This is a genomic window from Dactylosporangium siamense (assembly GCF_016862795.1).
GTDB classification, from domain to species: Bacteria; Actinomycetota; Actinomycetes; order Mycobacteriales; family Micromonosporaceae; genus Dactylosporangium; species Dactylosporangium siamense.
In genome coordinates, this window is the sequence record NZ_BONQ01000126.1 from 112,657 (window position 1) to 193,735 (window position 81,079).

Genomic DNA, 81,079 nt, shown 5'->3' on the forward strand with positions numbered 1-81,079 from the left:
AACTCCGCCACGGACAGAACCCCGGTGAGCGCCGGATGTATCGGGATTGTGCGTGATGTGTGCCGGGCGCTCGTAGCGTGCCGGGCATGGGGTATGTGGCGTTCGGTGCCCAGGTGCTGCTCTGCGTGACCTTCGCGGTCGCGGCGGTGGCGAAGCTGCGTGACCTGGCCGGTTTCCGGGAGTCCCTGGACCGGCTGCTGCCGCTCGCGCACACGTTGCCGGCGGGCACCAGGATGACGGCGGCTGCCGTGGTACCGGTGGCCGAGTTGACGATCGCGGCGCTGCTCGTGGTTCCGGGCGCGGCGACCATCGGTACCGTGGCCGCACTGCTGATGACGGTCGGCTTCACCGCCGTGGTCGGGCTGGCCCTGCGACGCGGGGACCGGGCACCGTGCCGGTGCTTCGGGGCGTCGGAGCGGCGGCTGGGACCGCAGCACCTCGTGCGCAACGTCCTCCTCACGGTGTTCGCGGCGCTGGGCCTGGCGGGCGGCGCGACCGAGCCCGCCGGTCTCCTCGTCGCCGGGTTCGCCGGGGTCGTCGGGGCGCTGTTGGTGGTGTGGGCCGACGACATCGCGGGACTGTTCGGCCCCGGCCCGGCGTATCGACGGTGACCGTGTTGCGGCCGGCCGGGTGCGCCGGCGTCCTGCTCGCCCTCCAAGATCCCAGGTCAGCGGCGTGATGCCGCGCCCGCCCGGGTGAAGCACCGCGGGTCTGCGCTGTTTCCGGTAGGTGGCAGGGTCTTTACAATCGCTCGCTCTTTTGCGAACTTTGCAGCAGATATTGAACGATGTCGTGCAAGTCCATGACGACAATCTGTCTGTATACGGGGAGCGTTCGTGAAATTTCAGCTGCTCGGACCGGTTACAGTGCGATGCGGTGCGGAGTCCCTGCCGCTCGGACCCGGCAAACAACGGGCGCTGCTGGTGGCGTTGCTGCTCGACCGGGGCCATGTCGTGCCGATGGAACGGCTCCTCGAAGTGCTGTGGGACGGCGAACCGCCCAACTCGGCCGTCTCCAACATCCGCACGTACGCCTCCCGGCTGCGCGGCACGATCATCGACGGGTGGCGGCGCCCCCGGGTGCACGGCCGCACCCCCGGATACCTGATCGAGGTCGACGACGACGAACTGGACACGGCCGTCTTCGCGAACCTGGCCGGCGCCGGCCACGCCGCACTCGCCGACGGCAAGGCCGACCGGGCGGCGACGTACTTCCGGGACGCGCTGGACCTCTGGCACGGCGCGGCGGGTGAGGACGTGCCGCGCTCCAGGTGCCTCGACCGGCGGCTGTCCGCGCTGGACGAGCAGCGCCTCGTGGTCGTCGAAGAGTGGATCAACGCGCGGCAGCAGACGCATGGCGACGCGGACCTGATCGCCGACCTGCGCCAGCTCACCGAGAGCCACCCGCTGCGGGAACGGCTCTGGGGGCAACTGGTGCTGGCGTTGTACCGGGTCGGTGACGTCGGCGCCGCGCTGGCCGCGTTCCAGCGGGCCCGCACCGTGCTGATCGAGGATCTCGGCGTCGAACCCGGGCCGGACCTGGTCCAGTTGCACCAGGCCGTGCTGGCCCGGGACCCGGCGCTGGGCGGGCCGGTCGCGCATCCCCGGGCGCTGCGGCGGCCGGTCGGCGCGCCGCGGCCCGTGGTCACCATCTGGACGCCGCGGGAACTGCCGGTCACGGCACCGACGCTGATCGGGCGGGACCGGGAGGTCGCCTCGGTCGTCGCCACCGTCGCGACGCGCTGCGGCGAGGGCACGGTGCCGGCCGGGGAGCCGGTGGGGATGCCGGCCGGCGTGCCTGCGGGGATGCCGACCGTCGTGGCGATCCACGGGCCGAGCGGGGCCGGCGCGTCGGCGGTCGCGATCCGGGCCGCGACGGAGCTGATCCCGGTGTTCCCCGACGGTCAGCTGTACGCCGACCTGCGCACGGCGGGTGCGGCACAGGTGCTCGGCTGGTTCCTGCGGGCCCTGGGCACCCCGGCGGGCCAGGTGCCCAGCGACGTCGAGGAGGCGGCGGCCCGGTTCCGTTCCGCGTCGGCGGACCGGCGATTACTCGTCCTGCTGGACAACGCCACCGACGAGGCGCAGGTGCGGCCGCTACTGAGCGCGACGAGCGGCAGCGCCGCCATCGTCACCAGCGCGCGGAAGCTCGCGGCGCTGGACGCGACCGCGCACGTCGAGGTGGCGCCGCTGGGCGACGACGACGCGATCCGTCTGCTGGCCACATTGTCGGGCACGGGCATCCGCTCGGCGGCCAACCCTTCGCTGCAGACGCTCGTCGAGCTGTGCGGTGGCCTGCCGCTCGCGCTGCGCATCGTGGCGGCCCGGCTGGCCAGCGCCCCCGACGTGCCCCTCGAACGGATCGCCGCGGAGCTGGTCACCGAGCGCCACCGCTTCCGCGCGCTGTCCTGCGGTGACCTGCGCATCTCGTACCGGTCCGCGGCCTGACACCGGCGGCGCCACGTCGGCTTCGTCAGCGACATCGGGACCCGTTCGCCGGCGAGCGCGGGTCCCACCAGCCGGTCGATGCGCGCTATCGTCTCGGTCATGTTGCGTCGGATCATGGCCATGGCCTCGTGTGGTGTCGTCCTCGCCGGCTGCAATGGACCGGCCGGAGCTGGCACCGCACAGCCCACGGCATCGCCGGCGCAACGCTCGATTCAGGCCCGCTGGTGGGAGTGGGCCGCCACCGAAGCCGTCGACACGAATCCGGTTGCCGACCGCACCGGCACTCACTGCGCACGCAACCAGTCCGGTGACGTGTGGTTCCTTGCCGGCACGTTCGGCGGTCAGGTGCAGCGGCGTTGCACTGTGCCGCTCGGCGTGCGACTTGTCGCGCCCGCGATCAACCTGGTCAGTGGCGAAGAAGACGACTGCCGCAGCTACATGGCCGGCGTCACCGGCACGATCCAGCTCGACGGCGCGGAGGTGCCTCTCGAGCGGATCGAGCACGAAGCCATCACGTTCATCGCCGGGCCGGGCAACCCGGTCACCGACACCTCGGGCAAGACCCGAGGTGTCGCATGCGGACTCTGGGCCCGGATCGATCCACCCGGTGCAGGCGAGCACAAGGTCCGCATCCAAGGGAAGTCGGGCACCTTCGAGGTGGATGCGCAGTACACGTTGGTGGTGACGGTAACGAGCCAGTCCGCGGCGTGAGCGGACATGGTCCCTGCCTATGCACGGTCCGGGCTGCCTCCCGCATGCTGATCCATGCCAGGATCCGAATTCGCCCAATGGAAGCGTGGCTGCACGACGAGCAACCCCATCACGATGTGCATCAGCATCACGGCCAGTAGCGCCCTCGTGTCACCGGCCGTGCCCAACAGGGTAAGCGCCAGCGCGGGCAGCACGAACACTCCGAGTGCGGACAGGCGAAACCAGAACCGTTGCAGGTCCGCCGCCACGGCCCGCAGCAGCATCAGCTCACCGGCAGCCAGCACTACAGCCGCGATATGCAGCGGCATCGTCCAGACGACACCAAGGATCACGACCCCGATGATGCTGAACGCGCGGTCGCCCTCCGCTGCCGCGAGCATCGACAGCGTGCCGAGGTCGAGTGCGATGTAGACAAGGACGTGCCCGGACAGCCACAAGCACCATGACGCATCTTCGATCCTGCGCAGGGTTGAGCACCGGGAAACGAAGGCAGGGGACGTCATGCGATCACCGCAACATGCGGTGGCCTACCGCGCCGGTGCGTTGGTGCGTCCAGATCGGCTGCCCCGCGCCGGCCGACCCGTTCTTGAACACGTTCATATTCTGCACCTGGGCTTGGCCCTGACGCAACAAAGTGGGTCCGGAACCCACCGAGCCACCACGTCCCTGCTCAGTCGAAGAGCTTGCCGATCTGATCGCGGAAGGTCAGCGCCGACAGCACCCCGAACAGTGCGATCGACCAGACGAGCGCGACGAGCCGCACACCCCGGACCCGGATCGGTGCGGGCAGGATCCTGCGATTGATCAGGATCAGCAGACCGGAGTACAGGAACATCATGAAACCACCGACGACGGCCGCGATGACCAGCAGCAGGATCGGCTGGCTGAAACCCACCAGCAGCACGACGACGCCCAGACCGACGAGACCCCAGACGAGCCAGGCATAGACCTTGCTCTCGTTGGCCTCCCGCGCATAGGAGGTCTTGATGACGTCGGCCGCCAGCCGGCTGGTGTAGTCGACGATGCCGAGGGCGGCAGCGAACAGCGAGAACGCCCCCACACCCCAGAAGAGGTACCGGAACCACGACCCGACCCGGTCTCCCAGCACCTGTCCCTCGGTCTCCAGGAACCCGATGTTGTTGGCCAGACCCTCGCGCCCGAAAACGGTGGAGTACGCCAGCAACGACGTGAACAGAATCGTCACGAACGTGATGAGGACGAACGTGACCAGCTGTTCGACGTTGGCGAACCGCCACCAGCCGCGCCACCGCCTGAGGTTTTCCGAGGTGGGCGCGAAGACGTAGCCGGTGCTCGGCGCGGCCTCCGGCTGCCCGGTCACGGGACTGACGAGCCGCGGAACGTAGGTGCCCATCCCGTACCGCTTGTCCCGGATCCAGTTCGACTGCACGAGATTCTGCCCACCACCGGCCCCGGCGAACGCCAACGCGCCGAGCAGCAGCGCGAAGCCCAACTCGTCCACCGGGATCCGCGGCTGCGTCACGATCCGGGGGGCGTCGCTCCACGTCGCCGCCCCGATGGCCACGACAGCCGCGACGACGAACAGGGTCAGCACCGCGGCCACCTTGAGCATCTGCGCCCGTTCGAGCGCCACGTACACCACCGGCGCCAGCGTCAGGATCAACCCGATCACGACCAGCATGACCATCGCGATCCAGCGCGGCTCGCCGCCGAACAGGTACGTGGTCAGGGTCGCCGAGCTGGTGACCCATCCGGGCCACAGATTGGCGAAGTAGGTCAGCACCGCGAAGACCAGCCCCCAGTGCCGCCAGTAACGGCTGAACCCGGTGAGCGCGGTCTCCCCGGTGGCGAGCGTGTACCGCTCGATCTCCATGTTGAGGAAGTACTGCGTGACCAGCCCCACCATCGCCGCCCACACGAAGACCAACCCGACCTGCGAGGCGATGAACGGGAACAGAATGAACTCCCCGGACGCCAGCCCGACCCCTGCGGCGATGATGCCCGGACCGATCATCCGCCAGTAGCGCCGGGGCTCCTCAGGCATCTCCCTGACCTGAGGCCGGGGCAGGTGTCGACTCGGAAAGGCATCCGCGACAGTCGCTGATCCGATGTCGCGGGGCAGGTCCGCACGCTCGCTGGTCGCCACATCTCCTCCTCGGCCGACATCTATCACGGTCACTTGGATGCCACGCCGTGTCAAACGCTCAGCCCAAATGGCAGGCCTCCGCGACCGGCCCGGTGCGGGGCAGGCCCGACATTGTGGTCGTCCGAGGGTTGGGCGGCAATGACCGTGGTTGTCAACGGGTCAGCCGTTGCCACCAATCGGTAATTCCGTCGGTGTGGTGGTTGAGCCACCAAATCCAAGGAAGCTGCTGCGACAGCGCATTCACAGCCGGCATCGGCAGCCCATCCAGCACGCTCCGCAACTCTTGCGGCACATCCTCTTCGGTGAGGTTGAGCCAGGCGATCACACCACCGAGCCGGATCCCCACCGGCGAAGCCGGATCCGACCAGATCGCCCGCGACCACGCCAGTGCCTCCGGAACCCGGTCCAGCTCCCTGAGATGCTGCGCGATGCACAGGACAAGAATCATGCGCACCGCCGCGTCGGTCTCGGCCGCAAGCCGTCGCCGCAACATTCCGATCAGGCCCTGATCGAGCGGCAAGGCGGTGACCAACACATACGCCGCGAGGCCCCGGACCTGCGGATCGTCGTCGTCCAGCATGGTGACCAGAAGGTCGGTGTCGCGCCCGACCATCAACCTTGCGGCTCCAACAGCCCAGTTCTCGAAATAGCCAAAGGCGTCGTAGCCCGGCACCGGTTGCATCGTCCACAGCATCGACGGGCGCATCTCCATCTCCATCGTGAACTCCCGCGACAGGTCCCCGACAAGTTGCAGCACATCAGCACGCGACCGACACGCCGTATCCGCCGCGATACGGAGCAACATCGGCACGACGAAGGCACCTGACGCACCCGTGTTGCCCTCGCCGCACACCAGCCACCCGAGACGGGCCAGCGCCTCATCCAGATCAGCGGCGCCGCTCCCACGCACGCCCTCGATCGCATCACGAACCTCGGACGGCAGCAGCCCGTTGTCACGCAACGTCTCCCACACCGGGTCGTCCACGTCCAACGGACCGGCCGGGACACCCGCCACGAGCGTCCGCACATCGAACTGGGTCAGCCACGGCAGGTCCCGCTCGTCAGGCACCCAATCGCCCTGCGCCACCCGTCACTCCCTCGTCGGCCATGAACAGCGCGAGATGCCCATCACGGGCTAGCTTCGACCCCAGATCCGCGGCCCCAGCGGACGGTTGGGACCACTGTGCCAGATCGTCATCGAGCTTCGCCTCGGCAGCAGCTCCGCAATATTCGGTACGCACCCGTGCGGGAAGCCACCGGTTGGGCAAACACCTGCAGAGCTGTTGATTACCACGTTGACGTGGCGAGGTCGGCTTCCCGAAACCGGGTCCACACGGTGAACCGCCGATGCACCGTCGAGTGGAACACCCCGAAGAACGCCGCGGGCGGCTTCCGCCACGAACAGCCCGCCTGCACCATGGACGCGATCGCCGCGAGGTCAGCCAGGTCGTCCGCTCGGCGCTTCCCACCACCCTGAGGACGTTTCGCAGCGAACCACTCTTGGGTCAAATACGGTGGCGGCCGGGGCGGCCTGCCCGCAAGGATCGACCTGTGATCGACCGGATTCATTGCCTGACGCTCGACGATCTCCCTGACTGCCTCGCTCTGGCCCAGGACCGCGAGTGGCTGCCCGAGGAGCACAAGTGGCGGCTGCTGTTCGACGTCGGCACCGTGTACGGCCTTCGCAACGAGGCCGGCGAACTGGTCGGCACCGCGATCCTCACCCGGTACGGCACCCGACTCGCGGCGATCAGCATGGTGCTCGTCGCGGCCCGCTACGGCGGCCGGGGCCTCGGCCGACTGCTGATGCAACATGCGCTGGCCGAAGCGGGCGACGCGACGGTGTTCCTCAACGCGACCGAGCACGGCCGCCCACTCTACGAGAAGCTCGGCTTCGTCTCGGTCGGCACGACCTACACGCATGTGGGTCGATTTGAGCCGTCGGCGGGTCCAGCCGGGTCGCGACCGGCGGTTCCGGGCGACCTCCCGGCGATCCTCAAGCTCGACGCAGAGGTCAACGGTGCCGATCGCAGCCACCTTGTGGAGCGGCTGCCGGGCTTCGCCGAGCAGCTCCGCGTTGTCGTGCGAGGACGCGCGGTCAGCGGGTACGCCGGCGCTTGGCGCAACGTCGACAACGTCCTCATCGGCCCCGTCCTCGCAGCGACCGTCAACGACGCGAAGACGTTGATCGCCGATCTCGCCGCAACGATCCGCGGACCGGTGCGACTCGACCTCGACGACCAGTATCCGCAGCTGCGCGAATGGGCGACGCAGCATGCAGTCCCGGTACGGAACTCCACGGCCGTGATGGTGCGCGGCGCCCGACCGTTACCGGGTGATCGCGGCCGCTGGTTCATCCCGGTGATGCAGGCGCTCGGCTGAACACGAGTTGGCGCCCGGTTACTGGCAATGCCGCACTGCCGGACGGTTGACAGCACCACGGGCTTCCCGCGATGCTCACCGCGCGGGACACCGTCGCGTCCGGCCGTGGCGGTCAGGTCAGTGCCGGTGGCGGCGCGGCAGCCCGCCCCGACAACACCTCCGACGGCGTCGAGCGCCGTCCCCTCGGCCCCCGTCCCGGTGCCTGCCGTCACTGCCGGCACCGGCCCGGCCGGATCGTTGCGCACCACTGAGTCGGCCATGGTTGCGTTGACCTTCGACGACGGCCCGTGGGAGGACACCCCCGCGGTGCTGGACCTGTTGGCCCAGCACCACATCAAGGCGACGTTCTGCATGGTCGGCAGGCAGGTCGCCGCGCACGCCGCACTGGTACAGCGGATGGCGGCCGAGGGACACACCCTGTGCAACCACACGTGGAGCCACGACGAGATGCTGCCGTCCCGCCCCGCCGACCGGATCAGGACCGAGCTGCAACGCACCAACGACGCGATCCACGCGGTCGTACCCGGTGCGCCGATCCGCTACTACCGCGCCCCCGGTGGCAACTTCACGCCGCAGGTCGTGAGCGTCGCGGCCGGCATACCGTCACCGCGCTGCGAACGATCCTGCCCGACCTGGCCAGCCGGTTCACACTGAACGCCCTCCCGGTCGCCGATCCCGATACCAACACCTGACAGTGCGGCGTCCAGCGGCCAGCACGAACCCGGGCACCAGCGACCCCGCCTCGTGGACATCCGCGACATACGCTCCACTCATGCGCACTGTGTTCGTGTTCCCTGCAGGTGAACGAGCCGACACCGTCGCCTCACTTGATCGGCACCTGCCACAGCAGCGCGATCCGTGGACTCTGGCCGGCAACCTCTACATCAACATCGACGACGAGCAGACCGGCCACCTCTTCGCTGACTGGGACCCCGACGACGTGGCGGTCCTCGAAGCGACCGTCGGACACCGCCCCACCTGGGCGGTCCAGATCGACATCTCTGGGCGGATCGACGGCACCGCGGAGGTTCACCAACTGGTCGCGCTGCTGCTCGAGGGCGGAGGCGTAGCGATTGACGACTACTCCGCCCATCCCTGGACCCTGCAGGAAATCGAGTCCGGAGCCGTGATCGGCAGTCTGCGCTTCTTCGACTCTCGCGCCTACCACGAACTCCACCGCGAACACTGACGTTCAGGGCTCGGTTGCCGCTCACGCGCAAGTTCAGAGAAGGGACCGGGACGAGGTGGTTACCGTCTCGGGCGTGACATACGCCATGTCGTGTGACAAGGACTGACACGCCGGAATTCTGGGCCAGGCGCCGGGCCCACTGTCCGGTTGGCGACAGCTCCGCCGGTATCACGGCCGCGGTAGGACGCGTCCTCTGACCGATGTCCTCGACCGGCGCCGCCGGCCTTGGACCTCCCGGACTGGAGGTCGACAGATGGCAACCGACGAGGCATTCCCGCACGTGCTGTCACTGCCCACCGGCGGTGCGCCGGCGCGCGGGTTTGACCCGCTGATCGGGGTGGATCCGGCAACCGGCGCCGCGACGATGAGCGTGCCGGTCCACACGACCCCGGCCAGGGGCACCGGTCCGCGGCTGACACTGGAGTACGCCGCCGGCGGCGGCAACGGCCCGTTCGGCCCCGGCTGGACGCTGGCGCCGCAGGCGATCGGCCGGATGACCAACCGGGGCGTCCCGCGGTACGACAGCACCGACACGTTCACGTTGACCGGGATCGGCCGGCTGACCCCGGCGCTCGACGCCGCCACCGGCCGGCCGGACCGCCGGACGCTGGACGGCTGGAGCGTGACGACCTATCAAGCCGTCGACGACGGCGCGCTGCCGCTGGTCGAGCGCTGGGCGGGCGAGCACGGCGAGCACTGGCGGGTGGTCAGCAACGACGGGACCACCACCGTGTTCGGCCGCGGCGACGCCGCGCGTGTCCGCGACCCCGACGACCCGCGCCGGGTCTTCCAATGGCTGGCGGAGGAGAGCGTCGACGCGCACGGCAACGCCATGCGGTTCACGTACAAGGCGGAGGACGGCGCCGCGGTCCGCGAGGAGGTGTTCGAGCGGGGCCGGGTCCGCACCGCCTACCGCTACCCGGAACGGATCGAGTACGGCAGCACGCCGCACGGCCACGCGTACGAGGTCGTGTTCGACTACGGCGAGCACGATGTCGACGGCCCGGACCCGTACACCCCGACGAGACCGTGGCCCGAGCGGGCGGACCCGTTCTCCGGGTACGCGGCCGGCTTCGAGATCCGCACGTACCGCCTGTGCCGGGGCGTGCTGGTGTTCCACCGCCTCCCCGAGCTCGGCGGCCGGCCGTCGCTGGTCGCCGCGACCCGGTTCGGCTACCGCGAGGACCCGCACGGCAGCCTGCTCACCTCGGTGTCGCTGACCGGCTTCGGACCCGAGACGCAGCAGGCGTCCCTGCCGCCGCTGCGGTTCACCTACACCGACTACGCGCCGGACCCGGTGCCCCGGTTCGAGCCGTTGCGGATCGACGGTGCGCCGGCCGCCCCGGGCTACCTGGCGCGCGGCGGGTTCCAGCCTGCCGACCTGGACGGCGTCGGGCTGCCCGGGCTGCTGCACAGCGCCGGCAACGCGGCCGTTTACTACCCGCCGCGCGGCGAGGGTCGCTACGGGGCGCCCGAGCCGCTGCCGTCGGTGCCGGACACTGACGGCCTGGCCGCGCCGGACCTGTCGGTCTCCGACCTGGACGGTGACGGTGGCCTGCAGCTGCTCGTGCTCACCCGCGCGGCGGCCGGCTGCTTCACCCGCCGCGACGGCACCTGGGCACCGTTCCGGCCGCTGCACTCGGTGCCGACCATGCTCGCCGCACCGCGCGGCGAGCTGGCCGACCTCGACGGTGACGGCCGGGCGGAGCTGGTGTTCGTCGGTCGGGACTCGGTCGTGTACCACCCGTCGTTGGGAACCGCCGGGTTCGGTCCGGCGCTCGCCCGGCCCCGCCCGAAGGACTTCCCGGCCGCCGGCGACGGTGGCGCTGCCGGGTTCGTGACGTTTGCCGGCGCGTTCGGCGACGGTCTGGCGCACCGGATCGAGGTCCGCGACGGCGCGGTCACCGTGTGGCCGAGCCTGGGTCACGGGCGCTTCGCCGCCGCCGTCCGGCTGGCCGGAGCGCCCCGCCTGCCGGACGGGCTGACGGCCGCCGACGTCCACCTCGCCGATCTCGACGGCACCGGGACCGCCGACCTGGTCCTCGCGTTCCCGGATCACCTGCGGGTGTACCGCAACCGGTCCGGCAACGGCTTCGGTGCGCCGTTCACGGTGCCGCTGCCGGTGACCCTGGGAAGGCTCGACCAGCTCTCCTTCGCCGACGTGCGAGGCACCGGCACGACCGCGATCGTGGTGAGCCGGATGGCGCCCACGGTCGAGCACCGGTTCACCGACCTGTGCCGGGGGCAGCGGCCGAACCTGTTGCGCGGCGCCGACAACGGCACCGGCGGCAGCTGCGCGATCGGGTATGCCAGCAGCACCCGGTACCGCCTCGCCGACCAGCGGGCCGGCCGGCCGTGGTCCGGCCGGACCCCGTACCCGCAGCAGGTCGTGGCCGAACTGACCGCCGTAGACGCGGTCACCGGCGCGACGTTGCGGTGCGCGTATGACTACCACGACGGGTGGTTCGACCCGGTCGACCGCACGTTCGGCGGGTTCGGGCTGGTCGAGGCAACCCAGACCCAGCAGGGCGTCGAACCGGTCCGCACCCGCACCTGGTTGCACGTCGGCACCTCCGCCGGGGCCGCCCCGGCGCGGTACTGGGCCGGCGACCCGGACGCCTACCCGATGCCGGACTGCGTGCTGGATCCGGCGGTGCGCGCGGCCGGCGGCGACACCGTCCGGCAGGCGTTCCGCGCCCTGCGTGGGCGGTTGCTGCGGACCGAGGTGTTCGGCGCGGACCCGGTGCCGTACGCGGTCACCGCGTCCACGTACCGGGTCCGGCTGCGGCGGGCCGCCACCGCCTCCGGCCCGGGTTCGTTCCTCGTCGAACCGCGCGAGCACATCGAGTACGCCTACGAGCGCGAGCCGGCCGATCCCCGGGTGCGGCACAGCATGGTGCTGGAGTCGACCCTGGGCGATCCCGGCCCGGCGGACACCTACCGCGAACTCACCGTCAGCGTCGACTACCCGCGCCGCCCCCGGGCCGCCGGCGACGACCGCGACGTGCCGGAGCAGCGCGAACTGCGGGCCTCCGCGGAGACGGCCGAGTCCAGCCGGGTCACCGACGGCTTCCGGCGCGTCGGGGCGCCGTTGGAGCGCCGGACCGTCGACCTCGGCGGGCTGCCCGCGCCGGCCGCCGCGTACTTCACCTTCGCCGAACTGTCCACAGTGGTCGCCGCCGCGCTGGCCACGCCGATCCCGTACGGGACACCGTTCAGCGGCGCCGCGCCACAGTCCCGGCCGGCCACGGCCACCCGGATCCGGTACTGGGACGCCGTGCAGGAGCGGCCCCTGCCACCCGGCCGGGTCACGGCGGCCGCGCTGGTGCATCACCGCAGCGAGGCCGCGTTCTCCCCCGAGTGGCTCGCGGACGTGTTCGGCGATCGGGTGACGCCAGCGGAGCTGACCACCGCCGGGTACCGGCAGGACCCGGACGGCTCGTGGTGGCGACCCGGCCCGGTCATCACCTACCTCGACGCGGCCGGCTTCCACCTGCCGGCACGGGTGGACGGGCAGCCGGACGGACCGTTCCTGCGCGCCACCGCCGGCTACGACCCGCTGCTGCTGGTGCGGGTGTCGGCGACCCGGTTCGTCGACCCGGACACCCCGCTGACCGAGGTCGCCGAGGTGGACTACCGCGTCGCGGCGTCCCGGCAGGTGACCGACGCCAACGGGGTCGTCCGGCAGGTCTGCTACGACCCGTTGGGCCGGGTCGCGGCCACGTCCGTCTTCAAGGGCGGCACCGGCGACGGCGACCTGGCAGGCTACCGGCTCCGTCCGCCGGCACCGGTCGACCGGGTCCTCGCGGATCCGGGACACTACCTGCAGCGGGCCGCGACGTACCACGGCTACGACGACACGGCCCGGCCGGCGGCCGGCGTCACGTTGACGCGGCCCGGCTTCGTCAGCGACCCGGGGCCGGCCGGCCTGGTCGAGGCGCAGGTCGCGTACGCCGACGGGTTCGGCCGCGTGACGCAGCGGCGGACCGCCGCCGAGGGCGGCCGCTGGATCGTCTCCGGCAGCACGGCCCGGACCATCTCCGGTCTGTCCACCGAGGACCGCCTGCCGTGGCACGGCGCCGGGCCGGGGTTCGGCCTGGACGGCGCCGCGCCGCCGCACGTGTCGTTGCGCGATCCGCTGGGCCGGCCGGTGCACGAACGGACGCCGAAGGGCTTCCTGGGCCGCACCGTGCACCGGCCGTGGCGGCGGGAGGTCTCCGACGCCGACGACACCGTCCTGGAGTCGCCGTACTACGTCGAGTTCATGGCGGCCTACCCACCGGACCCGACCCCGGCCCAGCGGGCGGAGAAGGACGCGCTGGACAAGGCGGCCCGGTTCGCCGGCACCCCGACCGTCAGTGTCCTCGACGTCCGCGGCAACCCGGTCCGGCTGGTCGAGGACGCGCTCGGCGACGTCGGCGCGGACGCGTTCACCGCCATCGCCGGGGACGGCAGCGCGGCGCTGCGCGAGGACCTGATCGGCCGCGGCTACCTGGCCGACACCGGCGGCCGGACCGCGGTGACCGCCGCGTTCCGCCCGTACCGGCCCGGGTTCGCGTTGCGCCTGGACCCGGCGTTCCAGCCGTACGCAGAGGCGGTCACGGACCTGCTGCGCACGGCGGTGCTCACCAGCGTCGCCGGCTTCGACGGTCAGGGGCGGCTGGTCCGCGCGATGGACCCGCGCCTGCACCGCTGCGGGGTGGACTCGGCCGCCTATGCGTACCCGATGGGCGCCGCCGAGCCGGCGCTGGCGGCGAGCGCGGACGCGGGTCCGCGGCGGCTGCTGGCCGACGGCCGGGGCCGCCCGGTCGCCGAATGGGACGGCCGGGACGTCCGGACCGACCGCACCTTCGACGGCCTCGACCGTCCACTGACGACAGTGGTGGCGGGTCGGCTCGCCGAGTGCATGACCTACGGCGAGCACCGGCCGGATCCGTCCGGAGCGAACCTCAACGGGCGCCTGTACCTCGTCCGGGACGGCAGCGGCACGGTGTGCACCCCGCGCTACGCGATCACCGGTGAGGCGGTCGAGTCGCAACGGCGGTACACCCTGGACCACACGACCGCCGTCGACTGGTCCGGCGACGTCCCGCTCGACCCGGAGCCGTACCGGACGCTGCTGCGCTACGACGCGCGCGGCCGGCTGGTCGACCGGGTCACGCCGGACGGGCTGATCATGCTGCTGGGCTACCACGTCTCCGGGCGGCTCGCGACGGTCGCCGGCACCGACGCCGGCGGGACCGTGACCCGCTACCTGACCGACGCGGGGTACACGGCCGCCGGCGAGCGGGCGCGCACGGTGTACGGCGACGGCGCGGTCCAGGTCGCCACGCACGAGGAGACGACGGGCCGGCTGCTGGACCTGGTCACCACCGGCCGGGACGGTGCCGTGCTCCAGCGGGTCCACCACGCCTACGACCCGGTCGGCAACGTCACCTGGACCGGCGACCACACTCCCGGCCTGGTCTTCGCCGCGCCGCAGCCGGAGGCGGTCGGCGACTTCCGCTACGACGGCATCTACCGGCTGCTCCGCGCGACCGGGCTGCAGCATCCCGGCATCGACGCCACGACGTACGCGACCGGCTTCAAGCAGAGTCTCGCGGCCGGGCTGGACGACCCGGCCGCGGTGCTGGTGCCGTACACCGAGACGTACACCTACGACGACGCCGGCAACCTGCTGTCGGTGCAGCACGACGCGAGCGTCTCGTTCCGGCGCGCCACGCCGGTGCAGCCGACCTCGAACCGGCTCGCCGGCACCGCCTACGACGGCGGCGGCAACCCGCTGTCCGTCACGGTCGATGGCCCGGTTGCGTTGACCTGGGACGACCAGGGTCGGCTGGCGCACACCTCGCCGGCGCGGCGACCCGGTGGCGGCAGCGAGCGCACCTGGTTCGGCTATGACGCCGAGGGCATCCGGACCCGGACCGTGGTCGAACGGTTCGACCCGGCCGGCGGCCTGGTGGCGACCGTCGAGACGCGGACCATCGGCGGCTGGTCGCAGGAGCGCGTCGACGGCGCGGTGGCCGGATCCCGGCTGTGGCTGGCGCCGGCCGGTCGGCCGCTCGTCGAGGTCGGCCCGGCGGTGTCCTTTCAGGTCGGTGACCGGCTCGGCTCGGTCAGTCTCGAGCTCGACGGCGGGACCGGCGGGGTGACCTCGTTCGAGGCGTACTTCCCGTACGGTGGCAGCACCGTGGTGGCCGGACCGTCCGGTCCGGACAAGACCGACCGGTTCACCGGACAGACCGCCGATGACAGCACCAGCCTGTACCGGTTTCCGGCCCGCTACCAGGCGCCTTGGCTCGGTCGGTTCGTCGAACCGGACCCGTCCGGCCCGCTCGACGGGTTGAACCTGTATGCGTACACCGGCGGCAACCCGCTCACCTTCGTCGACCCGACGGGCCGGGGCCACGAGGACCCGGACCCGGACCAGCCCTCGGTCCAGAGCATCACACACAGCTTTGCCGGCGGCCTGTATTACGCGTTGATGAACAGCCTGAACCACGCCTTCGTGCTCGCGCCGGAGGCCCTCCGGCAGAAATTCGGCGGCACCCCGGAAGAGCGCCAGATCGCGGCGGCGAACGCCGCCGCCCGGCGCGACGAACTCAAGCTCATATATGTGTTCGGCATTCCGCGTCTCTACGGCGTCGATCCGGACGCCTACCTGCCGACCGAGGTCAGCGAGTTCCTCCAACCGACCCGGTGGCCCCTGTCCACGTACGACCTGCCGTATTACGGCTCGGCCATGAACGATCGCGTGCGCGCGGCGGTGGAACGGCCGGAGACCTACGCGGCGACGGCCGGCAACATCGTCGGTTCGGCCCTCACCGTCGGCTCCGTGCTCGGGGTCGGCCGGCACCTCGCGCTGCGCGTCCTTCCGGCGATGCTGGCGTGGACGGTCCCGGGCCGGATCGCCACGGTGGCGCTGTCGGTGACGCTCGCCGCGATCGGTCGTGCCGCCGAGAACGACCAGGTGTGGGCCGCCTACCAGCGCGACCTCGCCGACCAGCCCTGGCACACACGCAACTCCCAGTACTACTACGACACGTACCTGCACGGCGCCCGCCGCACCGAACTGTTCATGCAGCACCAGGAGCAGCAGACCAACGCCAACCGCCCCGACGACAGCACGATCTTCGGCATCGCCGCCGGCCTGCTGGTCCTACGCGTCCTTGCGTTGCGGTGGACCGACCCGCGGAGAGCGTTGCGCCACACCCTCGGCCCGATCCCCTACGGCACCCCGGTCCCGTTCATGTTGACCGGATCGCCCGATCCGGCGGACAGGATCCCACCGGCCCGGCCCGCCCTCCTCGTGGCGCCGCCTGCCAACACGCTCACCCGCGTGGACCGATACGACCGTGCGCAGGCGGGCGCGTTGACGCATCACTGGTCCCGTTCCCTCCCCGGACGCGTCCGCTTCCCGGTAGCGGCGCGCTTCGCCGGACTCGCCGGACTCGGCGGACTCGGCGCCGCCGCCGTCCAGGCCGCCGCTTCGCAGCTCAGCAACGGCCACCGCAATCTCAGCAACAAGTAACTGGAGGAATGACAGCCATGGCACCCCGACCCTCGCCCACGGTCGACCGTGAGGTGGCGGCGTTCCTCGCCGCCAACCCAGACCTGGACCTCGCCACCTTCGACTTCCACGACCGCGCCGCCGTCGCCCGGCTGCACCTGCCCAGGCGCTCGGCGGCGCTGATCGCCAAGCTGCGCGCCCGGCAGCGGGTCCGCCGCATCGCGCCGGACGACCATACGGCCGAGGCGCTGATCGCCGCCGGCCTCGACTCGGCGCACCGGGTCGCCGTCATGGCGGAGCACCGGTTCGTCAGCGAGCACGCCGGCCTGTTCGGCGGCGACCGCCACGCGGCGGCCCTGACCCACCAGCGGGCCAGATCGGTCAAGGCGGCCGTCTCGCACGTCTACGCCAACCTGCACGGCACCCTGGGTTCGCCGCATTACACCGCCATGCACGGCGGCAACGTCGACCCGGCGCTCGGCGCGTACTTCGGCGACGTGCCGAGCTACCCGGACCTGTTCGGCACCCTCGACCACCTGCGCTGCCCGCACTGCGCCTCGATCTTCGGGCCGGCGGCGTACTTCACCGACCTCATGCGCATCACCGACGAGTACGTCACCGACGCCAACCCGGACATCCCGGCCGGGCACACGCTCGCGCAGCGCCGGCCCGACCTGTTCGAAACGCCGCTCACCTGCGCGAACACCAACGAGTCGCGTCCGATGCTGGACATCGTCAACACGATCCTGGCCCGCCGGGTCGCCGCCGCCGGGCAGCTGCACGCCGGCACCGTGGTGGCCGCCACCGCCGACACGCTGACCCTCGACGAGCTGGCCTCGCCGCGGGACCACGCGTACACGGGGCTGCGCGTGACGATCACCAAGGGAACGGGCGTCGGCGAGGTCCGCACCGTCACCGCGTACGCGGGCGGGTCCCGGGTCGCCGCCGTCGATCGGTCCTGGTCCCCGCTGCCCGACGCGTCGTCGGAGTTCTCGGTGGCACCGGACCCGTACGCCATCCTCGCCGGTGCGCCATACCCGTTCAACCTGCCGTGGAACCTGCCGCTGGCGCAGGTGCGGCGCAACCTCTCGGTGCTGCGGACCGACCTGCCCGAAATCTACGGCGCGCTCCCGGCCGGCACCGCCCCGGCCGCCGGCGGCACCGAGGCTCCGGCGGCCGACCGCGAGACGTGCGGGCTCTCCGTGGAGCAGTACCGAATCGTCACCACCCCGGTCACCGACCCCGCCACGCTCGCGGCGTACTACGGCATGCCGGCGCTCGACCTGCCCGCACTGTCCAAGGTGGACACCTTCTGCGCGACCACCGGCCTCGACCGCGACCGGCTGGCCGAGCTGCTCACCCAGGACGTCGCCGAGCAGGCCATGGCCGCCGACTTCTTCATCAACGCCACCGGCGAGGGGCCGCCGATGGCGATCGACCGACACGACACCATCATCCACCTGACCCGGCTGCGGCTGGACCGGCTCAACCGCTTCATCCGGCTCGCCGCGGCGCTCGACTGGGACTACACCGCCCTGGACTGGGCGCTGCGCTGCGACCCACACACCGGCGGCCGGCCCGCCATCGACGCGGCCCGCATCAGCCTGCTCGCCGGCATCGCCCGGCTCACCCGGACGATGGGGCTCGGCGTCTTCGAGGTGTGCGCGCAATGGTCGGACCTGAAGACCGTGGGCCGCGACAACCTGTTCGACCGGGTCTACAACCAGCCGGCGGTGCTCGCCGGTCAGAACCCGTACACCAGCGCCACGCCGATCCCGTTCGACCCCGGCCGCCCGCTGACCTGGAACCCGGCCCGGACCGACCGGACCGACGGCACGATCCGCGCGCGGCTGCTGTCCGCGCTCGGCGTCACCGATGACGACCTGACCCTGCTCGCGGCCCACCTGCGGGTCGTGCTCGGCGTCGACGGGCCGTTCCGGCTCGACCTCACCACCCTGACCTGGTTCTATCGGCTGGCCTCGGCGGCCCGCGCGTTCCGGCTGACCGTCGATGCGTACCTGACGCTGCTCACGCTCACCGAGCCGCCCGGGAAGCCGCCCGTGACACCGACCGTCGGCGTGCTGCAGCTGCGGCACGAGCGGGTGGAGTGGCTGCGGCGCAGCGGCTTCACCGCGCACACCCTGCTGTACGTGCTGCGCGGCACCCGGACGTCGTTCTTCCGGCCGCCGTACACACCGGACGACCTCGCGCCGTTCATCGCCCGGCTCTCCGTCTCCGCCGAGGGCTCCCGGCTGACCCCGGACAGCTTCGGCTTCACCGGCATCGACGCCGACGCCTCCGCCGGCATCTTCGCCGCGCTGGCCGCCGAACGCGCCATCACCCCGCTCGGGATCCTGCTGGGGGACGCGCAACGCTACCTCGATGCGGCGAGGCGGTTCCCGCTCACCGCGGGGTCGTTCGTCGCCGGGAACATCACCCGCGAGCAGTCGAGGCAGGCCTTCGATGAGCTGTGCGCCGCCGACCCGCCGGTGCTGGACGGGCCGGACAAGCACGGCGACGCGCTGCTGTCCCGCTCGTTCACCGACTCCACGGACCTCGGGTATCTGTTCGACGGCGAACCGGCCGGGGCGAACCAGCGCGGCCAGGTCCGCACGATCCTGTCGGACACCAAGCGCCGCATCGAGATCACCGCGTTCGCGTTCCTGTTCCCGATCGGGCCGGACCGGTTCACCGGGCGTCGGATCGACCCGGCCGCCTCGGCCCGCGCGTTCCGTCAGCTCGTCGCGCACGACCCGGCCCTGATCAGACTCGATCCCGCCGCCGGGCAGCGGCGGGTCATCACCGCCTACGACGGCGAGACCCGCACCGCCACCGTCGCGCGGGCCTGGAACGCCGTCCCGACGAGCGACGCCGAGTACCGGGTCAGCGTCGTGACCACGACCCGCGCCGCACGGGGTGGCACCCTGTCCACCGTGGTGCTGGCGGAGGACGCCGACCCGGTCGACGGCGCCTACACCGGCGCTTCCGTCCGGATCGTCACCGGCGACGGCGCCGGGCAGGAGGCGGTGGTGACCGCCTACGACGGCGAGACCCGCACCGCGACCGTGGCGCCGCCGTGGCTCGAGCTGCCGGGAGACGGGTCGGGCTACCAGCTGATCGTCCCCGCCGTCACCGGGCGGGTGGCCGGGGCCGACGAGCACACGCTGCGGCTCGGTCCGGGCGCGTCCACCGTGGACGGCGCCTACGTCGACGACGAGGTCGACATCGGCGGCCCCGGCCGGCTCGGCGCGGCCTACGACGTCGGCACGCCGCTGGACTTCCTGTTCCTGAGCAAGGGCATTGGGCAGCGACGGCGGATCACCGGCTACGACGGCGCCGCCCGCCGGGCCACGGTGGACACCGCCTGGATCACCGAGCCGGACGGCTCCACGTACTACCGGATCACCGACGCCGACGGCCGGATCGTGGCCGAGGGCGGCGCCCGGGGCGGGGGACCCGACGTCCTCTACCTGTCCCCGTCGGCGTCCGAGCTGTCCGACGCGTACCTGGACCTGACCCTCACCCTGGTCGCCGACCCGGCCGCCGGTCAGCAACGCGCCGAGGTCGGCCAGGCGCTGCAGGGGACGCTCGCATTCATCACCCACACCGCCGGTGTCGTCGGTGCGGCCGGCGCGCTCCAGCAGAGCGTCGCCGCGCAGGGGCTGGCCGATCTGCTGGGCACCACGACCGAGCGGCTGGCGGTGCTGGTGCCGGCCGCGACCCGGGTCACCAGTCTGGCGAACTATCTCGACGACCTGTTGAGCCCGATCCGGGACGGCCAGGTGCCGGCGGACGTGCCGCCGTTCGTCGAGGCGCTGTCGCGCGGGCTGGTGCTGTTCGACACGCTCGGCATGCGTCCCGACCAGATCAGCGCGGTGACGGAGCTGCCGAAGGCGTTCAACGTCACCGACGTGGCGCACCCGACCATCGACGAGATCGTCTCGCTGTCCGGCTTCATGGCGCTGGAACGGCGCCTCGGCGACGTGCACGGCGACCTGATCGGCTACTTCCGCCGCCCCGACGACCGGCCGTCGGGTGCGCCGGCCGCACCCGGCCCGAAGGTCGCCGCGCTGTCGGCGCTGAGCGGCTGGCCGGTCGAGCAGATCGTGACGCTGACCAACGTCCTCTGGCCGGCCCGCGACGGGCGGAGCGCCGCCGATGCCACCACCGCCGACGGGGTGGCGCGGCTCGCGGCGGTGTTCGACATCGGCACCCGCACCGGGCTGGACGCCGACTCGCTGCTGAGCCTCGCGGCGCTGGCGTACCTGCCGGCCGCCGACGCCGCCGGCGGCGTGCTCGGCGAGCACTGGCGCACCTACACCGACGCGGCACAGCTCACCCTCGACGCGGTCGGCGCCCGCTTCCACGGCCCCGAGTTCACCGCGGTCGAGCAGGAGAGCACCGGCGTGCTCGGCGAGGCCCGGCGGGATGCGCTGCTCGGCTACGTGATCTGGAAGCTGGGGCTCACCGACCCGTCGTCGCTGTACGAGTACCTGCTCATCGACGCGCAGGTGGCGGGATGCGCGACGACGTCGACGATCGCGCAGGGCATCGCCGCGGTGCAGCTGTACCTGCAGCGCTGCCGGCTGATGCTGGAGCCCGGCGTCACCGACCTCAGCAACATTCCGGAGGCCTGGTGGGAGTGGATGTCGACGTACCGGCAGTGGGAGGCCAACCGCAAGGTCTTCCTGTACCCGGAGAACTATCTCAACCCGGCGCTGCGCAGCGACGTCACCCCGTCGTTCGAGAAGCTGAGCCGGGCGCTGATGGAGGGCGACATCACCGCGGCGTCCACCGAGGCGGCGTTCCGCGGCTACGTCGACGACTTCGCCTCCGTGGCGGGCCTGGTCGTGGTCGACGCCTACCAGACCCGGCTGCCGAGGACCGGCACCAGCGTGACCCGGGGCAAGGGCACGGTGCAGGCCGCCACGGCCCGCGCCGTCACGCTCGCCGCGCCCGCGTCCGACCTCTACAACGAGTACCAGGACATGACGATCGAGATCACCGCGGGCCCTGGGACCGGGCAGCGGCGCCGGATCGCGTCGTACGACCCGGCGGCCCGCGTCTGCACGCTGACCACCGACTGGGCCACCGTGCCCGGCTCCGCGTCCCGGTACGTCATCACCGGGCCACGGATGGTCGACTCGCTGTTCCTGATCGGGCGCAGCGGCACCGACCCCTACACGTTCCACCACCGTCGCTGCGACTCCGACACCGGCTGGACCCCGTGGCGCAAGGTCGACGCGGCCATCACCGTGCCGTTGGTCACCCCGGTCTACGCCTTCGACCGGCTGTTCGTGTACTGGGTCGAGCTGTCCACGGTGGGCAGCTCGGCGATCAAGGCGGGGAAGACCGGAACGCCGGAGTCCGAGCCGACCGAGATCACGCTCGCCACCGTCAAGTTCACCTCCCTCGACGGCGACGGCCGGTGGTGCCCGCCGCAGACCGTCAGCAACGACACGGTCGTCGACTACAAGGTCGACTACGCCCAGCTGCCGTACCTGAAGGCGGTGCTGCACGGCAACGAGACCTTCATCGACCCGGCGCTCGGCCAGTGGCAGAAGCCGCTGGCGCTGCACCTGCCGGCCGGCAACGTCACCATGCCGGACCGGCACCCGAGCGGTGAACAGGTGCTCGTCGGCCAGGGCCTGACGCTCAGATTCGACAACAGGTCGCCGGCACCGGCCAAGCCGGACGCGACGCCCATGCCGGCGCAGCGGGTCGCATTCCAGAACGCCGCCTACGGGCTCGCCAACGACATGCACCAGCAGGGCCGGGGGGCCAGCCCCACCGTGCACGGCTACCTGCCCTTCGTGCCGTGGGTGTCGGTGTCCTCGGCGTCGACCCGCACGCCGTTCCGGGTCGTGAACCTCGACCCGGAGGGCAGCATTCCCCGGCCCTACACACCCGTCATCAACCGGGGCCCCGTGCTGCTCGGGAGCCACCCGAGACCCGGGTACCTCGGGATCACCGAGTCCACATCGATCAATCCCATCTTCGACAACGTGCGGTTCGACGACTACCCGGGCATTCGCAACGGCCCGGACCAGTACATCCAGTACCCTCTGCTGACGAACGTCGACCCGGCGGCCACCTCGGTGTTCACGGTGAAGAACCTGCTGGGCAGCTTCCTCATCGACACCGGCGACGAGACGTTCCTGGTCCGCGCGGACGATCCCGGCATCCGGCCGAACTCGGAGATCCTGACCAGCGCGGCCCAGCGCCCGCCGATGCCGGACGGCTTCACGTACCTGACCTCCGGTCCGTTCACCGCCACGGTGCCGCCGCCCGCGCTGGAGCACCTCAAGTTCCGGTTCACCCGCCTGTCCACCCGGGCCGCCCGGACCTTCCCCGATCGGCTGCTCACCGGCGGCGTCCCGGCGCTGCTCAGCCTCGACACGCAGCGCATGCCGGAGCTGCCGTTCGACCGGCTCGTGCCGCTTTCACGGGCGACCGCCCCCACGTCGTCGGTGTTGGACTTCTCCGGCGCGTACGGGTCGTACCTCTGGGAACTGTTCTTCCACGGCCCGTTCCTGGTGGCCGACGCGCTCACCGCGGGGCGCCGGTTCCGTGAGGCGAAGACCTGGCTGGAGTACATCTACAACCCCACCCAGCCACCGGCGCCGGACGACGACGGCAAGACGCGGTTCTGGCGGTTCCTGCCGTTCCGCTCGATGGACCTGCCGACGCTCACCCAGACGCTGGCCGACCCGGTGCAGATCTCGGCGTACAACGACGACCCGTTCAACCCCGACGCCATCGCCCGGCTGCGGATCTCCGCGTACGCCAAGGCGATCGTCATGCGATACGTCGACAACGTGCTGGACTGGGCCGACGACCTGTTCAGCCGCGACACCCGGGAGTCCGTCGACGAGGCCACCAACCTGTACGTGCTCGCCGCCGACCTGCTCGGGCCGCGCCCGAAGGTGCGCGGCGAGTGCACCCCGCCGAGGCCGGCGACGTACGACGACATCAGGGCGTCCTATCGGGACCGCACCCTGGTCACCGGCGCGCTCATCCGGGCCGGGCTGAGCACGGCGGTGCTCGACGGCGCCGCGTCCACCGAGGACGACGCGTACACCGGCGCCTACCTTCAGGTGGACGGCGGTCCGGCGGGCTACATCACCCGCTACGACGGTGCGACCCGCACCGCGCACCTGGACGCGCCGTGGGAGGAGCCGCCCGGCGCCGGCGCCGCCTACCGGGTGTTCGTCAACGGCGTGCCGCAGTTCCTCATCCGGCTGGAGAACTCCCCGCCGGTGCTGGCCGCCGCGGGCGGCCCGGTCGGGTACGCCGACGTGCCGTTCAACGACATCGGCAGCTACTTCTGCGTCCCCGAGAACGACCAGCTGGTCGCCTACTGGGACCGGACCGAGGACCGGCTGTTCAAGATCCGCAACTGCATGAACATCGCCGGTCAGGTCCGGGACCTGGCCCTGTTCGCCGCCCCGGACAGCGTCGCCGAGACGGTGCGCGGGCAGGCGAGCGGTGCCGCGGCCCCCGGGGTGACCACGCAGCTCGAGCCGGCCGTCCCCACGTACCGCTTCGAGGTGCTGATCCAGCGGGCGAAGGAGCTCGCCGGCGCCACCACGCAACTGGGCGCCGAGCTGCTGTCGGCGTTGGAGAAGCGCGACGCCGAGGCGATGGCGCGGCTGCGGGTGACGCAGGAGCAGACGCTGCTCGGCCTGATCACCTCGATCAAGCAGGACGCGGTCACCCAGGCCGTCCACAACGGAGCGTCGCTGGCCGACGCGCTGGCCTCGGCCGAGCACCGGCAGCGGTACTTCTCCGGTCTGGTCACCGCCGGGGTCTCGGCCGGGGAACAGGAGAGCATCAACAGCGCCGTGTCAGCGGCCGCGCTGAACGAGGCGGCCGGGGTGCTGCGCAGCGCCGCGTCCATCGGGTTCGCCGTCCCGCAGTTCGGGTCGCCGTTCGCGATGACCTACGGCGGCATCCAGCTCGGCTCGGTGATCACCGCCGCGGCCGGCGTGGTCGACGTCGCCGCCATGGCGGCATCGGCCCGCTCACTGATGTCGCTGACGATGGCGCAGTACGAGCGCCGCGCGTCGGAGTGGCAGCTCCAGGCGGACCTGGCCGGCCACGACATCGCGCAGATCGCCGAACAGATCGCGGTCAACGACGCGCAGCGGGCGAGTTCCACCAGCGACCTTGCCGTACACCTGACGTCCATCGCCCAGAGCACGGAGGTCGGCGCGTTCCTGCGGGACAGGTTCACCAACGAGCAGCTGTACCAGTGGATGGCGGCGCGACTGTCCACATTGCACTTCCAGACCTACTCGCTGGCGTTGGAGTTGGCCCGCTCCGCTCAACGGGCGTTGCAGTACGAGCTCGACCGGGGCACCACGTTCGTCAACTTCGGCTACTGGGACGGGGCCCGGCGCGGGCTGCTCGCCGGCGAAGGGCTGCTGCTCGCGCTCAACCAGATGGAGAAGGCGTACCTGGACGCCAACGTCCGGCCGCTGCACATCGAGAAGACGGTGGCCCTGTCGCAACTCGACCCGATCGCCCTCCGCGACCTGGTCACCACCGGCGAGTGCGTGTTCACCCTGCCGGAGCGGCTGTTCGACGGCGACTACCCCGGGCTCTACGCCCGGAAGATCGTGTCGGTCTCGGTGTCGGTGCCGGCGATCACCGGCCCGTACCAGAACCTGCACGCCACCCTGACCCAACTGGCCAACCAGGTCGTGGTGGCGCCCGACGTCAAGGCGGTCGACTTCCTGCTCGGTGGGGCGTCGGCCACCCTGCCCGGCGCCGACGTGCTGCGCACCGACTGGCGGGTCAACCAGCAGATCGCGCTCTCCAACGGTCTGGGTGACACCGGGATGTTCGACGGCGGCGGCGACGGCCGGTACCTGCCGTTCGAGGGCACCGGAGCGGTCTCGACGTGGCGGCTGCGGCTACCCCGCCAGACGAACCACTTCGACTTCGACGCCATCTCCGACGTCATCGTGGCGCTGCGCTACCAGGCCCGCGACGGCGGACCCCGCTTCCGCGACCAGGTGGTCCGGCTGCCCGCCATGAGCACCTACGACGGCAGCGTGACGCTGTCACTGTCGCAGGCGTTCTCCGGTGCCTGGTACGAGTTCCTGCACCAGCCAACCGACACGGCGCGGCAGACGCTGCGCTTCGAGCTGGCCCGGCTGGTGCCGCCGCACATCTCGGATGCGGTGCTCACCGGGTTCTCGCTGCACCTGCAGACACCCGAGGGCATCGCGACCGCCGGGAAGGAGCCCTACCTCGCGCTCAGCCTCGGAACCGGCCTGAAGCAGCTGGTCAACCTCGACGCGGCCGGCAACCACACCCAGCTGCTCACCGACCGTCCGCGGGTGGACACCGTGGAGGGGGCGGCCACGCTCTCCTTCGTGCTCGACGACACCCCGCCCGGACTGCTGGCGTCCCCTCCCCCGCACCTCGATCCGCAGGTCGTCGAGAACGTCGCCCTCGTCCTGTTCTACCAGGGTCGCATCACCTGGGACCCGTCCTCCTGACCCGCCCTCGCCGATCAAGGAACGACACACCGTTCCTTGATCGGCGAGCGGGGCCAGTGCCGCCGGACCGCAGGTACACACCGTAGGCCGCGAGAATGGTCAGGGATGAGCTGCTGCGGCTGCGAGCGGCCGCCGAGGCCGAGGCCGTGACGCCGGCGGAGAGCCTTGAGGCGCTGTTCGCGGCCTCGAGGGACCAGGTGCCGGGTCGACCGGTTCCGGGATGCGGGACGACCCAGTGCGTGTCACCGCTCTGCGCTTCGCAGCCCGACACGAGGACGCGGGGTGCGGCAGCGATACCTGCCAGCAGGTATCGGCGGGGTGCGGAGACCCGCAGTCGGAGAGTGCCGCTGGCGCCGAGGCCGTCCCCCAACCGTACGAGAGAACGTGGATGGAGCAACATTCCACGCCCCGTTGAACACGCCCCCTCGTGAACAGGTGATTCCCATGACGACTTGCCCGGTTGAGCCGATGCTGAGCATGGCACTGTTCGTCTCCGACACGTCCGCATCCTGCGACCTGGACGACGCCACGATCCGCGAGACTGTTCACCGCACGCTCGAACAGCTCGGCCCCGACGAGTGCTACGCCCGGGCCGCGGAAGTGTTCGGCAACCGCCCCGAGGTCGCGCAGCGCAGGATCCAGTGGGCGCGCGAGCGGTGCGCCCGCGCCATGGCGCCCGCCCTCGCCGGCGCCGCCGCCTGACAATCCGGCCGAGTTTGGGGGTCTGGCGGACGGGTAGGCCGCGCGTACCGCCGGACCCCGATCGGAGGCACATCGATGACGGCTCCCACGCTGCCGGACCTCTACGAGTGGCTGGAACAGTCACGCCGCGACGGTCAGGTGCATTACGACGAGCGGCAGCAGTCCTGGGCTGTGCTCGGACATCCCGAAGCCGCGGCGGTCCTCAAGGATCCGGCCACCTTCTCCTCCGATCTCGGCGATCTGCTGCCCAAGCAGGAGGACATGGAATTGTTCCAGCGCGGCAACTTCGTCCGGATGGATCCGCCCCGGCACGACAGGCTGCGGAGGTTGGTAAGCCAGGCGTTCACCCCGAAGGTGGTGGCAGGTCTGGCTCCCCGCATCGAAGAGGTCACCGCCGAGCTGCTCGACGCTCGGGCCGGCGAGCGCCGATTCGATCTGATCGACGACCTTGCGTACCCGCTGCCGGTGATCGTGATCGCCGAGCTGCTCGGCATCCCGGCGTCCGATCGCCCGGTGTTCCGGCGGTGGGCCGACGGCCTGTTCGAACGCTCGAACGCCGGCCCCGACGAGTCGCTGATCCGGATGATGGACGATGACGCGCTGGCCGCTGCGGCGACGGTGATGCACGAGATGAACGCCTACCTGCTGGCGCACATCCGGGCCCGCCGGGCGTCGCCCGCCGACGACCTGACCAGCCGGCTCCTGATGGCCGACGGCGACGGCGAGCGCCTGACCGACGAGGAGATCGTCGGGTTCGTCGGCTTGCTGCTGCTCGCCGGACACGTCACGACGACGGCGACGCTGGGCAACACGGTGCTCTGCTTCGAGGCTCATCCGGACGCCGCAGCCGAGGTGCGGGCCAACCCGGCGCTGCTGCCCACCGCGATCGAAGAGGTGCTGCGCCTGCGCACGCCCTTCCCGCGGCTGGCCCGGCGGGCGACCACCGCCGTCACCATCGGCCAGGCCGCCATCCCGGCCGGCGCGGTCGTCGTGGCCTGGCTCGCGGCCGCCAACCGCGACGAGCGGGTCTTCGCCGAGCCCGATCGGTTCGACGCCCACCGGTCCCCAAACCCTCACCTCACCTTCGGACACGGGATCCATTTCTGCATCGGCGCGCCCCTGGCCCGCCTGGAGACGAAGATTGCGATGGGAATGCTGCTCGACCGGTACAGCGATGTCACAGTCGATGCCGACGCGCCGATCGCGTTCCGCAACCCGTGGGTGATGATCAGCCCCACCAGGCTGCCGTTGGCGGTCACCGCGGCCTGAGTGAGGCCGAGGTCCCATGGTCCTCACGGGGTGAACAGCAACGCCCGGCGATGGCTCGGCGGCATGGGCGGCGTCCATTCGAGCGACTCGCGCGGCCAGTGCTGCAGCTGCGCCCCAGCCTCGTACGTGCTCTGAGCGAAGTCCAGGACGGCCTGGCGCGGATCGGCCGAGTTCCGGACGTCGTCGTAGCTGAGGATGAACTCGCCGAGACCGGCGTCGAAACGCGCCGTCGCCGGGGCGATCGGCTGATCCTGGATCCCCGGCGGCCCCGGATAGTTGTAGGCGAAGAAGACCGGCTGCTCGACGCGTTCGCCGTTGAGCCAGGTCCCGCCGGGCCAGAAGCCCACCGTGCTCTGTTCGGCGGTATAGCTGAACCGGGTGATCGTGTCGGCGCCCGGCGGTGGGTCGGCCGACCGGCCCGAATACCGCGTGGTGGCCAGGTCGAAGGAGCCCCAGTAGAACTGGACCGGGCTGGCCTTGCCGGTGAAGCGGGCCCGGAACTCGGCGAGGATCGCGCCGACCTGACACAGCACGTGCCAGTACCGCTCGGCCTGGGCGCCGTCGTACGTGGCGTGCCGGTCGTCCCGGTCGAACGGGATCGGGTCCGGCACCTCCACCGGCTGCGGCCAGATCGGGACGTGCAGCCCGAGGTCGTCCAGCGCCGCCATGGTGTCGGCGTAGAAATCGCGGACCGGCCGACCGAGCGGAACGGTGCGCCGCTCCCCGACGCTGGTCTCGATGCGAACCTGGTGCTCGAGCAGGTCGAGCTCCATCTGGAAGGTACGGTCACCGTACGGGATCGCCGCCGTCCGCAGACCCCGGGCGGACAGCTCCAGAGCGACCTGCCACCAGTGGTTCGTCATCGGTCGCAACGCCAGCGAGAGCTTCCCGGCGACCTGGGCATACATGTGCAGCGTGTCGTAGGTGGGTTCCCATTCATCGACTGGCAGAGCCGGCCAGCGCTGTTCCTGGTTGGTCATCTTCCACCCCCAAGGTCACCGCCCCGAGCCGGGACGGCGTGCTCAGCACGAGTCATGTCCGGGTTGTGCTGCCCGACTCGAATCCGATCATGCAGGTCCGGTACCGACCGCCGGCGACGAGCACGTCCCAGAGGGCGGTTGTTCTCGAGCTGGTAGATGACGTGCCGGCCGAAGATGTACTGCCGCTCCCAGGTCGGACAGTGCCGCCCCGAGTCCCCGAGAGGCAGCCGTCCGTCAGTACCCGGAAGCGTGCGATACGCGTCGCATTGGCGGCCGGCAATGCTTCACCCGATCGGGCGACAATCGGCGACCAGACGTTGTTCTTTGCGCTACAAGTCGTATTCGATCAACCGCCATGCCCAGCCGTTCGGACGTACTCGGCGCTTGTGGGCGCGTGATAGACAAACGCATGGCACTGCGGGACGAGAGGGCCGGTCATGACCAGCGGTTTATCGCAGGAGCAGCTGACCTTCCTCGCCCGCGCCTATCCTCCGTGGCCGGCGGCGCGCAGCCTGCTCCAGCAGGCCGGATTCGGGTCGAGACTCGAATTCGTCCACCAGTCCGCTGTCGGGGATCCGATCGCGTTCTGGTATCAGTTCAATGCCGACCTCGAGGAGGGCGCCTTCCCGGACGCGGCCGAGCGCATCCGTGTCGTCGTGCACCGGAAGTATCGCGCCAACCCGCTCTGGCTCCCGGGCGGGCATGCCACCCCGCGGCGGCCACGGCCGGACGTCTGGTATCCCCTCTTCATCGGCGCGAGCCCGACCGGCGCCGCACCGATCCGAGCTGACGAAGAGTTGCTGGAGATCACGAACGCGATGGATCGCCCGCCGTGGTCCCGCACCGCCGCTCAGGCCGCCGACCTCAGCCTGGTCCGCGCATTGCAGCCGCACATCCTGCACCTGTGCTGCCACTGCCGCGACTCGACCCTCATCTTCAACGACGCCTCCGGCGCCCCGTTCGACCTGCACGCCGAGGACGAGGCAGCCGCGCTCAAACGCTACGCCGACGACGGCGGCCCACGCCTGCACGGCATCGTCGTCAACGCCTGCACCAGCGACGAGACCGCCCGCATCCTCAGCCCCCACGCCGACGTGGTCATCGCCCACCGCGACGAGCTGCGCGACGGCGACGGCATCGCGTTCGCCGGGGCCTTCTACAAGCTCCTCGTCGGTGACAGCCGACCGACCCTGGACGTTGCCGCCCGGACCGCCGCCCGCGAACTCGTCCGGGCGCGGAAAGTTCACGACACCCTCGCCGACGGGCTGGTGGTGTACGTCGACGGCGTCCAGGTGACGGACGTCCGTGGCCACTGACGACCTGGCCCGATGGGCCCGCCTGCACACCGACTCCGCCGGCCTCTCCCCTGCATCGCCCGCCGAGCGGATCGAGATGCAGCGGGTCATCACGTTGCCCCCGGCCGGCAGCGGCGCCGTTTCGGCGATGACAGGTGGTGTACTGCGTGACGGCCGCACCGTCGTCATCACCGGTCACCCGTCCGGCGAGATCGTGGTCCGGGACCTGACCGGCACGGTGCTGCGCGGACATCAAATGCCATTCAGCGTCGCCCGGCTCCGCGCGGAGCGGCTGCCGGCCGTTGACAGTATGTTCGTGGTCGAGGACAACGCAATCGGCGGCACTTTCCTCTCCCGCCTCGACCCGCTTGGAGCCGACCGGTCCGGCGGCTTCACACACTGGCTCGCGGGACCTGCGAGTGCGATCAGCAGCACGACCGGCGAAGGGGCGCTGGTGGCCGTCATCGGTTACCGGGCGTTCCCCCTCTACGAGGCGAGCACCGGCACTCGCCTGGGTCAGCTGCTGCTCGGGCGCCTGCCCACCGCCCGTTCCGCCGCGCTGGCCACGACGCACAACGACCAGGTCCGCCTGGTGGTGGCGACGGACTTCGACAACCTGTATGTCTGGGAGCTGTCGGCCGTGGACGGCCGGCCGACGGCGGTCACCGTCGCCGACAGGTTGCCGAGTGGACCGGCGGTCGCGCTCCAGGCCGAGAATGCGGCAGAGCTGTACTTCCCCGACTCGGGCGAACGGTTTCGGGTGCCCCTGCCCGGCCGTGCGGCGCACGAACCACTGGCGGCGATCCCCACGGCCGGCGGCATGATCCTGGCGACGACAGGGGTGAACGGCGACGCCGTCACGCTGCACCGCGTCCCGACCGGCGACGTCCTGGCGAGCCTGTCCATACCGGACGGGACGACGGCGCTCGCAGCAATTCCGCTGGCGGACGGCACACATCTACTCGCGGTCACCGACCGCACCGGCACCGTCCACCTGTGGCGCCCGGCTGCCCTTCCTCCACCGGCCAGCACGGACGTGATCCTGGTCGGTGAGTTTCGGGTCGAGGGCATACCCGTGGAGCTCGCATCCGCGGAACTGCAGGACGGCCGTCTCGTGGCGCTGACGACCGTCAACGACGCGAGGTCCGTCCTCTACGACGAACGCGGCACGGTGCGCGCCCGGATGGCCATGGCTCCGGACCAGGCGAGCACCTGTGTGTTGCCGGACGGCCGGGACGGTCTCGCAGTCAAAGAGAAAGTCAATGTGACGTTCGTCGACCTTGTCTCCGGACAGGTCACGAACTGGACGTCCGCACACCACCTGACGATCGTCGGTCAGGCAGCCACAGGCCGGCTCGACGACGGCACCCACGTCGTGATCCACGGCAGCACGGTCAGGTCGATCGACCTCGTGTCGCTGCACGGCGCCCTTCCCATCCGTCGGATTCCCAGGCAGGGCGGCCTCGACCTGGCAATGTTCCTCGGCCGGCTCGCTGACGGCCGCCAGGTCCTCATCGCCGCAGCCGGCATGGACGACCTTGCGGTCTGGGATGTCGCGACGGGCACCCGCATCGCGACCCTCGAACACGCCAACACTTCCGCTGCACGGCTTGCCACCCTTCCCGGTGGGCGACCAGGGCTCGTCGACTGCAAGCGCTCGGGGATCCGTTCGTGGGACCTGGAAACAGGATCGGGCCGGGAGTTCACGGCGCCGGCGAGTCCTTCGTTGTCGAACAGCTCCGGCACCGTCCGGTTCGCAAACGACGTGGCAGCGACCCGGGAAAATGAGTCCACAGTGGAGCTGTGGTCCCTGACCACCGGGCGGCTGATCGGCCAGGTCCACCACCCGGCCCAGGTGATCAGCCTGGCGACCTCGACCGACCAGATCCGCATGCTGACCATCGACATGAACCGGGTCGCCCGGCTGTGGAGATTCGGCACGCCGACAGCTGGCGCACCCCCGGAAGTCGTCGACGTCACCGTCCAGACCCGCGACAACGTGTCCACCAACCATGCCGGCTCCGGTCTTGTCTTCGTTGAATCCGACGGTAGGACGCTGCTGGTGAGGTCCGGCCGCTATGCCGCCGCCTTCGACCCGGCGACGTTGCGGGAACGCTGGGAAGCGGGGCCCTTCCCGAACAACGCCGGAGGCTTCTGCGCTCAGCAGACATCGACCGGACCTATCCTCGCGATCACCACCAGCGATGGCTTCTATGTCGTCGACGCACGCACTGGGACTGTGCTGCGACGGCCAGCCCCACAGTCGGGGACAGCGTTCCTCGGCGTCGCGTTCGACCCTCGAGACGACGGTGCGACGCTGTTTCTCGGCGGGCACAATTCGCAGCACATCCGCAATCGCTGGCGCACCGACGACATCACGTCGACGCCGTTCAACGCGACAGGCTTGACCAGGCCCCAGATGCACTTGACGGCGAGACACCAGATCAGCGGCGACCGTCTGATCCTCGGCTACGGCTCAGCGGCCGGCGAGGTTCTCGTCATCGACGCCGACACCATGGAAACGCTGCTGTTGCAGCGCGTCGACTTCTCCGCCCTGCCGTCCGCGGCGTCGCGCACCACCACGGTGCTGTTCGTGGACGACTCCGACGGGCGGCCCGTCGTCATCGTCGTCGGCGGCCGGCAGGCGCACGCGCTGAACCTTGACGGCACCGTCCGCTGGTCCCGCGACGCCGTCCCGGCGAACTGGGACGCCTTCAACCCGGCCGGAGTGGTCCGCCATCCAGGGCACGGGTGGCTCATGTGCCTGGTCCGCAGCGAGTCCGAAGTGGACCTCATGGACCCGCTCGACGGCACCGTCCTCGGCACGGTGTCCGCTCCGGAGGTGTCGCGGCTCACCGCGGTCGCGATCCACGCGGCCGACCAGGATCACGTGACCGTGGCCGCTAACGGCTTCTCACCTGCGAACCAGCCCGCGCTCGCGGTCTGGCACGTGACGCTGCGGCACGTAGCCGCGCAGCAGGACCCGACCATCGTGACGGATCCGGATCGGATCCGGCAGGCCGCACGAGGGGTCGCCGCCGCAGCGTCCACCGGGTGGTGGGTGCCACTCGGTGCAGTGCTCGAAGCCGTACGCCTCCTCGACGGGCTCCCCGCCACCGGAGCCGAAGGAGTCCGACTGCTCCGCGGACTGCGCTGGCCCGCCGACGCCCGGCTCGGACTCGCCATGCTCCTGCTCGCCGACCTCGACGCAGAACCCCGCCTCGCCCCACCCCCCGACAGCGACCCGGCAACCCTCCTGAAAACCCTGATCACCCACGTCCGCGACGCGCACGGCACCCCAGACCCGCCGACACAGCCGATCACACCCGCACCCGTCGGTGGCGAGCTCGTCGAACTGCTCCAGTTCATCGGCCCCGCCGCGGTGGCCGCCGACCCGCTGCTACCGCTGCGACTGCGCGATACGCCTGAAATCATCGCGTACGACTTCCCACGCCACGGCAGACCGGGCGGCGCGGCCACGAAGGTAGGGACCGTCGACGGCATCGAAGCGGGAGTCGACGGTGTCGTGCGCACCGGCACCCTCTCCCGCATCCTGCCGTCGGAACTGGCGCTGCCGCCGGAGCTGTTCCGCATCCGCTGGCTGCGCGGCGAGACGCTGTACCGCCGCATCGACACCGAAACCCCACAAGCGCTCGGCGACGTCACCGTCGTCCTCGACGTCTCCCCGGCCACCGCCGGGCCGGTCGAAGGGGTGCTGCGTGCCGTCGCCCACGCGTTGACCGTCACGCTGTGGGCATCCGGCGGGCATCCGTGGCTCGTCACCGCCAGCCAGCCGGAGACCCGCATCGCCGTCGACACCGGCGTCCAGCTCAGCGGCATCTGGACCGTCCGCAGCCTCGACCCCGCGAACCTCACCGAGGCCATCCCGGCCACGGGACACACCATCGTCCTCACCGGATGGCGGGCCGTCACCACAGGACTCATCCGCCCCGCACCGAACGTCAACATCGTCACCGCCCACGCGACCGGCGACCCACCTCGACGTCGACCCACCTCACCACACCATTGGCACCTCGGCCCCGACGCCGACACCACCGCCATCAACGCCGTCGCCGCAAACGTCCTCACCGCCGAACGGCCGGTGCACCGATGACCGCGGACCCCCAGGAACTGCGGCGCTGGGCGGCGAAGCAGGCCCGCACCGCCGGGCTCGGCGCCGGCGATCCGGCGCCGCCGCCCGCCCCGGCCGGTCCGGTCCGCATCGACGCGCGCCTCCTCGGCGTCGTCCCGTCGGCCGACCACGGCCAGGTGACCGCGGTCACCTGCGGCACGCTGTCGGACGGCCGGTTTGCCGTCGTCACCGGTCATCAGGGTGGCTCGATTGTCGTGCGCGACCTCAGCGGATCGGAACTGTTCGTGCACGCCCAACAATCGCGGGGTGTGACCGACCTCCGCCTCGTGCGCCTGCCTTCCGGGGGTGACCGCCTGGTCGTGCTCAACCCCGCGTACACCAGGTCCCAGCCCGCGGTGACGCTGCTCGACCCGCTGCGGGACGGTCCGGTCCTGGTGCTGGACCCCGACAGTGTCCGGCAGACGTCGACGATCGACACCCTGGTCCGCGAGGACGGCCAGGTGCTGCTCGCCACCCGGATCGGGGGGCAGGACACCAAGGTCTTCGACGTCGAAACCGGCGAGTTGCTGCTCGACCAGCCATGGCGGGGCGGGTTCCCGCACCGGACGGGCGTCGCACTCGCCGAGGCGGACGGCGTCGCGGTCGTGGCCGGCCTCGTCGATTTCAAAAGGATCGACATGTGGGCCGTGCCTTCCGGTGACCTGGTCCACACGACATCGCTGTCCTCCGCCCTCGAACGGCAATCGGCCCAGCTCGTAGCCGGGACGCTCAGCGACGGCGGAGCCGTCATCGCGTACGGCAGCGCGACACGGATCGGCCTGATCCTCCCGGCCGGAGCTGAGCGCCAGCACCTTCCAACGATCCAAGCGGGCAGTGGGCGGCTGCTGATGGTGCCGATGGCGGCGGGGCCGGTGCTGGCGGTCTGCGGGCACGACGCGGTCACCCTCATCCACCTGCCGTCCGGAGACGTCGTCGGGACCGTGCCCGCGCGCGGCGTCGTCGCCCAGGCAGCCGCCCGAATCGACGGCTCGACGAGGCTCGTCACCCTGGACCGCTCGGGTGTCGTCAACGTGTGGTCGCTGAGCACGGCGGCCACGCTGACCCCGGCGGCGGAGTTCCGCCTCGAAGGGAAGCCGGCCAGACTCATGCCAGCCGACCTCCCGGACGGCCGCTTGGCGATCGCCGCCAGAGTAGGCGACGAAACCCACATCATCGACGATGACGGCACGCACCGCGGGCGGATCGACTCGAAGCCCCACTATCTGGGGCTCTTCCGGTTGCCGAACGGAAACACCGGAATGTTGAGCAGCACGTCGGGTGCGGGCCTGACGGTCCACGACCTGACCGACGGACGTTCCCTCCGCGGCGCGGGCGCGTGGGTCAGCAGCTGTGCGGCCCTGACCCTCGACGACGGCACCACGGTGGCGCTGCGCGGCACCGCGCACAAGACCGCGGGTCTGGTACCGCTCGACGGTGAGCCGCCTGTCCGGCAGTTTCCCCGACCCGGCATCTTTTTCGACGGGTTCGTGTGCGTGTCGCGGCTGCTGGACGGGCGTCAGGTCGCGGTCGCGGGTAACGAGCGGCTGGACTGCGCCGTGTGGGATGTCGCCACCGGTGAACATCTGGCGGTGCTGGCCGGCGCCAACCACGAGTCGACCCGCCCGGCCAGGCTACCGGACGGGCGAGCGGGCGCCGTCCGATGCGCTGCCGACGGCATCCACATGTGGGACCTGGAGACAGGCAGGCACCGAGCGTTCCCGGTGCCGTCCTCGGAGGTCGTCGAAGCGACCGCCGTGGTGCGCTACCACGGTGAGGTCGCGGCCGTCCGACCGGCCGGGCGAGCCGCCGAGCTGTGGTCGCTGGCCGACGGGCGGCTGCTCCACAGCATCGAACACCCCACCGGGGTCGTCGCGGTGACGTCGTCCGCCGACCAGACCCGGCTGATCACCGTCGACGCCAGCAATGTCGCCAGAACCTGGATCTTCGCTTCGGACGCACCGCGGACCGCTCCGCGCCGGCATGAGATCACACCGGTTCCCGGGCCGGACGACACCGCCTACAAACTGTTCGTCGCGGACCACCCGGACGGGGCTTCGATCGTCGTCGACATGGGGTCCGGGCTCATCGCATTCCACGCCGAGAGCATGGCTGTCCGCTGGACCCGCCCCCTAAGACGGCCGGCGGGCACCTGCGTCGCCGCGATGAACGGCCACTTCCTCGTCAAGGAGCTCGTAGGGTTCAGCGTCCTCGACGCCGGTGACGGCACCCAGGTCAGCCGGCAGGCGACGGTCGATGGCCACCGCGCGTCGATGACGGTATTCGACCCTCGCGGAAACGGCGACGTGATCTACGGCAGTACCGATTCTGGGCTGGTCTTCCGTCTCACGGTGCCGGGTGGCGTCGACGCGACAGTCGCGCAGTCGCGCGAGCGCCCGCATTCCTTGGCAGCCGGGCGCGCTGCGGACGGCGGGCTGCTACTCGCGATCGGGTCGCGAGGGCCCCAGGTCACCGTCTTCGACGGGGATCTGACCCGGCAGGTGCTGACCCACACGTTCGATGGATCAGCCAAGCGCATGCCGCTGACGCACATCGTCACCGTGTCGGGGCGGCCGGTCCTGCTCGCCACCCTGGAGGGAGCGGACGTGCTCACCGCCGTCGGCATGGACGGTGAGACCCTCTGGACGGCCCGCCACGAGGGCGTGATGGCGATGCCATCGAACGCGCTGACGTCAGCGGCGGTGCCGGGCCGAGGCGATGTCGTCGGGTGGCTCGTCAACCCGGGCACCGTGCTGCTCATCGACCCGGCCGATGGTGCGGCGCTGCATACCCTGGCGGCCCCGCAGGACACGCCGCTGCGGGCGATCGCCATGTGGAGTCCGGGGCCCGGGCGAGTCGCGGTCGCGGCCATCAGCAACGGGAGACACGCGCGAAGTCCACAGGTGCTCGTGTGGCGGCTGGAGCTCGCCCGAACCGAGGCGGCGGTCAATGTCGATCCCCCGCGGCTCTGGGCGGCGGCGCGGGGTGTCGCGGTCGCCGCGTCCGCCGGCTGGTGGTTGCCGTTGGGGGCCGCGCTCGAAGCGGTGCGCCTGATCGACGGCGCAGCGCATGAGCTGGCGGGGGTGCGGTCGCTGCAGCTGCTGCGAGGGCTCGGGTGGCCGCTGGACGCACGGGTCGGGCTGGCGCTGCTGCTGCTCGCCGGGCACGGCACCGACCCGGCGCTCGCCCCACCCACCGGCGCCGACGCCGCCGAGTTGCTCGCCGAGCTGATCCGGGAGGCTCGAACCGTGCGTGGGTCGGCGCAGGTCTACGTGCGGACCGTGGACGAACACGACGACGAGTTCGTCGAGCGGCTGCGGCTCGTCGGGGCCGACGCCGTCGCCGCGGATCCGTTGCTGCCGCTGCGGTTGCGGGACTCCCCGGCCGCCCTGGCACACCGTCCGGTCCGGACCCGGTTCAGGGTGGGCGGACGACGTACCGTCGAAGCATCCACCGATGCCGGTGCCGGCACCGACGGCGTGGTCCGAGGTGGGCCGGTGTCGCGCGTGCTGCATTCCGAGCTCGCCCTGCCCGCGGACGTGTTCCGGGTCAGGTGGCTGCGCGGCGAGACCCTCTACCGGCGGCTCGACACCCGCACACCGCAGGCGCTCGGGCAGGTCACCATGATGCTGGACGTGTCGCCGGCGACCGCCGGGCCGGTCGAGGGGGTGCTCCGGGCGGTCGCGCACACGCTGACCGTCGCCATGTGGGCAGCCGGCGGGCGGCCGTGGCTCGTCGTGGCCAGCCGGCCAGAGGTAAGGGTCGCGATCGACGGAGGTGCCGGGCTCACGGGCCTGTGGACGGTTCGTAGCCTCGATCCCGCCGACCACCGGGGTGCGCTGAAGACGGCAGGCCTGGGCGGCGGGCTGACCGTCGCGCTCGTCCCGTGGCGGGCCGTCCACAGTGGACACGTTCGGCCGGGGCCGGATCTGCGGGTCGTCACCACGCACGCCGCCGACGACCCGCCCAGCCGGGCGCCGGCGTCGGTCTTCCACAAGCATCTGCGGCCCGACGCCGACGCACGGACCATCACCGCGGCCGTCGAGGCCGTCATGGCCTACGAGCACACAGAACGGACGTTGAGATGACGACCGACGAGGAACTGTTCGACGCCGGGCTGGCCGGTGCCGGTGAGGTCCGGCCCGTCACCGGTCCGGTGCGGCCAGGCGAGCGGATCACGACGCTGCAGTCGCCGTGGCACACCACGTACTGCGACGGCTGCGGTCACACGTTCCGCCGAGGTGACCGGGTCCGCGTCGACCAGGGCGGTGCGGTGCGGCACACGAGTTCGCTGCTGTCGTGCGCCGGACCGGCCGACGGCGGGGTCAACGCCGAGGCGGAGGTGCTCGAGTTCACCGAAGGGTTGGAGCGGACCTGGCCGGTCCGGGGAGAGCTGCCGATCCGCCGGACCGAAGACGAGCCACACCTGCTGCTCGGCCCGATCGGCGGGCTGCGCCGGCACGTCTGCCTGTTCTGCGCTCACACGTTCCGCCCGGGTGAGCTGGTCATCGTCTGCCCGTGCCAGGCGGGGGCGCGGCGGCTGTGCAGGCGGGCGGTGCACCGGGATCCGTCGCAGGGGCTCGTGTGCTGGGAGACCTGGAGCCCGGCCAGCAAGCTCAAGGTGTGCCCGGTCATGCTGACGAAGCTGGAGGACTGAGCGGTGCCGGAGACGGACCGGTTCGCCCGGCAGCGCCTGATCCCCCGCTGGGACCAGACGAAACTCGCGCAGGCCACCGCTGTCGTGGTCGGCGTCGGGGCCCTGGGCAATGAGGTGGCGAAGAACCTGGCACTGGCCGGGATCGGCCGGCTCGTGCTGTGCGACCCGGACACGGTGTCCGCGGCGAACCTCAGCCGGTCGGTGCTGTTCACCGGCCGGGACGTGGGCCGGCCTAAGGTCGACGCGGCGGCGGACGCGATCGGGATCCTCGCGCCCGATGTTGTGGTCGAGGCCCGGCGGGCGGATCTTGTCGCCGGGGTCGGCATGGGCGAGCTCGCCGACGCCGGGGTGGTGCTCGGCTGCCTCGACTCCCGGCGGGCCCGGCTGCAGCTGCTCGGGCGGGCGGCGATGTGCGGCGCGCGGCTGGTCGACGGCGGCACCCACCCGTGGGGCGGTGAGGTGCGGGTGCGGCTGGACCCGGCCGAGCCGTGCCACGCGTGCGGTCTGACGGTGCGGCAGCGGGCCGAGCCCGACTCGCCGGTCAGCTGCGACGGGCTCGTCGCCGCCGGCAACCCGGCCGCCGCGTCGATCCTGTCGACGAGTCTCGTCGGCGGGTGGATGGTGACGGCGGCGGCCAGGCTGCTGCTGGATGAGCCGCTGCCGTGGCGGTTCCTACAGGTCGACTCGGCCACGGGACACACCGCGCCGGTCTCGGTGACACTCGATCCGCGATGCGCGCACCATCGTCCGGCCGGTCTGATCACATTGGCGGACGTCGACCAGAATGCCACCGTCGGGCAGTTGATGTCGACTCTTCCGACGGGGGCGCAACCGCTCGCTTGGGGGGTGTTTTCACTTCCGGGAGTCTGCTATCACTGTAACGGTACCTATGATCCCGGTTCCCGGCCTGGCGTCGGCACTTCCGTCTGTCCCCACTGCGGTTCCCAGAACAGACCCCGACAGGGTCGTGACATCAGCGTCGTCGCACCCGCGACGCGATTGGCGGATCTTGGTGTGGCTCGTGAGGAATATCTGCCCGTGCGACTGCCGGAAGGGGATTTCCGTTGGCTTCGGCTGAGATGAGGCAGCCCGACCGGCGCGCATATCTTCCCGACTACGGCGACGAGGCCGAGTCGCTGCTGCCGGCCGAGGACCAGATCGACTGGCAGGACCGCGACCGGTTGCTGCTGGCGATGGCGCGGCTGTTTCCCACGCAGACCGCTGCCGCGCCGCTGCTGCGTTCCATCCGGGTCCCCGCCGAGCACATCCCGCCGTGGGGTGACGGCGACGCGGAGAGCTGGTGGACCTCGATGTTCGCCCAGCTCGACAACGGGCTGCTCAGCGATCCCTACCGCCGGCTGATCGGCGCCGCGCACCGGCGATACCGGCGCAACACGGTGCTGAGCGACCTGTTCGGGCGGTACCTGACGGAGGACCCGCAGACCCCGGAGATGTGCCACGTGTTCGTCCGGGCCGGCACCGACGGGGACCGGACCAACGCCACCGAGGTCCTCGAACAGCTCGGTCTGCGGCCCGTCGAGGACTGGCGGACCGATCACACGGTGTCCTTCAGCGTCAACACCGCGGACCACGCCACCGTCGGGCGGCTGCTGCACGACACTCAGCTCGGCTTCACGGTCGTGCCCCCCGGCCAGGCCAACTACCTGCTCCGGGAGCTCTACGTCCAGGGTCCGGACGGCTCCAGGTTCCGCCTGGTCGACGCGCCGGCGCAGCAGACCGTCGGCGCGGTCGCCGGGGAGGTGGTCAGCCACCAGTACCAGGACGACGACGAGGTCGAGGCGAACCGGCCGACGGTCGTGGACAAGGTCGACGGCAGAGGCGACCTGACGCGGGTCGGCGGCGACCAGACCCTCGACGAGGCCGGGTTCGAAGAGGGCGACAACATGCGCATCGGCTGGGAGGGGCGGGCCGGGGCGGTCAACCCCGTCGACTGGCAGAACGCGCTGGACCGCGTCTACAAGCAGATCCGGCTGTTCGCGGAGGGTCACCCCGACGTGAAGATGTGGGCCGATTCGATGAGCACCCCGACCGAATATGAGATCGCGTTCCGCCGGAAGAGTTTCGCGCCGCCGGAGCACCCCGGTCAGGAACCCGCCGTCATTGAGGCACACAAGGTCCGGATCGCCCTGGGCGCCGATTTCCCCGAGGTCGCCCCGAATGTGTTCTGGCTGACCCCGATCTTCCATCCCAATGTCTTTCCGATGTACGACTGCGAGGCCGCTCGCGGACGACCGGACCTCCGCGGGTTCGTCTGCCTGGGCATGCTCGCCGAATCGTGGCAGCCGGCGCTCGACTTCGGTGACCTCATCCAGACTTTGATCGACATCGCTGGATACCGGAACTATGAGTTGTATCAGGTCTCCACCGGCCGGGACGGGCCGATGTGGCGTGCCAACTATTTCGACCGCGACGCCGCCCGGTGGGCCAACGACCACCAGGCCGCGATCGTCGGGATCGGAGGGTCGACGCTCGTGCCCCACCACGCGACACGACCGGGTTATCCGAATGTCATCATCCCCGTGGACTGATGACGAGATGAGCATCGCCGTCGACGTCTACCGGTCCGACGACTACGTCAAGGTCGGGCGGGTCTCGCTGCACAGCCTGCTGCGCGGGGTGTTCGAGGACGTCCTCGGCCAGTCCCTCGACGACGCCAGGTTCACCCTCGACCTGCACGCGGTGGAGGACCTGCGGGAGCTGACGGGCCCCCCGGCGATGATCAATCTGCGGCGCAGCCACGGGTTCCTCAACGTGCGGATCAGCCGCAAAGGGGTCCTGCTCTACCAGCATCCGCACTCCATCCAGGAGCTGGTCGGCCGGCCGTTGCAGCGCATGCTGACGCTGCTGCAGCCGGAGGAGACCCACTGGGGCTACGGCATCGCCGGTCCCGGCATGGAACGGGTGTCGCTGGTGCGCCCGGCCCCGCGCCCCGCCGGGGTCGTCGAGGTGCGCACGACGTCCGGCAGACCCCGGGTGTTCCACCTGGAAGCGGTGCAGGAACCGGACCCCCCGACGGCGACGCCCGCCGACCTCGGGGTCACCGCCGGCGGCACCGGCGACCGGGACCTGCTCGCGCTGACCCCGGAGGTCCACGACGGGTTCGTGCGTTCGACCCCGTTCTCCTCCGACGTCGAGGAGGGCGGTTTCCTCGTCGGTGAGGTGTTCCTCGACGCGCAACGCCCCGGCCGGCACCTCATCCGGATGATCGACGCGCTGCCCGCGGAGCGCACCGGCGCCTCGATGCTGCAGTTCACGTTCACCGGGGAGAGCTTCCTGCGGATCAATGACATCATCGCCAGGCGCGGACCGCAGTTCCGGCTCATCGGCTGGTACCACACGCATCTGTTCCCGGCGACCGACGCGATCGGGCTGTCCAGCATCGACGTCGAGCTGCACGCACGGATGTTCCGGCGCCCGTGGCAGGTCGCGGCCCTGGTCAACCTCGACGGGTCGACGCGGACGCTGCGGGTCTACGGCTGGGACGGCACCACCATGCACGACCTGCCCTACCAGGTGGCGGCCCGGTGACCGCGACGGCGACCGCCGTGTCGGTGCTGCGCTGGGCGGCGGACCCGCTCGGCAGCCACCCGACCGGTGACCTGCGGCGGATCGGTGACCTGGCGACGCCCGACGCCGAAGCGGTGCGGTCGGTCGAGTCGTTCGCCGGGGCGTGCGCCGCGCGGCTCGGCGCCGGTGCGCCGGCATTCGGCGACCCGGCCCCGGTCGGCCTCGGGCCGCTGCTGATGGCCGCGGCGGTCGGCGGCAGGTTCGAACCGGTGCTCGCGGGCCAGCTCGCCGCCGCGGTGCCGGAACCGGCGACCGGTTGGGGCGAGCTCGTCGCCCGGCACGGCCTCGTCACGGCGATGCTGGAGGCGCCCGGCGGGGCCGGCCGTCAGCAGGCGCCACTGGACCTCACCGGGCGGTTGCGGGCCTGTTCGCCGCTCACCGACGTGCTGCGACACCCCGTCGACGAACGGCGCGGCCGCGACGCGGCCCGGCGCCGGTTCGCCGCTCTGCTCGACCGTCGGCGCGGGCCGGCGGTCCTCGCAGCGGTGCTGGCCAGGCCCGAGTCCGACGCCATGACGCTCAACTGGCGGGCAGAGCTGCTGGAGCGGCTGCGGCAGCTGGACCCGGCACTGATGCTGGACGTCTACGAACGGGCGTGCCTGGTCCACACCGCGGACTGGGCCGAGCTCAACGCCTGGGCCGACGCGCAGCTGAACCGCTCCGGCGTCCCCGCCGCGTTGCCGGTGGCGGTGCTGCGCTACTGGGCACCGCTGGCCAGGACGCGGCGCGACGAGGAAGGCCGGCGGCAGGCCCGGCGCTACACGGCCGGCGACCCCGGCGAAGCCGACGCTCCGACGACGACGATGGCTGGGCGGATCCTGTTGCGTCCCGAGTTGTACGACCGTGTCCTGCACCAGGTGCTGCGGCACCGGCTGCTCGCGGTGGAGGCCGCATGACCGGCCGGATCGTGGTGGAGCTGGCGCCGCTCGGCGACCGGGTGCAGGAGTTCACCGACCGGTGCACGCTGGCCGGCGCCGACGAGCCGGACCTGACCCTCGGGCAGCTGCTGTCCGAGGTCCCCGCGGTGGGGCGCCGGCCGTTCGACGCCGACCTGCTCGGGATCCGCGTCGCGCGGCTGCGGGTGCGGGTGTGGCAGCCCGCGGCCGGCGAGCCCGTACACCTGCCACCGGGACTGACCGTCGAGCGCCTCGGCGGTGCCACCGACGGCCCCGCAGCCGGCCCCGAACCGTCGCCCAGCCCCCGAACCGAACCCGCCGCCGAACACGCTGCCGAGCACATTGCCGAACCGGCGACGGCGCACCCGGAGCAGCTCACCGAGAAGGCCGCCGTCCGGGTTGTGCACAAGCCGGAGATCGACCGTTGCGCCGCCTACCTCGACAGTGGTCTGTCGGTGCTCGTGCGGTGCGAGAAGCTGCTCGTGGAGCACCTCGCCGGGGAGATCGCCGGGCGGTCGGGGCGCAGCGTGCAGATCGTCCAGGCACAGCCCGCCGGCACCGGCCGGCAGACGATCGGCCTCGGTGGCGGACAGAGCGGACGCCGGCAGGAGATCCTCGCCGCCCTGCAGACAGCCGTGCGCGAGGCGAAAGCCAACACGGTCGTCGTCGTGCCGCACCTGGACCTGCTCGCCGGCGGCAACGACACGGCACTCAACCCCGAGGCCCGGGAGCTGACCGACGTCGTGTACGAACGCAGCGACTGTGTGCTGCTCGCGTTCATCGACCCGTCCCTCGCGGTGCCGGAGGTGCTGGCGAACCGGTTCGCGGTGCGGATCGAGTTCGACATCCTCCCCCGCGTCGTCGCCGGACCCGGTGACACCCGCATCCCGGTCGCCGACGCCTTGGTGACGCGGGAGGAGGCGGCCGCGTTCGACGGCTTCCGGGCGCAGGAACTGTACAAGCACATCGCCGGTTTCAACGCCGTGCGGCTGCGGCACGCGCTGCGCTTCGCGCTGCACCAGCACCGGCACACACACGCGACGTTCGAGGATCTCGTCGCGGAGTTGCGGGTCTTCAAGGCCGCGACGTCCAGCGCGTTCGAGGTGCCCAACGTCGAGTTCACCGACATCGGCGGCTACGACGACGTGCGGCACCAGATCTTCCGGGCGCTGCGGCTGCTCGGCAAGGCCGACGACCTGCCGCAGAAGCTGCGCAACGAACTCGTCCCGCGAGGATTCATCTTCCACGGGCCGCCCGGCACCGGCAAGACACTGTTCGCGAAGGCGACCGCGAACGCGTTGAACGCCACGATCCAGGTGGTGTCGGGGCCGGAGGTCACCGACATGTACGTCGGGGAGAGCGAACGCAAGGTCCGGGAGATCTTCGCGGAGGCCCGGCGCAACGCCCCGGCCGTCATCGTGTTCGACGAGTTCGACTCGATCGCCAGCCGGCGCAGCGGCCGTGAGGACGGCGGCAGCCGCGCCGGCAACGCCATGGTGGCGCAGCTGCTGACCGAGCTCGACGGATTCCGGCCGGAGGTGCCGGTCCTCGTCATCGGCACGACGAACCGGTTGGACATCATCGACGACGCGCTGCTGCGGCCGAGCCGGTTCCAGCCGGTCCACATCGACCTGCCGGACCTGTCGGCGCGGCGGGCGATCGCGGAGGTCCACAGCAGACACTTCGAGGTGCCGGCCGGTGAGGCGGTGCTGGACCGCATCGCACTGGCGACCGCCGGGATGAACGGCGACGAGATCCGTTCGGTGTTCCGCGACGCGCGGGCCGGGGAGGTCCTCGGCGATCCGCCCGGCCCGGTCGACGCGCGGCGCCTCGGGGAGCTCGTCGGTGCGCTGCGGCAGGCGGGCCAGGACCGTGACGTCAGCCGCGGCCAGCACGGGGTCCGCCCCGCGGGGCAGGCCAGGGTGATGCTCGCCATCGACACCGGGCGCCGGGCACCGGCGACCACCACGATCACCGTCGACCCGGACGCGGATCGGGACGAAGGACAGGGAGAGGCGACCGGAGCATGACGAAGCACCTCGATCCGCGACTGCGACGGCTGGCCCTGACGTTCGCCGCCCGCCTCACCGAACTCGGCGAGGGCTACGTCTCCCGTGAGGAGGCGGTCCAGCTGCTCGGCCTTTCCGCGTTGTGCCGCGAACACATCCTGCTGATCGGCCCGCCGGGCACGGCGAAGACGGCCCTGGTCGAGGAGTTCAGCCGGATGCTGCAGGCGAAGTCGTTCGCCTACCTGCTGACCAGGTTCACCGAACCGGCGGAGCTGTTCGGTGCCATCGACGTGCGGAGCTTCCAGAAGGACGGCACCTATCACGTCAACACCGAAGGCATGCTGCCCCGGGCCGAGTTCGTGTTCCTCGACGAACTGTTCCACGGCAGCAGCGCGATCCTGAACACGCTGCTCACCCTCGTCAACGAGCGGGTCTTCTACAACGGCGCCAAACCGGAGCCGGCCGCGCTGCAGTCGATGATCGCGGCCAGCAACGACCTGCCGGACGACCCGACGCTCCTGGCGTTCTGCGACAGGTTCCTGTTCCGCTGCCGTCTCGACTACGTCGGCGACGACGCGATCGAACGGCTCCTCACCGTCGGCTGGGAGGCCGAGCAGCACCAGATCCGGTCGCCGGACCGGCCGGCCCGGGAACCGGACACGTTCGAACTCGCCGACCTGCGGACGCTGCAGGCCGCCGTCGCCGACGTCGACGTGTCCCCCGTCGTGGGTGAGCTGTCGAAGATCCTGCTGACGCTGCGGGAGGAGGCCGTCCAGTTCTCCGACCGGCGGGCCGTGAAGGCGCAGAAGGCGATCGCGGCCAGTGCGCTGCTCGCCGGTCGCGGCACCGCCGAGTCGGCCGACCTGGGGGTCCTGGCGAGCCTGTGGAACAACGCCTACGACGAGACCGCGATCCGCCGCGTCCTGGAAGGCCACGGCGTCGCCGTCGCCGACCCTGCGGCGCCGAGCCGCACCCTGGAGGAGGTCAGGTTCGACGTGCGGCAGGTCGAGACGGACCTCCCCCATGTCGTCGCCGCCGAGGAGCACCGGCATCTGCTGCGCCGGCTGGGGCGGTTGCTCGCCGAGGTCCGCGCCGGGCATCCACAGGCACACGACCTGCTCGGGCAGATCCAGCAGGCGCAGACCCGTGTCCTGCGGGCGTTGCAGGACCTGTCCGGCGAGGAGGGTTTCGATGTGTAACCCGCGCCGCATCCGGGTCTCCGCGACCCGTGAGCTGAACGAGGCGTGGCAGGAGCAGGTCGAGCGGGCCGTCACCCGGGTCGGTGCGGCCGTCGGCGTCGCCCGGCTGCGCGAACCGCTCGACGCCACCGTGGGCGGGCCGACGCTCGTGATGCTCGAACGGGCACTCGCGGCCGCCGACGGCTGGGTCCAGGACGGCGACGCGTTCCGCCGGGACCTCGACGGCGGCTACGTCACCTATCACGCCGACACCTCCGAGCTGGAGATCGTCGCCGAGGTCTCCGCCGAGGTCTCCGCCGGTGGCAGGGCGACCCGGACGATCGGCGGGCACCTCGACACGCGGATCGAGGCGACCGGGGTCGGGGTCTTCTACGACGACCTCTACGACGGCGTGACCGAGGACGACGCCCGTCGCAACGCCCAGGACGACCTGCGGCGCAACCTCGACGCCGGGCGGCAACAGCTGCTCCGGGAGGCGGTCCAAGCCGAGGAACAGCGCCTCGCCGCCGACCTCGACCGAGCCGCCGGGGACCAGGCCGACATCCAGCTCGCGCGGGTGACCGCCGAACGCGAGACCGAACTGCGCCAGGAGGCGGCCCGGCGGCTGACCGCGATCGGGATCGAGGCCCGCGGCGCGTTCCACCGCATCCTCGCCGACGCCTACCGCGACGCGATCCTCGCCTACGCGCGCACGCACGGTGCGGAGGGTCTGAGCGTCGTGGAACGCGACGGCGCGCTGGAGATCGAGTTCGAGCTGGAAGCCTGAGGTGCACGATGCGAGTACGGGTCAGGTTCCGCTACCGGACGGACACCGGCGAGGTCGAGACGTTCGTCGTCGAGGACCTGCACGACGGTCGGCCGCTGCCCGACCACGACGCCAGGCACGACGCGGCGGCGCTGGCAGTCGGCCGGGTGATCGACGCGAACCCGGTCATGTCGGAGGTCGTCGGTGAGACGGCACCCGAACCGGCCGACGCGATCCATCTGCCCGGCAGCGAGGAAGCGCCGACGGCCAGAGGCGAGGTGCACCGCTCGTGACCGAAACGCTGTGGGCTTCGGCGGCCCGCAACTACGAGGCCGCCGGACTGCTGCAGGAAGCGGCCCGCTGCCACCATCGGGCCGGGTCGCTGCGCCGCGCCGTCGACCTCTACGCCGAGCTCGGCCTGCATCATGAGGCTGCGACAGTCCTCGCGGAGAACGGCAACGCGGTGGGCGGCGCGTGGCGGCTCGCCCATCACGCGCACGACCCGGCTGCGGCCCGGCTGATGCTGAGACGGGCGCCCGGCCCGGCCGGCCGTCTGCTGCACCGGCTCGTGTCGGCGCGCTGCGACCTGCTCGACGGGGTGTCCGAGACCGTCGTGACGGACGCACTCGACGCCGCCCAGGATCTGCTCGACGGCGGCCCGCCCGACGACGCCCAGCGGATCGAGTCGTGGGCGGTCCTGCTCGCCGAGGAGATCCGCCGGCCCGACCTGGTGGCGCTGGTGTTCGCCGCCGCGGTCCGCGGCGACCGGCAGGGAGCCGCGCAGCGATGGCAGGTGTGGGCGCAGCGCCGCTACGGCATGCGCATCGTCGTCGCCGAACCGGCGCACGACGTCGACGTGGTGTTCGCCGGCGCGCGGAGGTGGACGTGACCGCCCGCCCACGCCGCGACGACAATCCGGGCCAGGGACGCCCGGGCGTCGTCGGCCGGGTCGAACCCGTCGACCGGATCCCCCCACCGGGTGGGGCTCGGCCTGCGCAGCCGGTGCCGGTGCAGGCGCCGGCACCCCCGCGGACACCGCCCGACGCGACCGCGCCCGCCGCCGACCCGGCACCACCGCCGCGTCGGCCCGTGCCTCCTGTCGCGCCGACGCTGCGCTGCGCGGGGCGGTTCCCGTCGGCGGTGACCGCGCTGCGCTGCGTCGGCGAGCTGACGAGCACGGGCGCCGAACACGCAGCGGCGGTCCACCGCGACGGCGACGCCTGGTGGGTCGTCGCGGAGGGCCGCCTCGACCTGTGGCGCTCGATCGCCGGGTTCACCGGCGGGCGCGGGCACGTCGAGGTCGGCGGATGGCTCGTCCCTGACCGCGGGTTCGGCGCCGCACCGGCGGCCCACACCCCCGGCGCCGTCGAACTGGCCACCCTGCGGCAGGTGCCGCTCCTGGACCTCGTCCACGCGGCGGGACTCGTCCCGGCCAGACCCGCGCCACAACGCGAGGCGGCGGTCCTCACCCCTCCCCCGGTCGCGCCGACCCTCATCCGGCGTGCCCTGGACCTCGGCGTGGCGGTCACCCACCGCAACGTGCGCCTGACCCCGCTCTTCGAGGCGGACCTGCCCGGGGCCGCGGTGCGGCCCGACGCGGACGGCGGCGAGGTCGTCGTGGAACTGCGGTTGCGGGCCCAGTCCGACACGCTGCCCGCGGCGCTGCTGATCGCCGCCAGCCGGCAGCCGCTCACCCTCGTGTGCCGGTCGGCCGGTGAGGGCGGGCGCCTCCTCGTCCAGCGCGGCCTCGCCACCCCGGTCGACGACGACCGGCTCGCGGCCGCCCTCGGCGACGGCGACCGGGTCCTCGCCGACGCCGCCTTCGGCTGCCGCCGGTTGACGCCGCTGACCGGGTTCACCGACAGCACCGCGACAGTCCGGCTCGCCAAGGACTTCCGGCTTCGGGCCGTTCCTGGGCACTCGGCCTCGGAAGCGACATCCGGGACGACGGTCGAGACCGTCACAAAGATCGGTCTCGCCCCGGTCGCCACGCACGGCCGGCGGGTCGACGCGGCCCTGCTCGACGACGGCGACCTGCCCAACATCGCGCTGCTGCTGCAGGGGCACCCCCTGGCCGACGTCGCCTTCGTCGTGGTCGGCGAACGCGGCGGCAGGCATCTGCTCGCCGCGCCCGGCGGGCTGCTGCAGGACCTCGGCATCGGCGAGCCGCTCGCCGCGGTCGGCCCCGGTCCGCTGTACCTGCCGCTGGGCCGGCGGCTGACCCCGCACGTGCCGGCGTCTGCCCGCCACCGGTTGTTCGGGGCTGACGCGGAGCACGCCGTGGTGTTCTTCGGCGACGGGGAGGCGCTGCGGTTCCCGCTCGCCGCCCGCCGTCCTGTGTGGACACTGTGGCTCGGCGACCCGCCCAAGGTCCTGCCGGCCGTGCCGGCCGCGACCGGCACGGCGCTCGCCGCCATGCAGGGAGAGCAGGAACCGGCCGCCGCACCCCGGCCCACCCGCAGACCGTGGCCGGTGCAGCGGCAGAGTGCCGCCGCCTCCGCCGACCCGGACCAGTGGCGGGCCGAGGCGCACACCGCAGAGCTCGCCGGGGATCTCGTGCGGGCCGCGGAGCTGTACCAGCGGCACCACGAACCGCTGCGGGCCGCGCACCTGTTCGAGCGGGCGGCCCGCGAGGCGGAGCAGCACCCGATGGCCCGACGGCGGCGCCGATGAGCACACCCACGGAGGAACCGACGATGTCCGACCTGCCGCCGTTCGACCCGCCGCTGGTCCCCGTGCCGATGCGCGCGGACCCGGAGTCCTACCGGTCTCCGGACGACCCGGCGTGGCCGGCCCTCGGCGGGCGGGTGCTGTTCGGCGGGCCGTTCGCGGAGCGAGTCGACGCGGATTTCCAGCTCGCCGACGCCCCGGTCCGTCCGTTCCTCGCCGGCAACCCCGGGTTCACGTACACGCTGATCCGTTCGACGGTGAGCTTCATGAGCGGCCCGTCCGACCCGCCGTTCGTCGAGGCCTCACTGCATTTCATCCTGGAATCGACGCCGCCCGGCGACGCCACGGCACCGGTCGCGTGGTCGATGGCGCCGGCAAGGGTCACGAACCCCAGGAAGGTGACGTCCCGCCGGAGGCTCGGGCCGCAGCTCAAGATCCTCGCCGTCGAGGCGACACTCGGCGACCGCGAGGAGATCGAAGAACGTGAGGTCCCCACACCGTCGCTGACGACCGCGGGGCTGTGGACGGCGACGGCGTCGTGGACCCTGCACCGGACCGCTGACCGGCCGCTGGACGGCCAGCAGCCAGAGCTCGGCATGGTGGTGAAGCATCCGGCCGGCGCGGCGACGGACCTCACCGTCGTCGTCTACACCTCCGTCCGCGGCACCGGGTTGCGCCGATACTCGACCCGCGACCTGACTCCGGGCTTCTTGAGGATCCGGCTGCCGTGACCCGTCAGGTGTGGACGGAGGCGCGGCTGTTCGAACCTCAGCCGGACGGCCGGCTGCTGTGCACCGTCTGCCCGCACGCCTGCCGTCTCGACGACGGCGAGACCGGGCTGTGCCGCGTGCGGATGCGCAGCGGCGACGCGATGCGGACCGCGACATTCGCGACGTCCGTCGTGCACGCCGGGCCGATCGAACGCAAACCGTTCTACCATTACCGGCCCGGCGCGCAAACGCTCACGCTGGCCGCGCCCGGGTGCAGCTTCATGTGCTCCTACTGCATCAACTTCCGCATCTCCCAGTTCGGCAGGCCGTCCGGGTCGGCCTGGGACGCCGTCCCGGTCGACCCGCAGGCCGTCGTGGCGCGGGCGGCGGACGCCGGGGCCGTCGTCGCGTTGTCCTACACCGAACCGTCGCTGGCGGTGGAGCTGACCCTCGCCCTCGCCGACGCGGGTCGGCACGCGGGTGTGCCGGTGGTGTGGAAAAGCAATGGTTTCCTGACCGACGCGGCCCTCGACGCGGTCGTGCCCGTCCTCGCCGCCGTCAACGTCGACGTGAAGGCTGCCGACGACACCAGCCATCGTGCCCTGACCGGCGGGGCGCTGCAGCCGGTCCTGCACGCGATCCGGCGCCTCGCTGACGCCGGTGTGTGGGTCGAGGTCTCCACGCCGCTGCTGCCCGGCGTCAACGACGCCCCCGACGACCTGCGCCGCATCGCCGAGTCCGTCGCCGCCGTCGGCGAAAGTGTCCCGTGGCATCTCCTACGGTTCACGCCGACGTTCCGGATGCGCCGGGAGGTGCCGACCGCCCCGGACCGGCTCGCGGAGGCGGCGGCCATCGGGCGCCAGGCCGGCCTGCGGCACGTCTACGTCGAACGCGCCCTCGGCCCCGCCGGCCGCGACACGGCCTGTCCCGGCTGCGGCGACACGGTCGTGCGGCGCGAGCTGTGGGGGCCGGTGCACAGCACCCTGATCGACGGCTCCTGCCCTGACTGCCGGACCGTCCTGCCCGGGAGATGGTGAGCGACCCGTGACCGAGCACCGCTACGTACCGGACCTGCCAGATCTGATCGATCCCGCTGAGTACGATGCGCATCCCGGCGGCCGGCTGGTCCGGGTCCGGATCACCACCACCGCCGACGGGGTGACGATCCTCGGCGACGCATTCCGGCCGGAGCTCCTCGAGCGGATTCTCGCAGCGGTCGCCGGTGACGACGGCGACGTCGACCAGATGCTGTGCGGCTGAACCCGCTCAGTGATACCGCCCTGGCCGGGGCGAGCCCAGCGCGCTCGCGTCGGGAAGCAGGTCGCGGGCAGGCTGCCGGAGATGCCGGCGTGGTCGGCGTCGGTCTGGCGGCGCATCCCGTGCGGGCCGTCAGCGCCCATGACCGCCGGTACCCCGAGACGACGTACCGGTGTTGTGCGCCAGACGCTGGAACCGAGGCACAGCGATGCCATTTCCTCCAGGGTGAGCTCGGCGAGCAGGTCTGTCGGGCTGCTCACGATGTGCGGCTCCCGTTGCGGAGGACGTCGAGCCGGCCGGCGGCGGCGACGCGGGCGAGGGCGTGGGCGGAGGGTTTGACGACGCGCGTGTGGTCGTCGTTGACGGCGATGAGACCGAACTTGGGGCGGTAGCCCTCGCTCCATTCGAAGTTGTCGAATGCGGACCAGTGCAGGTAGCCGCGGACGTCGACACCTTCGCGGATCGCCTGGGCGGTGGCCGTGAGGTGCCCGTCGAGGTAGTCGAGACGTTCGGTGTCGTCCTCGGTGGCGATGCCGTTCTCGGTGACGTACAGCGGCAGGCCGGTCGCCGCGGCGCGGTGCAGGATCACGCGCAGGCCGTGGGGGTGGACGGCCCAGCCCATCTGCGTCACAGGGGTGCCGGGCGGCGGGTCGGCGAAGAGGGTCGGGGAGGCCGGATCGACCCACTGTTTGCGGTAGTACTGCACGCCGAGCCAGTCGCCGCGATCGGGTCCGGTGAGCCCGTCGAGGTACAGATCGACGATCTCGTGCTGCATGGTGCGGTGGAAGGCGTGGCCGGCGGGGTCGTCGCGGATCGGCGAGAGCAGCGGCAGTTGCACGGCGAGTCCGGTCCGGGAGCCGGGTGATGCGGCCCGGACAGCGCCGACCGCGGCATGGTGGGCGTCGAGCAGGGTCCGGCCGACCCGTTTCCACAGCACCGGGTTGGTCAAGGCGGGTGGGTGGTAGCCCTCGAGGTAGCCGTGCAGGGCGATCATCTGTGGTTCGTTGACGGTGCAGACGAACGGCATCAGGCCGCCGAGTTCGGCCGCGACGTGCTGGCAGTACCGCGCGAACACGCGCACGGCGTCCGGGCCGAGCCAGCCGCCTCGGGCCGCGAACCAGCGGGGCAGCGTGAAGTGGTGCAAGGTGACGAAGGCGGTCATGCCGGTGTCGGCGAGGGCGGTGAGGACCCGCCGGTAGTGCGCGACGGCGGACCGGCTGAACTCGCCGGGGGCCGGTTCGATCCGGGACCATTCCAGCGACAGCCGGTGGGCGTTGTGCCCGAGTTGCCGCAGCAGTGCGAAGTCCTCGGCATAGCGGTGGAAGTGGTCGATGGCGTCGCCGGACGGCTCCCGGGCGGCGGAGGCGGCGGCGTGCTCGAAGTCCCACCAGTCGTTGTTGACGTTGCCGCCCTCAACCTGGTGAGCGGAGGTGGCTGCGCCCCACAGGAAGTCGATGGGAAAGTCGCGGTGCACGTGGCTCCGATCTGCCGGAGCGGCCCGCCGCCGACGGCGGGCCGCTCCGGGCTGGGCTACTGCTGGACGGTGGTGAAGGTGTAGGAGCCGGATCCGGCACGGTAGACGGCATAGCCGCCGTCGACGCGCAGGAACTGGGTCCGCCCGGGCTGGTCGACGACGCGGCCGCCACGAAGCGGCACCCAGATCTCGGCGGTGGTGTTCGCCGGGATCGTCACGTCGAGCCGGAATCGCCCGCCATCGAGCTTCCACGCCGAGCGGGCGGTGCCCTGCGGCGTCTGATAGCTGCCCTTGACGAAGGTGAGGTCGCCGACGAGTTTCGGCCGGATGGTCAACGACCGGTAGGCGCCACCGGTCGAACGGATGCCGGCGAGATCGGCGTGGAACCACTCCTCGATCTGAGCGAGGATCATGTGGTTCTTCGAGTCACCGCGGGTCCACCGCTCGCCCATGGTCGTCATCCCGCCCGGGTTGGCGGTGGTCGGTGCCATGAAGTAGCCGTAGCTGGGCTGCTCGTCGCGCTGGAGCAGGTCCCACAGCACGTCGTCGCGGCCGCCGTCGGCGAGCGCCCGCACGGTCGGTGCCATGCCGATGGTCCCGCCGCTGAAGTGCGGCCCGTCGCCGTTGGGGTGGAACGCGTAGACGAGCTCGACGAGCGCGTCGAGGACGGCTTGGCGTTCGCTGTCCGGGACGAGTCCTGCGTCGAGGGCGAGGGCCTGCGCGGACTGGGTCGCGCCGGTGGTGCCGGCGTTGCCGGCGGTGGTGTACCGGCGCAGGGTCGTGTTGTAGAAGTGGGCGTTGAACGCGGCCTTGATGTCCGCGGCGAGCGTCCGGTACTTCGCCGCGTCGGCCTGGTGACCGGTCAGCGAAGCCATGTCGGCCAGCTTGCTGATCATCGTGTAATAGCCCCAGGTGCCGGTGATCCGGCCCGATGTCTGGTCGGCGGCGACCCAGTCGGCGAGGGCTGCGTCGACGATGTGCGCGTTGTCGCCGGTGCCGACCTTCTGCCGCTGGATGTAGTCGGCGAAGCGGACCATCGGCTCGTAGTACCGGGCCATGGTCTGGGTGTCGCCGTACAGCTCGTACAGCATCGACGGCACGAGGATGATCGCGTTGCCCCAGTTGATCTCGTCGCCGAACCGGCCGGTGTAGCCCCAGTCGTAGACCGGTGTCTTCAGCGCGACGTTGCCGAACATCGGGGTGTCGGCCGTCGACTGGCCCTCGACGAGGTGGCGCATGGTGGTGCGCAGGTAGGCGTCGAGTCCGAAGTTGCGGTGGATGGACGCCATCGGCATGGTGTAGTCAGCCGGGTAGGACAGCTTCTCCCGGCCGGGGCAGTCGGTGAACACCGACATGACGTTGGACGCGAATGAATACCGTGACATGGTGTGGATGCGGTTGATGCGGGCGTTGGACGTGCTGACCTCGCCGGCGACCGGGACGGTGGCCTGCAGCCGTAGGCCCTTGACGAGATGCCTGGTCGGGACGTAGCCGGCCGGTAGGCCGGTGACCTGGACCCATTGCATGCCGAAGTAGTTGAAGTCCGGGTGCCAGGTCTCCCCGCCGCGCAGGCCCGCGGTCGTGTAGGTGTTGAACAGGTCGCGGCCGCGGCTGCCACCGCCGCCCATGAGGGACGCCTGGTCGACGGTGCCGTCGGCGGCGAGCGACTCGGCCGGGGCCACCTTGACGACCGTGCCGGCCGGGAGGTCGCCGGGCAGCCGCAGTTCGGGCCAGCCGACGATGTTCTGCCCGAAGTCGAACACCCAGGTGCCGGGGACAGGGTTCGTCACCGCCACTGGTGTGAACGTTTCAACCACGCCGACGGGTTCGGCGGTGCGGGCGACGAGCCTGGTGGCGAGGTTCGGCGGCGGCGCGATGCCGGCGTCGATCCAGCCCGTCGCGGTGCCGTCGCGACGCTTCGCGGTGGCCGACAGGTCGGTGCCGGGCTGGTCCCAGCCGACCTGTTCGCGGCGGGCGTCGTAGTCGGCGCCGGAGTACCAGGCATCGGTGACGAGAGGCCCGAGCGCGCTGCGCCATGACCGGTCGGACACGACGACGTCGGTGGAGCCGTTCGTGTAGCTGATCTCCAGCCGTGCGATCAGCCGGGGCGTCACCGCGGCGCCGGCTGAGGGATCGCTGGCGGCGACATTGTTGCCGGAGCCGGAGACGGCCGTGCCGGTGATGTGCGGCTTCGCCAGGCCCGGCGTGAACGTGATGCCGGTGCCGTCGACGCCGGCGGTGCCGATCGCGGTGATGGTGCGCGACTCGAGGCTGTCGCCGCCGTCGCCGGTGTCGATGTTGATCGTGCCGCCGACGTGGTAGTTGGCGACGCTGTCGAGCTTGACGCTCGTCGCGCCGGACGCGGCGTCGGCGAGCAGCGCGCCGCTGCCCTTGAGCTGGCTCTGCCACCAGGAGTACGGCGCGGTCCGGCCGACCGCGGGATTGGTGACGCTGCGCCGCACGTAGGCAGCGCCGTTGCCCAGTTGGACACCGAGGGTGTTGCCGCCGCCGCGCAGCTCGCGGGTGACGTCGTAGGCGCGGTACTCACTGGAGAGCTGGTAGTTGGAGTTGCCGGGAGCCAGGACCTCGTCGGTGAGTTCGCGGCCGTTGAGGGTCGGCAGGTGCAGGCCGACACCCGACAGGTAGAGCCGGGCGGAGCTCAGGCGCTTGCGGTGATCGACGGTGAAGGTCCGCGCGAAGATCGGCATCGGCTGGTTCTCGGCCCGGCCGGGGTATTCGATCCAGCGGGCCGCGCCCCAGTCGGACGGCTGCAGGAGGCCCATCTCCCACGATGACGTCGTGCTCCACTCGGAGAGGCGCCGGTCGGCGTCCCAGACCCGTACCTGCCAGACGACCCGGTCGCGGGAGCCGAGGGTCCGCCCGGTGTAGGCGATGCCGGTCTGGGTGTCCGACGAGATCTTGCCGGTGTCCCAGATGAGCTTGCCGTGCTTGAGATCCGCCTCGCTGGTGGCGGCCTGGATCTGGTAGGCGGTCTGCCGGTCGGCGGGGCACGCGGCGCGTGACTTCGGACGGTGGCAGGGGTGTGCCGCCGCCCGTCTGGTCTCCACGATGCGCCAGCCGAGTACTGGTGCGGTGTTGTCCAGACCCAGGGGCTGGTCCGAACGACCGTCGACGCGCAGGTCGACGACTTCGACATTGGCCTGCCCGCCGGCCGCTGCGGCCGGCGTGGCGTTCAACAGCTGGGACATGACCAGGGCGAGCGACGCCCCGAGTCCAACGAGCGAGCGCACCCGATGTCTGGCGGTTGACACTGGTACTCCTTCACAAAGGCCCCCGCCGGCCGTGACCGGCCGGCGGGGTATGGGGTGGTCAGGCGCCGGCCTTGTAGTCGGCGTCCATGGCGGCAAGCACCTTGTCCGAGGTGGACTGCCCGCTGAAGATCTCCTGCAGGCCGGAGAGCATGGTCTGCTGGACCTTGGCGTTCGGCCACAGCTGGTCCATGAACGGCACGGTCCGGTTGTCCTTGAGGTACGTGGTCAGCTCGGTGAACGCGGGATCGACCGCGGCGCCGCTGTCGGACAGGGACGGGAGGCTGCCCTGCTTGGTGTTGAAGACCTTCATGCCCTCCGGCGACATGACGAAGTTGACGAACTTCAGCGCCAGATCCTTGTTCTTGGTCTTGGCGTTGACGCCGTAACCGGCACCCGCGGCGGCGGGCATCATGAACTCGGCGGGCGTGTCGGTCGCGGGCAATGCCTTGAGGGTGAACGTGCCGCTGGGGTTCTTGCCCTTGAGCAGGGCGACGACCCAGTTGCCCTGGATGATGCCGAGGGTCTTGCCGGTGGCGGCCAGGTCCTGGCTGGCTTCGTAGCTGGTGCCGAGCGGGTTCTTCTGGAAGCAGCCCGTCTTGTCCATCTCCTGGTACTTGGCCATCGCTGTCGTCCACGGCGACTTGGCGAACGAGGTGGCGCCGCTTTGCAACTTGGTGTCGAAGTCCTTGTCGGCGCCGAAGACGACGGTGGCGGCAAGGGCGTAGAGGGCGAGCTGGTTGACCCAGTTGTCCTGGATACCGAGCGCGAACGCCGGGGTGCCCTTGGCGGCCGCCGCGCGGCAGAACGTCAGCAGCTCCGTCCAGGTCCCCGGCGCCTTGAGGCCGGACTGGGTGAGCGCCTGCTCGTTGTAGACGGCGCCGATGCCGTTGAGGCCGAAGACGGCGTTGTAGGTCTTGCCCTGGTACTGCGCGACGCTCTTGAGCCCGGTCGGCAGTTTGGCCGCCCACGGCTGGTCGGACAGGTCCAACAGGTAGCCGGGCTTCGCCAGCACGTAGGTGGCGCCCGGGTTGCCGTTGCCGGGCCAGACCGTCATCACGTCGGGCGCGGTGCCGGAGGCCAGTTGGGTGCGGATCTGCTGCTGGTACTGGTCGGCGCCGCTCGTGGTGAACCGGACCTTCACGCCCGGGTTGGCGGCCTCGAACGCCTTGACGACCTCCTCGATGGAGCCCTGGTCGACGGAGGCAAGGGTCAGGGTCTTGCTGTCACTGTCGGAGCCGGCGTTCGTGCCGCTGCTGCACGCGCCGACCACGAGCGCGACGGTCAGGGCAGCGGCGAGCGCCGATGTTCGGAACAGTCTCATGGCATCTCCTGGACGGGGGTGTGATCGGGGGTGTGGGATGCGGTGAAGGTGTAACGGCCGGACGCCAGCCGCACGGTGAGCCCGGCGGCGGACGGTTCGGCCCCGAGTACCCCGGGCCGCGTGTGGGCCGGCTCGTCGTGCTCGCGCACGCTGGCCGGGTCGGCAGTGGGGACCTGCAGCAGGGCGGTGCTTCCCGGCGGCACCGTGGCGGTCACGGTGATCCGGTCGTCGGTGCTGGCCCAGCCGCAGGCGACCAGGCCACGGGCGGTGTCCTGCTCGGCGCGGGCCCAGGTGAGCCGGCCGCCGGGCAGTGGGCGCAGCAGCAGTTCGCGGTAGGCCACGGAGCCGGGTGTCTGGTCGATGCCGGCGACCCGGCCGAACAGCCAGTCGCCGACGCTGCCGAGGCTGTAGTGGTTGAAGGAGTTCATCGCGTCGGCCTGGAAGCCGCCGTGTTCGGTCCAGCCGTCCCAGCGCTCCCAGATCGTGGTGGCTCCGTGGCGGATGGTGTACCCCCAGGACGGGAACTCGTCCTGGTGCAGGAGCGCGTATGCCAGGTCGGCCCGGCCGTGCTCGGCCAGCACCGGGCACAGCAGCTGCACGCCGATGAACCCCGTCGTCAGTCGGTTGCCGCGCTGCTCGATGCCGGCGGCCAGGTGCTTGACCGCCGCGGCGGTCAAGCCGTCGGGCAGCAGCCCGAACGCGAGCGCGAGCAGGTAGCCGGTCTGCGTCTCGCCTTCGACGGTGCCGTCGCCGCGGACGTAGGAGGCGATGAAGGCTTGCCGGATCGCAGCGTGCAGGGCGCGGTGCTCTGCGGCCTCGCGCGACCGTCCGAGGACGTCGGCGGCGTCGGCCACGATCGCGGCGCTGCGGGCGAAGTAGGCCGTCGCGAGCAGGTCGCGTGGGGTCTCCGCGTCGACCTGCAGCCAGTCGCCGTAGTTGTTGCCGGTGTGGTGGCGCCAGCGCAGGTCGGGGTTGTGCCGCCGGATGTGCCCGACCCAGGCAGCCATCGCGTCGAACGAGTCGGCCAGGACCTGCCGGTCGCCGTAGGTGCGCCACAGGTGCCACGGGATGAGCACACCGGCGTCGCCCCAGGCCGGGGCGGCCTCGCGGTGCAGGGTGATGACCGGCGCGACGTCGCGGAACGCGCCGCCGGTGTCCTGACCGTCCAGGACGTCACGCATCCAGCGGGCGAAGAACGCGGCGACGTCGGCGTTGCGGCTGGCGGTCGGGGCGAAGATCTGGGCGTCGGCGAGCCAGCCAAGACGCTCGTCGCGCTGCGGGCAGTCGGTCGGCACACCGACGAAGTTGCCCCGCTGGCCCCAGGCGATGTTGCGGTACAACTGGTTGGTGACGGGGTCGGAGCAGTCGAATCGGCCGGTCCACGGGGTGTCGCTGTGCAGGACCCGGGCGACGACGTCGGCCGGGTCCAGTTCGCCGGGATGGCCGTCGATCTCGATGTAGCGGAACCCGTGCGTGGTGAACTGCGGCTCGAACACCTCAACCGGCGCGCCGGCGGGGACGTAGACGTCAGTGGCGACGGCCCTCCGCAGGTTGGCCACGTACAGCTCGCCGTCGGTAAGCACCTCGGCGTGCCGGACCGTGACCCGCCGGGCCCGCGGCGCGGACCGCAGGGTGAGCCGGATCCGGCCGACGACGTTCTGCCCGAAGTCGACGACGTACCGGCCGGGCGCCTTGTGCTCCACCGTCGCGGGCGGCAGTTCCACGGTGACGCGCACCGGGTGGTCCGGCTCGGCGGCCAGCGGTCCGGGATCGGTGTCCAGGACCGCGACCGGCGCGAAGCCCTCGACGGTGCCGGCGGTGTCCCAGCCGGGCACGTGCCGGCGGGCGTCGACGACCTGACCCATCAGCAGGTCGGCGCTGAGGATGGCACCAGGGCATTCGGTCCAGGTGGTGTCGGTGACGATGACCTGCCGGGAGCCGTCGGTGAAGTCGAGGACCAGCTGGGCGAGGAACGCCGGGCAGTCGCCGTAGTGCTGGGCGGCGCGGCGCGGGTCGAAGCCGACGTAGCCGCTCCACCAGCCGTCGGCGACGGCGGCGGCGAGCACGTTGTCGCCGGCCTGGACGAGATCGGTCACGTCGTAGGTCTGGTACTGCAGCCGCCGGTGATACTCCGTCCAGCCCGGGGCGAGTTCGTGGTCGCCGGCGCGGCGGCCGTTGAGCCGTGGCTCGTAGACGCCCCGCGCCGTGGCGTACAGCCGGGCGCGGACCGGCCGGGCGGCGAGGTGGAACGCCCGCCGCAGGTGCAGCGGCGGTGGCAGCAGGTCGGCGCCGGCGACGTCGTCGGCGACGGGGGGCTCGACGGCCGGGTGGCGGGCGGGGTCGCGGCCGACCCACACCGCCGACCAGTCGGTGCTGTGCAGCAGGCCGGTCTCGAACCAGGTCTGTGCCGACCCGGCCGGCTGGCCGGTCTCGTCCCAGATCTCGACCCGCCAGTGGTAGCGGACGGCCGACTGCAGGACGGGCCCGTCCCACGGGATCAGCAGGCCCTCGCTCGACTCACGCCGGCCGGTGTCCCACAGCGAGCGTCCTGGGTCGTCGAGGTCGGCTGGCCGCAGCGCGGCGGTGATGCGGTAGGCGGTCTGCGCGGCGCCGCGCCGGTCGCTGTCGAGTTTCCACGACAGCCGTGGCCGGGGGTGGTCGATGCCGAGCGGTTCATGGCGCTGCTCGGCCTGCAGCCCGTAGACGTGGATCGTCATCCCTTGAGTCCTCCGGCGAAGCCGTTGATGATGCTGCGCTGCAGCGCGAAGTAGACGGCCAGCACCGGGATGATGCTGATGAGCAGGGCGGCGAAGACGAGGTTCCAGTCGGAGACGTACTGGCCGAAGAACCCGGCGAGCGCGACCGGCACGGTCTGCTGGGTGCCGCCGCTGAGATACAGCAGCGGCGTGAAGAAGTCGTTCCACACCGCGACGGCGTTGAGCACGAGCGCGGTCACTGTCACCGGTTTGAGCATCGGCAGGACGACATAGCGGAACACCTGCACCGGCGTGCAGCCGTCGATGGCGGCGGCGTCCTCGAACTCGTGCGGCAGCGACCGCAGGAACCCGACGTACAGGAACGTCGTGAACGGCACCTGCAGCCCGGCGTAGAACAGCACGAGCGCCCAGATCGAGCCGAGCAGCCCGAGGTCGCGCATCGTCTGGTACAGCGGTAGCGCCGCCAGCTGGAACGGCAGCACGAGGCCCAGCATGACCAGCAGGAAGGTGCCCTTCGACCAGGCGGCCGTGATCCTGGCCAGCGGGTAGGCGGCGAGTGAGGAGACGGCGAGCACGACCGCGACGCTGACCGCGGTGACGAGGGTGCTGTTGATGAGCGCCCCGCCGAGCCCGGCCTGCTGCCATGCGTCGGTGAAGTTCGACAGGGTGGGCGAGGTCGTGGGCCGGATCGGTGAGCCGGTGTCGGACGGCGCCCGGACGGCGAGGTTGATCAGCACGTACACCGGGAAGCCGATCACCGCGGCGACGGCGACCATCACCAGCTCCAGGACGAGTGTGCGGCGGCGGTAGCGGTTCATGACGCCGCCCGTTCGTTGCGGGCCAGCACCAGGTACTGCCCGCTCGACACGATCGCGACGATGATGGTGAGGACGACGGCGAGGGCGATGCTGTAGCCGAACTCGCCGAGGGTGAACGCGTCCTTGTAGATGAGGGTGGAGATGGTGTCGGTGGCATGCCCGGGGCCGCCGCCGGTGAGCGCGTAGACCTGGTCGAACAGCTTGATCCCGCCGATGATCGACAGCATCAGGTTGATCGTGATCGCGGGTGCGAGCAGCGGCCGGACTATCCACCAGAACCGGCGCACCGGCCCGGCGCCGTCCATCGCCGCCGCCTCGTAGATCTCCTTCGGGATCGACTGCAGCCCGGCCAGGAAGATGACCATCGAGTAGCCGGCGAACTGCCACACGATCACCGCGACCACCGACCACAGCGCGAGCTGCGGGTCACCCAGCCAGTCCTGCTGCCACGAGCCGAGCCCGACCACGGCGAGGAGGCTGTTCACCGCGCCGTCCGGGCCGAGCAGGTTGCGCCACAGGTATGCGGTGACGATCGGGGTCACCACGGCCGGAGCGAACAGGAACACCCGCAGCACGTTGCGCGACTTGATCATCGTATTGACCCCGAGGGCCAGCAGCAGCCCGACGCCGTTCTGGATGACGGTGATGGCCACCGCGATGAGCAGCGTGTGCCGGATCGCCTGCAGCGCGTCGGGGTCGTCGAGCATGGCACTGAAGTTGTCCAGACCGACGAATGACCAGTCCGGCGACAGTCCGTCCCAGTCGGTGAAGGCGAAGTAGACGCCGCGCCCGCTCGGCAGGAGCACGACGTAGGCGAACAACGCGATCGCCGGGAGCACGAACCACCACGGTGGGTCGGTGCGACGCCGGCGAGCCGACCGCGGCACATGCTCCGCCGCTTTCTCGGTCAGTGTCATGAGGCTGCGACCACTCTCTTAAAACGTTTCAGTCGGATAGGCCGGAACCGGTCCGGTCCGGGTCGATCGAGCCGCTCCGTGGCCGGACGCGGCGACAGCACCGCAACGCGCACAACAGCACCGGCGCGGCCGGCAGTGGGTAACGTTTTTCAAATGTGTGACGCCGACCATAGGAGCGCGCTGCCTGTTACGTCAAGAGGTCGGCCGCGCTTCGCGCTCATGAACCAGCCGAGCCCACAACAGGCCCTAGGAATTTCGCGGCGACCATCCCTACACTGCTGGGGCAACGTTATCCACGATTGGAGGTCGAGCGGATGACCAGTGACGCGCCGGCCCGCCGGGTCACCATCGTGGACGTCGCGCGGCACGCCCAGGTCTCCACCACGACGGTGTCCAAGGTGCTGCGCAACGCCACCGGCGCCAGCGCGGCGGTGCGCGCCCGGGTCCAGCACTCCATCGCGGAGCTCGGCTACCGCCCCTACGTCGGTGCGCGGGGCATGCGCGGCCGGACCTTCACGATCGGCGTGATGCTGCCCGACATCCGCAACCCGTTCTTCGCTGATGTCCTCGCCGGCCTGACCGAGCACCTGCACGGCACCGGCTACCAGGTGCTGCACGGCACCGGCCGCAACGGCGAGGACATCGAGGCCCGGGTGACCGAGGCCATGGTCGACCGCGGCATGGACGGCCTGGTGCTCGTCGCGCCGATCTCCTCCGGCGCGCACCTGGAACGCATCGCCCGGGTGGTGCCGACGGTGGTCGTCGGGCGACACGGCCGTTCCACGCTCTACGACACCGTCGCCGACGACGACCACGCCGGCGCCCACCTCGTCGTCGCCCACCTCGTCGGCCTCGGCCACCGGCACATCGCCCTCATCGACCACCGCGAGACCGACCCGGTTCGCCTCGCCGAGATGCCCAACGCCGTGCGGGCCGACGGCTACCGAGACGCCATGCGCAGGCACGGGCTGGCCGATGAGATCGACGTGGTGTCCACGACGTACACCCACGACGGCGGCTATCTGGGCGCATCGCAGCTCCTCGCCCGGCCCGCACTGCCCACCGCCGTCTTCGCCGGCGCCGACATCGTCGCGATGGGCATGCTGCAGGCCCTGGCGGAAGCGGGCCTGTCGGTGCCGGCGGACGTCTCCGTCGCCGGCTACGACAACACCACGATCGCCGCGTTCGGCCCGGTCTCGCTCACCAGCGTCGACCAGGCCGGCCAGCAGATCGGCGGACACGCTGCCCGGCTCCTGCTGGACCGCATCGCCGACCGCGGCACACCCGCCAGCCACATCAAGCTCACACCCACGCTCGTGGCCAGGCGCACGACCGCGCCACCACGGGTGTCGCACCCTCCCATCCGGTAAGGAGCAAGGATGCCGAAGCCGTCGGCACGCACCGGGCGAGTCACCATCGTCGATGTCGCGCAGCACGCCGAGGTGTCCACGACCGCCGTGTCAAAAGTGGTCCGCAACGCCTACGGAGCCAGCCCCGAAATGCAGGCGAAGGTGCGCAAAGCGATCGCCGAACTCGGCTACCGGCCGCATGCCGCGGCCCGCGGCCTGCGCGGCCAGACCTACAGCATCGGCGTGATGCTGCCCAACATCCGCAACCCGTTCTTCGCCGACATCATCGACGGGGCGACCGAGGTCCTCGAGGACGCCGGCTACCAGGTGCTGATGGGCCCCGGCTGCAACGGCGAGGCGGAGGAGGCCCGCGTCACCGAGACCATGATCGACCACAGCATGGACGGCGTCATTCTCATCGCCCCCGTGTCCAGCCGCCAGCATCTCGAACACGTCGCCAGGTCCGTGCCGACCGTCATCGTCGGCCGCCACGGACGCTCGTCGAGCTACGACTCCGTCGCCGACGACGACCTCTCCGGCGCGGCCCTGGTCGTCAACCACCTCGCCGACCTCGGCCACCGCCGCATCGCCCACATCGAGCACCTGGAGACCGACCCCGACCACATCGTCGAGATGCCCAACGCCGTCCGCGCGGACGGCTACCGGCAGGCGATGCGCGCCCGCCGGCTCGACGAGCACATCGATGTCGCCTCCACCACCTACACCCAGGAGGGCGGCTACCTCGGTGCCCAGCAGCTGCTCGCCCGGCTCCACCAGCCGACCGCGATCTTCGCCGGCGCCGACATCGTCGCCATGGGAGCGCTGGAGGCCATCGCCGAGGCCGGCCTCACCGTGCCCGGCGACATCGCCGTCGCCGGCTACGACAACACCATGTTCGCCGGGTTCGCACCCGTCTCGCTCACGACCGTCGACCAGCGCGGGCGCCAGATGGGCAGCACCGCCGCCCGACTCGTCCTGGACCGCATCGCGCAACCCCGCCGGCCCGCGAGCCACATGAAGCTCGCACCGACCCTTATCGCCCGCAGGACCACCGCCGTTCTGCCGCACTGACGCCGCAACGGGGGCTCGCCGTACGGCGCGGCCGCCGACGCCACCGACGTCTGACGACTTGCGCGGACACGCCGATATGCTGGTCATCTCCCACCCACGTCCGAGGAGCCCGCCGATGGAACCGTCAGCACCACCGCGACGGGTCACCATCGTCGACGTCGCCAAACACGCCAAGGTGTCCGTCACGGCCGTGTCCAAGGTGCTCCGCAACGCCTACGGAGCCAGCCCCGCGATGCAGGCGAAGGTCCGCGAGGCAATGGCCGAGCTCGGATACCGGCCACACGCTGCTGCTCGTGGCCTGCGCGGGCAGACGTACACCATCGGGGTCATGGTCCCCGACATCTACAACCCGTTCTTCGCCGACATCATCAGCGGCCTCACCAAGCAACTGCACGGGACCGACTACCAGGTGCTCGTCGGACCTGCCCGCCACGACTACGACAACGAGGCGCTCGTCACCGAGGCCATGATCGACCGCAGCATGGACGGCCTGGTGCTCATCGTGCCGACCTCGACCCCGGCGCAGTTGCAGGCCACCGCCGCGACCGTGCCAACCGTAGTCGTCGGCCGGCACGTCTGCGCCGCGGCGTATGACACCGTCGTCGACAACGACACCGCCGGCGCCGCCCTCATCGTCGAGCACCTCGTCGAACTGGGGCATCGCCGCATCGCCCACATCGAACACGTCGAACGTACGCCGGCACTCATCGCCTCGATGCCCAACACCATCCGCGCCCGCGGCTACCGCCAAGCGATGCAGGACCACGGGCTCGCCGCGCACATCGACGTGATCGCCAGCCGGTACACCCGGGAGGGCGGCTACCTCGGCGCACAGCAGCTGCTCGCCCGCCGGCCGCGGCCGACAGCCATCTTCGCGGGTGCTGACATCGCCGCCATGGGCGTGCTGGAGGCTGTCGCCGAGGCCGGCCTGTCCGTGCCCGACGACATCTCGGTCGCCGGCTACGACAACAGCGTCTACGCCACGCTCGGCCCGATCTCGCTGACAAGCGTCGACCAAAGCGGCCACCAGATGGGCAACCATGCCGGCCGCCTGTTGCTGGAGCGCGTCGCCGACCGGCACCGGCCCTCGACCCTGATCTCCCTGTCCCCGACCCTCGCCGCGCGCCGTTCCACCGCCGCGCCCCCGGCATAGGCCACGCGCCGCCAGGCAGTGACTAGCGGATCTTGGGTACGGTCAGGCACGGCGCGGAGCCAGTCGAGGGTCTCGACGAGGTCCACTGTGGCCTGACAACTCGCCAAGAGCTCGTCGTACCTGGTCGCCAGTCCACGCCACTGCTTGCGCCGGCCGAACCCACGTTCGACCTGGTTGCGGCGCTTGTACCGGTCCGGGTCGAACGCCGGTGGACGCCCGCCGCGTGATCCTTTCCTGGGCCCCAGCTGAACGCGGCGAGCCATCTCAGCCGCTACGGTCCAGGGATCCGGCCGGTGCGGTTCGGTGGGTTCAGCAGCCCGGCTGCGTGCGCCGTGGCCGCGATCCGGCGGCGCAGCTCGTCGTCCGGCTCGCCGCCGGCCCGCAGGCGAGCGACCAGTGACCGGAACGCGTCGTCCAGTTCCCACAGTGCCGGGTCGGCGTCGTCCGCGGCGACGGCGTCGATCAGGACTCGGGCGCTGCGGTCCAGTTCTCGCCGGTACACCTCGACGATGCCGGGCCAGCCCCGATGCACCCAGTCCGGCCAGGCGTCACGCAACTGCTCGGTGTCGACGCACATCCGCAATCGGTGGAACATCACGCCAAGGTCGTAGTAGCGGCGGCGATCCGGGCGCACATGACTGCCGGCGACCTGCAGCAGCAGCTCGAACGTGTCCCGGATCGACCGGCGGCGGCGGTTGAGCGACCGATCGGCGACGATCCGTCGCTGCGTCCACGTGGTCAGGTCCCGGACGGCGTAGTCCGCAGCGTCGATCAGCATGCCCGAAACGCGCAGCTGTCGCAGCTGATACACGGTCCATCGGCGTACCGTCCCGAGTTCCTCGACCGTCTCGGGCGGCAGAGCGAACGCCACGAAGTACAGCTCGCCGAAGATCTCGTAGAACTGCTCCAGGTCGTATCCCAGCCACAGCTCCCATGGCAGCTCCGGCGACGCGGCGGTGGGCGGGTTCAGGTCCCGGTCGACGGACTCGGTCACGGTGCACCGAACAGCTGAAATGCGGTCACGGTAGCTGTGGTGCCCATCGCCTCGCCGGCGTGCCGCAGCGACTCGGCCGGCCGTCCGGTCTCGGCGTAGTGGCGGTGGAAATGGTCCATCAGGTCTGTGGTGAGCGCATCGTCAACCTGCCAGAGTGGGGCGATGACTGTGCGCGCCCCGGCCGCGAGAAGCGCGCCGGGCAGCCCGACGTACTCGGCGCCGGCGAGGATCTCACCGGTTCCGGCGTGGCAGGCGCCGAGCACGACCAGCGCGGCCGACAGTGGCGTTCGACGGACGTCTGCGTACCAGAGCAGCGCGCCATCGGCCAGTCGCAGGCCGGAGTAGTCGGGGTTCTCCGGCAGGTAGAATCCGTGGCACGCCAGATGCACGACGTCCGCCCCGCCGGCCTCCTCACGGTAGCGGTCCGGGGTGGCATCGGCGCCGGTGTACACCGTGGACTCGGCGTAGTGGCGAGCGACCGCCATGCCCTCGCGGCGTGCGTGCGGCAGGGAGCCGTCCGGGTCGGCGACCGCCAGGAGTGTGGATGCCGGCCGGGCCGGGGTCTGAAGGATACGCGCCAGGATGCTCAGGTTCGGCACCCGGCCGACCCGGTAACGTGCGGTCAGGTCGGCCTCGACCGGTGCCGCCCACGCCTCGGCGCCCGGGACCACGAACAGCCGCGCGCCCGGCGCCACCCGCCCGTCTACCCGGCCCTCGGTGATCCCGTCCCGATCGATCAGCCACCTGCCCCGGACCAGCACCGCGTCGCTTTCGTCGAGCAACGCGCGCAGGCGGGCGACGGTCACCGGCGACGGAACCTCTCCGGTCGCACGGATCTGGTGCGCCGCCATGCGCTCCCGGTCACGGTGCCGCCGCAGGCCGACGGTCAGCAGGTGCCGGCTCGCGTCGGTCGGCCGCGCCACGTAGTTGCGCACGAGGTCGTCGAGCGTGCCGTCGCCAGCCGCAGCGGTGGCAGCCAGCAGGGCACGGCTGGCGTTGCGCTCCAGGACGTCAACGGCGTCCGCACCGCTCACGCAGCGCGCCAGCGCCTCATAGACCGGCGTATACACAGTGGACAGTCCACGGTGGATCGCCCCGGACCGGGTCGTCGCCCGTATCCGCTCCGCTCGCGCGGCCAGCTCCTCCAGGCGCTCACGCAGGGCCGGGGACGGCGGCTCCGCAGCGAGGGCGGCCGGCAGGGCGGACAGTTCACCGGCGAAGCCGGTGGCGACAGCCAGACGGTGCTCGCACAGCGGGATCCAGGTCACGGCGTCGGAGCCGAGCCTGGCCGCGTTCTCCAGGCACCACTCCAGCTGGGCGCGGGTGTACTGCGCATCATCGCTCTGCACCGCCCGCACGTAGGTGAACCACCATGGCATGCCGCGCGGATCCACCACACCCAGCCGGCCGATGGTCTCCGTCAGCAACGGTTCGTCGCCGAGCCCGAGCGCGGCCACCAGCAGCCGACGCAGCGCCGCCGCCAGACTGGTGTCGTCCCGGACGCGGGAGAACGCGTGGACGGCGCGGTCCGCGTGGTGGGCCAGCCGTTCGAGGGAACCCGGCGCGGGCCACACCGTGCGCAGGATCAGGTCGCAGAGCATGCCCTCGGCGTGCCCCTCCGACCGCAGGTCACCGGCCTCCCGGCTGGCCTCGGCGGTGCGGACCAGCACCGATTCGGCCTCCTCGACCCGGTCCTGGCCGAGCAGCTCCCGCGCCTGCAGCAGGCCGTCGGCGCCCGCATGCCCGGCCGGCGCTGCGCGCTTCTCGGGTTCCTCCAGCGGCGGCAGCCGGCTCAGCATGCTCCGCAGCGCTTCCAGATAGCCGAGCGAAAGGCCGGACGCTGCGGCGTCTCCGATCAGTTCGCCGACGAAGGCCAGTGCGGCAGGAGAACGTAACGCGGGCTCGATCCGCACCACCTCCGCCGCCTCTGCCGGGCCGGATGCGTGCATGAGGGCGCACACCGCGTACACGGCCTCGTGCCGCGCTTCCAGGCTCTCCTCCAGGCTTGTGATTCGCACTGGTCACGTCCCGCACGCGCAGACCGTGCCACCCGGGCACAGCACGAACGTCACCTGTCGTATCGCAAACCGCGCCGTTTCCGTCGCGGTCCGGAATTCGCGGGTGCCGGAGCGCAGCAGCGCGGCGAGCGTGCCGCCGGCGCCCGGGCCGTCCCGCTCGTTGACCCCGTCCCGAGCGAGTCTGCGCAGGTCCTGTGGCGCGTCGGAGAAGACCGCCACGAGTGTCTCGCAGCGAGCGGTATCCGCCGGGACCGCCTCCGGCCAGAAGAGCTCCAGGCCCGGGTCCAGCCCGCCGGGTCGCTCGCCGATGGCCCGGCTGCTGCCGGGGGCGAGCGCCATCCCTGCCGGTTCGGCGTCGTTCAGGATCGTGACCCGGCCCGCAAGACCCACGTCGAGCACGCTCGCGTAGACGGTGGCCGACGCGTCCGGACCGCTGGCCAGCGCGATCCGGATCCGGTCACCCGGGTGCAGGACCGCGCCGTCCGTGACCGGCCCGGCGGCGCCGCCGAGGCGCAACTCCACGGGTGCGTCCAGGTCGCCGGGCTCGTTACCGAGGCTGCGCAGCCGAGCCGAGGTCGCGAGGCCGTCGACGGAGCGGCGCAGCCGGTCCAACCCGAGCAACGGGTCGCGGTGCAGGAGGAGACCGGCGCCGTCGTGGAGCAGGTATCCGGCGGAGACCGTCACAATCGCCGCCTCGTCGCCCTCCGTCACGACGCGGACGCCCGGAATCGAGGTCAGGGTCGCGACGGCCGCGTCGTCCACTGTGGCGACCCGCACGCAAATGTCCTGCCCGGTGCTCCGCCAGGGGTGCGCGACCCCCTCGATCGTGACCCCGCTGGGAGCCGTCAGCGCAGCCGCCGACCCTTCCAGGCGGCTGACGCGGACGATGTGCGCGGCCGCGTCCGGGAGCCGTCCGGCGGCGGAGAGCAGCAGTTCGTCGCCGGTGCGAATGCCGTGCACGCGGGCACCGTCGATCCACGCCTGGCCCGTCACCTTGTCCACCCGGACGGGATGCGGACGCTCGGACAGGCGCACGGCCGTCGTGAACGCCAACCGGTCTGCGGGGCCCGTTGCCTCCGGGCGCTGCAGCGGGTTGCGGGCCATGATCGGTGGACGGGCCCGATCGATCGCTTCCGCCCAGGTCACGTACGGGTCGTCGCGCAGGATCGGCAGCAGCGCAGCGGTGAGGTAACCGTGGCGCCGGCGGAGCTCCCGGGACCAGCCCTCCATCGCGAGCTCCAGGGAACCGCATGCCACGACCCGCACCGCATCGGGGTTGGCATCGTTCCACGGCGCGTCCGGAAACGCGGCCGCCAACCGGCCGAATGCATCCGCCGCGTCCTGCCACCGCCGTGTCACGGCCGCGACCGGCCAGTCCGCCTCCCAGCCGCGCGCCCGCGGGCCCTCCTCGCCGCGCGCCATCCGCGACGAGTAGCAGCAGTCCAGGATCGCGGTCACGTTCGGGCTCCGCAGCGTCAGCCGCCACAGCAACACGCTCAGCTCGTCCGCCAGGATCCCCCGGAAGTCCTCCGGCCCGGACTCCTCCACGTCGGTCGGCATCAGGAACCGCAGTTCCGGCGGGGCGCCCGGCAGGTCCGTCGTCGCGCGCCCACCGTGCCCGGAGTAGTAGAAGACGGCGCCGTCCCCCGGCTCGGTCGCCGCGATCAACGCTTCGAACGCTTCCAGCACCCCGGCCCGGGATGCCGTGTCCGCCCGCAACGAGGTGACCGCGAAGCCGCGTGACTTCAGCACATCCACGGCCAGGTCGGCGTCGTTGTGGCAGCCGTTCAGCCCGAGGATCTGACTCGCGATGACCAGGGCGCGATCCGTCACGTCGCTTCACAGTCCTTACGGTCGGCGGCATCGTGCGTGGCAAGAATATGAATCGCGCAGGGCCGCATTGTGCTCGCGCGGCGTTGTCGGGCCGAACGATTCCCGGTTCGGCACGAACGGGCGGCCCGTTCCGGGCAGCCCGGTCCGTCAGTTGCTGGACGCAGGAGGTGAGGCTCGTGAAATCCAGCGGCAACGCGCGGCGGCGTGACGTGGCGCAGGCCAGGTTTCGTCCCGCCTGCCATGACTGACGCGGTGCGCAAAGCGCTGAGCGGATCAAGCCGCTGAGCGGCTGCGTGGTCGACAATTGTCCGCAGTAGGACGTTCCGCGGCAGCTCCCCCGACCGAGTGCGACGACCGCGGCCACCACATCATCGGGGATGCAGGAGAGCATCGTGCAAACGGCGCAGTGCCCGGATGGCGGCACGGAGCTCCTGGAGCAGTTCGAAGGTACGGGAGGGGGCGACGTACGGGTTGGCCGCGGTGGCAAAGCCGATCGTGTCGATGGTGCAGCCGAACCTCAGGCCCAGGGTCCGCACCGCGTCGAGGTGTTGGAACGGCACGAACAGGTCAGTGGTCACCAGCAGCAGGCGGGCGCCAGCCGCTGGTTGGGTGACCAGGTCGGCCCAGCCGGTGTACCCGTCGGCTGTGTTGGCTCGGATGCCCGGACGGGTGGACGGGACGGCGAGCACATGCATCTGCGGGGTCGCGTCGAGATAGCTGCGCACCCACCAGTCGGGTCCGCTGCGAGGTTCGACCGGGCCGGCGGGCCGGAACGTGGCGCGCAACGTCTCGTGAACCGCGTCCCCCTCCGTCGGACACGATCGCAGGCCAAGCTTCCGAGCGGCTCCCCCTTGGTGGTCGAGGACACGCAGGCTGCCCAAACCAGCCACCGTGGAGGTGTGGACGCCCGAGCGGACAATGTCGGCGGCGAAGGTCGACCGGGCCATCATCGTGCGGACGCCGCCGCCGAGCACGAGAAGGTGGTCGTACGAGGTGTCCTGGGGCTTCCTGCGGTCGGCCAGGCCGAGGGCGGTGGTCGTCGTGCGGATCAGGGCGTCCAGGTCGGCGGGGAATGTCTCGCCCGTCGTCGCGATCCGTTCTCGGCCTTGCCGGTAGTCCCAGCGGTCGGAGTAGCTGTCGGCCAGAGCGAGGCTCTCGGTCAGCGGCGCCCCGGGTAGCGGCGGGAAGCCGAAGGCGTCCAGCAGGGCGGTCATGGCCGGTGAGGTAAGCCACCTGACCATGCCGTCAGCATCAGCGGTCGGCAGTGGTTCGGTGGTGTACATGGAACTCACCAGGCGGCGGCGCTGCCGTTGACGGATCGGTGCAGCTGGCGCATGGACAGAATGGCGGAGCGGATTTCCTGCAGGTAGCGGTCGGGGTCGGTGGCGCCCGGGGCCATCGCGATCGTGGCCCGCGCCGGGTCGAAGCCGATGGTGTCGATCCCGCATCCGTGCCGCAGGGCGAGCACCCGGATCGCGTCGGCGTGCTGGAAGGGGACGTAGATCGGTGAGGTGACGACCAGGATGCGGTCGGCCGGGGTCAGCCGGACCCGCTGTGCCCAGAACGCGTAGGTGTCCGAGGTGTTCGCGCGGCGGGTGTCCGGCTCGTTCGACGGGGCGGCGAGGATGTGGACCGCGATGTCGGCGGCGGCGTAGGTACGGGTTTCCCAAGCGCTGTGCGTGTCGGAGTCGCCGGACGACTCCCTGTCCGGTGGGGTGTCGATGTCGAACCCGGTGCGCATCCCGACATCCATGGCGTCGATCTCGTAGGGGCTGTCGGCGAGGCCTGGGACGGCCCGCTCCATGTCGTTCAGCCGGCGAAAACTCCCCAGGGCGGCCAGCTCACCGATGATCGTCGCCTGCTGCCGGACCAGCCGTGCGGCGTACTCCGTGCGCTGCAGGCACGCCCGGGCGAGCCCGCCGAGGACCAGCAGATACCGGTACTTCGAATGCGGTGGCGGCTGCGGAGTGACCAGTTGCAGTGCGGTCGCCGCTCGGTGGATCAGGTTGGCGGTCTCCGGGTCGAAGGTCGGCGCGACGACCTGGTCGCGTTCGTGGTCCCGCTCCCGGAAGTCCCAGTGCTCACCGGAGAAGTCGCCGAGCCAGTCCAGCATCGTCGCCGTCGATCCCGCCGGCAGCGAACCCCCGAACGCCGCGACGAGCGCCTTCATCGGCGGGGACGAGATCCATCGATGGATTTCCTCGTCCACCGCGTCCGGAACAAAATGTGGTGCGCAGACCGGAATCGGCACGGACGCGAAATCAACCACGTTTCCTCCGCTGCTCGGGGGCTGGCAGCGCAATGATAGAAGGCCACCGGGTTCCGTGTGTCTCTGACGGACGGCCTGGCTGTCCGTCAGGATGGGACATGACCGCTCCGGCGCGCAGCGATGTGACGACGTGACTGAGCTGCCCCGCCCCTCCGTTGACGTCCAGCGCGTCCTGGCCCGCGACGATCTGATCATGTTGGCGGTCGACGCCGATATGGCGGTCGGCATCGTCCGCCAGCGGGAGGCGCTCGCACGCAAGAGCGCGGCCGAGAAGAGTCTGTTCTCGGTGGCACTCGAGCACCACCTTCGGGCTGCCTGCGACGGGGGCGATGAGTGGTCGATCCGCGCGCTCGCGTGGCGGCACGCTGGCGTCATCGTCCGGTTCAGTGCTTTGGTCGGGATCCCGGTGACGATGCCGACGGGCGTGTCATACACAACGACCCAGATGCACACGAACTCGTTGCGACAGCTGGAAGACGAGGCCACCGCCGACGATCCCGACGCGCTGCCCCTCGACCTCCCCCTCTACACGATGCACCGGTATCGCGTGTCCCGTGACCTTCGGCTGACCGGTGACACACACGCGGCGCTGGCGTCTGTCGGCAACGACGCGCTGAACGGCACGGGCGCCGAACCGCTCATGGGACATCTGATGTATGAGATGGGCGCGGCCTACATCGCCACCGGACGAGCTCAGGCGGTAGAGGCGGCGTTGCAGGACAAAGACGCGTACTTCTCAGGGCCTCGGGCTTCGGGTTTCTCCACCCGCTATCGGTGCAACTTCATCCGGGCGATGAGTTGGTGGGAGACCGGCGACGACCGTGCCGGTGACGAGCTGCGCGAAGCCCTGCGGCTTGCCCGCAGAAACGACCCGGCACGCGCAGCCGACGCCGATGAAGCGCCGGAGGCCGGCATCAGCCTGCTGTCGATCACGCTGGCCGCCGCCGAGTACCTGGCCGGGCCCGATCGCTCGGCCGAGGAGCACGCCGAGGCCCTCGGTCTTTGTCGGCAGGCCTTGCACATCGCCGAGCACGCGCGCGGCCGCTGGCGGGTGATCGCGCGCTCACGGGCGCCGCTCGCCGTCGTCTTCCAGCGCATCTATGGCGACATCGCCCTGCTCGCAGCGCGGCTGCCGGGAGCGGAGGCGGCCGAAGTGGGCTTGCGGGTCGCGCTGGCGGCCAAGCAGACCGGTTTCGCCGCGCAGCTCCGCACCGGCGATCACCAGCTGCTCAGCCCGGGGGTTCGGAACATCATCCAGGACATCATCCAGGTCGAGTCCGACCACCGGACGCGCCTCGTATCCACTGCCGAAACCGACGAGAAGCTCCTGCGGCTGCGGTTCGAGCTGCAGGAGGCGGTGTCGCCGATGCTCGCCGACACCGTTCTGCCACCGCCCGTGGACCTGTCCGTCCTCACCAAGATGATTGGCCCAAGGTACGCACTGGACTACCTGGAACTGCCCGACAGCCTTGCCACGACACACCTGTTCCGGTCGCTTGTCCGGCCGGGCAACCGGCTCACCTTCGAGCGGTTCGACCCTGACCCTTTCCACGCGCGGTTCTTCGAGTACGCCCGCCGCCACGGTGCGCTGGCCAGAATGCTGTACGACGTGCAACGGCACCGGGAACTGGCCAAGGACATCACACACGACGTCGAGTACAGCGAGGCCGTCGGCCCGCCCGGTGCTTTCGACTGGCGGCACCTCGCGGACGACATCCTGCCCGAGGACCTGCGGTTGGATCTGGTGGCGGACCGGCGTAAACCACTCGAACTCGTCATCTCGGCGCATTCCTGGCTGAGCCTGGTGCCGTGGCCGGCACTGCGCCTCGTCAGCACCGACGGCACACGAATGCGAGTCGTCGAGAACGCCGTCGTTACGCAGACACCGTCCCTGACCTGCCTGCAGCACGGGTCCCCGCCGCCGGTCAGCGGCCGGGCGCTCATCCGGCTCGTCGGGGGCGACGGAGGCGTCGACATTCGAGCCGAACGCGGCGCGTGGGGCCTGCCGGAAACGACTGACTCGGTCCCGCTGAGCGCATGTGACATCGGGTCTGCCGAGCTACCGACGGCGATCTCGCGACTCGAAGACTCGCTCGGGCGGTGGGGCTTCGTGCACTTCGCCGCGCACGGGGACGGCACCGGCCTGACGCAGAACCTGCTGTTTCCCGAGGCTCACCTGTCGTTCGGCAACGCCCTGACACTGCGCTGGCCGAGCTCCATCCTGATGGCCTCCTGCCACGTCGGGCAGGTCATCAATGTCACCGAGGCCGAACCGCTCAACCTGGTGATGGGCCTGCTCAGCGGCGGCGCGCGATGTGTCGTCGCCGGAATCGCCGCCGTCGACGACCAGGGGACCGGTGAGGCGGCCAGCCGGATCGTACGGGCGATCCGCGAGCGATCCGTGTCGCTCGACGTCGCCCTGCGCGATGCTCAACTCGCTGCCGTCAAAGCCGGTGCCCAGGAACGCGAGTGGGCGCTACTGGCTGCCTATACGCAGTGAACGGCGCGACGCGGCGATCTCCAGGGCCTCCCCGACCAGATCCCGCCGGCCCGGCTCGCCGGCAAAGCGCCCGAGCTCGAACCAGGTCCGGCGCCAAGCCTGGTAGCCATCGCCGTCGCCTGTTTCGGTCAGCGACCGCAGGGCGATCACCGACTGGACGAACAGTGGCAGGGTCGCTGCGCCGATGGCGCTGCCGTGGTTGGGGCCACCGGCGCCGTCCTTGCTCGCCAGCCACACCGACATGACCTCCACCGCATGGTCGTCCAATGGGTCCGGTTTGAGGCACGGAGCGAACGTCTCGAGGGACGGCAGCGAGTGGCCCGGCACCAGCAGCGCGAGGTTGAGCCGCAGCTGCACCAACGCGCGCTGGTGCGCCTGTGCCAGCGGCACCGTGCGCCCGGCATCGTCGATCACCAAGGCCTCGATCATCCGGTACGCCCGCGTGAACAGGCCGAGGAGCGCCGATCGCTCCGCACTCCAGGTTGCCGCGCGCGTCGGCTTCCGACCAGCCGCCTCCATCGCCGGGCCGAGGGCCAGGAACAGCAGGATCGCGCGAGCCGTCATGATGCCGGGATTCCGCGCACCGGTCACCATTGACAGCCGGAACTCGTCAACACGGAAAGCCGGAGGATAGGTCTCCCTGATCCGTTTCGCGGCACCGAGCGCCCGCTCTCCGGTGTTGACTGCGTTCGCCAGGCTCCCGTACATCCGCTGCACCCACTGCTGCTCATCCTCGTCCGCGAACTGCTCGCTCCATCGGCCAATGACCCGCTCGGCGGTCCGGCAGGCGGTGCCGGTCTCCGCTAGGGCAATCTGCAACACCACCTCGTCCAGGTCGATCAGGTAGCGAACCCGGTCGGGGTGGTTGCCGTGCGAGTCGACACAGACCTGGTGCCGCTCTGCCACCTCAAGATGGACGATGTATGCCTCGTCGTAACCCTCCTCTGTGTCGCGTTTGGATTCCGCGAGGGCGTGTGCGCGGATCCCGCCGAGCGCCCTACCAGCGAACTCCGGCCAGACCAGGCCACGCGCCGCGTTTGCCAGGTGTTTGACCTGGCGGTACGCGCAGACGCTGGGAATGCGACGCGCCTCGTCCAGCGACTCGAAGGCCGCTTTGATCTGCTGGAGCGCCTGCCATGACGCTTCATAGATCAGCCAACCCATCAGGGGCAGCCGCTCCAGCAGCGGTGGCGGTGGCACCTGCGGCACCGGGTTCACGAAGAACTCGTCGCGGTAGGACTGCACATCTACCCTGATCTGCTCGACGACGTCATCGTCGGTTTCGCGGCCGTTGTACCGGAAGTCCTCGCAGAGCTTACGCAGTTCCTCGACGCCAAGCATGGCAATGACTCCTGTCGCTCGGTGACCGTCCGCCAGGCCTTTTGTGTCCGTCAACTGCTGACGGACACACGAGATGGAGGGCTCGCCATGCTGACCGCCAGCAGTCCGATTTGCGCTCCGACTCGGGCTCGGCGCGGCCGGCGCGCTGTTCGTCCTCGGCTTCCGAAAACGCCGTCCCGGGTCCGGCACCTTCTCGCGTACTGTGCGCGCATGGCATCCCGCCCTCGCCTCCGCCCCTGGTCCGGCGACCCGCTCTGGCAGACCTGTCTCGCCGCCGTGGTCGTGTTGCTGGCGATCGGGGTGCTCCTGCTCTGGGTCGTCGGCCTGGTGCGCGGGTACGTCAGCATGGTGGCGGAGGCGCCGCTGCTGGCGGCCGTCTGCACCGCGATCGGCGTGGTCGTCGTCGTCGGCGCCGGGCGGGCCTACCGCTGGCTCGCGTCCACGCACCAGTCGATCCCGAACCGACGGCCCGACGTCCACCTCGCCCGGCACGAGCTGCCCGGCTACCGCGCGCTGCTGACCACGCTGGACCGGCAGGCGGGCCGGGCCGCCGCCGACGCGTTCGCCGACCTCGTCGACCACTCGGCGGCGATCAACGGCCTGATCTTCCACGCCCGCCGCCGCGACCTGCGCGCAGAGCTGCAGCCCTTTGCCGATCGCGTACTCGCGGCAGCGCCGCGCCCGGACCCCGTCGCGTCGGCGCTCGCCAGCCTGCACGAGGACGGTCACGTGCGTGAGGCGGCGGTCGCCGGGATGGCGGCGCGGCCGCTGCCCGAGCACGTGCCGTTCCTTGTCGAGCGTGCCGTGGACTGGGTCGAGCCGGTGCGGGTCCGGGCACTGCGGGTGCTGCGCGACCTGCTCGCCGCCCATCCGGACCGCTACCGTCCGCTCATCGCCGGTGCACTGCCGCGGGTCGCCGCGCGCCGGCACGCCGCCGGCCTCGCCGGCCTGGTGGACTGAGGCGTGTTTGGAGAGTCGTTGAAGGGTCTGTTCGCGACGATCGAGCGGCACTGGAGGGGCACTGGCGATGGGTGCCACCGGCCGCGCGGGCCGTGCCACGATCGGCCATTCGGAGTATGCCTGCCGTTTGGGGGTTACCGGTGGAGAGTCGCGAACAGTTCGACGTCATCGTGGTGGGCGGCGGCCCGGGCGGCTCGACGCTGTCGTCGCTGGTGAGCATGCGGGGCGCCCGCGTGCTGCTGCTCGAGCGCGAGGTCTTTCCGCGGTACCAGATCGGAGAGTCGCTGCTGCCCTCGACCGTGCACGGCGTGTGCCGGCTGCTCGGCGTGGCCGACGAGCTGGCCAAGGCCGGGTTCCCGGTCAAGCGGGGCGGCACGTTCCGGTGGGGTTCGCGGCCCGAACCGTGGACGTTCTCGTTCGCGGTGTCGCCGCGGATGGCCTCGCCGTCGTCGTTCGCCTACCAGGTCGAGCGGGCCAAGTTCGACAAGATCATGCTGGACAACGCGGCGCGGCTCGGCGTCGACGTGCGTCAGGGCTGCACGGTGCACGACGTGCTGGACGACGGCGAGCGGGTGCACGGCGTGCGGTGGACCGACGCCGACGGTAACGAGCGCCTGGCCGAGGCCCGGTTCGTGGTCGACGCGTCCGGCAACACGAGCCGCCTGCACACCCGCGCCGGGGGCCGGCGCGAATACTCCGAGTACTTCCGCAGCCTCGCCCTCTTCGGCTACTTCGAGGGCGGCAAGCGCCTTCCCGAGCCGAACTCCGGAAACATCCTGTCCGTCGCCTTCGACAGCGGCTGGTTCTGGTACATCCCACTGAGCCAGACCCTGACGAGCGTCGGCGCGGTCGTGCACCGCAGCATGGCCGAGAAGGTCCAGGGCGACCCGGAGCGGGCGCTGGCCGCCCTGATCGCCGAATGCCCCCTGATCAGCGAGTATCTGGCGGACGCCACCCGCGTGACCGAGGGCCGCTACGGCCAGATCCGCGTGCGCAAGGACTACTCCTACCACAGCACCCGCTTCTGGCGTCCCGGCCTGATCCTCGTCGGCGACGCCGCATGCTTTGTCGACCCGGTCTTTTCTTCAGGGGTGCACCTGGCAACCTATAGCGCCCTGCTGGCCGCACGGTCGATCAACAGCATTCTGGCCGGCACCGTCGAGGAGGGCCCGGCGCTGCAGGAGTTCGAGGCGCGCTACCGCCGCGAATACGGCGTCTTCTACCAGTTCCTGATGTCCTTCTATCAGATGAACCGCAACGAGGACTCGTACTTCTGGGAGGCCAAGCGGGTCACCCGCAGCGAGCACCGCACCGAGCTCCAGGCCTTCGTCGAGCTCATCGCCGGAGTGTCCTCGGGCGAGTCGGCGCTCACCGACGCCGACACGTTCGTCCAGAACTTCACGATGCGCGCCGACGAACTGGAGGTCGCCGTCGACAAGCTGTCCGACGGCGACAGCGGCAGCGCGGCGATGCTCCGGTCGTCGGTGGTGCGTGGCGCGATGTACGAGGGCTCGCAGGTCCAGATGCGTGCGCTGCTGGGCACCGACGCTGCCCGGGAGGCCGCGATGTTCCCCGGCGGCCTGGTGTCGTCGCTGGACGGCCTCTCCTGGGAGTACCAAGCTTGATACTGCAACGCGGTTCGTGACCCGTGCCGGCGGTCGTTCGTTTGTCCTATGTGGTCAGTGCTGTGCTGGTTGAGGCATGGGACGTTGACTGTGACGATCTGTTCGCGCGGGTCGCGAACCGGTTCTCGCGGGTGGAGCCGCGTCGGCGGGCGGGAGTGCCGTTCGCATGATTCACCGCAGGGGTGGCCGCCGAGCTACACACCCACGCTGCGGTCAAGACATTGGTCGGCACGGTGCCGGCCGGTGCGTGGCGGCGGATGTCGTGCGGTGACGGGGCGCTCGGGCCACGGGTGTACGACCGGGCGTGACGACCGATCCGCCGCGGGAGCTGGAGCTGGCTGGGGCTGAGGCGGCGGATCTGGACCAGCGGGTGCGGGCGTGTGACCGGCTGACGATGGCCGCGGCGGAGCAAGGTGCGGATCAAGGACCTGGTCCGGCAGGTGATGCCGTGCACCCCGCTCACCGGTGACCTGGGCCACGCCGACCTGGCCATGCTGGAACGTCTCGCCGACCCGCGGGCGCTGCTCAAGGCGGGCCTGGCCAGGTTGACCGCGGTGATCGTGAAAGCGTCGAACAACCATCAAGGACAGGCTCGGGCCGAGCAGTGGCTGACCGCGGCGCAGGCCGCGGTCGACCTCTACGGCACGCATCCGGCGGTGGCGTTCACCGACCTCGCCGCGGAGATCGCCACCGAGGTGCGGCTGCTCCGCGCCGTCGGCGTCGAGTTGGCCGCGCACGCCGCGGAACGGGAGACGTGCTACCGGTGGACCGACCCCGCGCAGCTGGCCCGGACGCTGCCCGGTCTGGCCCTGGTCGGTGGCCCGGCGGTGACCGCGGTCATCGGTCGACCCGGCCGGTTCCCCACCGCCGCGCACTTCAAGTCCTACCTCGGCCTCGCTCCACGCGCGTCGGAGACCGGCAACACCGACCGCACAGGCGAACCCATGTCCAAAGCGGGGTCCCCGACTGGCCCGCTCCACCCTCATCCGCGCCGCGGACCGGGCCCGCAAACAAGACCCCCAACTCGCCAGGGTCTACCACCAGCAGATGGTCGAACGCGGCGCTGAGCACCTCAAAGCACTCTGCGTCGTCGCCGGCCGGCTCGCCGAACGACGCTGGACCGTCATGCACCGCGGCATGCCCTCCGTCATCTGCGACACCGACGGCAACCCCGTCACGCCCGACCAGGCGAAAACAATCATCGCGGAGCACTGGACCGTCACCGAGGATGTCCGCCGCCGACGCCGCAGCAGCAAAAGCGAAGGCGGGAAGGCCCCTCAGCAAGCCGGGCCTTGACACCAGATCCCCGACAGGAATCAGAGGCGGTGCTCCTCGTAGTCGTCTTCCTCCCCGTCCGCCCCGACGGCGGCGCGCTTCACCACGAGCGCGAGCCCGGCGACCGTCGGAGCGTCGAACACCGCCGCCACCGGCACCTCCACGTCGAACACCGCCCTGATCCGCGACACCA

General features: G+C 71.2%; 52 protein-coding genes and 2 pseudogenes. 36 read left to right on the forward strand and 18 right to left on the reverse strand.

Annotated features, from left to right (window positions below; all coding sequences use genetic code 11):
* Window positions 1-86: 86 nt before the first annotated feature.
* From Dsi01nite_RS40130 to Dsi01nite_RS40140, 3 genes are all read left to right on the forward strand, one after another.
* Complete coding sequence (locus Dsi01nite_RS40130) at window positions 87-611, forward strand: MauE/DoxX family redox-associated membrane protein (RefSeq protein ID WP_203851630.1); 525 nt, start codon at window positions 87-89, stop codon at window positions 609-611.
* Between the two features lie 225 nt (window positions 612-836).
* Window positions 837-2,447 (forward strand): AfsR/SARP family transcriptional regulator, encoded by a 1,611-nt coding sequence (locus tag Dsi01nite_RS40135; protein ID WP_203851631.1) that lies wholly within the window; start codon window positions 837-839, stop codon window positions 2,445-2,447.
* Window positions 2,448-2,546: 99 nt separating this feature from the next.
* Entirely contained in the window at window positions 2,547-3,158 is a 612-nt protein-coding gene (locus Dsi01nite_RS40140) for a hypothetical protein (RefSeq protein WP_203851632.1), read from the forward strand.
* 17 nt (window positions 3,159-3,175) lie between these two features.
* Here the strand turns inward: Dsi01nite_RS40140 and Dsi01nite_RS40145 are convergent, their stop codons facing one another.
* The 4 genes from Dsi01nite_RS40145 to Dsi01nite_RS59005 all read right to left on the reverse strand — a co-directional run bounded on the left by Dsi01nite_RS40145 (window position 3,176) and on the right by Dsi01nite_RS59005 (window position 6,682).
* Window positions 3,176-3,661, reverse strand: coding sequence for a hypothetical protein (locus Dsi01nite_RS40145; protein ID WP_203851633.1), 486 nt, complete (start codon window positions 3,659-3,661; stop codon window positions 3,176-3,178).
* A 167-nt stretch (window positions 3,662-3,828) separates the two neighbouring features.
* A complete protein-coding gene (locus Dsi01nite_RS40150) occupies window positions 3,829-5,181 on the reverse strand; it encodes an Nramp family divalent metal transporter (protein ID WP_203851634.1) in 1,353 nt (450 codons plus the stop codon).
* A 253-nt stretch (window positions 5,182-5,434) separates the two neighbouring features.
* Window positions 5,435-6,370, reverse strand: a complete 936-nt coding sequence (locus Dsi01nite_RS40155) for a hypothetical protein (protein ID WP_203851635.1) — start codon at window positions 6,368-6,370, stop codon at window positions 5,435-5,437.
* A 48-nt stretch (window positions 6,371-6,418) separates the two neighbouring features.
* Window positions 6,419-6,682 (reverse strand): DddA-like double-stranded DNA deaminase toxin, encoded by a 264-nt coding sequence (locus Dsi01nite_RS59005; RefSeq protein ID WP_373318931.1) that lies wholly within the window; start codon window positions 6,680-6,682, stop codon window positions 6,419-6,421.
* Between the two features lie 152 nt (window positions 6,683-6,834).
* Here Dsi01nite_RS59005 and Dsi01nite_RS40165 point away from each other — a divergent pair, with 152 nt between their 5' ends.
* From Dsi01nite_RS40165 to Dsi01nite_RS40195, 7 genes are all read left to right on the forward strand, one after another.
* The gene (locus Dsi01nite_RS40165) at window positions 6,835-7,665 is read left to right on the forward strand and encodes a GNAT family N-acetyltransferase (RefSeq protein ID WP_239136519.1); all 831 of its coding nucleotides are present in this window, start codon (window positions 6,835-6,837) and stop codon (window positions 7,663-7,665) included.
* A gap of 27 nt (window positions 7,666-7,692) precedes the next feature.
* The gene (locus Dsi01nite_RS58495) at window positions 7,693-8,319 is read left to right on the forward strand and encodes a polysaccharide deacetylase family protein (protein ID WP_275423451.1); all 627 of its coding nucleotides are present in this window, start codon (window positions 7,693-7,695) and stop codon (window positions 8,317-8,319) included.
* A gap of 118 nt (window positions 8,320-8,437) precedes the next feature.
* The gene (locus Dsi01nite_RS40175; RefSeq protein ID WP_203851639.1) at window positions 8,438-8,854 is read left to right on the forward strand and encodes a hypothetical protein; all 417 of its coding nucleotides are present in this window, start codon (window positions 8,438-8,440) and stop codon (window positions 8,852-8,854) included.
* Window positions 8,855-9,107: 253 nt separating this feature from the next.
* Window positions 9,108-16,385 carry a SpvB/TcaC N-terminal domain-containing protein gene (locus Dsi01nite_RS40180; RefSeq protein WP_203851640.1) on the forward strand — a complete coding sequence of 2,426 codons (7,278 nt, stop codon included), beginning with the start codon at window positions 9,108-9,110 and terminating at the stop codon, window positions 16,383-16,385.
* Window positions 16,386-16,402: 17 nt separating this feature from the next.
* Window positions 16,403-25,873 (forward strand): Tc toxin subunit A-related protein, encoded by a 9,471-nt coding sequence (locus tag Dsi01nite_RS40185; protein WP_203851641.1) that lies wholly within the window; start codon window positions 16,403-16,405, stop codon window positions 25,871-25,873.
* A 444-nt stretch (window positions 25,874-26,317) separates the two neighbouring features.
* Window positions 26,318-26,575 (forward strand): hypothetical protein, encoded by a 258-nt coding sequence (locus tag Dsi01nite_RS40190; RefSeq protein WP_203851642.1) that lies wholly within the window; start codon window positions 26,318-26,320, stop codon window positions 26,573-26,575.
* A 75-nt stretch (window positions 26,576-26,650) separates the two neighbouring features.
* On the forward strand, window positions 26,651-27,844 hold the full coding sequence (locus Dsi01nite_RS40195; RefSeq protein ID WP_203851643.1) for a cytochrome P450: 1,194 nt from the start codon (window positions 26,651-26,653) through the stop codon (window positions 27,842-27,844).
* Between the two features lie 23 nt (window positions 27,845-27,867).
* On the opposite strand, the gene Dsi01nite_RS40200 is transcribed toward Dsi01nite_RS40195, so the two are convergent.
* Window positions 27,868-28,824, reverse strand: a complete 957-nt coding sequence (locus Dsi01nite_RS40200) for a DUF5996 family protein (protein WP_203851644.1) — start codon at window positions 28,822-28,824, stop codon at window positions 27,868-27,870.
* A gap of 437 nt (window positions 28,825-29,261) precedes the next feature.
* Here Dsi01nite_RS40200 and Dsi01nite_RS40205 point away from each other — a divergent pair, with 437 nt between their 5' ends.
* The 17 genes from Dsi01nite_RS40205 to Dsi01nite_RS40285 are packed head-to-tail and all read left to right on the forward strand — an operon-like array spanning window position 29,262 to window position 51,982.
* A complete protein-coding gene (locus Dsi01nite_RS40205) occupies window positions 29,262-30,140 on the forward strand; it encodes a hypothetical protein (protein ID WP_203851645.1) in 879 nt (292 codons plus the stop codon).
* On the forward strand, window positions 30,130-34,233 hold the full coding sequence (locus Dsi01nite_RS40210) for a WD40 repeat domain-containing protein (RefSeq protein WP_203851646.1): 4,104 nt from the start codon (window positions 30,130-30,132) through the stop codon (window positions 34,231-34,233). The genes Dsi01nite_RS40205 and Dsi01nite_RS40210 overlap by 11 nt, the downstream gene beginning before the upstream one ends.
* On the forward strand, window positions 34,230-38,336 hold the full coding sequence (locus tag Dsi01nite_RS40215; protein ID WP_203851647.1) for a WD40 repeat domain-containing protein: 4,107 nt from the start codon (window positions 34,230-34,232) through the stop codon (window positions 38,334-38,336). Before Dsi01nite_RS40210 ends, Dsi01nite_RS40215 begins: the two co-directional genes overlap by 4 nt.
* A complete protein-coding gene (locus Dsi01nite_RS40220; RefSeq protein ID WP_203851648.1) occupies window positions 38,333-38,905 on the forward strand; it encodes a hypothetical protein in 573 nt (190 codons plus the stop codon). Before Dsi01nite_RS40215 ends, Dsi01nite_RS40220 begins: the two co-directional genes overlap by 4 nt.
* Before the next feature lie 3 nt (window positions 38,906-38,908).
* On the forward strand, window positions 38,909-39,988 hold the full coding sequence (locus Dsi01nite_RS40225) for a HesA/MoeB/ThiF family protein (protein ID WP_203851649.1): 1,080 nt from the start codon (window positions 38,909-38,911) through the stop codon (window positions 39,986-39,988).
* Entirely contained in the window at window positions 39,985-41,454 is a 1,470-nt protein-coding gene (locus Dsi01nite_RS40230; RefSeq protein WP_203851650.1) for an effector-associated domain EAD1-containing protein, read from the forward strand. Before Dsi01nite_RS40225 ends, Dsi01nite_RS40230 begins: the two co-directional genes overlap by 4 nt.
* Before the next feature lie 7 nt (window positions 41,455-41,461).
* Window positions 41,462-42,454 (forward strand): JAB N-terminal domain-containing protein, encoded by a 993-nt coding sequence (locus tag Dsi01nite_RS40235; RefSeq protein WP_203851651.1) that lies wholly within the window; start codon window positions 41,462-41,464, stop codon window positions 42,452-42,454.
* A complete protein-coding gene (locus Dsi01nite_RS40240; RefSeq protein ID WP_203851652.1) occupies window positions 42,451-43,389 on the forward strand; it encodes a hypothetical protein in 939 nt (312 codons plus the stop codon). The genes Dsi01nite_RS40235 and Dsi01nite_RS40240 overlap by 4 nt, the downstream gene beginning before the upstream one ends.
* Window positions 43,386-45,419, forward strand: a complete 2,034-nt coding sequence (locus Dsi01nite_RS40245) for an ATP-binding protein (protein ID WP_203851653.1) — start codon at window positions 43,386-43,388, stop codon at window positions 45,417-45,419. The genes Dsi01nite_RS40240 and Dsi01nite_RS40245 overlap by 4 nt, the downstream gene beginning before the upstream one ends.
* Complete coding sequence (locus Dsi01nite_RS40250) at window positions 45,416-46,597, forward strand: AAA family ATPase (protein WP_203851654.1); 1,182 nt, start codon at window positions 45,416-45,418, stop codon at window positions 46,595-46,597. Before Dsi01nite_RS40245 ends, Dsi01nite_RS40250 begins: the two co-directional genes overlap by 4 nt.
* A complete protein-coding gene (locus Dsi01nite_RS40255) occupies window positions 46,590-47,363 on the forward strand; it encodes a molecular chaperone DnaJ (protein ID WP_203851655.1) in 774 nt (257 codons plus the stop codon). Before Dsi01nite_RS40250 ends, Dsi01nite_RS40255 begins: the two co-directional genes overlap by 8 nt.
* Before the next feature lie 8 nt (window positions 47,364-47,371).
* Window positions 47,372-47,635 (forward strand): hypothetical protein, encoded by a 264-nt coding sequence (locus Dsi01nite_RS40260; RefSeq protein WP_203851656.1) that lies wholly within the window; start codon window positions 47,372-47,374, stop codon window positions 47,633-47,635.
* A complete protein-coding gene (locus tag Dsi01nite_RS40265; protein ID WP_203851657.1) occupies window positions 47,632-48,231 on the forward strand; it encodes a hypothetical protein in 600 nt (199 codons plus the stop codon). Before Dsi01nite_RS40260 ends, Dsi01nite_RS40265 begins: the two co-directional genes overlap by 4 nt.
* A complete protein-coding gene (locus Dsi01nite_RS40270; RefSeq protein WP_203851658.1) occupies window positions 48,228-50,015 on the forward strand; it encodes a DUF8588 domain-containing protein in 1,788 nt (595 codons plus the stop codon). Before Dsi01nite_RS40265 ends, Dsi01nite_RS40270 begins: the two co-directional genes overlap by 4 nt.
* Window positions 50,012-50,743, forward strand: a complete 732-nt coding sequence (locus tag Dsi01nite_RS40275) for a hypothetical protein (RefSeq protein ID WP_203851659.1) — start codon at window positions 50,012-50,014, stop codon at window positions 50,741-50,743. The genes Dsi01nite_RS40270 and Dsi01nite_RS40275 overlap by 4 nt, the downstream gene beginning before the upstream one ends.
* Window positions 50,740-51,759, forward strand: a complete 1,020-nt coding sequence (gene amrS / locus Dsi01nite_RS40280) for an AmmeMemoRadiSam system radical SAM enzyme (RefSeq protein ID WP_203851660.1) — start codon at window positions 50,740-50,742, stop codon at window positions 51,757-51,759. Before Dsi01nite_RS40275 ends, amrS begins: the two co-directional genes overlap by 4 nt.
* Window positions 51,760-51,766: 7 nt before the next feature.
* Window positions 51,767-51,982, forward strand: a complete 216-nt coding sequence (locus Dsi01nite_RS40285) for a radical SAM-modified peptide, FtsH ternary system-associated (protein WP_203851661.1) — start codon at window positions 51,767-51,769, stop codon at window positions 51,980-51,982.
* Window positions 51,983-52,235: 253 nt separating this feature from the next.
* Here the strand turns inward: Dsi01nite_RS40285 and Dsi01nite_RS40290 are convergent, their stop codons facing one another.
* Genes Dsi01nite_RS40290 through Dsi01nite_RS40315 form a run of 6 tightly spaced genes read right to left on the reverse strand, consistent with a single transcriptional unit; the run spans window position 52,236 to window position 62,420 of the window.
* On the reverse strand, window positions 52,236-53,453 hold the full coding sequence (locus Dsi01nite_RS40290; RefSeq protein ID WP_203851662.1) for a glycoside hydrolase family 1 protein: 1,218 nt from the start codon (window positions 53,451-53,453) through the stop codon (window positions 52,236-52,238).
* Window positions 53,454-53,509: 56 nt separating this feature from the next.
* Window positions 53,510-56,725, reverse strand: a complete 3,216-nt coding sequence (locus Dsi01nite_RS40295) for an alpha-L-rhamnosidase (protein WP_239136520.1) — start codon at window positions 56,723-56,725, stop codon at window positions 53,510-53,512.
* A 58-nt stretch (window positions 56,726-56,783) separates the two neighbouring features.
* Window positions 56,784-58,046: an ABC transporter substrate-binding protein gene (locus Dsi01nite_RS40300; RefSeq protein WP_203851663.1), complete on the reverse strand. Its 1,263-nt coding sequence runs from the start codon at window positions 58,044-58,046 to the stop codon at window positions 56,784-56,786.
* Window positions 58,043-60,763: an alpha-L-rhamnosidase gene (locus Dsi01nite_RS40305; RefSeq protein ID WP_239136521.1), complete on the reverse strand. Its 2,721-nt coding sequence runs from the start codon at window positions 60,761-60,763 to the stop codon at window positions 58,043-58,045. The genes Dsi01nite_RS40300 and Dsi01nite_RS40305 overlap by 4 nt, the downstream gene beginning before the upstream one ends.
* Entirely contained in the window at window positions 60,760-61,581 is an 822-nt protein-coding gene (locus Dsi01nite_RS40310; RefSeq protein WP_203851664.1) for a carbohydrate ABC transporter permease, read from the reverse strand. The genes Dsi01nite_RS40305 and Dsi01nite_RS40310 overlap by 4 nt, the downstream gene beginning before the upstream one ends.
* Window positions 61,578-62,420, reverse strand: coding sequence for a carbohydrate ABC transporter permease (locus Dsi01nite_RS40315; RefSeq protein WP_239136522.1), 843 nt, complete (start codon window positions 62,418-62,420; stop codon window positions 61,578-61,580). Before Dsi01nite_RS40315 ends, Dsi01nite_RS40310 begins: the two co-directional genes overlap by 4 nt.
* A 392-nt stretch (window positions 62,421-62,812) precedes the next feature.
* Between Dsi01nite_RS40315 and Dsi01nite_RS40320 the strand changes: the two genes are divergently transcribed.
* The 3 genes from Dsi01nite_RS40320 to Dsi01nite_RS40330 all read left to right on the forward strand — a co-directional run bounded on the left by Dsi01nite_RS40320 (window position 62,813) and on the right by Dsi01nite_RS40330 (window position 66,071).
* Window positions 62,813-63,868 carry a LacI family DNA-binding transcriptional regulator gene (locus Dsi01nite_RS40320; protein ID WP_203851666.1) on the forward strand — a complete coding sequence of 352 codons (1,056 nt, stop codon included), beginning with the start codon at window positions 62,813-62,815 and terminating at the stop codon, window positions 63,866-63,868.
* A gap of 9 nt (window positions 63,869-63,877) precedes the next feature.
* A complete protein-coding gene (locus Dsi01nite_RS40325) occupies window positions 63,878-64,918 on the forward strand; it encodes a LacI family DNA-binding transcriptional regulator (protein ID WP_203851667.1) in 1,041 nt (346 codons plus the stop codon).
* A 115-nt stretch (window positions 64,919-65,033) separates the two neighbouring features.
* A complete protein-coding gene (locus Dsi01nite_RS40330) occupies window positions 65,034-66,071 on the forward strand; it encodes a LacI family DNA-binding transcriptional regulator (RefSeq protein ID WP_203851668.1) in 1,038 nt (345 codons plus the stop codon).
* 110 nt (window positions 66,072-66,181) lie between these two features.
* Here Dsi01nite_RS40330 and Dsi01nite_RS59225 read toward each other — a convergent pair.
* The 6 genes and pseudogenes from Dsi01nite_RS59225 to Dsi01nite_RS40360 all read right to left on the reverse strand — a co-directional run.
* Window positions 66,182-66,307, reverse strand: a pseudogene (locus tag Dsi01nite_RS59225) (IS5-like element ISMt1 family transposase); the annotation flags it as partial.
* 35 nt (window positions 66,308-66,342) lie between these two features.
* On the reverse strand, window positions 66,343-67,065 hold the full coding sequence (locus Dsi01nite_RS40340) for a hypothetical protein (RefSeq protein ID WP_203851669.1): 723 nt from the start codon (window positions 67,063-67,065) through the stop codon (window positions 66,343-66,345).
* Complete coding sequence (locus tag Dsi01nite_RS40345; RefSeq protein WP_203851670.1) at window positions 67,062-69,083, reverse strand: CHAT domain-containing protein; 2,022 nt, start codon at window positions 69,081-69,083, stop codon at window positions 67,062-67,064. The genes Dsi01nite_RS40340 and Dsi01nite_RS40345 overlap by 4 nt, the downstream gene beginning before the upstream one ends.
* 3 nt (window positions 69,084-69,086) lie before the next feature.
* Entirely contained in the window at window positions 69,087-70,916 is a 1,830-nt protein-coding gene (locus Dsi01nite_RS40350) for a caspase family protein (protein WP_239136523.1), read from the reverse strand.
* Window positions 70,917-71,284: 368 nt separating this feature from the next.
* Window positions 71,285-72,199 carry a hypothetical protein gene (locus Dsi01nite_RS40355; protein ID WP_505661198.1) on the reverse strand — a complete coding sequence of 305 codons (915 nt, stop codon included), beginning with the start codon at window positions 72,197-72,199 and terminating at the stop codon, window positions 71,285-71,287.
* Between the two features lie 5 nt (window positions 72,200-72,204).
* Window positions 72,205-73,413: a hypothetical protein gene (locus Dsi01nite_RS40360; protein ID WP_505661199.1), complete on the reverse strand. Its 1,209-nt coding sequence runs from the start codon at window positions 73,411-73,413 to the stop codon at window positions 72,205-72,207.
* On the opposite strand from Dsi01nite_RS40360, the gene Dsi01nite_RS40365 reads away from it, so the two are divergent.
* Entirely contained in the window at window positions 73,316-75,685 is a 2,370-nt protein-coding gene (locus Dsi01nite_RS40365) for a CHAT domain-containing protein (RefSeq protein ID WP_203851673.1), read from the forward strand. The two genes, Dsi01nite_RS40360 and Dsi01nite_RS40365, sit on opposite strands and share 98 nt — an antisense overlap.
* On the opposite strand, the gene Dsi01nite_RS40370 is transcribed toward Dsi01nite_RS40365, so the two are convergent.
* Window positions 75,662-77,026: a hypothetical protein gene (locus Dsi01nite_RS40370; protein WP_203851674.1), complete on the reverse strand. Its 1,365-nt coding sequence runs from the start codon at window positions 77,024-77,026 to the stop codon at window positions 75,662-75,664. The two genes, Dsi01nite_RS40365 and Dsi01nite_RS40370, sit on opposite strands and share 24 nt — an antisense overlap.
* Window positions 77,027-77,236: 210 nt before the next feature.
* On the opposite strand from Dsi01nite_RS40370, the gene Dsi01nite_RS40375 reads away from it, so the two are divergent.
* The 5 genes and pseudogenes from Dsi01nite_RS40375 (at window position 77,237) to Dsi01nite_RS40390 (ending at window position 80,907) form a co-directional block, all read left to right on the forward strand.
* Complete coding sequence (locus Dsi01nite_RS40375; protein WP_203851675.1) at window positions 77,237-77,986, forward strand: hypothetical protein; 750 nt, start codon at window positions 77,237-77,239, stop codon at window positions 77,984-77,986.
* 140 nt (window positions 77,987-78,126) lie between these two features.
* Complete coding sequence (locus Dsi01nite_RS40380; RefSeq protein ID WP_239136524.1) at window positions 78,127-79,611, forward strand: tryptophan 7-halogenase; 1,485 nt, start codon at window positions 78,127-78,129, stop codon at window positions 79,609-79,611.
* 182 nt (window positions 79,612-79,793) lie between these two features.
* A pseudogene (locus Dsi01nite_RS59230) lies at window positions 79,794-79,916 on the forward strand (IS701 family transposase); the annotation flags it as partial.
* A 108-nt stretch (window positions 79,917-80,024) separates the two neighbouring features.
* Window positions 80,025-80,678, forward strand: a complete 654-nt coding sequence (locus Dsi01nite_RS40385; RefSeq protein ID WP_203851677.1) for a transposase — start codon at window positions 80,025-80,027, stop codon at window positions 80,676-80,678.
* Entirely contained in the window at window positions 80,659-80,907 is a 249-nt protein-coding gene (locus tag Dsi01nite_RS40390; protein WP_203851678.1) for a hypothetical protein, read from the forward strand. The genes Dsi01nite_RS40385 and Dsi01nite_RS40390 overlap by 20 nt, the downstream gene beginning before the upstream one ends.
* The last annotated feature ends 172 nt before the right edge of the window (window positions 80,908-81,079 follow it).

Excerpts from the sequence above, each read along its gene's own strand:
- Dsi01nite_RS40130 (WP_203851630.1), top strand. The coding sequence starts at position 87 with ATGGGGTATGTGGCGTTCGGTGCCCAGGTGCTGCTCTGCGTGACCTTC.
- Dsi01nite_RS40140 (WP_203851632.1), top strand. The coding sequence starts at position 2,547 with ATGTTGCGTCGGATCATGGCCATGGCCTCGTGTGGTGTCGTCCTCGCC.
- Dsi01nite_RS40145 (WP_203851633.1), bottom strand. The coding sequence starts at position 3,661 with ATGACGTCCCCTGCCTTCGTTTCCCGGTGCTCAACCCTGCGCAGGATC.
- Dsi01nite_RS40150 (WP_203851634.1), bottom strand. The coding sequence starts at position 5,181 with ATGCCTGAGGAGCCCCGGCGCTACTGGCGGATGATCGGTCCGGGCATC.
- Dsi01nite_RS58495 (WP_275423451.1), top strand. The coding sequence starts at position 7,693 with ATGCCGCACTGCCGGACGGTTGACAGCACCACGGGCTTCCCGCGATGC.
- Dsi01nite_RS40175 (WP_203851639.1), top strand. The coding sequence starts at position 8,438 with ATGCGCACTGTGTTCGTGTTCCCTGCAGGTGAACGAGCCGACACCGTC.
- Dsi01nite_RS40180 (WP_203851640.1), top strand. The coding sequence starts at position 9,108 with ATGGCAACCGACGAGGCATTCCCGCACGTGCTGTCACTGCCCACCGGC.
- Dsi01nite_RS40185 (WP_203851641.1), top strand. The coding sequence starts at position 16,403 with ATGGCACCCCGACCCTCGCCCACGGTCGACCGTGAGGTGGCGGCGTTC.
- Dsi01nite_RS40190 (WP_203851642.1), top strand. The coding sequence starts at position 26,318 with ATGACGACTTGCCCGGTTGAGCCGATGCTGAGCATGGCACTGTTCGTC.
- Dsi01nite_RS40195 (WP_203851643.1), top strand. The coding sequence starts at position 26,651 with ATGACGGCTCCCACGCTGCCGGACCTCTACGAGTGGCTGGAACAGTCA.
- Dsi01nite_RS40200 (WP_203851644.1), bottom strand. The coding sequence starts at position 28,824 with ATGACCAACCAGGAACAGCGCTGGCCGGCTCTGCCAGTCGATGAATGG.
- Dsi01nite_RS40205 (WP_203851645.1), top strand. The coding sequence starts at position 29,262 with ATGACCAGCGGTTTATCGCAGGAGCAGCTGACCTTCCTCGCCCGCGCC.
- Dsi01nite_RS40215 (WP_203851647.1), top strand. The coding sequence starts at position 34,230 with ATGACCGCGGACCCCCAGGAACTGCGGCGCTGGGCGGCGAAGCAGGCC.
- Dsi01nite_RS40220 (WP_203851648.1), top strand. The coding sequence starts at position 38,333 with ATGACGACCGACGAGGAACTGTTCGACGCCGGGCTGGCCGGTGCCGGT.
- Dsi01nite_RS40230 (WP_203851650.1), top strand. The coding sequence starts at position 39,985 with ATGAGGCAGCCCGACCGGCGCGCATATCTTCCCGACTACGGCGACGAG.
- Dsi01nite_RS40235 (WP_203851651.1), top strand. The coding sequence starts at position 41,462 with ATGAGCATCGCCGTCGACGTCTACCGGTCCGACGACTACGTCAAGGTC.
- Dsi01nite_RS40245 (WP_203851653.1), top strand. The coding sequence starts at position 43,386 with ATGACCGGCCGGATCGTGGTGGAGCTGGCGCCGCTCGGCGACCGGGTG.
- Dsi01nite_RS40250 (WP_203851654.1), top strand. The coding sequence starts at position 45,416 with ATGACGAAGCACCTCGATCCGCGACTGCGACGGCTGGCCCTGACGTTC.
- Dsi01nite_RS40255 (WP_203851655.1), top strand. The coding sequence starts at position 46,590 with ATGTGTAACCCGCGCCGCATCCGGGTCTCCGCGACCCGTGAGCTGAAC.
- Dsi01nite_RS40260 (WP_203851656.1), top strand. The coding sequence starts at position 47,372 with ATGCGAGTACGGGTCAGGTTCCGCTACCGGACGGACACCGGCGAGGTC.
- Dsi01nite_RS40275 (WP_203851659.1), top strand. The coding sequence starts at position 50,012 with ATGAGCACACCCACGGAGGAACCGACGATGTCCGACCTGCCGCCGTTC.
- Dsi01nite_RS40300 (WP_203851663.1), bottom strand. The coding sequence starts at position 58,046 with ATGAGACTGTTCCGAACATCGGCGCTCGCCGCTGCCCTGACCGTCGCG.
- Dsi01nite_RS40305 (WP_239136521.1), bottom strand. The coding sequence starts at position 60,763 with ATGACGATCCACGTCTACGGGCTGCAGGCCGAGCAGCGCCATGAACCG.
- Dsi01nite_RS40310 (WP_203851664.1), bottom strand. The coding sequence starts at position 61,581 with ATGAACCGCTACCGCCGCCGCACACTCGTCCTGGAGCTGGTGATGGTC.
- Dsi01nite_RS40320 (WP_203851666.1), top strand. The coding sequence starts at position 62,813 with ATGACCAGTGACGCGCCGGCCCGCCGGGTCACCATCGTGGACGTCGCG.
- Dsi01nite_RS40325 (WP_203851667.1), top strand. The coding sequence starts at position 63,878 with ATGCCGAAGCCGTCGGCACGCACCGGGCGAGTCACCATCGTCGATGTC.
- Dsi01nite_RS40330 (WP_203851668.1), top strand. The coding sequence starts at position 65,034 with ATGGAACCGTCAGCACCACCGCGACGGGTCACCATCGTCGACGTCGCC.
- Dsi01nite_RS40355 (WP_505661198.1), bottom strand. The coding sequence starts at position 72,199 with ATGTACACCACCGAACCACTGCCGACCGCTGATGCTGACGGCATGGTC.
- Dsi01nite_RS40360 (WP_505661199.1), bottom strand. The coding sequence starts at position 73,413 with ATGCCGACCGCCATATCGGCGTCGACCGCCAACATGATCAGATCGTCG.
- Dsi01nite_RS40370 (WP_203851674.1), bottom strand. The coding sequence starts at position 77,026 with ATGCTTGGCGTCGAGGAACTGCGTAAGCTCTGCGAGGACTTCCGGTAC.
- Dsi01nite_RS40375 (WP_203851675.1), top strand. The coding sequence starts at position 77,237 with ATGGCATCCCGCCCTCGCCTCCGCCCCTGGTCCGGCGACCCGCTCTGG.
- Dsi01nite_RS40390 (WP_203851678.1), top strand. The coding sequence starts at position 80,659 with ATGGTCGAACGCGGCGCTGAGCACCTCAAAGCACTCTGCGTCGTCGCC.